The organism is Cellvibrio sp. OA-2007 (genome assembly GCF_000953825.1).
In the GTDB taxonomy this organism is placed as follows: Bacteria; Pseudomonadota; Gammaproteobacteria; order Pseudomonadales; family Cellvibrionaceae; genus Cellvibrio.
This window is the reverse complement of record NZ_BBUL01000088.1, coordinates 57,672-155,149: the sequence shown is the minus strand read 5'-3', so window position 1 is coordinate 155,149 and position 97,478 is coordinate 57,672. Positions and strand designations below refer to the sequence as shown.

Annotated in this window: 81 protein-coding genes, 1 tRNA gene and 2 pseudogenes (1 of these 84 only partly in view); 49 read left to right on the top strand and 35 right to left on the bottom strand. The window is 48.8% G+C overall.

Going from position 1 to position 97,478, the window contains the following annotated elements:
- Positions 1-193: 193 nt before the first annotated feature.
- From AWU77_RS09970 to AWU77_RS09950, 5 genes are all read right to left on the bottom strand, one after another.
- Positions 194-1,000 (bottom strand): DUF3800 domain-containing protein, encoded by an 807-nt coding sequence (locus tag AWU77_RS09970; RefSeq protein WP_062062569.1) that lies wholly within the window; start codon positions 998-1,000, stop codon positions 194-196.
- Positions 1,001-1,261: 261 nt separating this feature from the next.
- Entirely contained in the window at positions 1,262-2,764 is a 1,503-nt protein-coding gene (locus tag AWU77_RS09965; RefSeq protein ID WP_152625326.1) for a hypothetical protein, read from the bottom strand.
- A gap of 102 nt (positions 2,765-2,866) precedes the next feature.
- Positions 2,867-3,307 (bottom strand): hypothetical protein, encoded by a 441-nt coding sequence (locus AWU77_RS09960; protein ID WP_062062563.1) that lies wholly within the window; start codon positions 3,305-3,307, stop codon positions 2,867-2,869.
- A gap of 544 nt (positions 3,308-3,851) precedes the next feature.
- Positions 3,852-4,598, bottom strand: coding sequence for a co-chaperone DjlA (gene djlA / locus AWU77_RS09955; protein WP_062062560.1), 747 nt, complete (start codon positions 4,596-4,598; stop codon positions 3,852-3,854).
- A 130-nt stretch (positions 4,599-4,728) separates the two neighbouring features.
- Positions 4,729-4,813, bottom strand: a tRNA-Leu gene (locus AWU77_RS09950).
- 163 nt (positions 4,814-4,976) lie between these two features.
- On the opposite strand from AWU77_RS09950, the gene rnr reads away from it, so the two are divergent.
- From rnr to AWU77_RS09920, 5 genes are all read left to right on the top strand, one after another.
- A complete protein-coding gene (gene rnr, locus AWU77_RS09945; protein WP_062062557.1) occupies positions 4,977-7,910 on the top strand; it encodes a ribonuclease R in 2,934 nt (977 codons plus the stop codon).
- 154 nt (positions 7,911-8,064) lie between these two features.
- The gene (gene rlmB / locus AWU77_RS09935) at positions 8,065-8,817 is read left to right on the top strand and encodes a 23S rRNA (guanosine(2251)-2'-O)-methyltransferase RlmB (protein WP_062062550.1); all 753 of its coding nucleotides are present in this window, start codon (positions 8,065-8,067) and stop codon (positions 8,815-8,817) included.
- 412 nt (positions 8,818-9,229) lie between these two features.
- Positions 9,230-10,900, top strand: coding sequence for a chitinase (locus tag AWU77_RS09930; protein ID WP_062062547.1), 1,671 nt, complete (start codon positions 9,230-9,232; stop codon positions 10,898-10,900).
- A gap of 234 nt (positions 10,901-11,134) precedes the next feature.
- Complete coding sequence (locus AWU77_RS09925; RefSeq protein ID WP_062062544.1) at positions 11,135-11,314, top strand: DUF3012 domain-containing protein; 180 nt, start codon at positions 11,135-11,137, stop codon at positions 11,312-11,314.
- A gap of 117 nt (positions 11,315-11,431) precedes the next feature.
- The gene (locus AWU77_RS09920) at positions 11,432-12,559 is read left to right on the top strand and encodes a helix-turn-helix domain-containing protein (protein WP_062062541.1); all 1,128 of its coding nucleotides are present in this window, start codon (positions 11,432-11,434) and stop codon (positions 12,557-12,559) included.
- 4 nt (positions 12,560-12,563) lie between these two features.
- Here AWU77_RS09920 and AWU77_RS09915 read toward each other — a convergent pair whose 3' ends face one another.
- From AWU77_RS09915 to AWU77_RS09900, 4 genes are read right to left on the bottom strand one after another with little or no spacing between them, the layout of a single operon-like run.
- Positions 12,564-13,049, bottom strand: a complete 486-nt coding sequence (locus AWU77_RS09915; protein ID WP_062062538.1) for an arsinothricin resistance N-acetyltransferase ArsN1 family B — start codon at positions 13,047-13,049, stop codon at positions 12,564-12,566.
- A complete protein-coding gene (locus AWU77_RS09910) occupies positions 13,043-13,606 on the bottom strand; it encodes a cysteine hydrolase family protein (protein ID WP_062062535.1) in 564 nt (187 codons plus the stop codon). Before AWU77_RS09910 ends, AWU77_RS09915 begins: the two co-directional genes overlap by 7 nt.
- The gene (locus tag AWU77_RS09905) at positions 13,603-14,154 is read right to left on the bottom strand and encodes a GNAT family N-acetyltransferase (RefSeq protein WP_062062532.1); all 552 of its coding nucleotides are present in this window, start codon (positions 14,152-14,154) and stop codon (positions 13,603-13,605) included. Before AWU77_RS09905 ends, AWU77_RS09910 begins: the two co-directional genes overlap by 4 nt.
- 15 nt (positions 14,155-14,169) lie before the next feature.
- Positions 14,170-14,760 carry a transglutaminase family protein gene (locus tag AWU77_RS09900; protein ID WP_062062529.1) on the bottom strand — a complete coding sequence of 197 codons (591 nt, stop codon included), beginning with the start codon at positions 14,758-14,760 and terminating at the stop codon, positions 14,170-14,172.
- 227 nt (positions 14,761-14,987) lie between these two features.
- On the opposite strand from AWU77_RS09900, the gene AWU77_RS09895 reads away from it, so the two are divergent.
- Entirely contained in the window at positions 14,988-15,185 is a 198-nt protein-coding gene (locus tag AWU77_RS09895) for a hypothetical protein (RefSeq protein ID WP_062062526.1), read from the top strand.
- Positions 15,186-15,255: 70 nt separating this feature from the next.
- On the opposite strand, the gene AWU77_RS09890 is transcribed toward AWU77_RS09895, so the two are convergent.
- From AWU77_RS09890 to AWU77_RS21020, 5 genes and pseudogenes are all read right to left on the bottom strand, one after another.
- Positions 15,256-15,633, bottom strand: coding sequence for a GFA family protein (locus tag AWU77_RS09890; RefSeq protein ID WP_062062523.1), 378 nt, complete (start codon positions 15,631-15,633; stop codon positions 15,256-15,258).
- 17 nt (positions 15,634-15,650) lie between these two features.
- Positions 15,651-16,331 carry a hypothetical protein gene (locus AWU77_RS09885; protein WP_062062520.1) on the bottom strand — a complete coding sequence of 227 codons (681 nt, stop codon included), beginning with the start codon at positions 16,329-16,331 and terminating at the stop codon, positions 15,651-15,653.
- A gap of 176 nt (positions 16,332-16,507) precedes the next feature.
- On the bottom strand, positions 16,508-17,167 hold the full coding sequence (locus AWU77_RS09880; protein WP_062062516.1) for a PEP-CTERM sorting domain-containing protein: 660 nt from the start codon (positions 17,165-17,167) through the stop codon (positions 16,508-16,510).
- Between the two features lie 279 nt (positions 17,168-17,446).
- The gene (locus AWU77_RS09875; protein ID WP_062062513.1) at positions 17,447-21,043 is read right to left on the bottom strand and encodes a discoidin domain-containing protein; all 3,597 of its coding nucleotides are present in this window, start codon (positions 21,041-21,043) and stop codon (positions 17,447-17,449) included.
- A gap of 295 nt (positions 21,044-21,338) precedes the next feature.
- Positions 21,339-22,118 (bottom strand): annotated as a pseudogene (locus tag AWU77_RS21020) (discoidin domain-containing protein); the annotation flags it as partial.
- On the opposite strand from AWU77_RS21020, the gene AWU77_RS21015 reads away from it, so the two are divergent.
- A complete protein-coding gene (locus AWU77_RS21015; RefSeq protein ID WP_375600838.1) occupies positions 22,036-22,377 on the top strand; it encodes a pentapeptide repeat-containing protein in 342 nt (113 codons plus the stop codon). The pseudogene AWU77_RS21020 and the gene AWU77_RS21015 sit on opposite strands and share 83 nt — an antisense overlap.
- 1,130 nt (positions 22,378-23,507) lie before the next feature.
- Here the strand turns inward: AWU77_RS21015 and AWU77_RS21010 are convergent.
- Positions 23,508-24,347 (bottom strand): annotated as a pseudogene (locus tag AWU77_RS21010) (family 16 glycosylhydrolase); the annotation flags it as partial.
- Between the two features lie 551 nt (positions 24,348-24,898).
- Between AWU77_RS21010 and AWU77_RS09865 the strand changes: the two are divergent.
- Positions 24,899-26,095 (top strand): AraC family transcriptional regulator, encoded by a 1,197-nt coding sequence (locus AWU77_RS09865; RefSeq protein WP_062062507.1) that lies wholly within the window; start codon positions 24,899-24,901, stop codon positions 26,093-26,095.
- 65 nt (positions 26,096-26,160) lie between these two features.
- Here AWU77_RS09865 and AWU77_RS09860 read toward each other — a convergent pair whose 3' ends face one another.
- Entirely contained in the window at positions 26,161-27,966 is a 1,806-nt protein-coding gene (locus tag AWU77_RS09860) for a carbohydrate-binding protein (protein ID WP_062062504.1), read from the bottom strand.
- Positions 27,967-28,272: 306 nt separating this feature from the next.
- On the opposite strand from AWU77_RS09860, the gene rpsF reads away from it, so the two are divergent.
- The 7 genes from rpsF to AWU77_RS09825 all read left to right on the top strand — a co-directional run bounded on the left by rpsF (position 28,273) and on the right by AWU77_RS09825 (position 32,147).
- Positions 28,273-28,710 (top strand): 30S ribosomal protein S6, encoded by a 438-nt coding sequence (gene rpsF, locus AWU77_RS09855; RefSeq protein ID WP_062062501.1) that lies wholly within the window; start codon positions 28,273-28,275, stop codon positions 28,708-28,710.
- A gap of 2 nt (positions 28,711-28,712) precedes the next feature.
- Complete coding sequence (rpsR, locus tag AWU77_RS09850) at positions 28,713-28,940, top strand: 30S ribosomal protein S18 (RefSeq protein ID WP_012488562.1); 228 nt, start codon at positions 28,713-28,715, stop codon at positions 28,938-28,940.
- A 12-nt stretch (positions 28,941-28,952) separates the two neighbouring features.
- Positions 28,953-29,399 (top strand): 50S ribosomal protein L9, encoded by a 447-nt coding sequence (gene rplI / locus AWU77_RS09845; protein WP_062062498.1) that lies wholly within the window; start codon positions 28,953-28,955, stop codon positions 29,397-29,399.
- 161 nt (positions 29,400-29,560) lie between these two features.
- Positions 29,561-30,967: a replicative DNA helicase gene (gene dnaB / locus AWU77_RS09840; protein ID WP_084618257.1), complete on the top strand. Its 1,407-nt coding sequence runs from the start codon at positions 29,561-29,563 to the stop codon at positions 30,965-30,967.
- 74 nt (positions 30,968-31,041) lie between these two features.
- On the top strand, positions 31,042-31,251 hold the full coding sequence (locus tag AWU77_RS09835) for an AbrB/MazE/SpoVT family DNA-binding domain-containing protein (protein ID WP_062062495.1): 210 nt from the start codon (positions 31,042-31,044) through the stop codon (positions 31,249-31,251).
- Positions 31,251-31,628, top strand: a complete 378-nt coding sequence (locus AWU77_RS09830; RefSeq protein ID WP_062062493.1) for a type II toxin-antitoxin system VapC family toxin — start codon at positions 31,251-31,253, stop codon at positions 31,626-31,628. The genes AWU77_RS09835 and AWU77_RS09830 overlap by 1 nt, the downstream gene beginning before the upstream one ends.
- Before the next feature lie 12 nt (positions 31,629-31,640).
- A complete protein-coding gene (locus tag AWU77_RS09825) occupies positions 31,641-32,147 on the top strand; it encodes an MOSC domain-containing protein (protein WP_062062490.1) in 507 nt (168 codons plus the stop codon).
- Here AWU77_RS09825 and AWU77_RS09820 read toward each other — a convergent pair.
- Together AWU77_RS09820 and AWU77_RS09815 are read right to left on the bottom strand one after the other, a co-directional pair.
- Positions 32,144-32,410 (bottom strand): Txe/YoeB family addiction module toxin, encoded by a 267-nt coding sequence (locus tag AWU77_RS09820; protein ID WP_062062486.1) that lies wholly within the window; start codon positions 32,408-32,410, stop codon positions 32,144-32,146. The two genes, AWU77_RS09825 and AWU77_RS09820, sit on opposite strands and share 4 nt — an antisense overlap.
- A complete protein-coding gene (locus AWU77_RS09815; RefSeq protein ID WP_062062483.1) occupies positions 32,403-32,657 on the bottom strand; it encodes a type II toxin-antitoxin system Phd/YefM family antitoxin in 255 nt (84 codons plus the stop codon). The genes AWU77_RS09820 and AWU77_RS09815 overlap by 8 nt, the downstream gene beginning before the upstream one ends.
- Before the next feature lie 185 nt (positions 32,658-32,842).
- Here AWU77_RS09815 and panC point away from each other — a divergent pair, with 185 nt between their 5' ends.
- The 17 genes from panC (at position 32,843) to AWU77_RS09730 (ending at position 52,564) form a co-directional block, all read left to right on the top strand.
- Positions 32,843-33,694, top strand: a complete 852-nt coding sequence (panC, locus tag AWU77_RS09810) for a pantoate--beta-alanine ligase (protein WP_062062480.1) — start codon at positions 32,843-32,845, stop codon at positions 33,692-33,694.
- Positions 33,695-33,749: 55 nt separating this feature from the next.
- Positions 33,750-34,130 (top strand): aspartate 1-decarboxylase, encoded by a 381-nt coding sequence (panD, locus tag AWU77_RS09805; RefSeq protein ID WP_062062477.1) that lies wholly within the window; start codon positions 33,750-33,752, stop codon positions 34,128-34,130.
- A 90-nt stretch (positions 34,131-34,220) separates the two neighbouring features.
- Positions 34,221-34,448 (top strand): hypothetical protein, encoded by a 228-nt coding sequence (locus AWU77_RS09800; RefSeq protein ID WP_062062474.1) that lies wholly within the window; start codon positions 34,221-34,223, stop codon positions 34,446-34,448.
- A gap of 199 nt (positions 34,449-34,647) precedes the next feature.
- Positions 34,648-36,585: an acetate--CoA ligase gene (acs, locus tag AWU77_RS09795; protein ID WP_062062471.1), complete on the top strand. Its 1,938-nt coding sequence runs from the start codon at positions 34,648-34,650 to the stop codon at positions 36,583-36,585.
- A 240-nt stretch (positions 36,586-36,825) separates the two neighbouring features.
- Complete coding sequence (locus tag AWU77_RS09790; protein WP_062062468.1) at positions 36,826-38,334, top strand: DUF5050 domain-containing protein; 1,509 nt, start codon at positions 36,826-36,828, stop codon at positions 38,332-38,334.
- An 85-nt stretch (positions 38,335-38,419) separates the two neighbouring features.
- Positions 38,420-39,001, top strand: a complete 582-nt coding sequence (gene smrA, locus AWU77_RS09785; RefSeq protein WP_062062465.1) for a DNA endonuclease SmrA — start codon at positions 38,420-38,422, stop codon at positions 38,999-39,001.
- 68 nt (positions 39,002-39,069) lie between these two features.
- The gene (locus AWU77_RS09780; protein ID WP_062062460.1) at positions 39,070-39,945 is read left to right on the top strand and encodes an alpha/beta hydrolase; all 876 of its coding nucleotides are present in this window, start codon (positions 39,070-39,072) and stop codon (positions 39,943-39,945) included.
- Positions 39,946-40,380: 435 nt separating this feature from the next.
- Positions 40,381-40,818: a YjfI family protein gene (locus AWU77_RS09775; protein WP_238582367.1), complete on the top strand. Its 438-nt coding sequence runs from the start codon at positions 40,381-40,383 to the stop codon at positions 40,816-40,818.
- 45 nt (positions 40,819-40,863) lie between these two features.
- Complete coding sequence (locus AWU77_RS09770) at positions 40,864-41,559, top strand: PspA/IM30 family protein (protein WP_062062455.1); 696 nt, start codon at positions 40,864-40,866, stop codon at positions 41,557-41,559.
- A 42-nt stretch (positions 41,560-41,601) separates the two neighbouring features.
- Complete coding sequence (locus AWU77_RS09765) at positions 41,602-42,270, top strand: OB-fold-containig protein (RefSeq protein ID WP_062062452.1); 669 nt, start codon at positions 41,602-41,604, stop codon at positions 42,268-42,270.
- A gap of 38 nt (positions 42,271-42,308) precedes the next feature.
- The gene (locus AWU77_RS09760) at positions 42,309-44,300 is read left to right on the top strand and encodes a hypothetical protein (RefSeq protein WP_084618255.1); all 1,992 of its coding nucleotides are present in this window, start codon (positions 42,309-42,311) and stop codon (positions 44,298-44,300) included.
- Between the two features lie 106 nt (positions 44,301-44,406).
- Positions 44,407-49,731: a DNA repair ATPase gene (locus AWU77_RS09755; RefSeq protein WP_062062449.1), complete on the top strand. Its 5,325-nt coding sequence runs from the start codon at positions 44,407-44,409 to the stop codon at positions 49,729-49,731.
- Between the two features lie 6 nt (positions 49,732-49,737).
- Positions 49,738-50,289: a rhomboid family intramembrane serine protease gene (locus tag AWU77_RS09750; protein ID WP_062062446.1), complete on the top strand. Its 552-nt coding sequence runs from the start codon at positions 49,738-49,740 to the stop codon at positions 50,287-50,289.
- A gap of 32 nt (positions 50,290-50,321) precedes the next feature.
- Positions 50,322-51,011 carry a phospholipase D-like domain-containing protein gene (locus tag AWU77_RS09745; RefSeq protein WP_062062442.1) on the top strand — a complete coding sequence of 230 codons (690 nt, stop codon included), beginning with the start codon at positions 50,322-50,324 and terminating at the stop codon, positions 51,009-51,011.
- Between the two features lie 24 nt (positions 51,012-51,035).
- A complete protein-coding gene (locus tag AWU77_RS09740; protein ID WP_062062438.1) occupies positions 51,036-51,569 on the top strand; it encodes a hypothetical protein in 534 nt (177 codons plus the stop codon).
- Positions 51,570-51,599: 30 nt separating this feature from the next.
- Complete coding sequence (locus AWU77_RS09735) at positions 51,600-51,836, top strand: hypothetical protein (protein WP_062062435.1); 237 nt, start codon at positions 51,600-51,602, stop codon at positions 51,834-51,836.
- 164 nt (positions 51,837-52,000) lie between these two features.
- The gene (locus AWU77_RS09730) at positions 52,001-52,564 is read left to right on the top strand and encodes a hypothetical protein (protein ID WP_062062431.1); all 564 of its coding nucleotides are present in this window, start codon (positions 52,001-52,003) and stop codon (positions 52,562-52,564) included.
- A gap of 62 nt (positions 52,565-52,626) precedes the next feature.
- On the opposite strand, the gene AWU77_RS09725 is transcribed toward AWU77_RS09730, so the two are convergent.
- The 8 genes from AWU77_RS09725 to mpl all read right to left on the bottom strand — a co-directional run bounded on the left by AWU77_RS09725 (position 52,627) and on the right by mpl (position 58,736).
- Positions 52,627-53,040 carry a DUF6524 family protein gene (locus AWU77_RS09725; protein WP_062062428.1) on the bottom strand — a complete coding sequence of 138 codons (414 nt, stop codon included), beginning with the start codon at positions 53,038-53,040 and terminating at the stop codon, positions 52,627-52,629.
- 71 nt (positions 53,041-53,111) lie between these two features.
- Positions 53,112-53,414: a DUF2288 domain-containing protein gene (locus tag AWU77_RS09720; RefSeq protein ID WP_062062425.1), complete on the bottom strand. Its 303-nt coding sequence runs from the start codon at positions 53,412-53,414 to the stop codon at positions 53,112-53,114.
- 2 nt (positions 53,415-53,416) lie between these two features.
- Entirely contained in the window at positions 53,417-54,313 is an 897-nt protein-coding gene (locus AWU77_RS09715) for a hydroxymethylglutaryl-CoA lyase (protein ID WP_062062604.1), read from the bottom strand.
- Between the two features lie 117 nt (positions 54,314-54,430).
- Positions 54,431-55,048: a flavin prenyltransferase UbiX gene (locus tag AWU77_RS09710; protein ID WP_062062422.1), complete on the bottom strand. Its 618-nt coding sequence runs from the start codon at positions 55,046-55,048 to the stop codon at positions 54,431-54,433.
- A 229-nt stretch (positions 55,049-55,277) separates the two neighbouring features.
- On the bottom strand, positions 55,278-55,916 hold the full coding sequence (locus tag AWU77_RS09705; protein ID WP_062062419.1) for an RpiB/LacA/LacB family sugar-phosphate isomerase: 639 nt from the start codon (positions 55,914-55,916) through the stop codon (positions 55,278-55,280).
- Between the two features lie 220 nt (positions 55,917-56,136).
- Entirely contained in the window at positions 56,137-56,457 is a 321-nt protein-coding gene (locus AWU77_RS09700; RefSeq protein ID WP_062062416.1) for a hypothetical protein, read from the bottom strand.
- Between the two features lie 28 nt (positions 56,458-56,485).
- Positions 56,486-57,259: a hypothetical protein gene (locus AWU77_RS09695; protein ID WP_062062413.1), complete on the bottom strand. Its 774-nt coding sequence runs from the start codon at positions 57,257-57,259 to the stop codon at positions 56,486-56,488.
- Positions 57,260-57,329: 70 nt separating this feature from the next.
- Positions 57,330-58,736, bottom strand: coding sequence for a UDP-N-acetylmuramate:L-alanyl-gamma-D-glutamyl-meso-diaminopimelate ligase (mpl, locus tag AWU77_RS09690; protein WP_062062410.1), 1,407 nt, complete (start codon positions 58,734-58,736; stop codon positions 57,330-57,332).
- Between the two features lie 241 nt (positions 58,737-58,977).
- On the opposite strand from mpl, the gene AWU77_RS09685 reads away from it, so the two are divergent.
- Positions 58,978-59,883: a transporter substrate-binding domain-containing protein gene (locus AWU77_RS09685; protein ID WP_062062407.1), complete on the top strand. Its 906-nt coding sequence runs from the start codon at positions 58,978-58,980 to the stop codon at positions 59,881-59,883.
- Here the strand turns inward: AWU77_RS09685 and AWU77_RS09680 are convergent.
- Both AWU77_RS09680 and AWU77_RS09675 read right to left on the bottom strand, forming a co-directional pair.
- Entirely contained in the window at positions 59,844-61,628 is a 1,785-nt protein-coding gene (locus AWU77_RS09680; protein WP_062062404.1) for a lysophospholipid acyltransferase family protein, read from the bottom strand. The genes AWU77_RS09685 and AWU77_RS09680 overlap by 40 nt on opposite strands.
- Before the next feature lie 329 nt (positions 61,629-61,957).
- Complete coding sequence (locus tag AWU77_RS09675; RefSeq protein ID WP_062062401.1) at positions 61,958-63,103, bottom strand: hypothetical protein; 1,146 nt, start codon at positions 63,101-63,103, stop codon at positions 61,958-61,960.
- Positions 63,104-63,444: 341 nt separating this feature from the next.
- Between AWU77_RS09675 and serB the strand changes: the two genes are divergently transcribed.
- On the top strand, positions 63,445-64,674 hold the full coding sequence (serB, locus tag AWU77_RS09670) for a phosphoserine phosphatase SerB (RefSeq protein ID WP_062062398.1): 1,230 nt from the start codon (positions 63,445-63,447) through the stop codon (positions 64,672-64,674).
- A 184-nt stretch (positions 64,675-64,858) separates the two neighbouring features.
- The gene (locus AWU77_RS09665; protein ID WP_062062395.1) at positions 64,859-66,838 is read left to right on the top strand and encodes a bifunctional diguanylate cyclase/phosphodiesterase; all 1,980 of its coding nucleotides are present in this window, start codon (positions 64,859-64,861) and stop codon (positions 66,836-66,838) included.
- 80 nt (positions 66,839-66,918) lie between these two features.
- Here the strand turns inward: AWU77_RS09665 and AWU77_RS09660 are convergent, their stop codons facing one another.
- The 6 genes from AWU77_RS09660 to AWU77_RS09635 all read right to left on the bottom strand — a co-directional run bounded on the left by AWU77_RS09660 (position 66,919) and on the right by AWU77_RS09635 (position 78,283).
- Positions 66,919-67,518: a DUF2214 family protein gene (locus AWU77_RS09660; RefSeq protein WP_062062392.1), complete on the bottom strand. Its 600-nt coding sequence runs from the start codon at positions 67,516-67,518 to the stop codon at positions 66,919-66,921.
- A 253-nt stretch (positions 67,519-67,771) separates the two neighbouring features.
- Complete coding sequence (locus AWU77_RS09655) at positions 67,772-69,028, bottom strand: DUF1552 domain-containing protein (protein ID WP_062062389.1); 1,257 nt, start codon at positions 69,026-69,028, stop codon at positions 67,772-67,774.
- Positions 69,029-69,070: 42 nt separating this feature from the next.
- Positions 69,071-72,385, bottom strand: coding sequence for a DUF1592 domain-containing protein (locus AWU77_RS09650; RefSeq protein WP_062062386.1), 3,315 nt, complete (start codon positions 72,383-72,385; stop codon positions 69,071-69,073).
- Between the two features lie 27 nt (positions 72,386-72,412).
- Positions 72,413-73,483, bottom strand: coding sequence for a cellulose binding domain-containing protein (locus AWU77_RS09645; protein ID WP_062062383.1), 1,071 nt, complete (start codon positions 73,481-73,483; stop codon positions 72,413-72,415).
- A 515-nt stretch (positions 73,484-73,998) separates the two neighbouring features.
- Positions 73,999-76,104 carry an EAL domain-containing protein gene (locus AWU77_RS09640; RefSeq protein WP_062062380.1) on the bottom strand — a complete coding sequence of 702 codons (2,106 nt, stop codon included), beginning with the start codon at positions 76,102-76,104 and terminating at the stop codon, positions 73,999-74,001.
- A 328-nt stretch (positions 76,105-76,432) separates the two neighbouring features.
- Positions 76,433-78,283, bottom strand: coding sequence for a hypothetical protein (locus AWU77_RS09635; RefSeq protein WP_062062377.1), 1,851 nt, complete (start codon positions 78,281-78,283; stop codon positions 76,433-76,435).
- A 469-nt stretch (positions 78,284-78,752) separates the two neighbouring features.
- Between AWU77_RS09635 and AWU77_RS09630 the strand changes: the two genes are divergently transcribed.
- The 13 genes from AWU77_RS09630 (at position 78,753) to AWU77_RS09565 (ending at position 94,303) form a co-directional block, all read left to right on the top strand.
- Positions 78,753-82,922 carry a bifunctional nitrate reductase/sulfite reductase flavoprotein subunit alpha gene (locus tag AWU77_RS09630; RefSeq protein WP_062062373.1) on the top strand — a complete coding sequence of 1,390 codons (4,170 nt, stop codon included), beginning with the start codon at positions 78,753-78,755 and terminating at the stop codon, positions 82,920-82,922.
- Positions 82,923-82,949: 27 nt separating this feature from the next.
- Entirely contained in the window at positions 82,950-83,633 is a 684-nt protein-coding gene (locus tag AWU77_RS09625) for a LysE family transporter (protein WP_062062370.1), read from the top strand.
- Between the two features lie 144 nt (positions 83,634-83,777).
- Positions 83,778-84,167: a hypothetical protein gene (locus AWU77_RS09620; protein ID WP_062062367.1), complete on the top strand. Its 390-nt coding sequence runs from the start codon at positions 83,778-83,780 to the stop codon at positions 84,165-84,167.
- Positions 84,168-84,311: 144 nt separating this feature from the next.
- Positions 84,312-84,608 (top strand): helix-turn-helix domain-containing protein, encoded by a 297-nt coding sequence (locus tag AWU77_RS09615; RefSeq protein WP_062062599.1) that lies wholly within the window; start codon positions 84,312-84,314, stop codon positions 84,606-84,608.
- Positions 84,605-85,912 carry a type II toxin-antitoxin system HipA family toxin gene (locus AWU77_RS09610; RefSeq protein WP_062062364.1) on the top strand — a complete coding sequence of 436 codons (1,308 nt, stop codon included), beginning with the start codon at positions 84,605-84,607 and terminating at the stop codon, positions 85,910-85,912. Before AWU77_RS09615 ends, AWU77_RS09610 begins: the two co-directional genes overlap by 4 nt.
- Before the next feature lie 127 nt (positions 85,913-86,039).
- The gene (locus AWU77_RS09605) at positions 86,040-86,513 is read left to right on the top strand and encodes a tetratricopeptide repeat protein (protein WP_062062361.1); all 474 of its coding nucleotides are present in this window, start codon (positions 86,040-86,042) and stop codon (positions 86,511-86,513) included.
- 191 nt (positions 86,514-86,704) lie between these two features.
- The gene (locus AWU77_RS09600; RefSeq protein WP_062062358.1) at positions 86,705-87,778 is read left to right on the top strand and encodes an ADP-ribosylglycohydrolase family protein; all 1,074 of its coding nucleotides are present in this window, start codon (positions 86,705-86,707) and stop codon (positions 87,776-87,778) included.
- Positions 87,775-88,803 (top strand): NAD(P)/FAD-dependent oxidoreductase, encoded by a 1,029-nt coding sequence (locus tag AWU77_RS09595; RefSeq protein ID WP_062062355.1) that lies wholly within the window; start codon positions 87,775-87,777, stop codon positions 88,801-88,803. The genes AWU77_RS09600 and AWU77_RS09595 overlap by 4 nt, the downstream gene beginning before the upstream one ends.
- Positions 88,804-88,869: 66 nt before the next feature.
- Positions 88,870-89,154: a hypothetical protein gene (locus AWU77_RS09590; RefSeq protein WP_062062352.1), complete on the top strand. Its 285-nt coding sequence runs from the start codon at positions 88,870-88,872 to the stop codon at positions 89,152-89,154.
- A gap of 941 nt (positions 89,155-90,095) precedes the next feature.
- Positions 90,096-91,466, top strand: coding sequence for a polysaccharide lyase family 7 protein (locus tag AWU77_RS09580; RefSeq protein ID WP_193747523.1), 1,371 nt, complete (start codon positions 90,096-90,098; stop codon positions 91,464-91,466).
- Positions 91,467-91,508: 42 nt separating this feature from the next.
- Positions 91,509-92,072 (top strand): hypothetical protein, encoded by a 564-nt coding sequence (locus tag AWU77_RS09575; RefSeq protein WP_062062343.1) that lies wholly within the window; start codon positions 91,509-91,511, stop codon positions 92,070-92,072.
- 251 nt (positions 92,073-92,323) lie between these two features.
- A complete protein-coding gene (locus AWU77_RS09570; protein ID WP_062062340.1) occupies positions 92,324-93,202 on the top strand; it encodes an NAD(P)-dependent oxidoreductase in 879 nt (292 codons plus the stop codon).
- A gap of 351 nt (positions 93,203-93,553) precedes the next feature.
- The gene (locus AWU77_RS09565) at positions 93,554-94,303 is read left to right on the top strand and encodes an SDR family NAD(P)-dependent oxidoreductase (protein ID WP_062062337.1); all 750 of its coding nucleotides are present in this window, start codon (positions 93,554-93,556) and stop codon (positions 94,301-94,303) included.
- A gap of 90 nt (positions 94,304-94,393) precedes the next feature.
- Here AWU77_RS09565 and AWU77_RS09560 read toward each other — a convergent pair whose 3' ends face one another.
- The gene (locus AWU77_RS09560; RefSeq protein WP_062062335.1) at positions 94,394-95,134 is read right to left on the bottom strand and encodes a FadR/GntR family transcriptional regulator; all 741 of its coding nucleotides are present in this window, start codon (positions 95,132-95,134) and stop codon (positions 94,394-94,396) included.
- Between the two features lie 261 nt (positions 95,135-95,395).
- Here AWU77_RS09560 and AWU77_RS09555 point away from each other — a divergent pair, with 261 nt between their 5' ends.
- Positions 95,396-97,478, top strand: the 5' portion of a protein-coding gene (locus AWU77_RS09555) for a TonB-dependent receptor (RefSeq protein WP_062062332.1). Its footprint extends 962 nt past the window's final position; only the first 2,083 of its 3,045 coding nucleotides appear in the window; its start codon is at positions 95,396-95,398; its stop codon lies off the right edge, out of view.

The window sequence follows — 97,478 nt, the reverse complement described above, 5'->3', positions numbered from 1 at the left end:
GCCTCCATAATTGCTCCGGTTGCTTTCGGCTGGAGCGATAGCCGAGTGGGATTTTCACCCACGGGGAAAGCGCCGCCTTATCACGGCGCACGCCAGGAACGGACATTGATGATAATACCCCTCTCAATACAGAAGAGCCGATTAAGTGTTATTTAAAAAAGGGGGCTTTACGCAGTGTCGTTTGTTATATCGCTTATCCATTGTGCTTATTCGAGTGATTTTGCCACTGCAAATAATCATACAACTGCGAATCTAACTGTTCTTTTGATACGAATACCATCGTAGCATCAAGGAAATCAAAACCACTTTTATTTATCTGCTCTAATATTTTCCAATCACTATCTGTTTTGGTTTCTTTAACTGCAATAATTTGAGACTTGTTAAAGCAGTAAGCAGCAAAGTCAGCTATTTGAAGATAAATATTATTCATTGATCGTTCGAATTTTACATCTGAGTCAGTGCTAATTTTATTGAGAAAGCTAAAGTGTAGGCTTGTTCCTTGCTTTTTAATCCCTTCGTCGCAAAAGAATCGAGCAGGAAGGGTAATTTTTTGGTCATACAGATACTTTACGCTTTTCATTAAGGCTACATAAAAAGCAAAATGTTCATAGTTTTCTTTTTTTAGGTTTTCAATTTCATTTAGGTTTTCAATATTTATATTATTCTGGCTATAGTGTTCTGGGCTCCATGTTTGTGTAACACACGGAATATAATGTTTAGAAAAAACGTTGCACAAAGCCATAAACGTGTCAAATCTGTCTTGATTACTAACGTGACGCCACTGCGCTGTACCATTCATTATGTCAGTCAAGTGAAATTCGGAGATATTAAATTGATACTTAATTGCTTGAATTCCAGCATTCATTATGCTTGTCAATTGCGCCACCTGCTCTGGCAACAAAATAACACCTACATAAGACTTTCTTTTACTGTTTAGCCAGCTTGACGGTGTTTCTATACCAGGTGAACCCGTATCATCAAAGGCTACGATAGCGTGCATAGCTGCCCTAAAATATATAACAGTTTATTTGAATATAACCACGCGCAGAATAATCCTTTAAAAAATATGGTGCTGCAATATCTTAGCAGGCAACGCAAATAGCGCTGAGGATATACGGAGATATAAATTTAGAAATATGCAGTCTACACATCTAAGTTTCTGCTGTAAGTGCTACTTCTTCGTTAAATAAGCCAACATCCTCAAGATGCCCATGTAGGCTTTGCTAAATGGATAAAGGTAATGCGTCTCTTGATTGCATCATCAATCTATTTTTAGCTTTAAAAATGCACGATGCGATTCCTCAATGAATTGATAGCTAGGCAACGTGCCTGACTGCATTTGCTCGGCCAAAATGTAGATCCATGTATTGGTAAGTCCATCATCCATTCTATTGAATGTTTGCATTGCAGAGAGATACTCTCCATTTTTTGCTTGCGTCTTAGCCATCCAGCTAATAGTTGATTTTTTTAGGCTGTCGCTTTTAATTAAATTATTAATTTCATCGCTCTTTGTGTAATAACCATTTCTAGCAAGAGCTTCTGCAACCCAATAAAAACCGAAACCATCAGTATCTTTATTATTATAAGAAGCAACAGTAACAGCCTGATTAAAGGTATCAATTGCCAATAGATCAAAACCAAGTGCCGAATAAAATTCTCCCAGCGTGGACAACTCTATGTAGTCATCTTGACGGTAGTATCCCTTAACATTTTCAATCGAAATTAATTCTGCCTCTGTGAGGTTTATTTCCTTAATGAGCGTGGCTAGCTTCAGAAAAGCATAAATTCTTTTATTTTCACCTTTCAGCATTGACCATGAAAACACCCTTTTAAAATCCTCTTTAAATCTTTGCTCCTGCCCCTCACGATATATAAGTTTCAATAATTCTGGCTCATACGAAAAGCGTGGCCCTTCTCGACCTAACAATTCAGACAGTGCATTTTCGGCAAGACGTATAGAGTATTCCTTATCAAATAAGGCATACACTTCGGCAACTTTAACAATGTAGCGAAAATCCGTATTTCCAAAAGCATCTTTATAATCCTCCCGTTCCAAATCCTTCAATATGTCTTCAGCAATATCAGTTCTTTGTTGCGTTACAAATGCCTCAGCAAACTTGAAATACAAATCTATTTCTTTAGTTGATTTTGGGGGGCCATATTTTTTCTTTGCTAATTCAAATGAATTTATCAGCTCAATTTCAGACTCGGTTGTTTTAATAAGTGCTGCATAAGAAAGCCCAACTTCAATTTTAAACTGCTCTCGATTAGATTGATCCTTGTACACATCAAAGAAATTATTAATAGATCGGTATAATTGTGCCGCTTCTTCAGTGCGGCCAGCCTTGGCGTAAGCATTCATGATAGATACAAGTAATCGCATACTATTTTTTGTCGCGTCGCGACTTAAAACACTACTCACCAATATACTAAAAGGATCTTTTTCTAATTCACTTTTTTCATGTAATTGTTGATCTAATTGCAGAAACACGAAAGAACTTTTTCCGGCTATTTCTGCCTCACCTGTAGAAAGCTTTAGGGCAATAGATGTTTCTGGATACTTATCAATTATTTGATCATAGATCATCTTGGCTGCCATATAATTTTTGTACTTTTTTGTATGGCTGTTATTTTCTTGGTCTGCCATTTGGGCGCCCTGAACCAATTCAACGAAAAGCATATTGGCACTTTCTTCTCTGTTGCTGCAGCCAGAAAGCACAATAATAGCTATGATAACATTTATAATTTTTGCACACTGCATCACAATATCTCCTGAGTTTTTATTGTCCGTTATTGTCAGCTATAAGCATCTAAGCAGATGAATTAATTATGAAGCATTAGTAAACCCTATGATTTGTCCTTATGCCTAAGGGCTAGAAAAGTTAGAGGATTTGCACACCTTGTTGTCAACAATAATATTCAGCTCTATGCCATTTAGTCTGTCTTTCACAACAATATTAAAAACATCAATTTCATATTCATCGCTCTGTATAATGACACAGTATGAGTTTCCTGGACTCTTAGTGTATTGATCCGTAAAAAAATCGGTGAACTCTTTTATATATTCTTTGGATGGTTCAATATCCACTCCTGGGTTGGCTGCCTGAACCATACACTTGAAATTCATTACCATCGTTACAATAATTGTCTTATCGAAACCGACATTTGAAGCAATCTGAGCGCATTTGTTCAGCGTTATTGGAAGATCCTTCGCTTGTTCTTCCGCAACCTCTTGTGCAGTTTTTCCCGCACTGGATAATGGTGAAATAAAAATACTCAACAACAGAAGCGCTCGTAGATAAACCATAGTTATCAAGTCCTTGTTTTATTAAGAAAAAAGATGCCTTCAATAAGCCCAATTCAGCAATTCATTTTAGTCAACACAATAGAGAAGCAATCACGCCTCTGAAGCACTCCTACCCTTCCAGCTCCAGATAGTTTGCATAAATAGGCATAAATTTTCCTTAGAAATTATTGATTGTATGTAACCGATCAGTGTGCTTAATAGCTAAATAAACAGCCTTGGTGGTGCATATCTTTATATTGCTTCAGTGTCCGCTTTGGGCACGTTTCTGTCCTTAAAAGCTGTTGCGGTTCGTAAACTCACCAGCAACCTACCTTGATTGTGCCACTGGCTAGGAAGGGCACGTTTCTGTCCTTAAAAGCTGTTGCGGTTCGTAAACTTACCAGCAACCTACCTTGATTGTGCCACTGGCTAGGAAGGCCACCCTTACTGACCTCAAAGTCTGTTGCCATTCGTAAGCTCATCCGCAACCCACCAATTAATTGATGAAAATAATCCGGCTTTTCAGTGTGCGTCAATTACAGCATATTACTTTGACTGAGAGTTATTAACCTGCCGCATAGAGCGAGCGGTGTTTTTTGATAAACGCATAGGCGGCTTGGATGCGCTTAAATCGTTCGGTTGCGGCATTGAGCTGATCTTGCGCTAAGCCTTGGCTCATTAATTTATCGGGGTGCAGTTGGCTGGCGAGTTTTTTATAGGCGCGCCGGATTTCATCTTCAGTCATATCGATTGTCACACCCAATATTTTGTAAGCTTTGTGCAAGTTGCGCTGTTGATTTGCAGTGTGGGGTTGGGTGTTCTGCTGTGGTTTTGCTTGCGCTGTATGCGGATTGTTATAGGTATCGGCTTGGGCGGGTTTGGGTGGATTAATGCTCATGGCGAGCTGATCTTGTGCGTAGATTATTTTTAATAAATGCGGAAGCACGATACTTTTGTAACCCAGCTCCCGCGCAATCCACTGTAGTGCATGCAGTTCTTTCTCCATCAAATAACCATCGGCACGCGCCATAGCTACCAGATGCATCAATAAAATCTGGATCAGCTTGGGTGTAGTTGCACTGCGAAATTCCTGCAGCGCCTGCCGTGCATCAAACTCAGGCGCAGTGGCCGATTTAAACAGTGCAAGCGCTCTGCGCTGCTCATCCTCCGCGAGGTGCATTTTTTTCATATGCACTTTCAGCCGCTCAATTTCCTCGCGGTTAATCGGCCCATCACAATGGGCTATATACCCCAAAAAGCGAAACGCCCCAGTCAAAAAGGCTTCGCGAATGTTTTGGCGCTTATCGGGCATTGGGCAGTCCAGTAATTGTGAGTCTGCCTAAATCATAGGTGGTTTTAGTGGCGGGGATAGGTAAGAAATGAAAACTGACTGATTAGAAAAGTAAAAACCCCCGCTACTTGCGTAGCGGGGGTTTTGAAGATGGTGCCCAGAAGAGGACTTGAACCTCCACGACTTGCGTCACCAACACCTGAAGCTGGCGTGTCTACCAATTTCACCATCTGGGCGTAATCAGCCTTGGCTGAGGTCGCGCACTATAATTAGCGCGATTTGGATTGTCAACGAGGCTGGTGATTTTATTTGTAGGTTTGTCATCTTCGCTGCCCTATAATTGAGGCAACAGCGCCAGGAACGTTTAAAAACCGCCAATATTGATCATAGGATGCCCAATTGACTAAACGTAAAGCCCCGCCCCGCGATGCTTTCGCCGCGCGCGAAGCCGAAAAGTACGAAAACCCCATCCCCAGTCGTGAATACATTCTCGACCTTCTCGATAGCGCCGATCAGCCGGTTACCCATGAGCAGATGTGTGTGATGCTGAAGCTCACGGGTGAAGACCAGATTGAAGCGCTGCGCCGCCGTTTGATTGCGATGGCGCGCGATGGCCAGTTGATCAGCAACCGCCGCGATGCTTATGTGCGCCTCGATAAAATCGATGTGGTGCGTGGCCGCGTGCAGGGGCATCGCGATGGTTACGGGTTTGTGATCCGCGCCGATGGCGGTGAGGACATCTATCTGCACAATCGCCAAATGCGCAAAGTGTTTGATGGCGATGAGGTAATTGTACGGCTCTCGGGCGAGCAATATCGCGGCAAAGAAGAGGGCGCGATTGTCGATGTGCTAGTGCGCAATACCACCCAATTGGCCGGGCGCTTTTTTAATGAAGAGGGTGTGCAATTTGTACGCCCGGAAAACCCGCGTATTACCCATGACATTATGATTCCGTTTGGCGCCTATGGCGGTGCCAAACACGGGCAAATCGTGGTGGCGGAAATCACCATGCAGCCGGACAAAAACCGCTTGCCCACAGGCCGCGTGATTCAAGTATTGGGCGACCATATGGCGCCGGGCATGGAAATCGAATTGGCGATTCAAGCGCACGGTATTCCCAGTGTTTGGCCAAGTGAGGCGCTGGCAGAAGCGGCGCGTTTATCGCATGAAGTTTTAGAGCAAGATAAGTTGCATCGCGTCGATGTGCGCCATTTGCCGTTTGTCACCATCGATGGCGAAGACGCGCGGGATTTTGACGACGCCGTGTTGTGTGAGCGCCGCAAAGGTGGCTGGCGTTTATACGTGGCGATTGCCGATGTGTCGCATTATGTTCCGGTCGAAAGTGCGTTGGATATTGAAGCGCGCGCGCGTGGCAACTCGGTGTATTTTCCTGATTATGTAGTGCCCATGTTGCCCGAGGCTATCTCCAACGGATTGTGTTCACTCAACCCCCATGTCGATCGTTTGTGCATGGTGTGCGAGATGAATATCAGCGATGCCGGGCGCATTACCGGTTATCAATTTTATGAAGGGGTGATGCATTCCCATGCGCGCCTGACCTATACCAAAGTGGGCGAAATTCTCACAGGTGAAGGCGAGTTGCGCAATGCGCTACGCGAAGAGTACAAGTCTGTTGTGCCGCAGCTTGAACTGCTGCATAAACTGTATCAGTGCCTGCGCGTTGCGCGCGATGAACGCGGTGCAATTGATTTTGATACGGTTGAAACGCGCATCCAATTTAATGAAGAGCGCAAAATCGAACGTATAGTGCCGATCAAACGCAATGATGCGCACAAATTAATTGAAGAGTGCATGTTGTGCGCGAATGTTTGTGCAGCCAAATTTATTGAAAAACATAATTTGATTGGCTTGTTCCGCGTGCATGAAGGCCCGACAGAAACCAAACTTGCAAATCTGCGCGCTTACTTATCTGAATTAGGTTTGGGGTTGGCGGGGGGCGACAAGCCCACACCAGGCGATTACCAACAATTGCTGCAAATGATTCAGGATCGCAGCGATGGTCATTTAATCCAAACCGTTATGCTGCGCAGTCTGCGCCAAGCGATGTATCAAGTAGAAAACCACGGCCACTTTGGTTTGGGTTATGAGGCCTATACCCACTTCACTTCGCCGATTCGCCGCTATCCGGATTTGCTGGTACACCGCGCAATTCGCTCGGTGGTGCGCGGCACAGAACCGACCACTCATGTGCGCCGCGTTGAGACTGCCAAAGCGATTCCGAAAAAATTTATTTACCCCTACACCGCGAGCGACATGGTGGTGTTTGGTGAACAGTGTTCGCGCACCGAGCGCCGCGCCGATGAGGCCACACGCGATGTGGTGAGTTGGTTGAAATGCGAATACCTGCGCGATCAAGTTGGCGCTGTGTACGCCGGTCACGTGAGTGCGGTGACCAGTTTTGGTTTGTTTGTTGAACTAAATGATTTGTACGTAGAAGGTTTGATTCATATCACCTCGCTGCCACACGATTATTATCGCTTTGAACCAGCGCAACATCGCTTAATGGGCGAGCGCACGCGCAAAGTATTTGGTTTGGGCGATGAGTTGGTGGTGCGTGTGGTGCGGGTGGATCTTGATAATCGCAAGATCGATTTTGAACTCGAATCAGCCAATGCGGTTCGCCGCCCCAAATCGGCGGTTAAACCCAAAACGAGTAAACGCGGCGCTGCTTCAGCCGCCGATAAAAAGGCTGGTAAAAAAACCGGCAGCGCTAAAAAATCTGGCGGTGAAAGAAAATCAGCTGGCGAGACAAAAGTATCGCCCGCAGAAATAGTAGTGAAACAGGTTGCGGGAACTAAAACGCTCAGTAAACCATTGGCCGCTAAACCGGCGGGCAAAGCGAAAAACGGCAAATCGGCGAGTGCTAAACCATCGTCCGGCAAAAAGAAAACCGGCGCTAAAAAAGTGGCGACCGCGCAAGCTAGCGAAAAACCATCAACAGCCAAAACACCGATTGTAAAAACAGTCGTGGCTAAAAAGATGGTGGTGAAAAAAGTGGCCGATGCTGCGCCTGCCAAAAAGGCCGCCGCTAAACCCGCCGCTAGTAAAAAAGCCGCTGTGCCTAAAGCTCCTGCGGCTAAGGCAGCTACTACCAAGCCAGCTGCAGTAAAAAAAGTGTCCGCAGCTAAAGCGGCAAGTGCAACATCCAAAGGGGAGGTCGATCATGGCCGTAAAACTGCGAAAGCTGCAAGCAAGGCAGCGCCAGCAACAGTTCAATCGCCTGCGCCAAAAGCGCCAAAAAGCAAGGCTGTCGCTGGGGCTAAGAAGACAAATGATAAAAGACCGGTGGTTAAGGCTAAGACAAAGAATTGATCGCTGGCTGCGCAGTGAAAACTTTGTCTTGGATGAAAATTTGAATCGCGAAATTTATATAGTGAAAGACCGGATTTTGCGCGAGCGCGAAACCCGGGTCTCTGAGCGTTAAACCAAAGCGAGTATTAAAGCCTAAATAATCAGGTAATTTTTTTTGAAACGTGAACCTATCTTTGGCCTGCACTCTGTGCAGGCCCTGCTAAAAAGTGCGCCGCAACGGGTAATTGAAATTTACATGGTGCAGGGTCGCAATGATCAGCGCTTGCAAAAAATTGTTAGCGCTGCACAAAGTAATGGCATTCACTGCCAGGTCGTCAATCGCAATAAACTGGATGAATTAGTTGGCGATGAAAATCATCAGGGTGTGGTGGCGATTTGCACGCCGGGTGAAACATTCGATGAAACCTATTTATTTAAGTTGATTGACGATCTCAACGAGCCAGCGTTTTTGTTGATCCTTGATGGTGTCACTGATCCGCACAACCTCGGCGCTTGTATGCGCTCGGCGGAGGCTGCAGGTGTGCATGCGGTTATCGCACCCAAGGATAAATCCGTCGGCATTACGCCCATAGTGCGCAAAGTTGCCTGCGGCGCGGCGGAAGTGCTGCCGTTTATTCCGGTGACCAACCTTGCGCGCACGCTGAAAAGTTTGCAGGAAAAAGGTATTTGGTTATTCGGTGCCGCGGGTGCAGCAGAGCAGTCAGTTTACCAATGCAACCTCACCGGCCCGATTGGTATTTTGATGGGCGCAGAAGGCGATGGCCTGCGCCGTTTAACGCAAGATACCTGCGACCACTTGATGAATATTCCCATGGCGGGCACCGTGAGCAGTTTGAATGTCTCGGTAGCGACCGGCGTGTGTTTATTTGAAGCGGTGCGCCAGCGTGCCAACTTGATCCAACAATAATCCGTTATTTCCCAATCATCTATCCCCCGTTATTTTCCCCGATTGCGCAAAGTTTTTATTCTAATGAAATAAAAATTTTGCGTAATCGTCATCCTTTGGTCATATACATGATTGCCATTCGTTGATCTGGGTGATATATATGGCAACGTTGTCATAAGGTGTTTTGCGCCAGAATAATAAATCACACTCGGATGAGTCTGATGATAACGACCAGAAGGAGCTCGTAACGAGTTACCGGGACTGGAGTGTTTCCCAAAGTACGGCCAATCTGTTTTTAGCAAAAAAACAAGATAAGTACTGATCCACGGGGGCGCCCACAAAAATCTCAATAGAAGCAAAAAATCCAAAGAAATTTTCACAATTTCTTTGCGGGAATCTTTTGTCCAAAAAATACAAAGAGAGTGAGGGGATTATGAACATATACAAGTCAGCGAAAAATTCTGTTATCGCACTTGCCGCATTATGCGTGAGCGGCTTATCAACCAGTGCATTTGCGGTGAATTGTGCAGGTTTGCCAGAGTGGAATAGCACTGCTGCCTACGGTGGTAGTACACAGGTGCAAGAATCCGGTAAAGCCTACAAGGCCAACTGGTGGTCGCAAGGGCACAGCCCGGCCAGTTACTCCGGCCAATGGCAAGAGTGGACACTGCTCGGCGCCTGTGATGGCGCGGCTTCTTCTGCGCCGAGTTCTGTCGCGCCATCGTCTTCATCTGCGCCAAGCAGTGTTGCACCTAGCTCAAAATCTTCCAGTTCAGTCGCTGTTGTTTCCAGCTCTTCAATTGCTGCGGGAAATTGTGCGTCGACACAGTACGTTGCTGGCACTGCGTACAGCGCAGGCCAATTGGTACAAAATGCGGGTAGTGAGTATCGCTGCACGGTCGCGGGTTGGTGTGGCTCTACCGCAGCCTGGGCGTATGCGCCCGGTACCGGTGCGCACTGGCAGCAGGCGTGGGAATTGGTGAAGTCTTGCGGTGCTGTTTCAAGCAGCATTTCAAGCAGTGCGCCTAGCAGTGTTGCGCCTAGCTCAAAATCATCGTCTTCGTCATCTTCTGTTGCACCTTCCAGCATTGCATCTTCGAGTAAGTCATCTACCAGTTCTACCGGAAATGGCCGTGTTCCAGGTGACGCTGCCGCTCTGCCAAAACATGCGTTGGTGGGTTACTGGCACAACTTTGACAACGGCAGCGGTGTAATTCGTTTGGCCGATGTTGATGCATCTTGGGATGTGATTGTTATCGCCTTTGTGGATGACGCTGGCAATGGCAGTGTGGAATTCCGTTTGGATCCAGCGTTGAACAAAGCGCAATTTATTGCCGATGTCGCCGCTAAACGTGCGCAGGGCAAAAACATTGTGCTCTCCTACGGGGGTGAAAAAGGTACTGTGACGCTGAACAATTCCACCAACCTCGCCAATTTCGTCAACAGCACAGCGGCGATTATCAATGAGTATGGTTTTGATGGTGTGGACATTGATCTGGAAAGTGGTGCCGGTGTAATGCATGGTGCGCCAGTGATCAGCAACATGGTATCGGCGATCAAACAACTTCATGCTATGTACCCCGATCTGTATGTCTCAATGGCGCCTGAGCATCCTTATGTGCAAGGTGGTTATGTGGCTTACACCGGAATCTGGGGTGCTTACTTGCCGATGATTGATCAATTGCGCAATGAATTGGATTTGTTGCACGTGCAGTTGTACAACAATGGCGGTCTCGCGACACCTTATGCGGCGCAATCCTATCAAGCCGGTACGGTGGATATGATGGTAGCTTCAGCGCGTATGTTGATCGAAGGTTTCCCCCTGGCCAACGGCACAGCCGGTAACTTTAAAGGTCTACGCCCGGATCAAGTCGCTCTCGGTTTGCCCTCTGGCCCACGCGCTGCCGGTTCCGGTCAAGCGACAACGGCGGACATTAACAAAGCGGTCGATTGTTTGGTGAAACGCAGCAATTGCGGTAGCAACACGCCGCTGGCAGCTTACGCGGATTTCCGTGGCGTGATGACTTGGTCAATCAACTGGGATGTAAAAGATGGTCGCATCTTCTCAGTGCCTGTAGGCAATCATTTGAATGCATTGCCCTAGTTGATCATCTATTGAGGTGTGATTGCCTTGTGTAAATGAAACGCCCGCTCTTATCCAGCGGGCGTTTTTTTATGGCCAAAATCGCCTATGTGTAGGGTGAATAGGTTCTTTAGCGACAGGCTCTGCTATCCTTGCACTGGAATTTTTATTCCATGGCTGCCCTGACTCAGCCATGTATTACATGCTCCCACTGCTGGTGCAATATCTATACAACTCAAATAATTTGGATTTTATATGCACGTTTTTTTAAGAATGGTTAAATTGCTATTGGTTGTTGCCTTGGTTCACTTGGTATCTGCCTGCGCTCCTGAAGTTGGTAGCCCTGAATGGTGTAAAAGCATTGCGGAAAAACCCAAGGGTGACCTCACTATGAACGAAGCTAAGGATTACGCCAAACACTGTGTATTCAAATAGGCCCGGCGAAGCCAATCGATTTGTGAGACGGCCACTGCATTTTATAATGAGAATCCACCGCCAAAGAGAGCGCCCTGCCACGAGGGTGATTGGCTGTGCCTACGCGAGAAGGGCCTGATGAAAACCAACTTTCTAAATATCCATGACTTGGTGCTGGTGCTCACGGCGGTAGAGTGCTGTGTGCTGGCTGCTTTATTAAATTTATTGCCCGCCAAACATCTGCAGCCCCGGCGTATTTTGTCCGGTTTTTTTCTGCTCATTGCACTGGTGCTAACGACCACTCTGATTGTATGGAATGGCGATTTAAAAACAGCAGCGATTAATCACACGCCTTTTGTGGTCGCTATTCTCGCTGCCTGTTTATTGTTGCAAGGGCCGGTGCTGTACTTTTATTTGCGCTCGCTTTCGCAGCAAATGGTATTGCTACGCTGGCGCAATCTGTTGCATTTTGCGCCGGCATTGGTTGCGGTTCTATTGCTGGCTTTTTTTGGTATTGATAGTGTGGAATGGCAACCGGCAACTGAGTTAGTTGGTACCGAGAATGCAGTGGTGGCATTTGTCTGGGCGCTGGTAAAGTTATCGCCATTGGGTTACATCATCGCGTGTGTCATCGCGGAATACAGATTGCGCGAACAGCTAAAACATTTGTATTCCGATATCGCCATGTCTGAATTAAAACTGGCCGATGTTGTGCTGGCCGGTTTTTGTTTGCATTGGCTCTGGTCGCTGCTTGCGTATTTGTTGGAAGGCATGGTGAGCGCATCGGTGAGTGATACACTCGGCATTATCGATAATTATCTTACGGTGATGTTGGTCAACGGTTTATTTGTATTTGGTTTAATTAATACTCGCCAACTGCTCAGCGTACATGTGGTACCTGTGGCCAAACCGGTGCAGCCCACTAAAATGGACCACAAGGTTGAAATTATCGAAAAGGCGATGAACGAGGACAAATTATTTTTGGAGAGCAATATCAATCTTGAGCGTTTTGCGGAGCAGATAGGGTTGAAACCGCGTGACATCTCCGCAATCTTAAAAATGCATTACCAATCGAATTTTTTTGAGTTTATCAACCGCTATCGTGTGGAAGAGGCCAAACGCCTATTGGTATTGCCAGAGTTAAAAGATGAAACCATTTTAGAGATTATCTATAAATCCGGTTTTAACAGCCCCTCAGCTTTTCATCGCTTTTTTAAACGCATGGTTGGCGTGACACCAACTGAATTTCGGCAGAAGGGCGAGTAGCCCTTCACAAGGTTTTTTGCCAATAGCCCACATCCAACCAGCGATCAAACTTGCGCCCCACCTCAGCAAAATGCGCAACTTTTTCGAAGCCCATACGTTCATGCAAGCGCACACTCGCCTCATTGGGAATCGCAATGCATCCAAGCAAAACATGGCAGCCTTTGGTTTTCAGCTGCGCGATCAATTCGCTGTACAACGCGCTGCCATAACCCTTTTGGGTTGTGTCGTGTTTTAAATACACGGTAATTTCTGCCGTATGTTTGTACGCAATTCGCTCCTTCCATTTGCTTGCGTAAGCATAACCAAGCACTTTGCCTTCGTTCTCACAAACCAACCAGGGGTAGAGCTGGGTATAAGCCGCAACACGCTCTTGCATTTGTGCAGCGGTGAGTGGAACTTCCTCAAAGGTAATCACCGTGTGTTCGATATAGTGATTATAAATATCGCAAATCGCTGCGGCATCACTGGGGGTGTAGGGGCGAACTAACATGCGAACTCCATGAGTAATTGTGTGGAATGAGTAATTTCTGCATATTCGTCTCGCAGGTTTGCCAGCGACATTGCGTGCACATCTGCTGCGGCTCTTGCTGTGCCGAAGTAATCTTTTTTTGCGAAGGTGAAACAAGCATCCTCGACTATGCAAACCCGAAAGCCAAGTGAGCTCAAGTTTCTAGCAGTGGCTTCAATTGAGTTGTTGGTGGACGCCCCTATCAATACAATTTTTCGGATATTTTTTTGATCAAGTATTTGCTCAAGATTAGTCTTGAGTAGCGCACAAGGGACGTTTTTTTCGACGATTGGCTCATCGCCTTGTGGTAGAAAATCCGGTTTGAATTCAAAACCCTGTTGCTCTGGCCAAAAAACAGAATCGGGTTCCGGTGAGCGATGCCTAACGTGAATAATCGGCCACTGAGCTGCGCGCCATGCGCCAAGTAATTTCAGCATGACTGTTTCGGCATCGGGGTTATTGCGCGGCCCGAGTTTTGGATTATCCAGCCCTTTCTGCTGATCGATAATGATGAGGGCGGTGGTGGGGGTTAGTTTCACATTATCTTCTCATATGCTTGTAGGGTGCTTAAGTCACTTGGAATTAGCGAATAGCATTTGGCCGGATAAGAGTTGCCATTATGAAATAACTTGTTGCGCAGTATTCCTTCGTAAGTGGCACCTAATTTTTCGGCGACTGCGATATTGGCAGTATTGTTTTCCAGTGCACATATTTCGATGCGTTGTAATTGAAGTTCATTAAACCCATATTCAATTGTTTTTCTGGCCGCATTGATGCATGCGCCTTGATTTAATTCCGATTGTCTTATCCAGTAACCCAGATTTCCGATTTTGTGCTGCTGGATCACCTGATTAATTGCGACCGATCCAAGAAATTTTTTGGTGAGATTGCATTCAATCACAAACCGAAAATCATGGCCTGCATTCCATTCTGTTTCAGCGGTATTTACCCAGAATTCAGCGTCATTTATTGAATAGGCTGGCGTGCACCAGCATAACCATGGTGATAAATGGGCAACGGATTCTTTAACTGCTGCGTAGAGTTTGGGTGCATCCCCTACGTTAAATTTTCTGATATTGATATCCATAGTTTCCCTTAAGGTTTAAATGATGTCGGGCAAATTTTCGTAGACTTCTTTTACGGTTGAGTATTTTTCCAGTGTTTCGACAATCAGTGGCATGGGGGCTGCCCATATTTCGGGAAGGTCTCGTTCCAATGATCCTTTGACGGCGAAGGCAAGCTTTTCCTCTGGCGGGTAAAATTGTGCTGAGACACCAGGTTTATTTCCCCTTGCATCGACCCTATACCAGCCAAAATTATTTAAATAAATAGCATTTAGCCCGTGCAAGCAATAGGGGCTCCCCCCCGTGCTGACACTCAACCTTTGGTAGCACAATCCTGCAGGGATATTGTTGGCCCGCAATAGCGCCGCCAGCAAATGGCTTTTAGCGTAGCAATAGCCTGTGCGGTGCATCAGTACATCTGATGCTTTGCAAGTCACCGGATTTTTACGAAAATCCCAGCTGTGCTGAATCTCATCGCGGACGAACTCAAAGCATGCTTTAGCTAATTCCAGTTCGCCGTGATGTTTGCGCGCTAATTGCTGTGCTTTGTCGCTAACAAGCGGGTGATCAAAATCGATGTAATAGCTGGTTGAGAGATACGGGGTTAATGAGGTGTCTGCTGCCTGCATTTTTTAAGTCCTTGGGCTTTGTATAGGTTATTTAGGGTGCTCAAACTAATTGCGCCAGATATTGGCGCAATTACACTAATCGCGCCACAATTGCGCCAAAAAATAGTCAAAAATAAGCTAATTGTGCCAAAGGCTCAGACCTCTTGGAGTTAAATAACGGTTAGTTGAATCCAAATAGCTGCAATCCGCATCTAAGCCAACAATCGTGGCACGCAAGGGGAATGGGTATGTTGACGTTTATCTGCTGGTTATTGTTATGGGTTGTCTGCTGGCCATTGGCGTTGCTCGCGTTGTTGCTCTGGCCGCTTGTTTGGCTCATCTCCCTGCCATTTCGCCTTATAGGTATCACCTTTGAGGCGCTCTTCGCTTTCTTGAAAAGTGTCTTGCTACTGCCTGCGCGAGTGTTGGGTTATAGGGCGCAATAAATTGCGCCCCTACATTTCAACATGGCCGTAGGGGTTCAATTTATTGAGCCTAAGTAATAACTCCAACTAATTACAGGCTTTTGTGCGCAACAGTGTGCGCATGTTGCTCCCAGTTCTGCCCATCAAAATCCACAATTTTTACCGTTTTTGGTTGCGTGGTTAAGCAGCGCAAATTTACATCCACACCGTCTGGATTTGAGCGCGGGATGTAAAACGGTTTGATGCCGCAGGTTTTACAAAATTTATGCTTGGCAACACCGGTATTGAAGGTGTAAGTGGTGATATTGTCTTCGCCGCTGATCAGCCGAAAATTGCGCTGCGGCACAATTAAATGCAAAAAGCCGGTCATATTACAGATCGAACAATTGCAGTTTTCGACTTCCACTTCGTCGGGTGCTTCCACTTCAAATTGTATTGCGCCGCAATGGCAGTTACCTTGGTAGATCATTATTAATCCCCTCTTATTTATCTTAGAGTCTCTGTTCGTGAGTTTTTCTTCGCTTCAATAATAAGATTGATTGTCCAGATCAGCTCTGGTATTAGAGTATTGTAACTATCAATCATAAATTGTTCAGCATCCACATCGGCAATTAATTTTTCCTCTTTTTTTTCTCTATAGCTAATGCTCTCAAAGCTTATTTTTTTAAAGTCGTTTTTTAGCCTTGTTAGGTATTTGTGTTTGCTAGTATTTGTAAGCCCCTTTAGCTTGACAAATAAATTATTTTTTTGAAAATTTTCTAATTGGCTAAAAAAGGTAAAGTCTCTATATCCATTGATGAATCTAGGGTTCCAACCAATACCTGTGTTGTCAATTTCTCTTGTGTTAAAGATAATATTCAGGATAAATGGAAGGGAGTCTACTAATGCGTGTAAGTTACTAATAAATCCAAATGCATTAGCTTCATAAAGGATTCTAATTGAAAGTTCGTCATCAGTTTGGGGGTCAAGTCTATCTTTCAAGAGCGCCACAGGCGTGCTGTGAGTGTTGAATTCACTCAAGTGATACTTACAGTATGAAATTCGTTTTTGGATAGATTGTATTGCGAAGTCAAATAGTTTCAATGTCTCCGGTGAGGTATCTTTTAGTTCTTTTCCCATAACTGAACTTATATGCTCGATATCTAATGAGTCTTTTTTTGATCTCATTGTGTGTACATCCTAAATCATGTTTTATGGAATGGCTCTGTGTAATTGTCATGTTGGGCATCGCTGCGCTCAGCGCCAACCTACGTTAGGCTTGGGAATCTACCCCAAAAACAAAAACGCCGCTACCAATCGCTTGGTAGCGGCAAAGCAGGGACGCTATGGTTTTTCTTTGTAGACTAGGCTTTTCTGGTTTTGCGGCCCACTACAATTCCGGCGATGCCGAGCAGTAACAATAGCAGTGAGGATGACTCGGGGACTGCCGTGGGCTCGTTGATGGTGAAATTGTCCATTACAAAAAAATCATTGCCTTGGGTGCCATCAATAGAAGTTCCACCCCAGGCGCGCAAGCTGAGGGAGTTGATGCCGAGGAAATTAAAATCGAACCACTGAGCGGCGCTGGTATTGACGGTGACGGTTTGGGTAAACAACAGCGCGTTGTTTAAAAAACCGCTGACTTCAATATTCAAGCCATCGTTCCAGGCTGCTGTTAAATAGGCGCCGTTAAAATCAAATTGCGCGCCGCTGATGATGCTGGTGGTGGCGAGAAAATTAAATGCGGCGTAATCGCCTGAGACAACGCCGGTTTCAAAACCGGTGCCGGGCAGGGTGTTTTTGTGCACGTAGGATACGTTTGTTAAAAAAGATTCACCCCAGGTAAAACCGTTGTAACCAGCGGGAATTGCATCCAATTCGGTTGCAGGTAAATCATCAAAAGTAATGACCGCAGCTTGGCTGCTGATTGCACTGCTGATGCCGAGTGTCAGTAACGTTGACAACAAAAATGACTTGGATAATAAAAAGGATTTGGATAATGAAAGTGATTTTGTCTTGTGCATGATTGTTTCGTCCTTTAGTTGATTTTTGATAATTCTGTTTTGTTTTTTGAAAAATTCTCCATCGTCACTCTCGCGTAGCGGGAATCCATTGTTTTAAGTGCTGGATACCCGCAGGCGGGTATGACGACGGAGTAAAACATTTACGTTGTGCTATTTTTGTTTCTTTGTTTTTCCGTCACTCCCGCTTGCGGGAGTCCAGCTGTTGTTGAAAATCTATGGATACCCGCAAGCTGGTATGACGACGGAGATGTAAAGCTGGTTTTTTACATGTGGATTACTTTAAAATCCGGTCAGTCTCACCTCCCAAATTGAATAGCCCCATTGGTTGCCTGCACTGCGCGCGGTGCCGTAAATGCGCACATAGCGGTAGTTGCCGTTTAAGGTGAGCGTGTCGGTGCGCGTACCAAAAGTGCCGTCGGTTTTGCTGGCGATGTTGGTCCAGTTGGCGTTGTCGTTCGAACCTTGAACGCTATAAGCGCTCGCGTTTGCCGCTTCCCAATCGATGGCAATTTGGGTCAGATTTTTTGCGCTGCCTAAATCCAACGTAATCCAGCTTGGGTCAATCGCGTGTGCCGATTCCCAACGGGTGCCGCCGTTTTTATCAATCGCATTACTCGCTGCGGTTAAGGCCGTGCTTGCAGTGGCGCTTACCGGCGTTAAGAGTGCGGGCGTTGCAGTGCTGGATGCTGAACTGCTGCTCACTGCTGCGTTTTGCGCGAAGACTTTCAATTCAAAAATTGAATAGCCCCAGTTGTTGCCCGCACTGCGCGCCGTAGCGTAAACACGCACATAGCGATAGCTGCCGCTGACGGCATTGGTGTCGGTGCGATTGCCAAAAGCGCCGCCGGTGACAGTTTTCAAATTCGTCCAGCTGGTGCCATTAGTGCTGCCTTGAATTTGATAATCCGCCGCGTTGGCCGCTTCCCAATCAATTACGACCGAGGTCAGATTACGGTTTGAACCCAGATCGACCATGATCCAGCTCGGGCTTACGCCGTGGTTGGACTCCCAGCGCGTTCCGCCATTGCCATCGACCGCGTTGGTTGCTGGCATCATGCTGGTGCTGGCAGTCACCGGGCGACCTTGCGATACCAATACCGATGCCGGTGCGCTGGAGCTGCTCACACTGGAGGGTGTAGATGACGGCGCACTGGAGCTGGAGGCCGACGATGGCTGGCTAACTGAACCGGTGAACGACACTGCAATGGTGTGGCTCGCAGAGATCGCGTTGAAGGTGTAGCTGTTCATCGCGCCCAGCGCAACACCATCCACAATCACGTTCGCCACTTGCTGGCCTGCGGGTGGTGTGAAGGTGTAAGTCGCCGAGTCAGTGTTGTTTTTGCTGTAGCGAAGTGTGCCCGCCGGAGCGATGCTGCCTGCGCCATCCAGATTGATGGAGTAAATGCGGTGCGGTTTTAAATCGACCGCCATCAATTGCACATCGGCGACTTCGACTACTTGGCCAGCCGGTGGGCGGAACCAGAAGCGGAAGTTGCGCTCGTTAGCAGGAGGATAAGCACTAAAGCTGCTGAAGCTTTCATAGGTGCCATCGTTATTGCTGTTGGTCCAATCGATCATGGTGTTGTTGGCGGTGCCGTATTCCACTTTGAACTGCGCCAAACTGCGTGGCGCGGATTTATCGCCCGCTACCAGCACTTCTTTCACTTCATAGTTGGGGTCGATATTGACGCTAACCCACAGATCCTGATTGTCTGCCACACCGGGTTTGCCACTGGCTTTGTTGCCGGTTGAGCCGTCTACCGCGCGGGATGCAGCACCCCACCATTCAGTTTCCCAGCCAGAACTGGCGCCGGTGAAATTAGTGGCGCTGATCGCTGGAACCAAGGGATCGCCTGAGCCGATATAGGCGATTTCACGAATCACCACATCATCGATAAAGGTGGTCGCATTGCCCATGGCGCCAAACAAAAAGGCGAGGCGGCCAGCGTTATCGCCACCGGTGAAATCCAGATTGAAACTGTAATTCGCCATGGTGGTGCCCAGGGCGACCGTTTGTAACAGATAGGTACCGGCTGCCGATGGGTTCAGCTGGTCTTCTGACAGGCGCATTTGAATATTGCGCGGCGATGCAGCGCGTGCGCGGAAGCTCACTTGGTAGCGATAGTTGCGCTTTAAGCCAAAGCCCTGGGTGTGCAACTGATAAGAGCCTGCGCCGGTACCCTGATTGGCGGCAGTAACACGCGCTTCGCCGTTTATAGCAGCGTAGGCTGCGCCCGAGCCGTCGTAGTTTTCGCCCACCCAACCGTTCAGGTCAGTGGCGAAATTACCATTGCCCAGCATGTTAACGGCGCGATCCACCAGTGCGGTGCCAGCGGGTTTTGGATAGACGTTGGCTACATCTTCAAAGGCTTTGAATTCCAGCAGCCAGATTGGCTCGGCTTTATCGATACGGCCTTTGGTGACGAGTTTGACGTAGCGATAGGTCTTGTTTACATCAAAGGTATGGGTTGCCCAGCCGACACTTTGTTGATCCGATGTACGGATAAACTCCCAGTTGCCGGTGGAGGTTTTGCCGTAGATGTCATAGGACTTGGGTAGATTCCACGCCCATTCAATCCAGAAGTATTTGATCGGTTTATCCACTCCGTAGTCGATAGTGACCGAGTGCATATTGTCGTCGCGTGGTGTCGCCCACTTGGAGCCAACATAGCCATCGGCCGCGTTTTTGGCGCTGTTGTCGCGATAGGCGTTATCACCTTCTTGCAAGTAAGCATCGGCCGTTACCGATACCGGCGCCATCCAGCCTTTCAATGAATAGAAGCCTTTGGTGTTGTTGGTCGGACGGAAGAAGCTGTATTTGCTCTCGTCGATGTACTTGTGCCAGCTATCTGTTGCGGGCAGCGGCCAGTGAGCCACGTAATCCACAAGGAAATCCGTACCAGCGCGGCCGATATTGGTGTTCATGCTCGCGGTATCTATGTACTCGTATTCAGTCACGCCATTAGTGGTGCGGGTATAGCCGGTTTTGTTGGCTACATTCGCGTTGGTGCTGAACTTGTTGTAGTTGCCCACATCCGGCCATTCCACATGGGTGATGGCGTGGTTGAGGATCATGCGCATGGGCGTGAGGTAGGGCCAGGGTTGATCGCCACGTTCGGCTTTGGACCAGGTAAAAGTCTTGACGCCGTTGATGTAATACTCGATGTATTCCGGGGTTTTGATCACCCCGTAGGTAACGTACTGGTCGCTCGGGCTGATGCCCAATTGCGCGTAAGTCGTACCGAATGGGTTGCCGCCGTAAGCCGGGTAGGGCGCTGACCAACGGGTTTGGGGAGCCTTGCTCGCGTTGGCGCCGGTGAACTCGATAATGTCCAGTTCCTGGCACGCCGTCCAACCCACATCGGGGAAGTTACCCAGCAGCCACCAAGCGGGGAATTCGCCGTTGCGCGCAGGCGGCATTTTGATACGCGCTTCAAATTTGCCGTAGACAAAGGTGGAGTCATCGGCGATTTGCGATTCGATTCGCCCGGCGCGGATAAACAGGGGCTTGCCCTGACCGGCATTGCCGCCGTAGTAGTCCTGAATCTGGCCATCCATATAGCGCGCTTTGAGGTTCAACACCTTGCCATCGCTCGCGCCTGCATCTGGCTGACCGACGCGCAGGGTCCAGTCGGCAGCGGGATATTCAACGTCTTGATAGTCGATATCTTCGCCGTTCACAAAGATGTTTTTTTCCACCAGCCATTTGTTGCGGTTGATGTTTACGCCATCGAATTGATCGACAAAACTGGTGTTGTTGTTGGGGCTTGCCCACCAGGGGTCGTTGTAGGCGGTTTGGGCTTGGGCCGCGTTTGCGCCCAGCCCAAGGCTGATGATTACCGCAGTAAGTGGTTGTTTTTGTAGTAGGAAATGCATAGTTCCTCCAAGGGAATTATTTTTTATTAGCTAAGGAGTTGATTACCCGTTAAAAAATCACCCTGGCACTGGCAGCAGGCGCGGCCAATGCCGGGTGAAAAAGCCTCTATTTCCACCGGGTCAGTGGAAACAGAGAGAGGGAGCTTGTTGTTCTTGGCGCGATCTGCGCTATAAACACATCGTCACTCCCGCGAGCGGGAGTCCAGCTTTTGATGTGAAAACCTATGGATACCCGCAAGCGGGTATGACGACTTCCCGAAGGTCACATGTGCGGGTATGACGAATGTGGTTAGGATTACCAGCCCAGCACGCGCACTTCCCAGATGGAATAACCCCACTGGTTGCCCGTGCTGCGTGCGGTAGCGTGAATGCGCAGATAGCGATAGCTACCGGCGATGTTCAGTGTGTCGGTGCGCTCGCCGAAGGTGCCGCCGGTGCGGGTGGCCAAAGTTGCCCAATTGGAATTGTCATTCGAACCCTGCACTGTGTAATTCGCCGCATTGGCTGCTTCCCAATCGATGGCGATACTGCTCAGGGTTTTGGCGCTGCCCAAATCCAGCGTCAGCCAGCTTGGGTCAAGTGCATGGTAAGACTCCCAACGGGTGCCGCTGTTTTTATCGATCGCATTTGCCGCTGGCGTAAGTGCGGTACTGGCCGTGGCGCTGGCAATATTCAGCGGTGCAGCTGGTGCCAAGCTTGAGCTCGCCGCTGAGCTGCTTGCTGGCGTGCCTTGGGCGTAGACTTTCAGTTCCCAGATGGAATAACCCCATTGGTTGCCGGTGCTGCGCGCGGTGGCGTAAATACGCACATAGCGATAGCTGCCGCTCACCGCGTGGGTATCGGTGCGGGTGCCAAAGGTGCCGCCGGTAACGGTTTTTAAATTGGTCCAGCTCATGCCGTTGGTGCTGCCTTGAATTTGATAGTTGGCCGCGTTGGCGGCTTCCCAATCAATCACCACTTGGCTCAGTGCTTTGGTGCTGCCCAGATCCACCATGATCCAGCTTGGGTCAACTGCGTGTGCTGACTCCCAGCGGGTGCCGCCATCGCCATCTACTGCATTAGCCGCTGCAGTTAATGCGGTGCTGGCAGTAACAGTGCGACCCTGGGATACCAATACCGGTGGGCAGTTGCTGCAAGCGGCTACACTGGAGCTGCTTGGTGCTGCGCTTGACGGAGCGATACTTGAAGGAGCGGTGCTAGATGGCGCCGTACTGGACGGTGCAACGCTGCTCGGCGCTGTTGAGCTTTTACTGCTGCTGGCAAGGCTGGATGGCGCGGCGACCGAACTGCTGGACGATGAGCTGCCTGCAGTGGCCGGTGCATCTTTGTTGTAGGCCATTACGCGGAAGTTATCGAAGTAGAAAGTGCCGGTACTGGCCACGCCGGGGGTGATGAGGAAGATCAGTTGATCGACACCGGTGAAAGGTGCAGATGCTTTGTTATTCGCCCAATCGCCCAAGGCGGCCGCGAAGTTGTAGTTAAACTCCAGCGTTTCCCACTGACCGGTTTTGGTGGTCTCGGTTTGGTAGAAACTGTGGCGACCGACTTGCCAATCTGCCGGAGTGACTGCGCTCACCTGCAGCTCGTTTTCCAGATTCATGGAGATAATCGTGCCCACTGGCGCGGTGGTGTAAACATCTACTGCTACCCGCACCATGCCGTGTTGTGCGTCCAGCGCATCGGGTATGCCGGTGATGCCGTTAAAGGCGAGGGTGTCGTAGGTGGCGCCCGCATCGCGCACATAACGCAGCACATTTGGCGATGAATTTACCGCGTTCGGCGCCGGATTGGCGACAATCGAGCGTACTCCGCTGGTGTAGGGTGCCGCTTTGATTGCGCCATTGCTGGTGCCATCGAAGTTGGCGATAGTTTGTTTCAGGCTGTAACCATTGTCGGGCCAGACGATACGGATGTTATCCAGGTAGAAGTCGGCAGGGCGATTAAAGCCCGCTTCCACCATCAATACCAGGTTATCGGCTTGGCTGGCGGCTATGCCTGAATCCGGTGTGCCGGTAAAATCTATCTCAACTGTATGCCATTCACCGGCTTTGCCGATGGTGCCTTTAAAGCGTGCGAGGCGACCGGTATTGCCATCCCAACTGGGGGTGGCGCTGACTACGGCGCTGTTTTCCAAACCGCCGCCGATCTCTTTACCGAGCAGGTTAGTGGCCGATGCCGGGTAGTAAATATCGGCAAAAATCTTGGCGCGACCAGAGCGCAATTCGCCTGCGTTCAGCTTGCCAAAACCGCTGAGTTTGAGGTTGTCCCACTGTTGGCTTGCATCGCGCACATAGCGCAGCACTTTGCTGGAGGTATTGACGGCACCCGGCGCTGGGTTGTTAACAATCGCGCCTGCACCCATAGCCACGCCGTTTTGCAGGTGAGTAAGCCCTAACCCGCTTTCATAACTGGCGAGAGTTTGAGTGCGGCCTTGTTCGATAGTTACTGGTTTGCTCACGGTTTTGAGGCTGCAACCGGAGTTGAAGGTTGCGCTGAAATTGCCGGAGCGCGCTGTGTTGCCAATAGCGGCAACAATCTCCCGCGTACCCTGGCCGGATACTATGGTCACCCCCGCAGGCACCGACCAGTTGTAACTGGCAGTGGTTGGGCCATCGACACGGTACTTTTTGTAGTTTTCACCGCGATAGACATAGGTATCGCCTTCCACCGACCAGCTGGCATCGTTTTTGTAAACGGCCACATAGTCTACTTGCATCAGCTGTTCAGCCGCTTCGCTACCGTTGGGGTTACCTGCCAGAGAGCCGCCCATCGCCAAGTTCAAAATCACGTGGAAGGGGCGATTGTAGAAAGAGTTCCAGTTGGAGCGGACGGGTGATGGGCCGTCGAGTTTGCTGCGTGAGCTGGTGATTTTGGGTACGCCATCAATCGACCAGACCATGCGGTCTTCGTACCATTCAACCGCGTAGGTGTGGAAATCGGTTTTGGTGCGACCCGCTTCGGGGGCGATCAGGTTGTCGGGATTCGGCCAGCCGGTGTTGCCGTTGTAGGGCCAATAGGCGCCGTAGTGCAAGGTGCCGAGTATATCTTCGCTGGTATTCACGGTTTCAAGGATGTCGATCTCACCGCCCTGCGGCCAGCCGTGGGAATCGCGCTGCTGTTCGCTGGTCAGCATCCAAAACGCTGGCCAGGTGCCGGAAGCGCTGGGTACTTTGATGCGCGCTTCGATTTTGCCGTAGGTCCAATCCTGCGCGTTTTTGGTACGCAGGCGGGCAGAGGTCCAGCTTTTGCCATCATAGGCTTCGCGGATCGCCTTGATATTCAGCAAGCCGCCGCTGACCCACATATTCTGTGGTCGGTCGGTGTAGTACTGGAGCTCACCATTGCCACCGCCATCGCCATTTACCTCCAGCGACCAGTTATTGCGGTCAAGGGTTGTGCCGTTAAAGTCGTCTTTCCAGATTTGATTCCAGCCGCAGGTTTGCGCTTGCGCAGCTTGAGTCAACAAGAATCCCGATGAAATCAGTGCAAGGGGAAGCAGGCCAGATTTGGCGAGTTTTTTCATTTTTGCCTCTCGTATCGTTATTGTTAGCATTTTTGTTTTTTAGATCTGCGGTGTCAGTCCACCGCATGGAGGCTACTATTTCATCTGGGCGGGTAAGTATTCCTCCTGTTTTTTGCGGTTTGTATAAAACTGAGAAGCCCCACTTAGCGAAATCGCAAAGTGGGACAGGTCGTGCGGTGGTGATTGCGGCGATAATTCACCCCTCAGCAGGATGCTGCCACCTCTGCATACGGGAGTGACGGAGGTTTAATTGGGGAGTTGTCATCCCCGCGTGCGGGGATCCATGGGTTGTGCAACCTAATTAGATTGAGACATGCCGGAGCAAAAGAATAATGAAAAGCTTGTTGTTGAATCTGCATGAGGTGGTTATCGTCCTGACCATTCTGGAAACTCTGCTGCTCTGTATTGCCCTGGGGATCTTGCCCGGCGGGAGAAAACAGCCGCGGCGGCTGTTACAGATTTTTTTCCTGTTGGTGGTGGGTACGCTCAGCACTACCTTGATCATCTGGAACACCAGCTTCCAAGCTATGGCGATTGCCAATTACCCAGTGATTCCGGCGTTACTATCAGCGTGCCTGCTACTGCAGGGGCCGGTGTTGTTCTTTTATCTAGGCTCCCTATCACAAGAAATCGACTTGCGGCACTGGCGCCATGGCATTCATCTGCTGCCCGCCGTGCTGGCGGTGGGGGTGACCTTTGCCTATGACTTGAGTATCTATGACTGGTTGCCCTGGCATTGGGCGTCGCTCTCAGGGGGCGATCGCGCGGCGCTGGCATTTGTCTGGTTTTTGGTGAAATGCTCACCGCTCATCTACGTGTTCGCCTGTTTCTACACCGAATATCGGCTGCGCAAACAGCTCCAGCAAATGTATTCCACTATTTCCGAGCGCGAGTTGCGTCTGGCCGACTTGGTGTTGGGGGGCTTTTTTATCCACTGGCTCTGGTCATTTATCGCCTACTTTTTAGGCGGCTATGTAAGTGGCGAGACCAACGATCTGCTCGGTATCATCAATAACTACTTAACGGTGCTGTTGATTAATGCCCTGTTTTTGTTCGGCTGGCGCAATACGCGCGAGCTGGTGCAGCAGGATTTGGTGGCAATAACTGAACCTGAAAAAGATCGTTTGCAGGAAATCCCTCAGGTGGATGACAAGTTGCAGGCGGTGGAGCGGGGTATTGGCGAATTGCGCTTGCATCTGGAAAGCCAGATTAATCTGGAGCGGTTTGCCGATCAGATCGGGGTAAAAGCGCGCGAGTTATCAACCATTATCAATACTCACTATCAGCAAAATTTTTTCGAGTTCATCAATAGCCAGCGGGTCGAGGAGGCCAAGCGCCTATTGGCTTCGCCGGAGTGCGCAGGTGATACGGTGCTGGACATACTCTACAAGTCCGGCTTTAACAGCCAATCGGCGTTTCACCGGTTTTTTAAACGAATGGTGGGTATGACGCCCTCGGAATATCGAAAACAAGCCATCGATTTAAAACGAGAGTCGTCATCCCCGCTTGCGGGGATCCATAGGTCTTAATCAACAGTCGATAAAAAGGCCGCCCGGAGGCGGCCAAAGTCTTCACTTACTGGATTCTGTTGCTATTAATTCGCCTTGCTGATGCGAATCCAATTCAGGTTCCAGCCGCCGCCGTTGGCTTTGATACCAAATTTGTGGCTGCCTGCGCTCAGGGTGACTGTGTGTTTGATTGTCACCCAGGTTTGCCAGCCGCCCGTCGCGGGGATGGTGATAGTGCCATAGACCGGTGCGCCACCTGCCTCTTCAAAGGCAAGGCTGCCGCCACCGTTTGGGCTGGCCACGCGATACTCAATCTCATAGCTGCCATTGCTGGGGATATTCACCGGTGTACCGGCGTAAGAGAGCCAATCGCCGGCATCGATCCAGCCCACATTCAAACCGCCACCGGTATCGCTGGTCGCTTCGGTTTGAATGCCGCTCATCGCGCTAAAAGACTCTGCTTGCAAGGTGGCGATGGGGGTCGGGCTGGGAGTGGTACCGGTGCTTTCAATCTTCAGCCAGTTCACATTAAAACCGCCGGTAATCGCCGAGAGTGCGATCAGCTGCTCGCCTGCAGGCAGCACCACATTGTGCGAAATGGTCTGCCAGGTTTGCCAGCCGCCGGTGCCCGGGATGTTGATGTTGCTATAAACCGGGCTACCACCGGCTTTCTCCAGCTGCATCTGCCCGCCGCCTGCCTGTGCGGCAACACGGTAACTGACTTTATAAGTGCCAGCAGTGGGGATATTGACTGAATAAGTCATCCAGTCGCCGCTATCGATATAGCCCACATTTTGGCCGCCGCCTGCATCGCTGGTCGCCTCGGTTTTCACGCCGGACATTTGGCACCAGGCTTCGGCTTGAATGGTGGTGCCGAGTCCAACACTAGTGCAGGGTGGTGTTGGATCGACCGGGTCGCTAGTGCGTGGCCAGTTGCGAATGATGTCTTTGGCAAACGCGCCCGAGGCGGTCAGTTGTGAACTTGGCCAACCGCCGCTGGCACTTGCGCCTGAAACCAACGCAGATGAACCCTCGGGTTTATCATTCAGCGCCCAGTTGGCGTGGCTGATGTTGTTGCGCTTCATAAAATCGACCCAGGCGTTGGTCTCACCGTAGTTAACACCGCCATCGCCATTGGCATTCACTGAACCCCACTCAGTTACAAAGATCGCGGCATTGTTATTGAGCGCAGTCTGGGCAAAATCGCGGATCGCTTGGCCATGGTCGCCAGCGTAGAAGTGCAATGTGTAAGCAATATTTTTACCGGCGATAGGGTCGCGTGACGCTTCGTCTACCCGCTGTGACCAGGTGCGAGTGCCGACAATAATCAGGTTGTCCGGATCAATCGCGCGGATCGCATTCACCACTTGCTGCGCATAGGGCTTGATGACTCCGCTCCAGGAGGCGTTATCCAGCGGCTCGTTGTAGATCTCGTAAATCACATGATTGCGATTGCCGTAGGTGCGCGCCATTTCCTGAAAGAAGGCGATGGATTGGCTGGTGTATTTCTCGGCGTGGTGAGTGTGCCAGTCAATGATCACATACATATCGTTAGCTATAGCTGCGTCTACCACAGCTTTAACTTTGGCTTTGTTGGCGACCGGGTCTTGCAGATAGCCGCCGCCCTCATCGACCCCCATTGCCGCGCGAACCAGGGTCGAGCCCCAATCGTTTTTCAGCCAGCGAACCACATCGGCGTTGTAGTATTTTTCCCCACCCCAGCCGTTGTTGCTCCAAAACAGGCTGTTGCCGGCAAAGCTAGCCGGTTGGCCGCCGGCGAGAATCTTGTTGCCATTGACCGAAAGTGGAGCGACATCGGCCTGCGCTGTGACTGCTAGCTGGCAGCAGAGCAAGGTGCCCAAAAGGGTTTTTGCCAGAGAGTAATTATTCATTATTGTGTTCCCGTTGTTGTGTTGACGAATTAATTTGACCTGCAAGAGCGGGTCACCTTCATTCAACGGGTATCAGGCGGCGCTTTCCACTCACTTTAGGCAAGTGCCTGAAGTGGCAATCGTATAAAGTGACGCTCACTTTTTATCCTTGCATCTACTGGGGTGAGTCCGTACAATTCCGCACCCCAAACCAGCCGGGGGGAATGGGTCTGCATTTTGTGCAGATCAGAAAACTGGCTACTCCTTGTCTCACTGCCTCTTTATTAACTGAAAAGGCGGGAGACTTTAACCCGTAAGGAGCTATAAATGCGTCATTACGAAATCGTTTTTCTGGTTCACCCAGACCAAAGCGAACAAGTTCCAGCAATGGTTGAGCGTTACAGCGCTTCTATCAAAAACGATGGTGGTCAAGTTCACCGTCTGGAAGACTGGGGCCGTCGCCAATTAGCCTACTCAATCAACAAAGTTCACAAAGCTCACTACATCATGATGAATGTAGAGTGCTCTGACGCGGTGTTGGAAGAGTTGACCACCAACTTCCGTTATAACGACGCCGTTTTGCGCAGCATGGTTCTGCGTGAAGATGCTGCTATCACTGAAGAATCATTCATCATGAAGGCTGAGAAAGAAGGCCGCGAGCGCAAGGCACGTCCACCACGTACCGAACGTCGTGATGACGCAGAAGATCTGTCTGATGAAGACGGCGCTGATGCAGATGATTTTGAAGAAGAGCAGGAGGTATAACCATGGCCCGTTTTTTCCGTCGTCGCAAATTCTGCCGTTTTACCGCTGAAGGCACCAAGCGTATCGATTACAAAGATATCGAAACCCTGAAAGCCTACATCACTGAAACTGGCAAGATCGTTCCAAGCCGTATCACTGGCACCAAAGCGAAATACCAACGTCAGTTGGCTACTGCTATCAAGCGTGCTCGTTACCTGGCTTTGATTCCATACACTGACAGCCACGAGTAAGGGGTAATAGAGATGGAAGTTATTCTGCTCGATAAAGTAGGTAAATTAGGCGCTATCGGTGACAAGGTTACCGTTAAGTCTGGCTATGGCCGTAACTACCTGTTGCCACAAGGCAAGGCTGTTGCTGCTACTGCTAAAAACATCGCTGACTTCGAAGTTCGTCGCGCTGGTTTGGAAGCTGCTGCAGCTGCCAAAATCGCTGAAGCGACTGCGCGCGCTGAGAAGCTAGCCGCGTTGGAAGTAACTATCGCTGCCAAAGCCGGTGACGAAGGCCGTTTGTTCGGTTCTATCGGTACTCGCGACATCGCTGAAGCAATCACTGCTGCTGGCGTTGAAGTTGCCAAGTCAGAAGTTCGCTTGCCACAAGGTGTTCTGCGTGAAATCGGTCAATATGAGATCGATGTTCAGCTGCACTCTGAAGTGATCCAAGCTGTTAAATTGGCTGTTGTTCCAGAGTAATTCTTTGGCGCACAGTTCTGCGAGTCGGCTTCTGCTGACAAGCAAGATGAAATCGGGCACTATCGACACCCCTTTCGGGGTTTAGAAGTGCCCGATTTTTTTTGCACGCAATTCGATCAATATCGATTAGATAAATAACTACGCAAGTGTTTTAACGACCTATGCCTGAATCCAGTTTCGAATCATCCAGTTTTGAGGATCGCCTCGCGAGCGAGCTATCCAACCACAGCGCCTTGCCGCACTCGGTGGAAGCCGAGCAATCGGTATTGGGCGGGTTAATGCTCGATAACAATCGCCTGGATGCGGTGCTGGAAGTCATCTCTGAGGCAGACTTTTTCCGCGAAGATCACAAGCTTATCTTCCGCATGATGATCGAGCTGCAAGAAGCCGGTCAGCCGCTCGATGTCATCACCCTCTCCGAAGAATTACACAAACACGATGAATTAGAGCGTATTGGCGGTTTGGGTTATCTGGTCGAGATGGCCAACAATACCCCGAGTGCCGCGAATATCGCCGCTTACGCTAAAATTGTGCGCGAGCGTTCAACCCTGCGCCAACTGATTGGTGCAGCGCAAGAAATTAGCAAGTCGAGTATGAATCCCGCCGGTCTGGATTCAGACGATCTGCTCCAGCTGGCCGAAAAGCGCGTTGCGGAAATCGCCGAAGATCGCCCCAAAGAGGGCGGTTTGGTCGGTGTAAACGACTTACTCAAACAAACCGTACAGCGCATTGACGAACTGTTTCGCTCGGGTAGCGATATCACCGGTGTGCCCTCGGGTATTACCGATCTGGATCAGCGCACCTCTGGCTGGCAGCCGGGGGAATTAATCATTCTCGCCGCGCGTCCATCGATGGGAAAAACCGCGCTGGCGCTCAACTTTGTGGAAGGCGCGCTATTTAATCAGCCCAAACCGGTGCTGGTATTCAGTATGGAAATGCCCTCGGCAGCGCTGGTGATGCGGATGATGTCCTCCATTGGCCGTATCGATCAGGGCAAGATGCGCAACGGCAAACTCACCGAAGAGGATTGGCCCAAGCTCTCCTCCGCTGTTGCCAAAATGAAAGACAAGCTGCTGTTTATCGACGATACCGGCGGTTTGAATCCACAGGAAATGCGCGCCCGTATCCGCCGCATCGCCCGCGAACACGGCAACCCCGGCATGATCATGGTGGACTATTTGCAGCTGATGACCGTTGCCGGTGGCGGTGAGGGTCGTACCCAAGAGATTTCCGAAATCTCGCGCTCGCTCAAGGGTATCGCCAAAGAATTTGAATGCCCGATGATCGCGCTCTCACAGCTCAACCGCGGCGTGGAGCAGCGCCCCAACAAACGCCCAATGAACTCGGACTTGCGTGAATCCGGCGCCATCGAGCAGGACGCCGACGTAATCCTGTTCATCTACCGCGACGAGTACTACAACGAAGACAGCCCCGACAAAGGAATGGCCGAATTGATCATCGGTAAACAGCGTAACGGCGAAATCGGCACCTGTCGCGCCGCGTTTGTGGGCAAATACACCCGTTTTGATAACCTCGCGCCTGAGTATTTCCAGCAGGATCAGTATTAGCCGACTTGCTTGCTAATTGACCAAGAGCTATTTATATTCTTACTAATGTTAGATCGATCTGTCGGGAGTAAGAAATGGCAACCGCAACCTTATCCAGCAAATACCAAATATCCATCCCCCAGCAGGTGCGTGAAGAGCAGCATTGGCAGAGTGGGCAGGAGTTTGTATTTATCCCCAAAGGCAAAGGGGTGTTGATTATGCCGGTGCCGGAATTGTCCGAATTGGCGGGCATTGCCAAAGGCGCGAGCGCAGAAAACTACCGCGACCGCGAGGATCGCTATTGATGCCTGTACTGGTGGATACCTCGGTTTGGATTGAGTGGCTCATCGGCGGCGATTTGCGCCAGGCATTAACAGGGCTATTTCCTGCGCAAGAGCATTGTTTGGTGCCTACTATAGTTCAGCTTGAGTTGAGCAAGTGGTTGTTGCGCGAGTGCGATGAGAATATTGCCGACACCGTGATTGCCTATACCCAAAAATGCCAAGTACTGGCTCTGGATACTGAAACCGCCTTGCTCGCGGCGGAAATGCATCGACAGCACAAACTGGCAACAGCTGACGCTATTGTCTATGCGAGCGCCCAGCGTGCCGGTGCGCGTTTGCTCACTTGTGATGCCCATTTCAAATCCCTTTCCGGCGTAGATTATCTCGCCAAATCTTAATGAGTTCCCGCAATGAACACTCAAGCCCGCCTGCTCGATAAACTTTGCGCCAATATCGCTCCGGGAAAACTGGAATGGATTGGTTTGCGTTCGGAACGACGTGGCGAAGTAGTGGTTGTCGAGCAAGCGGAAGCAGTGGTTGATCTAGGTTTGGTGGGTGATCACCGCATGAAAAAATCGCCCGGTTCGGCGCGCCAAGTCACGCTGATCAGCCGTGAATACATCCAACAGATTTGCCAGCACACTGGTCTTCCGTCTATTGACCCGCGTCTGCTGCGCCGTAATCTTGTTATCTCCGGTATGAATATGAATTTGCTGCGCTACCAGCGGCTGCAAATTGGTGAAGTGATTATCGAAACCAATGCCCTTTGCCACCCTTGTTCACGCATGGATGAAAACCTCGGCGCCGGCGGCACTGCCGCAATGTTTGGTTATGGCGGCTTGTGCGCCAAAGTTATTCAGGGCGGGGTGATGCGGGTCGGGGATGCGGTAATCCGGCTCGCGCTGCAAGAATCTTAGAGTTTGTAGTGGTAGCGGCAGGCGATCACGGTTAAATAGCTGTCATCAACGGCGTAAACCAAGCGATTGCTATCATCAATCCGGCGCGACCAAAAACCGGTTAGGTTTTCTTTTAGTGGCTCGGGTTTGCCAATGCCTTCAAAAGGGTCGCGTTGTGCTTCTTTGATCAGTTGGTTGATTCGTTTTAGCGTTTTGCGATCCTGTCCCTGCCAGTAGAGATAGTCGCTCCAAGCTGCATCCGTCCATGCAAGCAGTCTAGTCATCTACCAAGTCCTTCACTGTTGTTTTCCCTGCTCGATATTGTTCAATCGATCTGGCCAAGTGCGCGGCGTTTTCAGGTGAGCGCAGTAAGTACACGGTTTCCATCAAGCTGTTGTAGTAATCGAGTGACATGACAACGGCATCGCCTGCGTCACGGCGAGTGATAATGGTGCAATCGGCATCATTAGCGACTTTATCCAACACACTTTTCAGATTGTTTCTGGCTTCGCTAAAGGTGGTGACGTTCATGGCGCTTACCTGTTGTCTTGTTTGTTGTACAAGTTTATGGTGTTAACTGTGGTTGTGCAATTAATTGTACATGTTGATTTTATTGTTGGTTGTTTTTTGCCCGAAAAATATACTTCTCAATCCTGAGCGTGTATTATCGCGCGCCCGAATCCGGGCCTGGTTGATGGCTAGTTTGAGGCATGAGTATGCAGGTTTTTCACCATATCCAATCCCTTCGTGAAGCCTTGGCTGCCGAGCGCAAAGCCGGTAAGCGCATAGGGTTTGTGCCGACCATGGGCAACTTGCACTGCGCCCATATCGAGCTGGTGAAAATCGCCCAGCGCAACTGCGATGTGGTAGTCACCAGTATTTTCGTCAACCCGCTGCAATTTGGTTTGAATGAAGATTGGGACAAATACCCGCGCACCCTCGCCGCCGATTCGGCCAAGCTGGATGCGGTAGGTTGTAATTACCTGTTTTGCCCAGATGAAAAAGAAATCTACCCTAACGGTATGGCCGAGCAGACCCGTGTGATAGTGCCGACCATGACCGATGTGCTCTGCGGTGCGAGTCGCCCCGGTCACTTTGAGGGCGTGACAACCGTAGTCACCAAGTTGTTTAATATTGTGCAGCCGGATGAAGCGGTATTTGGGATCAAGGATTTCCAACAGCTGGCGGTGATTCGCCGGATGGTGGAAGACTTGTGTATTCCGGTTAAAATTACCGCCGGTGAAATTTTCCGCGAAACTGACGGTTTGGCGATGAGTTCGCGCAATGGCTTCATCACTGCCGATGAGCGTCCGAAAGTAGCAGTACTCAACCGCAGTTTGAATGCGGTAAAACAGGCGATAGCTGATGGTCGCCGCGATTTTTTAGTGCTGGTGAGCGAGGCGCAGGCGCAAATTGAAGCGGCTGGGTTTCGCGTGGACTACATCAGTATTTGCAATAGCCGCACACTGGAAATGGCGGCGCACGATGATCGGGAGATCACTATACTCGGCGCCATGTATACGCAAGGCGCGCGGTTAATTGACAACGTTTCTGTAGTTCTAGGCTAGGGGTGCTGGGTTAGTTTTTCTAGCGACTACACAAGTGATTCCCCCGGAGGATTCCATGCTTTCACATATGCTTAAAGCAAAATTACACATGGCCAAGGTAACCCAAGCTGAGCTCTGGTACGACGGCTCCTGCGCTATAGATGCAGATTTGGTTGCGCTGGCTGGTATGCGCGAGTTCGAGCAAATCGACATTTATAACGTCAACAACGGCGAGCGTTTTCACACCTACATTATTCTGGCTGAGCCGGGTTCAGGTACTTTTTCAATGAATGGTGCCGCTGCACGTAAGGTGGCAGTGGGCGATCGCGTGATCATCGCTACTTACGGTCACTTTACCGAAGCAGAACTGATCAACCACAAGCCCAAACTCGTATATCTGAATGAAGACAACAGCGTGAATCGCACAACGAATACGATTCCTATGCAGGTTGCGTAATTAACTGAGTAACTTGCGGGATGAGTTGATGTCTAAAAAGGTCGCTGAGCGGCCTTTTTTTATGGCTTTTAATTGTTTAAGGAGTGGTTTATGCCTGGTAAAACTGACGAAATTCTCAAGCGTTATGAGGCGTTAAATAATATTGACGGCGCCGAAGAAGCTGAAAAAGAACATACCCTGCAAGAAAATGCCAAAGAGCGGGCGCTGCACCCCGATCATATCAATGCGGGTACCGCTTATGATTGGGAAGATATGGATGCTTACGCAAAAGAGCTTGAGCGTTTGGATCGCGAGGGGCCGGGCATCAAAAAGAAGTAATCGATAATTTCTTGTTTGTGCGACTTGCCGGTGCAACATTTACACTTTTTGCACTCATTTGGACAACGTTGTCATTGAGCTTTTAAGGTTAACCCTGCTAAGCTTGACCTCAGTTCAGAGCGTGGATGTTGCGCGTCACCAATTTCATCCGTCGCTACCCTCTCCATCAATAACAAGATAACGGCAGTGAGATAAAACCATGTCAGAAGTACACCTGTATCCGGTTCCTGAAAGCTTCAAGTCCAACGCGGCGATCAATCTGGCGCGCTATAAGGAGATGTACGACCAATCGATCAATGCCCCCGATGTGTTTTGGGCGGAGCAGGCCAATACTTTCCTGACCTGGCAGCAACCCTGGTCGCAAGTGACTAAAAGTGATTTGCGCAAAGGCGAAGTGAATTGGTTTGTTGGCGGTAAATTGAACGTCAGTGTTAACTGTATTGACCGTCATTTGCCGGCACGCGCAAACCAAACTGCGATTATCTGGGAAGGTGATGATCCTTCTGAAGACCAATTTATTACCTATCAAGAGTTGCACGACCAAGTTTGTCGTCTCGCCAATGCATTGCGCGAACGCGGCGTAAAAAAGGGTGATCGCGTCTGTATCTATATGCCGATGATCCCCGAAGCTGCCTATGCCATGCTCGCCTGTACCCGTATCGGTGCGATTCACTCAATCGTATTTGGTGGTTTCTCGCCGGAAGCTTTAAAAGACCGTATTCAAGATGCTGAATGCCAAGTTGTAATCACCTCCGATGAAGGTCTGCGTGGCGGCAAGCGTGTCCCGCTCAAAAAGAATGCGGATGTCGCTCTCGCCCAGTGCCCCGGCGTACACACTTGTATAGTAGTTAAACGCACCGGCGGCGATGTGGCTTGGGATGAAAAACGCGATTTCTGGTACGAAGATTTAGTCGAGCGTCAGGCTAATGAATGTGAACCGGAAGTAATGGATTCCGAAGATCCACTCTTTATCCTCTACACCTCCGGCTCGACCGGCAAACCTAAAGGTGTATTGCACACAACTGGTGGGTATCTGTTGCAAGCAGCGATGACCCATAAATACGTATTTGATTATCAAGAAGGTGATATCTACTGGTGCACCGCCGATGTGGGCTGGGTAACTGGTCACAGTTATATCGTTTACGGTCCGCTTACTAACGGCGCGACTACCTTGATGTTTGAAGGTGTGCCGACTTATCCCGATGCTTCCCGTTGCTGGCAAGTGATCGACAAACACGGCGTAAACAGCTTCTACACCGCGCCCACTGCGATTCGCGCCTTGATGGGAGCGGGCAACGACTACGTTAGCAAAACCTCGCGCGCTAGTTTGAAAATTCTCGGCAGCGTGGGCGAGCCCATCAATCCGGAAGCCTGGGAATGGTATTACCGTGTGGTCGGCGACAGCCGCTGCCCGATTATGGATACCTGGTGGCAAACCGAAACCGGCGCGCACATGCTCACCCCATTGCCCGGTGCGATTGACCTCAAACCCGGCTCGGCCACAGTTCCTTTCTTTGGTATACAGCCAGTATTACTGGATGCAGAAGGCAAAGAAGTGCTGGGTGCGGGCGAGGGTAACCTCTGCATTAAAGCCGCGTGGCCAAGCCAGATTCGCACCGTTTACGGCGATCACCAGCGCTGTATCGACACCTACTACAGCACCTATCCCGGCTATTACTTCACCGGCGACGGCGCCCGCCGCGATGCCGATGGCTACTACTGGATTACCGGCCGTGTGGACGATGTAATCAACGTATCCGGTCACCGCATGGGCACTGCAGAAGTCGAAAGCGCTTTGGTGCTGCACGACAAGGTTGCTGAAGCGGCTGTTGTTGGCTACCCGCACGATATCAAAGGTCAGGGTATTTACGCTTATGTGACCCTCATGGCAGGCGAGCAACCTAGCGAAGAACTGAAAAAAGAATTGCTGGCGTTGGTGGTAAAAGAGATTGGTGCAATTGCGCGCCCCGATGTTATCCAATGGGCGCCGGGATTACCGAAAACCCGCTCAGGCAAAATTATGCGTCGTATCTTGCGCAAAATTGCGGCTAACGAACTGGACTCACTGGGCGATACCTCAACGCTCGCAGATCCAGCGGTGGTAAATGAGTTGATTGAGAATCGCGCGAACAAATAGACGCGTGAATAAATAATCCCATGCTGTTGTAAAGGCAGCAGATACTCCTCTAAAAGGATGCAAGAAATTGCATCCTTTTTTGTGGTTTTTTATCAGTAAGCGCGCTATTAAGTTCATGAAATTCCCATCAACAAAAAAGATACTTTTAGGTAAAAATCGGTAAAAGCTTTCTCTTGTGATGGCAAAGTGGAGCAGTATCTACAAGCCAAAAGGCGAATATTTTCCACTGAGGGGATAGTGATGATAAGAATAGCTAAACGATGGGTGATTGTTCTGCTCGGCTTTTTGCCTCCTTTGTTTGCCCATGCAGAATCCATCGGCCAATTTTCCGCTAGCCGTGATATAGGTGCGGTCAAACATAAAGGCTCTGCGCTTTATGATTCGGCCTTGCAGCAATACCGCATAAGTGGTTCAGGAAAAAATATCTGGCTGGGCGAAGATGAGTTGCATTACGCCTACACCCAATTGACGGGTGATTTTATTCTTCGCGCCCATGTTGCATTTGAGGGGGCGGGTGTTGATCCGCATCGAAAAGTCGGTTGGAATTTGCGCACGAGCCTTGATACTGGCTCGCCCAATGTGCATGCAACAGTGCACGGTGATGGTCTAACCTCTTTGCAATTTCGTGCTCAGGCTGGCGGTGAAACACAAGAGTACCCGATGGCAATAAAAGCTCCCGATGTGATTCAGTTAGAGCGCCGGGGTGATGTTTACATTATGAGTGCGGCAAAAATGGGGCAGCCGTTTCAGGTGACCTCTGTATCGCATATTAAACTCGGTGAAAAAATTTATGCCGGGCTTAGCTTGTGTGCACACAATCCTGATGTGGTGGAAACGGCGGTTTTCTCTAATGTAAGAATTATTCTTCCTGCCGCAAAAGATTTTCAGCCCTATAAAGATTACATCGGTAGTAATCTGGAAATTATGGATATGAAAACTAAAAATCGGCGCATTGTGTATCGCTCGCCCGATTCAATTCAGGCACCCAATTGGACGCAGGATGGCAAAACGCTTATTTATAATTCCAAAGGTTTATTGTTTAATTTTGATATCAAGCGCGGCAAAAGCTCGGTGCTGGAGTCAGGTTTTGCGAACAACAATAACAACGATCATGTGCTTTCCTGGAGCGGTAAATTAATTGGGATTAGTCATCATGTCGCCGAGGAAAATAATCACTCGACAATTTATACCTTGCCAATAACCGGCTCCAAAAAGCCGACGCGAATTACTGCCAAGGGTGTGGGGCATTCCTATTTGCACGGTTTTTCACCCGATGACAAATCGCTCATATTCACCGGCGAACGCAAAGGTAAATACGATATTTATCGAGTTGATATTGAAACCGGCAAAGAAACACAATTAACGGATACGGCGACGCTGGATGATGGTTCGGAATACAGCCCCAGTGGCAAATATATCTACTTCAATTCCAATCGCACCGGCATGATGCAGCTGTGGCGCATGCACGCCGATGGCAGTAATCAACAGCAACTTACGTTTGATAATCACAACAATTGGTTTCCGCACATTTCACCTGACGGCAAAAAAATTGTTTTTCTAAGTTATATGGATGATATAGATCCAGGCGATCATCCATTTTATCGTCATGTCTATTTGCGTGAAATGCCAGCAGAGGGAGGTGAGCCGGAGATCATCGCCTACGTATACGGTGGGCAGGGCACAATCAATGTGCCCAGTTGGTCGCCAGATGGTTCCCAAATTGCATTTGTGAGCAATACCCGTTTATAAAGTGTTCGGGGGAGAATTTCGGGCTACCAGTTAGCTGTCAAATCCTGCACAATTCGACCCCCGATACTAGCTTTACGCCTTTGTTATGACTGAGAAAAATACCGACGCCGATTTATTCCTTCAGCAGATGAAGGATGTAAAACCCATTAAGGTCGAAGAAAAAGTCGTCCTCGCTTCGCCGCATAAAGATAAAACCAGTGTGGAAACTCGCCGTAAAGCCGCAACAGCGGAATTGGAGAAAGATAAAAACTTTCTCTCTGGTGAATATGTTGAGCCGCTGGATCCGCTCGCGGTAATTGAGTTTAAGCGCGATGGTGTGCAGCACGGGGTCTACCGCAGTTTGCGCATGGGTAAATACCAAATTGATGCGCGTCTCGATTTGCACAATATGACTGTCGAGCAGGCGCGCACAGCTGTATTTCAGTTCATTAAAGATTGTATGACCCATGATATTCGCTGTGCCTTGATTACCCACGGCAAAGGCGAAGGGCGCGCGCAACCGGCGCAGCTAAAAAGTTGCATCGCCCATTGGTTGCCCCAGCTAAATGAAGTCATGGCTTTTCATTCAGCGCAAAAGCGTCACGGCTGGCTCGGCGCAACCTATGTTTTATTGCGTAAAAGTGAAAAGAAAAAATTGGAAACATGGGAAATGCACAATAAACCCTGATCGAAGAGTTGGGGTAATAAAACAGGTCAAGCACACCATCGAACGATAAATTTAACAAAGAGGTGTACATGTACAAAAAATATTTATTTGCACTTGTTGTTTTGTTGGGGTTGGCGGCTTCTGCTGTTGCCCAGCAAACCAATAAACAGTTTGTTCTAAGTAATACCGAAATTATCCCCATTCATTCAAAAATCACCGGGCGTGATCACGAATTGGTGGTGGTTTATCCCTCCAGCTACAAAACCAATCCCGATAAAAAATACCCTGTGCTTTATTATCTTGATGCTTATTGGGATACGCCTTTGCTGGTTTCGACATACGGCAACCTGCAGTACGACAATCTGGTGCCTGAATTTATTATGGTCGGATTGTCTTATCCCTCATCTGCAGATTACGGCAATGAGCGGCGGACTGATTACACCTTCACTGCGATGGATGAAAAATCGGGCAAGGCAAATTTATTTTTAAATTTTATTCAGCATGAAGTTGCACCATTAATTGAAACCCAATATCGCGGCGAAAAAAACAATCGAATAATTGCCGGAAATTCTTTAGGGGGATTATTTACTATTACAGCTGCTTACCAAGCGCCGAATTTTTTTGCCGGTTTTATCGCCCTGAGCCCGGCGGTGGAGTGGGATAAACAAGCATTGATTAAGTTAGATAAGGCTTACGCTAAAAAACATAAAGCTTTAAATGGGCGTATGTTTATCTCCTATGGCAGCACTGAATACCCCGCCTTTCGCGACCCTATTATTCAATTCCAAAAGCAACTGGCTGGACGTAAATATCAAGGTTTGGCTTTGTTGAACTACGCAATGGAAGGGCTCGATCACACAGGTGTTAAGGGAGATGGCTATGTGCGCGGCCTAATCTGGGTATGGAAAACCCAAAAGCCTGCCGGGCCCAGTGGGCTGGAGCGGGATATGACCGCTGCTAAGTAGTATGGCTATGGCGCCTCTGCATCTGGCTGGAGTCCCGGCGAAGAGGCTGCTTCTATTTGCTGCTTAGATTATTTCCTCATTAGCGACATCTGATTTTCCGGTTTCTTGTGTCTTTTGCCTCCTTTTTTTCATCTTTAATGATAAAAAATCTATATTAATCAGTGGCTTAACTAAATTTCTCTATTCATTAATTTATTACATGTAATATTTGATTTATTACATGTAATAAATTAATGTTGGCTCATGGAAAAGAAATCATCAGCACATTATCAGCGTGAATATCGCAATCGTTTGCGGGAGCAGGGCCTGGTTAAAAAAGAGGTCTGGATCCTTCCGGAGAATGCGCGGCGCCTTGCACTTCTCGAATTGGAGTTGCGCGTGTCTGCAAAACAGCTTGTTACCAGTGGGTTATTGCCAGCTAAAGGAGAAAGTCGAATGACAGATGTAGTTAACCGTTGGACCACCACCAGCCTCTACGACGCACTGGCCAAGGCAGATATGTTTGCCTCCAAGCGCGCCGATCTGGAGCTGATTGATGGTGTGTCACCCGCTTTGCATATAGTCATGTACGAGTATGGCGATTTGCCGCTCTTTCTGACTGTGTCGGGCGAGCAAATTGTGGTTGAAGCCATGCTGTGGTCGGTAACCGAGGTAAACAATCCGGCACTGTTTAACGAGACGGTATTGCGCACACACAAGTATTTCCCGCTCTCCAATATCAGTCTCGACAAAATGGATGGTGATGATTGTTATCACATGTTTGGTGCGCTGAGTTCTGCATCGAGCTTGCATGATGTGATGCTGGAAATCGAGATGCTCGCATCAAATGTTATTCAGGCGACTGAAGCCTACAGTGAATTTTTAATTAGCTAACGGATGCTGCAATAACAGCTCCGCAACCAACAAAGGTGAATCACTATGAATATCTGGGCAAAAATGATTACTGCCTTGCGCGGTGGTGTAAATGAAGCGGGTGAAGCAGTGGTGGATAGTCAGGCGCTGCGCATTTTGGATCAAGAAGTGCGCGATGCTGGCGAAGAATTAAAACGCTCCAAAGACAGTCTTGCCGAAATCATGGCGCGCCAAAAGTTGGCCGAAGAAAAATGCAAACAACTGCAGAAGTCGATTGAAGAGCATGAAGGTTATGTTGTAAAAGCACTTGAAAAAGGCGATGAAAAACTTGCCCATGAAGTAGCTGAACATATCGCCGGCTTTGAAAATAGTTTGGCGATGGAGCAGGAGTCGGCGAAAAATTTTGCGCAAAGTGTCGATAAGTTGCGCACCGCGATCAATGTTGCCGAAAAAAATATTAAGCGCTTGAAGCAGCAAGTGGATACGGTTAAAGCAACTGAAAATGTGCTTAAAGCGCAGGTGGCAGTAGCCGAACGCCACAGCGGCTCCGATTCCAAAATGCGCACCGCGATGGAATCCCTGGAGCGCATTAAAGAACGTCAAGCGTTAAAAGATGCGCAAATCAAAGCCGCCGGTGAAATGGCACAAACTACGGGTGATGAATCGCTAAAATCAAAACTCGAAGCCGCTGGCATTGGCACCAATGGTTCATCGGCAGATGATATTTTGGCTCGCATTAAAAACAAGAAGGCCCCCGAGTGAGCTCGGGGTCTTACCTACTAACCTCAGTTCGGGCGATAAAGGATGAATGATTTTCTATTAACAATAGTCAGCTTCCCGACGGTGTTTTTCACCCTGTTGTTAGGCGTTATGGTGCTCTACTGGCTGTGCGCAGCTTTCGGGTTGGTTGATATTGAAGTGTTGGATATGGATTTGCCCGATGTAGATGGGCAGGTGCATGCCCATGCAGAGCATACCTTCGCAGAAACCTTTGCGGGAATTTTGTTGCGCTTGGGGCTCAATGGTGTGCCGGTCACTATCATCATTACCTTTATTGCGCTGATTGGTTGGTTAATTAGTTATTACCTCAGTTATTTCGAGTGGTCTTTATTGGGTTATAACTGGGTGCGATATGTTGCCGGTATTCCGATCATTATTGTTTCACTGTATCTTGCCATTCTGGCAACTGCGCAACTGATAAAACCATTGCGAAAATTCTTTGCAAAAGCGGATCAGTTTGTGGAAAAGAAAATTCTTGGGCAGGTTGCCATAGTGCGCTCCTCCAAGGTGGATGCAAGTTCAGGTGAAGCTAACTTTGACGATGGCGGTGCAGGTTTGATTGTGAAAGTGCGCGCCTTGGGCGAGCAGCATTTTATGCGTGGCGATAGAGTGGTTTTGCTGGAGTATCTGGCAGAGCAGCATGTTTATCGTGTCATATCAGAAAATGAATTTCTGGGTAAAACCAGCGAATAATGAATTAAAAATTTAATTGGGCAAAAGGAGTAAACACCATGTTTGATGCTGCAATGGCGACACCGGTTCTGGCGGTTATTGGAATCTCTTTTCTTGTTCTGCTTGGCTTGGCAGGACTATTTAATGCGTTCTACTACAAGGTCGCGCAGGGCACGGCATTGATTGTGAACGATATGAGCTCAACACCAAAAGTACATTTCACCGGTGCTTTAGTCTGGCCAATCATTCACAAAAAAGAATTAATGAATATCTCCCTCATCACCTTGGAGGTAGATCGTCGCGGTCGCGATGGTTTGATCTGTAAAGACAATCTGCGCGCGGACATTACCGTTGCCTTTTATTTGCGAGTAAATGAAACCCCGCAAGATGTGTTGCGTGTAGCCAAAGCAATTGGTGCTGAGCGCGCGTCAGATAAAGATGCGGTTGAGCTTTTGTTTGCGGCAAAATTTTCCGAGGCGTTAAAAACCGTTGGTAAACAAATTGAATTTATTCAGTTGTTTGAAAACCGTTTGGAGTTCCGCGAGAAGATCATTCAGGTAATTGGTGATGATCTCAACGGTTATGTGCTGGAAGATGTGGCGATTGACTATATCGAGCAAACACCCAAATCGTCGCTTGATCCAAACAATATTCTCGATGCAGAAGGTATTAAAAAGATTACCGAGTTGACCGCCGCGCAGAATGTTCGTACCAATATTTTGGAGCGCGACGAAGAATTGGCAATCAAAAAGAAGAATGTAGAAACTACCGAAGCTATGCTGGCACTTGAGCGCCAGCAGGCGGATGCAGAGGCGCGCCAAAAGCGTGAAATTGCAACCATTCAGGCGCGCGAAGAAGCTGAAACCAAAAAGGTGCAGGAAGAAGAGCGCCGCAAGTATGAGCAGACTGCGATTCAGGTAGCACAGGATCTCGCTGTGCAAACCGAAAACCAACAACGTGAAATTGATGTTGCTGCGCAGAATCGTCTGCGCGCAGTCGCCATTGAAGAGGAAAAAGTAACGCGCGCGCGGGAGCTGGAAATTGTATCGCGCAAGCGTGAAGTAGAGCTGCAAACTATTGAGGCAGAAAAAGCGATTGAAGTGCAGAAAAAAGAAATCGCCAATGTAATTCGCGAGCGTGTGGTGGTGGATAAAACCGTTGCCATTGAAGAGGAGCGTATTAAAGAAGTGCGCGAAGTTTCCGATGCGGATCGCAAAAAACAAGTGCAAGTATTGGCTGCTGAAGCGACCGCTGAAGAAATTAAAGTGAAACAAGTTAAAGCGGCCGAGGCGGAAGAGTTATCGTCTAAACACAAGGCTTCAGAAATTATGACCTTGGCGCAAGCGAAACTGGAAGCATCGTCGAAAGAAGCCGAAGCCATGAAAAAAATGGCCGAAGGTATTCAAGCCGAGCGCGCGGCGCCCGGCCTTGCCGATGCCAAGGTACAAGAAGCAAAAGCGGGCGCCTTGGAGAAAGAAGGTTTTGCGGAAGCTAGCGTAATTCGCGCGAAAGGTGCAGCGCAGGCAGATGCTGGTAAAGCTGAGGCAGAAGTTATTACGGCGAAGGGTGCGGCAGAAGCAGAAGTTATCGCCACCAAAGGTACATCAGAAGCCGGTGCGAAAAAAGAAATTGGTTTGGCGGGTGCAGATGTTACACGCGAACAATTCAAAGCCGAAGCAGATGGTTTGGTAGAGAAATTCGATGCAATGAATGCCATGAGCGATAAGGCACGTGAGCATGAAGAGTTCCGTATGAGTCTGGAGACTGCATTAAAAGAAACCTTGGCCGGTATCGCTGCGGGCAAAGAAATCGCGAAAGAAAATGCAGAAATTTTGGCGATTGCTTTGCAAAAAGCCCATATCGATATTGTCGGCGGCGAAGCGCAATTCTTCGATAACTTCGCCAAATCCTTATCGATTGGCAAAGCCATCGATGGCCTCGCTAGTAAAAGCGGTGTGATTCAAGCGGTGTTGGATCGATTTGTAAACAAGGCGCCAGTGGCTACAGCACCTGCGAAAGAAAAGGCGGAAGACGTGGAAGTAGTCGGTTAATTAACTCCTTAAAGTCTACACCCTCCCCAATCCTTCCCTTTTAAGAGGGGAGGAGGGGAAGGGGTGAGAGGGGGTTCTGTTGACGTTTTATAAAAAGGAACAATCCATGTCGCAAGCCAATGAAGTTGCGCAAGCTGCTGAAAACATTGTTGATGCTGCCGTTGCAGAAGGCGGCGCTTACGAAATCATCCGCAAGCGCTTGTTAGATCAAGGCCAAACCCTAAACGCCAAAGTGCGTGAATTAAACGAAGCACGTCTGGCTGAGTTTGGTAGTTCAGCAATGAATGTGGTCGCGCGCGTACGAGTGCGCACGGAAAACAATTGTATTCCACGCGATATTGTTCAGGTTGGCGAGCACTTGCTGTTTGGTTACAACGTGTTTATTGGTTTGAAAAAAGAAACCAAAATTGAAGACGTATTTTCGCTGTTTGCCAAAAAAACAACCGAGTCGGGCGTTGAACTGGAATCAGTCGCTTTCGCCGGTACCTTTCTTGCGGAACAAAGTTTTGTTAATGACTTTGATGAGCTGTATCGCTATTACAAAGACACCCGCTTGGTTGAACTGGCTGTAAACAACGGGAAGCTACTTGCCGGTTTTCAAATAGGTGAGCGCCTCGACGATTTACGCGTATTTCGCTGGTCAATTTCTCCTGACGGTAAAACCGTTAAATACATTGATAATCGCGGTGAGCGCGATATTCAATTACCTCCTGCTTTTGATTTTGAATGGATTGCCGCAACCCGCGAGGATGCGGTACACGGTCGTCATCCCCATTTAAATATTCTGGATAAAGTCTTTGTTGAAACTGTCGGCGGTGATCTAACCATCAAGGTTGAAAATAATACTGAAGATGGTTTGGGTATTTACCGCGAAGCGGTGGAGGATAAAACCCAATCCCTTGACGATGCCAGTGTGTTTTATGCTGCTGTTGGCAATTTGGTATTGCTGAGAATTCGCCCCTACCGCGAAGAACAGTGGCGCCATCTGATTTTTAACGCGCTGACCCAAAGTGTATTGCGCATCGATACCATTGGCCAATCTTGCGTGCAGTTGCCGGAAAACCACGGTATTATTTTTCCCGGCGGCTATTATTTAAATACTGGTGAATATAAAACTTTCGAGGAAGATAACAGCGCCTTTCGCTTTAAGCGCATGATTCGTTCGCCCAATGGCGAAGATGTGCTTTATGTATTTTATGAGCCACAAGACGGTGTAATTTCCCTGCTGGCATACAATCTGATTGAAAAGAAACTGCAAAATCCCATTTACGGCAATGGCTATGCATTGGCCGACAATGGCGAGATTGTTATTTTTTCCGCCGAGTTGGAACCCACTCGCGTGCATCCTATGCAGTTGTGGGAAACTCCCTATGTAAGCGCTGAATTTGCCAGCAAAGCGCCCGCACGGCAAAACTTTTACGGCCGCATCGGCAACAATGAATTGGTGCGCGGCATTTCTGATTTTTACAGTATTACGCGTGTTATCAACAACCAATCGGTCAGTGTGCGTTTATACGAAGAACTAAGTCTGTCGGCCAAAAAAGTATTCGATACCTATTATTGGTTGAGTGAAAACGAAACCCAAGCGATTGCTGCAGTACTAAAGGAGATATCAACTACCGCTGAGTTGGTGATCGATGAATTTGAAAAGGTTGAATCGATTCGCCAGCAATCTGCCAAGGCAATGGCAGATGCCGATCAAGAGCAGGAGTTAATATTACAATCCCTGCGCCCGGAGAATTGGGAATCCGCTGAAGAGTATGTGGATGCGCTCAGCCGTGTGCGCAAACAGCGCGGACATCTCGCAACTATTAAGGAGTTGCGTTATATCGATCAGGCTCGTATCGCTGTGCTTGATCAGCAGCTCATGGATGCCAATACCACGCTCAGTGAAGCGACGGTTACATATCTCGCCGATGAAAAAGCACTGACTCCTTATCTGACCAAGCTGGATGATTTGAATGCGCAGGTTGATAAAGCGGAGACCAATGCAGCCATCACGCCAATCATTGAGGTGATTGAGAAAACTGCAACAGGTTTGGACTTGCTGTCCGAATTAATGGGCACGCTCAAAGTAGATGATGCAACACTGCGCACGAGTATAGTGGATGCCATCTCCGAAGTGTACGCTAAGCTCAACCAAAGCCGTGCTAACGCTAAACACAAACAAAAGAATTTTGGCTCGGCAGAAGCTGTTGCGCAATTTGGTGCGCAGTTTAAATTGTTTTCACAGAGTATTTCCCATGCCTTGGGGCTTTCCACTACACCGGAAAAGTGTGATGAACAGTTGTCTAAATCGCTGGTGCGACTAGAAGAGCTGGAAGGGCAGTTCAGCGAGTATGATCAATTTCTCGCGGATATTATGGCCAAGCGCGAAGAAATTTATGAAAGCTTTCAGGAGCATAAACAGCGCCTGTTAGATGAGCGGCAGAAAAAAGCGCAAAGCATTACCGATGCTGCAGCGCGTATTCTCGCCAGCATTGAAAAACGTTCGCTGAGTATCACCAGCGCAGAGGAGTTAAATACCTATTTTGCTTCCGATGCGCTGGTGTTAAAAGTGGGCGATTTACTCGCGCAATTAAAAGCGCTGGATAACGCAGTCAAAGCCGATGATATAGATGCGCGTTTTAAAGCAATTCGCGGCCAAGCGCTGCGGGCACTGCGCGATAAAACCGATATATTTGAAGAGGGCGGTAATGTAATCAAGCTCGGCCCGCGCCATAAATTCAGCGTGAATACACAAGAGCTTGATTTAACTATTATCCCCCGCGAAGGCGAATTAAATTTCCATCTCACCGGAACCAATTATTACGCGGCAGTCAATAATGCCGAGTTGCTGCAATTAAAAGATTATTGGAGCATGGCGCAAGAGTCGGAAACGGCCAATGTCTATCGCGCCGAATATCTCGCGGCGTTAATTTTAGATGCAGCCGAACATCACACGGCGGGCCTATCACCCGATGTGTTGCGTGAAGCCTTGGTGGATGATGAAAAACTCGGCAAAATCGTGCGCGAGTTTGCTGCGCCGCGCTACAAAGAAGCCTATCAAAAAGGGATTCATGATCAGGATGCGGTATTAATTCTAAAAGAGTTAATACCCGCGTTGGATCGCGCCGATCTATTAAAGTTTGATCCGCTCTCCCGTGCATTGGCGCAAGTGTTTTGGGCAAACTTGAAAGAATTTGCGATTAAATCCAAATCGCAAGGTGCATCGCTTTCATTTGAAACCTGGAAAGACCGCGCGGTATCGGCAAAACATATGCAGCGTCTATTTGCCAGTATGGATGCGTTGCAAATGTTGGTTGAAGAGGTAGTAGAGACCTTTGCCGAATTTATTCAACGCCACCCCATCGCCGTGAGCGATTTGGAGGTGCGTCGTGCAGCAGAATATTTAGTGGAAGAGCTGGCGCGGGAGCGGTTGGAATTTATTACCAGTAAATATGCTGTGCAGTTGGTGGAGACATTTAAACAATCGCTCGATGACGAAACCCTGCGTCACTATCAAGAAGTCGCCGCTAAAATGCAGGGCTGGCCTGCAGAGCGCTGGAATTTAACCAGCGCATGGCTGCAAGCCTTAGTTAAAGATCAGCAGTTGGATTTGCTCGCGCGTTATATTCCCGAAGCGGTAGCGCTATTGAAAACCGATCAGCGTCTGGATCGCCGTTTTACCGAAGTGGAAGTTGAGCTGCGGGTTCAGGGGTTAATGGGCGATCATCCGTCAATTCAAAATCGTACCCTAGCGTTTTCGTTGGACTCATTTGTGCTGCGGCTCGCGCATCATCGTCATGTGGTGGTTCCGCAATATCAGCGCTATCTGCAGGTTCGTCAACAAATCGTTGAGCAAGAGCGATACAGTTTGCGCTTGAATGAATTCAAAGCAAAACCACTGAGTTCATTTGTGCGCAACCGTTTGATCAATGAATCTTACTTGCCGTTGATTGGCGATAACCTCGCAAAACAAATGGGTTCGCTCGGCGCTACAAAACGTACCGATTTGATGGGTATGTTGATGATGATCTCGCCACCGGGTTACGGTAAAACCACCTTGATGGAATACGTGGCGAATCGTTTGGGTTTGATTTTTATGAAAATCAATTGCCCATCACTCGGTCACGATGTGCTGTCGCTTGACCCGGAGCAAGCGCCCAATGCTACTGCCAAACAGGAAATGATCAAACTCAATCTCGCGTTGGAGATGGGCAATAACGTCATGCTGTATCTCGACGATATTCAACATACCAACGCCGAATTTTTGCAAAAATTTATTTCGCTGTGCGATGGCACGCGCCGCATTGAAGGTGTATGGCAAGGTAAAACGAAAACCTACGATATGCGCGGTAAAAAATTCTGCGTGTGTATGGCGGGTAACCCTTATACCGAATCAGGTGAAGCATTTAAGGTGCCTGATATGCTTGCCAACCGCGCCGATATTTATAATCTCGGCGATATTCTCGGTGGTATGGAAGAACAGTTTGCCTTGAGTTATATCGAAAACGCGCTGACATCTAACGCAGTGTTGGCACCGCTTGCGCTGCGCGACATGCAGGACGTATACAAATTTGTCGCTATGGCCAAAGGTGAAGAGGTGGCGACTACCGATTTAAGTCATCAATACTCAGGTGCGGAAATTAGTGAAATTGTTGGGGTAATGAAAAAGCTATTTGCGATCCAGCATGTGGTTTTAAAAATTAATCAGCAATATATCGCCTCCGCCGCACAGGACGATAAATACCGCCTGGAGCCGTCGTTCAAATTGCAAGGCAGTTATCGCAATATGAATAAGATGGCGGAAAAAGTGTCGTCGGTAATGAACGATGCGGAATTAATGCAAATGATCGCCGACCATTATCTGGGTGAGGCGCAAATGCTCACCACCGGCGCAGAGAGCAATTTGCTCAAGTTGGCGGAGCTGCGCGGTAATATGACGGACGAACAAAAAATACGCTGGGAGCAAATCAAAAAAGATTTCCTGCGCAACAAAGCCATGGGCGGCGATTCCGCTGACACAGGTGCAAAAGTCGTAGTACAACTTGCGGATATGGTTGAAGGTATTAATAAACTAACACTGGTCGCAAGCAGTAAACCGGTTGCCGATAGTGGCGCGGCTAATCGTGAACTGATTGATGCAATTACCGCATCGGCCAATAAGCTGGAGCATTCTCTTGCCCCTGTTGCACCGAAGGTGGAGGTAATTAACCAACCGCTCCCCGGGTTGGATAAAGTATTGCGTGTACTTGCTGATACTCTCGAAACTTCGCTGGTGCCATTGGTGCGCAATATGGATAAAAAGCTGGATATAGATTTGCGCAATCACGAAAAAATCGAGCAGGTATCACAGCAGTTAAAACAACTGGAAGCTGAACTATTTTCCAAAAAGGTAAAGCCCGCCGTGCCTAAAACGGATGTGGCAAAGCCCGATACTCCGCAGTAATTATTGATGCTCGCACGAAAGATAAAATGGTTGATGGCGATATGTGCCCTGATGGTTGGGGTGCATATTGTTAACCTGTCTACCAATGGAATGTTGTATCAATACGGTATATATCCACGGCAACCGGATTCTTTGTGGGGTATTTTTGCAGCGCCTTTTTTGCATGGCAACCTCGGTCACTTGCTCAATAATCTAGTCGGTTTAATTGTTTTTAGCAGTTTGTTGTTTGTGCACTCGCTAAAACGTTATCTGTGGAGCAGCGCTTTTATCATTGTGCTTACTGGCCTGTTGGTGTGGCTGTTTGCGCGCAGTGCACTGCACATAGGTGCAAGTGGCTGGATCTTTGGTTTATGGAGCCTCTGCATCGCTACCGCTTGGTACGACCGAAAATTTATTAATATCCTCATTGCGCTTCTCGTGGTGTTTTTATACGGCGGTATGTTGTTCGGTGTTTTGCCAAACGACTCGCGTATATCGTTTGAATCACATTTTTTCGGTGCTATTGCCGGTGTAGTGTGTGCTTTTTTTCAGGCAAAACTGTATAAAAATAAAATGTAAGTGGAACTAGTATAAATTTTAAGGATGCAACTATGCGTCAACCTGAATTGGAAAACTGGCTGCTGGCGACACTGGAAGATTTTAAACTCAGTCAGTCAGAGTCCTTGGAACTGCGTGAGATATTACCCAAGCTTGCGCATGACGATGTTGCTTTCGTGCGCAATAAAGCGTTTGCGCTGGCCCGCGAGCCAGCGCGATTGGGCGGTGACAATGCAGTTGCCTCGTTGCTCTGGTTGGAAAAAATCAGCAAGGTTATCGACAATTTTCGCCAAACCCAATCCGCATCTATTACAGAAGCGCATTTTAGTCCCGGTGAAGATTGTCGCCGTCAGCTATTGGATTTATTAGTGGCCGCGCGTACCACTCTCGATATCAGCGTATTCACCATTTCCGATGATCGCCTCAGCGATGCCATTGTGGCTGCGCATAAGCGCGGCATACAAATACGGCTTATTACGGACAATGATAAAGCACATGATCAGGGCAGCGATATTTTTAAATTAATCGATCAAGGTGTTGAAGTGCGTATGGATAACACTGACAACCATATGCACCATAAATTTGCCATTGTCGATAAACGTATTTTGGTCAATGGCAGTTTCAACTGGACACGCTCGGCCACTGATTATAATCAGGAAAATATTTTGGTCACCGATGAATCAAAATTGGTCTCCGCCTATTTGGCTGAATTTGAAAGTTTGTGGAATCAGTTTGATCGTTAAGAATGTAAAACCAAGGAGAAATTAATGCAATGTACTCAATGCAAAACGCAACATCTAGAACCTGATGAATTGGAGCCGGGTTTGATTGCGGCTGTTTGTCCGCAATGTCAGGGCGCCTTGTTGTCGTTAATGAATTACCGCTTTTGGGCTGATCGCCATACCAGCACAGCAGATGTTGCCGCCAATGCTGATGAAATAGCAGAAGTGGAGTCTGTGCATTCCTGTCCTAAATGCAGTCGTTTGATGACCAAATACCAAATTGGTGCTTCCACTAGTCACAAGTTGGACTTATGCGGCGCTTGTGATGAGGCTTGGTTGGATAAAGGTGAATGGCAGCTGCTTAAAACTCTGGATCTTCATGGCAAGCTTCCCAAGATATTTACCGATGCATGGCAACGCAATATTCGCAAGCAGCGGCAGGAAATGGCCCTTAATGAACGCTATGAAAAACTGCTAGGCGAAGAGAGTTTTACTAAAGCGCATGAATTTAAAACGTGGCTTTATCAACAGCCGAATAAAGATCTGATTAAACAATTTTTAGTAATTGCCCCGGATTGATTTTTTATTAGTAAAACCAAGGAGTAGTGTATGACCGAAGTACGTGATTATCTTGAGATGTCTTTTCAATCGATTCAATGTTTTTCCAGCGATGGAAAATTGGACGCCTATGAACTAGGTAAAATATTGGCGATTGCAGAGAAGGATGGTGTGATTGATCAAAATGAAATTCGGGTGCTGCGCAATATTATTAGCCGCATTAAACCCCATGAAGTAGATGACGCCATGCGTAAAAAGCTGATAGAGATCAGCGATAAAATCAAATAAATCAGGCCATCTGGGCTGGTCTATGACTGGCTAGCCCGGTTGCGTGTCCTAACTTGCGGTATTGCTGGATTATTTAGCAGAAGTATTTGCGCTAAATCAAAAGTGAGCGATGAATTTCGTTTAATAATGGTTCTGTTCAACAATAACAATAGAGGAACCTCACAATGCTAAAAACACTTCTGGTCTATACCCATCTAATTGCTGCTTGCCTCGCTATAGGTGTCATCCTCCTGCAAGATATTGCACTGGCCAAATGGCGCGGCCGCCCAATGGATGCAGACTCTATCGCAAATCTCCAACGCAACACTCATCTGGCAACACTTGCTTTGGTAATCTTGTGGGCATCAGGGCTGGCGATAGTTGCAATTGGTTACATCGATGTCCCCGGTTATTTGATGAATCAAAAACTTTGGGCCAAATTTGCCGTGGTGAGCATACTTACACTCAATGGCTTGTTCCTGCATTACTACAGTTTTCCGGTGTTGGCATCACCTAAGGGATTTGTGGGGGCAAGTGGTAAGGGGCAATTGTTGGTGGTGATAACTGCAGTAGTCTCTTTGGTGTCCTGGTTGTACGCCTGTTATCTCGGCATTGCGCGGCCATGGAATAACACTGTGCCGTTTGCTTATGTGATGCTGGTTTATAGCCTTGTGCTTACCGTGGCGCTGGTGGTTGCGCTTGAATTGTGGCGTGAGTTGCGCAACGAGTATCGTTCACTCGCGCAATAAGTTAGGATAATTTGCAATGCGGGATTAATAAAATTCTTGTTAATCCCGCAGCAAAAAACACGCTAATTATTTTCAATCTCATCAACATCCACTTGTCCGCTCATCCTGCGGGTGAAGTGCGACCAACACATGCCTACTGCGAGCAGTGCGGCGAGTAAAACTTCAATCACCCAGGCCATAGCTGAAATATTGTCAACGCTTAAAAATCCCCAATAAATAAATAGCCACACAAGGCATGCAAAAAGTGCAGCCAGCACGATAATGCCTATAATGCCCAGAGAGTTCAGTGTAGCTTTAACATAAATCCCCCAGCCGATAATTAATACAATTCCTGCAATGACGATATAGGGGGTGATGTGATTAAAACTGTTATAAACCCAATGAAAATAAGAGTAACCGCTGGGGTTATAGCTGAGCAGTACTAATAAGAGTGCAAATAAAAAGCGCAATGCAACGCCGCTAGCGGTGAGATTCATGATGGTTTCCTTCTGGGATCATAAGAAAAAAGTTGTTATAGATATTATGGGCTTGTGAGTAAGAAACAGATTTAATTTTTCTGTTCAGTAATAGCCTGTACCAACACCCAGGGTTTTATCACTACCGCCCACACAAGTGCATCGGCTTCATACCATTGCTGGGCTTGGGTATCTTTTACTGCATCAACCAAGCCGGTATCCATCCATGCTTTAATTAGATGGGCGTTATCGGCGACGATTTGTGTGGCTACGTGGGTTAAATCCAAACTGGGATCAACAGCGATTGCATTGCCGCTGGCGAAAAAACGTTGCAGTTCGTGCCAGCGGATTTGTGCGGTTTGTAAATTGATTTCTTGTTCGATTTCGTTGGTCATAGTTATTTACTCATCGCCCTTGCGACTTTTGAATTGCTGGGTTTATTTAAAACGGCGCTAATGGTGTTGCCCGCGTGAATTAATTTTTCTAAATTCACTCCGTGCTCAATACCCAAACCATTTAATAAATAGACTAGATCTTCAGTGGCGACATTGCCGGTTGCGCCTGCGGCGTAAGGGCAGCCGCCTAAACCTGCGACGGATGAATCGATTACGCTTACACCCATTTCCAATGCAGCATAAATATTCGCGAGTGCCTGACCATAGGTGTCGTGCATATGAGCGGCAATTTTTTCAATGGGCACATCGCGTGCGACAGTTTCAATTAGTTTTTTAACATGGCCTGCGGTGCCTACGCCGATAGTATCGCCGAGTGAAATTTCGTAGCAGCCCATAGCGAGTAATTCTTTGGCGATACTGGCTACGGTATTGGCATCTACCGCACCGGAATAGGGACAGCCGACTACGCAGGAAATATAACCGCGCACCGGAATGTGTTGCGCTTTGGCGGCGTCAATTAAAGTTTCAAAACGTTGAATACTTTCGCTAATAGAGCAGTTGATATTTTTTTGGCTAAACGCTTCCGATGCCGCAGCAAAAATAGCGACTTCATTGGCATTTACGGCGATGGCCCGTTCATAACCTTGCAGGTTGGGTGTGAGTGCGGCGTAGGTAACACCGGGTGTGCGAGTAATGCCAGAAAATACTTCGCCGCTATCGGCCATTTGTGGCACCCATTTGGGATTCACAAAACTGCCCGCTTCGATGTAGGTCAATCCGGCATCGACGAGATTTTCAATTAGTTGGATTTTAGCTGCAGTTGGAATAGGTTGCTTTTCATTTTGCAAACCATCGCGCGGCCCAACTTCTACTATGCGAACTGTTTTTGGTAAATTAATCATGGTGTTTAATTTGTGTTTTCCGTAGGTTGGTGGTGAGGAACGAACCCCAACGCTTGTTTTGTTGCGGCTATGTTGGGGTTCGCAAGCTCACCGCCAACCTACATCAATATTTTATTAATCTTCACCCCAACGCGGCATTAAATCTTGCGGCACGCCCAGCTGATCCAAAATGCGTGCGACGATAAAATCAACTAATTCTTCCACGGTTTGCGGCTGCATATAAAAGCCGGGGCTTGCGGGTAATACCACTACGCCCATCTGCGTGAGTTTGAGCATATTTTCTAAATGGATTTCGGAGTAGGGCGTTTCGCGCGGCACAACAATTAATTTGCGACGCTCTTTTAACGCAACATCGGCAGCACGTTCGATTAAATTATTGCTGGCGCCGTGGGCGATGGCAGACAGCGTGCCGCCGCTTGCAGGGCAAATTACCATCGAGCTAGGTGAGCTGGAACCAGATGCGACTGCGGCAAACCAATCGTCTTTGGCTAGTAATTGCAGTTGTTCTTCGTCTGCGCCGTAAAGCTCGCACAGCATTGCTTGCTGCTCTTCTAAATCGCGCGGCAAATCCAAATCGGTTTCAGTGCGAATAACCACCTCGGCAGCGCTAGAGATCATCAAAAATACTTTGCAATCCGCTGCTAATAAACACTGCAATAAACGCAGCCCGTATTGCGCACCGGAAGCACCGGTAATAGCGAGCGTAACTGAGCTTGGTTTTAATTGAGTCATTTTGTGCGCTCCTATTCAAATAACTGTAAAAGTTAATCCCCTGGTTTTTTTAAATCCCCCTAGCCCTTTTGAAACGGGGCATGAAGCCAGACAAGGTTGCGGTAAGTCAGTCGTCGTCACTCCCGCTCGCGGGAGTCCAGTTTTAGATCTTAAAACCTATGGATCCCCGCAAGCGGGGATGACGTTTTAGTGAATATATACTGCTTACTGGTCGGCATTACGGAAGGTCTTATTTACCTAATACGTCTTTAACAAATGCACGGATGCTGTCGTCTTGGCAATGCTCAAAGAAACACGCTTGAAAGCGTTCGCCAGTCACCGCAGTTTTTACGATTTCTGGATCAATTGCGCGCAATCCATCTAAATAATTTTTTGCCGTTGCGATTTTTACATTGGTAAGAATGCCTGCATTGCGCACTTGCGATTCGCGGCGTTCTGCAGGGTAGCCTTGGCCGCGCACGCCGGTAAATGCTTTTTCAAAAATGGTGCGAATATTTAATTCCGCACCCCAGCCAAAACCTTTCGCAAAAGGCAGTGCCAGCGCATTGCCGTTGTTCACTTGGGCAAACAGATAGGCGTCGGTAGGTTCAATGCAGTAACCGCAGAAAACGCCTGGGTGCGCGTTGAGCGACATCATCGCCCCTTGACCAGTACCGCAGCCGCTCACTACAAAATCCACGGCTTTGGAGTTGAGTAGCAGGCTGGCCATAACGCCTAAATGGATGTAGGTCAGATAGTGGTCATTGTCATCGCTCATGCCCACGTTAAATACGCTGTGCTGCTGTACTGCAGCGACTTCTTGCAGTTGCTGCAACACAATCGCGTTTTTTCCGGCTTGGCTGAATTCGTTCATTAATGCAATTTTCATGGCAAAAGCTCTCTCTAAAAATGGAAAACAAGTAATAAGACAGGCTCTTTGGCTCTGTTTTTGGGTATTGACCGAGATTTTGCAGAAGCGTTAATGATATAGGGGGATGGCGGTTAATTGAAGGGAAAAATAATAAGGGCGCAGCAAGCGGCGCCCCTACAAATAACATTACTCCCGTAGGGGCGCTGCTTGCTGCGCCCTATGTTGTGGAAATCTATCTTTAAAACCCATCAATTGCTGTTTCAATAACATATACGTAGATGATGAGGGTATAAAAAATAAGAAAAGCCAATAGTAGTGGGATGTAATATGCCAGTCTGATGGGAATAGACTTTTGTGCTGTATTTTTCCAAAACAGGATGCTGGCAAAAATTCCGGTTAATAGTTGAAGCGAAAACCACAATGTTTCTGGCAAGCCAAGGGTATTTAGGGTTCCCGTAAAGTGCCGTATCGCAAAATCAATTGCGATTATGAGTAGCAACCCAATAGCAAATGCGGTAAGTGGTTTTAGGTAAAGCTTGTTAAATTCCATGAGGCTCATAATCTGCTTCATTAAAGTAATAGGAGAGTTACTTTAGATAATCATGAAAAACGGCATATTGCTTTTCGTCGATTAATCCTAGCTTGTATGTTTCTTCGAGGAATTGTTCTACATCTTTTTTTAATAATGATTCTAGTGAGTGCAGTTTCGTGAGCATGATTAAGTCAATATAAAGCATTAGTATCCTCTCAATAATCAATGCATTCCTTTTTAAGAGCAGCTTTGTCTTATTTGAAATGTTCCCATTTTGTTTTTCGATTAAGTTTGTTGTTTTTGTATTCCTATGCTTTACAACTTCAAGGCTTAGGTTTTTCAATGAAGAAACTTGTATGGTTATTCCTTGTTTGTTTTCATGCTGTATTAACTGTAATTCCATTGGGTCGCAAGAAGTTTCTTTAGTCTGCTCGTATTCTAGCTTTGCTTGTTTTAAAAGAGACTCTATTTGTTTTCGATTGTACTCAGCTTCTGCGAGATCGAATTGCTTATTTAGAGCATCAGCAGATTTACCAAGCTCGTCTCTTGTTAGTGTTAGTTCTCGCTTTTGAATATAAATGGACCATAAAAGCAGGCATACAGTCGCAAATCCAAATATTGGATTTAATGTTCCTCCCAAAAAGTCTCCAAGTTGCCCTAGTCGTTCTTGATCAAACATTGGCTGCAACGGTGGAGCGAAGTAGGTAGTTATGCTTATGAAAATAAAACATAGAGCGCATATGGCTAGAATTGCGAAGGCCACGAGTAGTGTGTATGTCAATCCATAGCCTAATTTTTTAGTTAGGGTGATTTCGTCTTCTTTTTTCATATGATTTCCATATTTTTAATGAGTCGGCGGGTATCGCTCACGCTCCACCCACCCTACGGTTGTAATTTAATTAGAGAGCATGCTTTTTTAGTTGCTCAATCAACCTCTGATGCACCCCACCAAATCCGCCATTACTCATAATCACTATATGGGTATTGGTTTCGCTCAATGAAATCGCGCAGTGAATCAATTCATCCAAATCGCGCAGGAGTTTTGCGGGGACGGGGGATTTATTGACAACTTCGTCCATCGCCCAATCGACGTTGGAGGGTTGATACCAGAGTACATCGTCTGCATCGGTGATGCTTTGGTTTAGGGCGTTTTTGTGCACGCCCATGCGCATGGTGTTGGAGCGGGGTTCGATGATGGCGATAATTTTTTCGCTGCCGACTTTTGCGCGTAAACCAGCGAGGGTGGTTTTGATGGCGGTGGGGTGGTGGGCGAAATCGTCGTAGACTTTTACGCTATGTACATCGGCCAATAATTCCATGCGACGTTTTACCCCGGCAAATTGCTCCAGCGCTTTTGCGCCGTGTTCGGGGGTTACGCCAACATGGCGCGCGGCGATAATCGCTGCCAGGCCATTGTTGACACTGTGAATGCCAGTTTGTGCCCAATTTACTTGCGCCACTTCTACGCCGTTATGTAATACCGCAAATGATGAACCATCGGCAGATAATAACTTGGCTTGCCATTCTGCGGTGTTTTCATGCGTCGGGTTTTCAGTATTAATCACCGCAAATTGTTGCTGTGGTGTCCAGCAGCCTTGTTGAATAACTTCCGCAAGGGCTTTGTCATTTACGGGCGAAATCAACACACCGTTGTTGGGCACAGTGCGCACCAAATGATGAAATTGTTTTTGGATTGCGGCGAGGTCGGGGAAGATATCGGCGTGATCAAATTCGAGATTATTTAAAATCACCGTGCGCGCATTGTAGTGAACAAATTTGGAACGCTTATCAAAAAACGCGCTGTCATATTCATCGGCCTCCACCACAAAAAATGGCGTGCCACCCAAGCGGGCAGAGGTGGGGAAGTTTTTAGTTACACCGCCAATCAAATAGCCGGGTTCCATGCCCGCGTATTCCAAAATCCACGCCAGCATCGACGAGGTTGTGGTTTTGCCGTGAGTGCCCGCAACCGCTAAAACCCATTTGCCTTGCAAGACATGATCGCGCAGCCACTGCGGGCCGGAGGTATAGGGGATGCCCTGGTCGAGCACATATTCCACGCTCGGATTACCGCGACTCATGGCATTGCCGATGATCACTAAATCCGGCGGGGTTTGCATGTGTGGTGCTTGTAAATACGCTGGGTCAAAGCCCTGAATTAACTCGATGCCCGCTTGTTCAAGCTGGGTACTCATAGGCGGATACACATTGGCATCGCTACCGGTGACGCGGTGGCCGAGGTCTTTGGCGAGTTGTGCAAGGCTACCCATAAAGGTGCCGCAAATGCCGAGAATATGAATATGCATAGAAAACTCTATAGTTGTGGAGGAAGGCGCAATTAAAAAGCGCAGCTCAAAGTTTCAGGACAGTGGTTCAAGACAATGACGCGGATTAACCTATACTTTCGGGGTGATTGCAACTCTACTATGCCCCATAGGTTTTTTAGCTCAGTTTTTTAAGCAGGATAGATTGTTGGACATTTATTGATAATAACAATAGGGTTGGATTTGTCTGCTGGGCGGCTGATGCCAATTCAGGTGATTGCTTATGAAGTGTTGGGTTATACCGATTTGTAGTGTGTTATTGGTTTTTATCTCGGCTGTGTGCTCTGCACAAGAGGTGCCGTCAATTCGTGTTCCCCAGCCTCGCTCGCTCGATGATACCGCATATTCCTACTTTACCGGGTTGTTGGAAAAAGCCTTGCAGAAAGCCGCTAAGGGGCGCGTTGTACCACAATTAAAACCCACAATTCTCATGTCTACCGAGCGCAGAATTCATGAGCTAAGGCTTAATCGCACTATTGATATATTTTGGTTGGGAGGGAGCAAAGCGCGTGCGCGCGATTTATTGGTTGTTCCTATTCCGCTTGAGCGAGGCTTGGTGGGTTATCGACAATTTATTATTCGCAAAAATAGTTTGGCCGACTTTGATTCGGTAAAGACGCTGGCCGATTTGTCCCGTTTAGCCGCCTGCCAAGATGCCCATTGGGTGGATGCCGGCGTTTTTCGTGATGCGAAATTGCCGTTGGTCACCAGTGTTAATTACGAGAGTTTATTTAAACAAGTGGCTGCAGGTCGCTGTGATTATTTTCCGCGCGGTTATCATGAGGCGCAGGTGGAGATCGCCAAACGCACAGCAAGTTACCCAACACTCATGGTGTATAAACCACTCATATTGCACTACCCATTTGCCGCCTATTTTTTTGTGCATAAAGACAATAAAGAGCTGGCGCAGTGGCTGCGGGATGGATTGGAAAAAATGATTGATGAAGGTGAGCTGCTCGCCTACATGAAACTACACGAGCACACGCGCGGTGCTTTCCCGCTTGGGGGTACTACGCCCAAGCGCCTGCTGGTGATTCCCAATAATTATTTGCCAGATTTTTCCAATGAAAGCGATCTTCGCTATTGGTTTCAGCCCAGTGATTTTGGCACAGTGGCGGATTCCAAGTGATTCTGCACAGGTAAGTAGCGCGCGCGTTTTGCGGCTTTCATGCAGGTTAAATCCCCCATAAATAAACCATCCACGCAATTGCCGAATTCCGAGTCCACACTGAACGCGAGCAAATGGTAGCCGCCTTCTTCGTAGAGGCTGGCGTACTGTTTAAACAACACGGGAATTTTACAGTCGTGCTTTTTGAATTCTTCTTGCAGCAATTCAAACCCTTCTTCACTGTTTAATTTTGCAAAGCGATGTTGCAAATCGATCAACACATCTTCTTCAATCTCGTGAGGGTGATTGCCTTCGGCGAGATTTTCATCGTTGGCATTTTTTACTGAGTAGTAGCGTTCGTAATAAAACACCAGCAAATCGCGCAATGCTTTTGGATAGTGCGCACTCATGCTTACCGGGCCAAACACAAAACGTACTTGTGGGTGGTGCGATAAATATGCCCCCAAGCCCTGCCATAAATAATCCAAACTGGCTTTGCCCCAGTAATCCGGGTGCACAAAACTGCGGCCTAATTCCAAACCTTGTTCAAGGTAGGGCGTAAGCGAAGGATTAAATTCAAACAGTTCAGCGGTATAGAGTGATTTTGCGCCCTTTTTCTTCATCAACTTGTGCGCTTCACCCAAGCGATAGGCGCCTGCTATACAGAGTTTTTCTTCATCCCACAATACCAGGTGGCGATAGTAGTGATCGTACTTGTCCAGATCGCGTCTGCTGCCGGTACCTTCGCCCACCAGGCGAAACGTCTGCTCGCGCAAGCGGCCAATTTCGCGCAACACTACGGGGTGTTGATCGTAATCGCACAGGAATATTTTGTGGTTGTCGCGGGTGCTGCCAATTAATTGTGCGGTTTTGAATTCTTTTTTCAGCGCGGCGCGATCTTCCGGGTGGGCGATGGTTTTTTCGGTGACAAATACCGGCGCGCTTTTTTTCTTAGAGGAAATACCTTTGCCGATTTTGTAAACGTGTTTTTTCAGGCGTTTGATTAAAGCTTTGTCGGCGAGCTGATCAGATTCCAGTGCGTGGTGGGGAATCACTTCACCCACGCGGAATTTTATTTCTGCCGAGCGCTTGTTAAACATTTCGTGGGCGAGCAGGGCAGTCGCCAGGGGTTTAAAAATCATCGACGCGCTGTAGAACAGCATGGAATTTTTTGCAGAGACAAAAATAGGCAGCAGAGGGGATTTGGTTTTGCGTGCAAAGTGCAAAAAGCCCGCTTGCCATTTTCCATCTTTAATCCCTGTGGGGCTCGCGCGGGATACTTCACCCGCCGGGAAAATAATAATCGCCTCTTCGTTATTGAGCGCCTGCAAAATATTTTTGTAACTCTGTTTGTAAGCGGCGCGGGTCATATTATCCAGCGGTAGCAGCAGATCGTGCAGCGGCTCAAACGCCATGAGCATATCGTTGGCGATAATTTTTACGTCTTTACGCACTTCGCTGACCAAACGCAGTAGGGCTAAACCATCGAGCGAACCAATGGGGTGATTGGCGATAATGATGACGCGCCCTTGCGCGGGAATATTGTTGCGTTCGCGCTGGGAGATGCTGTAACTAAAATTGAAATATTCAAAAATCCGGTCGATAAAATCGATTCCGCGGTTGCCCTCATGCTCGCGCAAAAAGGCATTGATTTCTTTTTCGTGGGTCAGCTTGCGCAAAATACTCAGCGTGGAGTTGCGCACTATCGGCGACTGCTGGGTAAAGCCGGGGAATTTGGTGCTGATGGACTGTTCGATATTGAGCATAGTAGTCACAACTTTGCGATGGGCGATGCTGCAAGGTTATGACGGCTGCGTGACAGTTATGTGATGGAATTGTTGCGGGTGTGTGACAGTGGCTGGCCGAAGTTCATTGTGTGTCAGCCGTTACTCTCGCGCAATCTAACTGTTGTCACTCCCACTTCCGGGAGTTATCTCTCCATCGTCGCTCCCACTTCCGGGAGTTATCTCTCCGTCGTCACTCCCGCGTGCGGGAGTCCAGTTTTTGACTTTGTTTTAAGACCTATGGATCCCCGCTACGCGAGGATGACGACTCCCTGAGTAATTTGGTGCGCTTGGGGGGATGATGACAGTTTTTAACTAGAGACAGTTGCCCCCACCAGTTGTTCTTCCTGTTTTGCCAGCAGCGCTGCATAGGGGGCTTTTAATCCCACCAGTTTGCCGCTGTCGCTGACGATTTCTAAATGTTCCTGCAGCTCGTGGTCTATCAAGCGTTGGCTAATTAAAATTTCGCCTTTATCGGGTTTTAAATGATTGTTGTGTTGCACCACAAAATCTTTCAGCAGCGATTTATTGGAACTCACTGGTGCCGATAATTCATGCACCGCAGCGGCTAAATGCAAACGCGGGCTGGGGCTTTGGCTGGTGAGGCTATTTAATAGTTGCGCGGCGCACACGGCGCGGAAGCTGCATTCATAAAATGCTTCGCCGGTGAAATCGATAATCAATGTCTCACCTGATAACATTTGCCGTTCACCGCTGTACAAATTCAACACGCCCTGCAATTGTTTTTCAAAGCGGCGCAACACATTGGCAAAACTTTCGCTGTTTAATTGTTGGTAGAGTTTGCCCATATTTACAATGTTTAAACTCAACCGCACCGACACTTGTTTAGGTAAGTCCGGCTCTGGCTCTGGCACATCTTCAATGGTCGGCATTTTTTCTACTACGGCGGTGACTATTTCACTCGCGGTGGGCAACTTATCTTTTAACTGCGACCACCACTGACGCTGGATTGACCACCAAATCACCAGCAGGGAGCAAAATATCGCCGCCATCCACAGCATAAAAAAGCGATAGTCGCGCTCGGAGTGAAGCGGAACATCAAGAGTAACCTCCAAATAACCCGCGACATTATTGTGCAGCGCGATAGGCGCAGAAAAACTGTAGCGGTGCCCGGTAATTTCCTGATTCGGTTTAAAACCGCTCTGCACCAACAATTTATTTTCCACATTGTGGATGGTCGCACCAATCACATTAGGGTATTGGCCAACTTCCAATAGGATCGCCTGCAGGCTGACCAGATCTTGCTGCAAGGTCGCGTTCACTGCTTGGCGCGCGGCGCTGTTGGCGAGTACTTGCCCGTAGTGGCCGATTTGCTCGCGCTGGTTGTGTTCGCTGTTGTAGATATATGCCCAAGCGCCAAAAGCGCCGAGGGCGATCAGTAACAGGCTGCAAAGGCTGAGTTGTGGGTAGCTGCGATAGGTGTTGATCAATGCCATTTTTTGGTTAAGTCCGTGCTCTGGGTGTTGCGTTCATGGTTCAACCCCAGTTCCTGCCAGGGTCAGTGTTACGGCACTCTTAATTATGCGCCGAAGTAAATTATGCGCCCAAGTAAGCGCGCAAGCGCGAGTGTCGTGTGGAATCGCATTCTAGCCTAAGTTGCTTGCGCCTGCTAAGTCGGCGCTCCACCGACTCCTAGTGGTGGGACTAACAGCTTTGGCTTAGCGTGCATTGGCGACTTGGGGTAGAATGCGCGCCTTGCGCAATCGCCCCAGCTTACACCATCAAGTGATCTATTTGGCTGGCTCCCCCTAAAGCCTACAGACAGTAGAGAGGCTCTGTGAACGAACTTTTATTGATTAACGCGTCGGGTCAGGATCAGCCCGGTGTCACTCATGCCATCACCAATGTGCTTGCCCGCTGCGGCGCCCGCGTGTTGGATATAGGCCAGGCGGTGATTCACGATACCCTCGCGCTGGGCATTTTAGTGGAGTTGCGTATTGCTGCCGAAGCGCGCATACAACTGCTCGACCAAATCCAACAAGCCACCGAGCCATTTAGTATTCAGGTGCGTTTTCAAACCATCGCCCCCGACAGCTACGAGCATTGGGCTGAGCAGCAGGGCAAAACTCGCCACATAGTGACCTTGATTGCGCGCCAGATTGATGCGGCGATGATTGCCGAATTGACCGGGATCACCTCCCAACACGGTTTAAATATCGACACAGTGAGCCGTTTATCTGGCCGTGTACCGCTTGCTGATTTGGCGATTAGCGACGCAAATCAGGGCAGCGCCTGCGTGGAATTTTCTATGCGCGGTTCGCCCGCCGATTTGACTGCACTGCGCGCCGATTTTATGGAGTTGTCGGCGCGGTTGAATATCGATGTCGCATTCCAGCGCGACACGGTTTATCGCCGCAATCGCCGCCTGGTCTGTTTCGATATGGATTCAACCCTGATTGAAGCTGAAGTGATTGACGAACTGGCCAAAGCCGCTGGAGTGGGCGAGCAAGTATCTGAAATTACCGAAGCGGCGATGCGCGGCGAATTGGATTTCAAACAAAGTTTCGCGCGCCGCATGGCACTGCTGAAAGGGTTGGATGAATCGGTGCTCGCCGGTATCGCCGATCAATTGCGCATCACCGAAGGCGCGGAAAAATTAATTTCATCGCTCAAAAAACTCGGTTACAAAACCGCAATTTTATCCGGCGGATTTAATTATTTTGGTCGCTACCTGCAAAATAAACTCGGTATCGATTACGTCTACGCCAACGAGTTGGATATTGTCGATGGCAAAGTCACTGGCGAAGTAAAAGGCATAGTCGTCGATGGCCAACGCAAAGCTGAACTGCTTGCTATGCTCGCCAAACAAGAGGGCATTGCGCTGGAGCAAGTCATCGCCGTCGGCGATGGCGCCAATGATTTACCCATGCTCAGCGTCGCCGGCCTCGGCGTCGCCTTCCGCGCAAAACCGTTAGTAAAAGCCTCGGCGGAACACAACATTTCCAACTTGGGGTTGGATGCGATTTTGTATTTGTTGGGCTTTAGGGAAAGGGATAATTTGCTGTAAGTTTGTTGCCTGTTACTCCTGCTTTTGATAGGGGCGAATGCGCCCCATCTCTATATCGTTTGATTTTCTCCCTGCGCGCTAACCTTAATTAGCGCGCGATAGACAAAAACTGCGCTAAGCTTAAAACAGCCGTTTTCTATTACTACATGCCTTTACGGGTGCTTCACGTGCTTAGAACCCCATAATGTTCACACAGAAAGCTCAAGCATTTCCTAATCGCCGTGCTACCGATCAGCATACATTGGTCGAGATGCAGCTTGCGGCTTTGGCCTACCAAAATCTTCCCGCCATGCTCGGTGTAAATATTGCCGCTACGCTCGGAGTGGCATTTTTATTATATGCCGATGGCGTTAGCTATCTTCAGGTTTGGTTGGCATTGGTGTTTGTGCTAAGCGGGTTGCGATTGTTGTGCTGGTTTTTCTTTCAGCGCTATTGTGCAAATGAGAGTCGTGAGCAGGCTAAGGTGGGTGGCTGGGTGTTGCTTTATACTTTGGGGCTTCACTCTGCCGCTTTGATATGGGTGGCAATGGTTTTTATCACCTTTCAATTGGCTACCTCAGAGGCAAAATTTACTGTCATAGTCATTATCTCTGCATTGGCTGGTGGCGCTACAGGTATCACCGCGCCGTTGAAATATGCGGGCCGAATTTACATCACAATTTTGTTGTTATTTACCTCGGTGATTATTTATTGGGTGGCTAGCGAACACTGGGTATTCTCTGTGCTGGGGTTGGTTTTTTGGGTCGCAATGATTATCAGTCACCGAAATAATCATTATGTGCTGTTAAAAAGCTTGACGCTGCAAATGGAAAACAAACAACTGATTAATAATTTGCAACATTTAAATGCAGAGCTTGAGTTGCGTGTTCAACAGCGAACCAGTGCGCTTGAGCGCATTGCACACAATGATGCACTGACCGGCTTACCTAATCGGCTTGGGTTAATTGATTGGATGGAGAAAAAACTGCATGCCGATAACCCACAAGAAGCCGCCATTCTATTTCTGGATTTAGATCGATTTAAACAAATTAATGATGCTTTAGGGCATGAAGTTGGCGATCAGGTGCTGCGTATGATTGCCTATCGTTTTAACGAGGTTTGTCCTGATGATGCTATTCTCGCGCGTTGGGGAGGCGATGAATTTTTATTGGTTACTGCGCAGGCCGATAATACGCGTGAGCGTGCTGAAACACTGGCAAGACAGCTTATAGATGCTGCGATCGCCCCGCTTTGTATTCGCGATGAATCACTGGGTGTTGGCCTGAGTGTTGGCATGGCGTACTTCCCGACCGATGCGATAAATTTTCAAGATATTATTCATGCAGCCGATTTAACGGTTGCAGAAGTGAAGCGCAATGGTCGCGGAAATAGTCTCATTTATAACGATATTTATGCTGAGACCCAGAAGCGGCGTTTTGATCTTGGTCGTGCTTTATCTGACGCTATTAAACAAAATGAATTAACACTTGCTTATCAACCCATCGTTAATGCGCTCACTAATGAGGTTGAAACCTTGGAGGTGTTGTCGCGCTGGCATCATCCCTCCTTGGGGGTGATAGACCCATGTGAATTTATCTATTTGGCGGAAGAGACTGATCGTATTATCGCGCTAGGTGATTGGGTTTTATATCAATCCTGCAGTAAGGCGCGTGAGTGGCGCCAGCAAGACTCCGCGATTAAGTTGGCGATCAATGTCTCTATCAAGCAGTTGCTTGCGCAAAATTTTTCGGCGCGTGTAATTAGTATTTTGCAGGAGACCGCGTTCCCACCGGATGCATTGATTTTGGAAGTGACTGAGAGTTTATTTGGTGAGGCGCATTTAGATACGACCTTGGAAACCGTAACACAGCTGCGCAGTTTTGGAGTTGAGGTTTATATTGATGACTTTGGTACTGGTTATTCATCGCTTTCGCGCCTGCATGAATTTCCCGTTACGGGAATTAAAATTGATCGCTCGTTTACTGCGCAGCTCGACAAGCAAGGCTTGGTGATCATCGAAAGCGCAATGTTAATTGCACAGAAAATGGGTTTGAAAGTAGTGGTGGAAGGGGTCGAGTCCGCAGCGCAGTTTGATAAGTTACTTAAGTTAGGGATCGTCTCTATGCAGGGATATTATTTGGGGCGCCCATCACCCGTACCTGCTATTCGTTCGTCGAAACAATAAAAAAGCGAACCCCGCCGGTGTTCGCTTAAAGTTCATTTGCTATTCAGCGTTATTTTTCCCTGCCGATTATTTAATAATAATTACTCACATTTTTGCGGGCGATTTAATGACGCCTGTTCGGTAAGTAGGGGAGAGTCGTCGCGGCGCATGGAGCGCAGGGCTTCTCCGGCGACGATAATGGCGCAGATAAGCAAACCGCTGTAGATGAACATGATGTAGCTGTAATCTGCGGTGTAATTCCATGGGCGCGCAATGCCGAGATAGCAGGCGAACAGCCAGGATACAGATGAAATTGCACCGGTTAAGACTACCAATATTTGTTCAAAACCCGGTACCGACAAGAATCCGCGTGCGCAGGTAACGCGGGGGAAACTGAAATAATGCAGTGCAATACCATTCAATGTTAATACCGCTACTACGGTAAATTTGGCCCAGAGTTTTTCGTTCATTAAATACTGCGCCGGGTTATCTAAATAGCCGATCAGCACTAATGAGAGTCCGCTAATCCACAGCGCGATCAACGCAATAAACATAATGCTGGCTGATTTGGTCAGGTCTTTGATCGCCGCTGCCGGAAGTGCCTTTCCGCGCGTTTTAGCCAAGGCTAAATCCTGTATCAGCAAAATACCGATAGCAACACAAGCGGCAAGTAAATGAGCGTAGACGATTAAAGTTTTCATAATAGAAACCTTTTTTTGAAAGCGAATTTTTTAGTTTTTTGTGTAGCATCGCAGCGCGGGAGAGAAAGCCCGGCGTACACCGTCATGCTCTTCAGTTAAGCAAAATATATTTATCAGAGCGTCATCCCCGCGAGCGGGGATCCATAGGTTTCAAGATCTAAAACTGGACTCCCGCGAGCGGGAGTGACGATGATTTACTTATCTGACTGGCAGTAGGTTTGCGCCGGGTTTTTTATGCGCTTAACTCCAGCTACTAAAATATCCCAGCAATAGTTTGTGAACCCCAGCTGCGGTACAAACTTCCATTTGCGCCCTGATTTGCTTGCAGCGCTAAACCAACGGTTTGGAACAGTGCCGTTTGACCAGCGCCACCGGCATTAACGACTTTGCCGCCTTTAACTCCAGCACCCGCCACCAGCATTGGACAGTTGCTGCCGCTGTGTGCATCTACGTTACCCATGTCTGATACCTGGGTGACTATGGTAGAGGTCAACAGATTTTCCGCCTGCAACTTATCCAGCAACTGCGCAGTCAGCGACATGTAGTAGCGCACGTCGTTATCGTAGTAACCCGCGTAGTTGGGATTGCCCTGGTTGTGGTGTGAGTCGTGTGATGGACGTGGGCGATGAGCACCGGTGGTGTCAACGATCATGGCGCCATCAAGCACGTGGTTATGTTGGTCATCGCCAAAGGCCAGAGATACCGACGAGGTCAGGTTACATTTCAATGCCAGTACGGCGATTTCACTCATCACCCGCGATGTCGCATCAAAGCCAACTACCGCACTCTCGGGTGGGCGCGGACAGGAACCAGTACTGCCACCGGTAGTGACGATCTTGGACTCTAACTCTCTAATCGCACTTAAATGACTATCCAGTTTTTGCAACTCGTGCTGGCCCAATTTAGCTTTCAAATCATTGATCGCAGTTGCGTGGTAATCGACCAATGATTTACGCGGTGGAACAGTACCGGTACCCGTGCCGCCACCGCCACCCGCAAACAAAATATCCAATGCAGCTGCGGGGCTAGTGATAGTCGGAATGCCTGCGCTGTCGCGCGACAATTCAGATCCGCCGGTAGTACCCAGGTTTAGCCACTTAACCGGTGAGTTTGAGTTAGCACTCAATACCTTGCCGAGGTTGACGTCGATGCTCTGTTTACCCCATGGATTCGCTTCATTGAAGCGACAAAACATCACCCCATGGCCGCCCTGGAACATGGTGGCGTTGGAGATTAAGGCAACCCGACCAGCAGAATAATGGCTCTGCAGCGGCGCAGATTGGATGGGTAAGGTGGCGCCTGTTGGAACCCATTTGGCAGGGGTGCAGCCGCCGGGCATAAACACCGAAACGTGTTTGGTGGCGGTTCCGGATTGCGCTTCTGCTACCCGCGCCATCATCACACCGGCGAGCAGGCTGGACGCTTGAATGGTGCCCATGGCGATACCCGAGCGTTGTACAACACGCAGGAAGTTCCGGCGCTCTTGATCAAAACAATCTTTAGATCTCATTTTTTTGACTCCAATTCGTTAACTGGGAGAATGGAGCGCGCCTTAGCGCGCCCACTCCTGCCGGTAGATCACTGAATCCAATGCCGGAATTTCCTGCAGCATCGCGCGTGGGCCGCTAGTGTTCAGCACATTGGTCAGCTTCTCGATATTGCAGCGATAAGCACTGCGCTCTTCGAGTGACATGTTGTAGGGCACTTCACGAGTCGCGTCCCGGTCGATCAGGAAAGTAGTCGCTACACCGCTGCTGAAGCTAACCAGTTGGGTCGCCAAACAGGTTTTCGCCTGCTGGGATACCAGTGGTTGTTCAACCATCAGGCGAGCCAGATCTTTGGCGCCGTTAAAGCTGATTTCAGGTGAATAAATCACCCGATTCGGGTCGTTGGCGAATTGCAGTTTTTGATAGGGCGAGAAGAAAGTCGCTCGCGCATCAATCGGGTTTCCGCGCAAATCGGTAGAGCGAACTCGGCCGGTTGCATCGAAGTTCTCCATACCACCACCCAATGGGTTGATGATTTCCAGGTGACAGTTGGAGCAAGGTTGATTTTCGGTAATCTTCGCCACCGCCATACGCTCAGTGGTGGTTGGCGCAGCCAGGAACGCGGCGTGCGCTGCACCTAATGCATCGCGATCCAACGAGGTGCCTGATGGTGGCTCAGGAATGTCCTGACACATCATCTTGCGACGCACGGCTACCGCACGAGTCACCAGGTTGGCATCGTTATCCCGCGCATAGCGCGACATAAATGCCCCCGAGGTTAAGATACCGCCGCGGTCACTGGTGTTGACGCGCACAAAGCCATCGGCGTCCGCTGTGCCGCTGTAAGCCAGACCATAGTGGGAGGCCAAACGCTGATTCACGTGAGTGAAGGTGGGGTTGTACAGGGTCGCAAAGGTAGAGCTTGGCTCCAGCATGGCGGCAGAGAAGTTTTTGCTCAGCTCGGCCTTCATGTCGTTTGCCAAGGTGGCAAAATTGGCTACGCCTACTTTGGCTTGGGTTGGCAGAGTTTCTGTTCCCAACCAACGGTTCACTAGCTGGCCCAGCAATATTTTGGTAGTGGCTGAGTTCAGCAGGGTAGCGGCTTGTTGGCGTACACCGGCAACCGTATTCAAATTGCCGTTTGCCGCTGCTGCCATCAGGGTCGCATTCGGAGTCGTACCGGTGAAGGTATAACTCAGATAGGTTGCCATCTCGTAGCCATTTAACTTGTAGGTGGTGCCGCTGGTTAAATCACCCACTTCCGAGCGATACAGGTATTGAGGCGCTGACAACATAGTCGCCAACGCAACTGTCATGCCTTCTGCCACGGTGCGGCCACCGGTGGTGCCGCGCGCTAGCGCTTGGTAGCTGGTTTGTTCGGTAGCGGTCAATGGGCGACGGAAAATACGTGGCGCCAAATCACTTACCAACTTATCTGCACAAGCTGTTGAAGGTGTACAAGCCAATACTGAGTTCCAACGAGTGGCAACGGATTCAGCGATACGCTCGGCAGTTGCAACGTAGTTGGAGTAACGACCTGCATCAACAAACAAATCGTTGTTGTTTTGGAAGGCACCGGAAATGGCGTCATCTGGCAGGCGTGAAATAACATCGTCGGTATAGCCCACTAAATCGCCAACCGAGCGCTGGTATTCCGCGCGGGTTAACAAGCGCAAGGTGCGTTTGCCCGGTTGGGCAGTCGTGCTGGTACAGGCAAATGCGTTGGCATCATTCACTGGCTGACCGCTTGGTGACTTGGTCCACGCAATAATCAAGGCAGCTGCATCGGCGGCACATTGGCCAACACAAGCGCTTGGGTTGCTCGCGGGCATGTTGCCGGCGATGTAGGTTTGCAAGGCGGTGGAGTTCTCGGGGTATTTCGTGAGGCTCACCGTCATGCGGGTGCCGTGACAACCAGCACATTGTTCTCTCCACACTATTTCACCGCGGGCTGAGTTGCCTGGGCCAACGCTGCTGGAACTGCCAGAGCTGAGTGACGCTGAGCTTTTACTTGAAGCGCTGGTAGAGGTTACGGATGAGCTTGAGATACTGCTGGCCGATGAGCCGGTGGTGGGTTCAAAGGTCAAGCTAATCGGGGTGGTAGCCGCAGCTGGAATACTGTCGGTATAGCTGATCACTTTGTAGTCATAGCTGCCTGCTACAGTCAGGCTGTCGAGGTAGCTGACTGTGTTGGCTGCGGTACCGGTTGCGGTTACCCAGCGGCCATCGGCGCCTTTACGGCGTACCAAAAAGCCGCTTTCGTTGCTGCTCGCATCGACCCAGTTAAGGCTGGCTACACCGGTGGTGTTACTCATGCTGCCGCTCAGGCCAAGGGCTGCATTAGGTGCAGCGGCGAGAGCGATAGCAGGAGTATTGGTCGGGTTGTCGCGGGTCAGGAACATCTTGAAGTAGACCGGGACTCTCTCGCTGATGGTAGACAAACCCGCCACTGCGCGCAGGGCTTCTACACCGGCATTCATATCGAAATCGGTAGAGTTGATTGCGATAGGTTTGCGTGGCGAGAAACTGACGCGGTTGCTGGCGTGTTTTACGATCAGCGCATCAAATGACACTGGCTTGACTATCGCGTGCAATACCAGGTTGCCAGTCAAACTCTGCACACTGGTGCTACCAACGGCCATGGCATCAATCGCGGCCAAATCGAGTTGAGTGGTGAAGTGCAGGCTGGGCAAAAAGCCGGACTCAAACAACAGGCTCTGCATGCGTGTATTGCGGATATCCACGCCCGTGCTGATGCTAGCCAGTGGAATGCTCAGTGTTGCCTGACCACTGGTTGCGACCGTGCCTTGCAGCTGGGTAAAGGTCATGTTCTCCGGTGTTTCCACCCCGGCAGTACTCTTTTTCACAGTTACAAAGTGCAGTGTTGAAGCAGTGCCATCGAGCAACCAGCGAGCCGCTGCCGCAGGAGCGCTACTGCTGCTACTGCTAATCGACGAGGCGCTGCTTGGTGCGCTGGAGCTACTGTTAGAGACACCGCCACAGGCGGCACCGTTCAGGGTGAACTCGGTAGGTGTGGTGCCGGGATTGGTGGTAATCAAGCCAAACGCGACGCTGCCGTTAGTGGCTAAATTGCCGTTGTAACCGACATTTTTCACACACACATTTTTACCGGTTTGGGTGTAAGTACCCTCCCACAGTTGCGACACAGTATCGCTACCGGCATAGGTCCAGCAGAGTTCCCAGCTGGTTTTGGCGGCGCTGGTATTGGTGAGGGTGACTTTGTACTGGGCGCCTGCACCCCAGTTATTTTCAGTTTGGAAATTTACACTACAGGCGCCTTGCGCCAGAGCAGTGCCCGGGGCGATAAGCCCGAAGGCGATCCCGGTGGACAGCAGCGACAGTTGCAATAATTTTTTCATAATAGTTTCTCTCTATGCTTCATCCAATTAACGGGCGTCAAAGACGAGCGCAAAGTCCACCGGAACGGCGACACTAATCGAGGCAATTCCCACTGCCGCGCGGAGGGCTTCAACACCATTGGTGAGCGAGTAATCGCCAGCTTTAATAAGCACTGGCGCGATGCTTTGCACGAGCACGCGGGAGGCAGATAGCTTCTGCACCGAGACTTTGGTGGTGATGGCACCAGTTACACCATGCAGATTGAGGCTGGCCGAAATATCGGTTGCTGCGCTTTGGCCAATCGCCAGGCTGCTGATCAGGTTGGCAGGCACGGCGACGGTGACAATCGCGCTGGGGTAGCTGGCGGTTTCAAACAGCAGGTCGCGCATACGTTGATCGCGCAGTGCAACTCCGGTGTTGACGCTGTTCAGATCGATGTTCAAGGTAGCCACACCGGCGCTGTTGATATCGCCACTGATGGTGGTGAAGTGATGTGCTTCCAGCGTGTGGGTATTTTTAATGGTGGCGAAGTTGAGGTAAGAGTCGGTGGTGTTCAGTGTCCAGGGTGCCGGAGCACTGGAGGATGAAGACGAAGATACGGAGCTAGGCGCTGAGCTGCTGCTTGGTATTAGCGAGCTTGAGCTGCTGGAGCGCGAAGAGCTACTGGCCGACGTGACAGTGGAGCTGGCCGATGAGGCAGTTGTAGTGCCACACAGGTTGCCGGTCAGTGTCGGAACTTCTGCGGCGGCTGCCCCTTTTGTCCCCTGAAAACCAAAGGTCAGGCTTTGGCCGGGTTGCAGCGTGCCATTCCAGCTGGCGTTTTTAACGGTATAGGGATTGGTGCCGCTAAATACGGCGTCATAGCCGCCAGTGATGCGGTTGTCGCCTGCATACTGCCAATCCAGATTCCAACTGCTGACGGCAGCGGTGCCTTCATTGGTGAGTTTAACCGTGGCGGTAAAGCCTGTGCCCCACTGACCGGTTACCTGATATTGGCAGGCGGCTTGGGTCTGGAGAGACACTGCGGAGAGAGCGAGTGACAGTCCAAGCGCACAGAGGGAGCGGGTCAGCGCACCTGCTGGGCGAGGAGCTGTCGCTGAGGCGTTAAAGCGACGCATAGTTCTTCCTCAAAGATGAATGCCGATTGCTCGGCAGCTTCCTCACGGGCAGCAAGGCACCAGATATACCAGCGCGTCGGGCATTATTGTTAATTAAGCCCAGACACAAAAAAGCCCGTTACTAAAGCGTGTTGTTGGAGGTGACCCTGAATGCATGGCATAGCAGTAGCCAGATCGAAATAGGCAATGCTATCGATGCAAATGGATCGGGTTTGGCGAGTTCTCGGAGGTAGATTTAACTGCCATCTCAGCGTGGCAATATTCGTTTTTATCTTATATTTTTTGTTAAATCGACGTTCATTTAGAGGCTAAGCGTGGTTGATAACATCTTATTTTGTAGTGATGTTTGTATTTATGTTATTGGTTTTAAAGGGAAAAAGTAAGCATAAAAAAACCGGGAAAAGACTTTTTGTGATCTATGCACGAAACGGGTGCTGGTGCGTTTGAAAGTCGAACTTGCGCACCCGGCTGGAGGGAAATTCGTACCAGGTGCGGAAGGTTTCCGCACCTCTGGACTAGCTTTCCATATTAAAGTCGTACGTCATTCCGTGGCTTGGCTCTTGCAAATAGTGGCCTTGAATATAGTGAGCGCCCGCTTGCCAGAGGGTGGAAAGCACGCTCGCATTCTCTACAAACGGCACCAGCGTGATTTTGTTTTCGCCGTTTAGCTTTTCAATTAACTGAATCAGCGTTTCGGGGCTTTCATTGTTATTTTGAATGTCGGTAGTGAAGGAACCATCGACCTTGATCATATTGGCTGGTACATGGGCTAGGGTGTTGAACGGGTTCAATGAGCAGCCAAAGTTGCTAATCGCAAAACTGGTTTTGAGCTTGCCCAAGCCTTCGGAAAAGTGTTTAGCAGCATTCAAATGATTGGTGACGTCAATTTCCTGAGCCTGGAATACAATCGAATCGGCGCTCAACTTGGCGGCTTTAAATGCAACGGCAAGCCAGGGAATGAGCGATTCATCGCACAAGGATTGGCGCCCAATATTGACAATCAGTTTGGTTTTATTGCCCTTGGCGCGATGTTGCGACAGCATCTTGATGGACTCCAAAATCACCCAGCGGTCGATTTTGGTGCAGGCACTCATGTTCGAAGCTGCCTCCAAAAAGTGATTGGGGGAAATTTCGTTGCCCTGCTCATCCATCATGCGCAAGTAGACTTCGTAGTATTCCTCGTCGGAGCCGCGCAGGCTGATAATTGGCTGGAACAAGAGCCGGAAACGGTCGTTATCCAATGCGTGTTGAATGGCTGCGGCAACGTCAATTTTAAGGTCTATCTTGGGTGTTTCAGGTTCAAACAGCATGGCATTGTTGCCATTCTCTGCATGTACCTTGAGCATCGCGGTTCGCGCTTGTTCAATGACTGTGTTGGTGCTGGTGGTGGTTTCGTTGATTAGCGAGATACCAATGCTGCAGGTGATCTGCAGGGTTTTGTGATCTATCTCGATAATATGACCTTCCAAATCTTTGCAGAGCTGTGTGGCGCGGTTGACCGCCGCATCGGCTTTCACATTGGGTGAAATAATGGCAAAGGTAGAATCGCCCAAGCGCGCAATGGTGTCGCTGGTATTGGCTTTGGCGCGCAGCAGGGTGGCTATATCAATCAGCGCCAGATCGGCACCGGCAACGCCGAAGGTATCTTTTACGCGCCCGCTAAAGTTATCCAACTCAATATAAAAGAGGCAGTAGTACTGTTTTTCATCCACAGTGTCGATGATGTGGTCGAGCTGATTTAGCAGGTATTGACGGTTGTAGGTGCCGGTAACTAAGTCCTGCCATTTAATTTGTTTAAGCTGGGCTTCCAGCTCCTCGTTATTGGCATTGTTGGCCGAATTCATCGAGGCGCGGGCAAGGAATTGGATGCAGGGCTCTTCGTCGTAAGTGACAAGTGATACTTCCAAATCTATATGGGTTTCTTTGTCGTCTTTGGTGATGCCGGCAAAACCGAGAGTGCTGGATTCGGCCTCATCACCTTTGAAGGTGAAATCTTTCAGGAAGTTCTTCAAACGGGCCTGATCTTTATCGGCCACCATATCCATAATCGGCATGGCTTCTATATCGTCTTTGTCTTGATAGCCAAACAGTTCCGCAAAGGATTCATTGGCGTAGAGATACAGGCCATCCTGAATAAAAGCGATCGCATCGCGCGAGCTGTCGAGCAATTGTTGGCTGCGGCGCTCGGCTTCGCGAAAGCGGCGGTCGGTATTACGGCGCGCCTGACGCTGTTCGCGGTTGCCCAGTTCGCGGTCTATGACGAGCAATAAATGCTGGTCGTTATCCAGATCAACCACATCGGTTGCGCCCATGCGCAGGCCTTCAATTACGGCAAAAGGGCTGCTTTCTCCGTCCACATCGTAGAGCAGGATAACCGGTACATCTTTATTGAGTCGGCGAATTTGTTTGATCGCTGTCTGTGGTGTGGGTGAGCTGGTGTCGTAATGGCCAATCAACAAATCCCAGCTCTGCTCCTGCAGCAGTTTAACGAGTGCTTCTTCACTCTCGACATGTTGCGCGCGGCAAGGGTGGCCGGAGGCGTGCAGCATGCTGATCAAACGCTCGGCTTCGGAGCGTTGATTATTCAAAATCAGGAGTCGGATAGTATCGGTAGTCGTCATATATCTTCTATGTAGTCAGGCGATGATCAGGGCTTCGCTCGTTTTTGACTATAGCGCGTTTTCTGGCGCACGAGTTCGTTTGTATGCTTGTTCTAGCGAACCTTGGGCTTTTAGTTTCTGTATTTGCAGTGCACTGGCTGCCGATAAGTCCGAAAACTCTACCTTGTGTCGCTAACCGCTTGCCTTGGTGCAGGAGGGGGTCTTCAAAAATCCTTGTTGGGCTATATTACTGAATTCAGTTGGCCACTCAACTTGTCATGCTATTTATGCGATCTGGTCGAGGCTTTTGTGGCCTAGTTCTCAGCGGTAGAGTGAAGGTCTGGGCGATTTATTCCCATACCGAGTCAAAATCATCCTTGCTGGTTTTTGCTTCAGATTTGGCGGTGACCAGTTCGCGAAAGCCAAATTGGCTAAACGCTCCGGTGGCAAACAATCGCTGGGTGAGTTGAATAGATGAGCCACCCTCATTACTTACGCCTGCCGGGGTTTGGATGTAGAGGCGCGCTTTACTGTACTCGTGGAACGAAATTGCATTGGTAATCATGCTGGGCGGTTGATTGATGGCGCGCAACTCAGGGATTTGTAGGGCGCGCAAATATTCAGCGAAACCACCGGTCTTGTGAATGGCGGCCAGCCCCACCGGGATGGCGTGGGGGGCGATAATCTGAATCCCCAATTGAGTTGCGCCTTTAATCTGATGTGCCCAGCGCACCACCCCAATAGACCATTTATTGCGACCATATTCACGCAAACCGAGCAGCTCGCCAGCGCGCACTTGCACCGGAATTTCGTTGCGCCATTCCAGCCCATAGCCACCGGGGCTGCGATCCATCAGCGGTACCTTGTAAATCGGATGTTGCCCCTGATAGCTGCCCTGCTCCTGGGATTTGATCTTCTTTTCAATATCCAGTGTGGGCAGTGCGCGGCCATCCAGCGCGGTGCCCACAATATCAAACGCATCGCCCCAAGGGTCGTCGGCTTTTTTGGTTTCAGGCGCCTTTAGTTGCACACCGCGCTTTTGGTAGATGGCACCTTTTGCCGGTTCACCTGCAACGGCACTGCTCTGGTTTAAAAACAAGTTAAAAGGTTGCTCATCGGCCAGATAGAAATGGATGTTGGTGAGGCCTACGGTGACCTCGATATCGGCGTTGACATCCTGCCGCTCAAAGCTGCGCAGCGCCAAATGGCTCCAGGCTTGTGCCAGGTGTTTGGTCAAGGCTGCCGATAAGTTGAGTTGATTGCGTTGGCTGACACTGGCATCTACACCTTCGTTACCGCCGCTCTGTAGTTCTTGTAGCTTACTCACAAGGGGGCTGGTGCGAATCTCCAGCGGTGGTTCAACGCCGGGGTTGCTGGCCGGGCGCCAGTGGGATTTATAAAACGGCGGGCGGTTGCTATCGGTTAGCACCACAAACAGGTTTTCTTTTCCGCCGGGGTTGTAGGGGCTTAATTCTGCCCCCGGTGCCAGTAGTTCCAGCACGTTATAGGTACTTTCGATTTCATCCTGACGCAATTGATTGGGGCGCGCGGTCGCCAATAGAAGTATGCGCAGATACACATGGTGAGCTGTTCTCATCCCGTGTTGATGGGGGAGTTTGTCCTCCACCGGCAGGTGTTCCAGTTCCAGTGCGCAGGCTAGTTGATAGAGTGCATGTATTTCGGTCCACACTTGGCTGGAGACCGGCAGGTAGAGCTGATAGGCGCGCAGTAGTAGCAGGCTCAAAGCAGTCAGTGAGCGATGAATGGCCAGCGCTTGTTGCTCGGGAGGCGCCTTGGTGGCGTGGGGAGTGCAAATCTCCTTTACCACGGCGAGGTAGCTATTCAGAAAGTGCTTTTGAATCGCCTGGGCCACGGTCGCGGTCTTAAGTGCAGCTTCGGGCAGGATCAAGGGTTGATTTAAGTATTTGAGTGCAAGGCCGCTCAGGGTTTGATGAACCGGTGCGCGCAGCAACTCCAGAATGGCCAGCCGGTTGTCGCTGCTGGTGCGCAAACGGCTGAGCTCATGCACGGCGGTATAAAGTTGGGCGCTGACTTGCTGGGCTTGAGTCAACGGCAAGCTTTGCAACCAGAGTTTGACCTGCGCGAGTTTATTGCCACCGCAAAAACTCAACTGCGCCAGCCCCTCAGTTGGCACGTTAAGCTTTTTAAGTAGTAGTCTGATTTCCGGATCTGGGGTCATGCGCACGCCGTCAACGAGTTGCTGGTTATAACTATGTCATTGAATATAGTTGATTTTAGGTATTTTTTGCTGTTTTGCTGCTGTATTGGCTAAAACAAGGTAAAAGGCGTGGCGGTTGTTAAGTTTAGAGAGCTTTTGCTGGCTCTGGGTGATAGTTTTTGGTGCGTTTTTATCTGCACGTGTTTTTAGGTGGATGTTTCAGTAATGCAATAACGCACCAATCGAAAGCGATTGTGTGCCCGATAAGCTTAAATATGCATTCTTGTGATGCATAAAAGGGCGGCAGCAGATTAACCTAATAGGGAATGAATGTTGTTTTACTGTTGTTAAATAATTATAAATCCTTTATTTATCAAATGATTAGGTGGTTTTCTTGGCGCAGATATAACACTGCACGAGGAATTACAGGCTACTTCGGTTCACTGGCATAGCGCTTGCTAAACCCCTCCCAATGAGGAGTTGCTAGCTTATGTCAGATTCTGCTGTGAAAAAGTCCGTGCGTTCCGTTTGCCCCTATTGCGGCGTGGGCTGCGGCATGGTGTTAGAAACCGACGGCGCCAAGGTCATCAAAGTCACTGGCGATAAAAACCATCCGTCCAATTTTGGCCGTCTGTGTACCAAAGGCCAGACCAGCGCCCAAGCGCTCACTAACTCTGGTCGCATGGAATCGGCGTTTGTGCGCGGTGAGCGCCGCCGCGATCCCGTCAAAACACCCATAGCCCAGGCAATCAGCACTACCGCAAAACGCTTGCGCGATATTCTCGACCAATACGGCCCAGAGGCGATCAGTTTTTACGTCTCGGGGCAGATGTCGATCGAATCCCAATACCTCGCCAACAAACTCGCCAAAGGCTTTATTCGCACCAACAATATCGAATCCAACTCGCGCCTGTGCATGGCGAGTGCGGGCGCGGGTTACAAGCTCTCGCTCGGCTCCGATGCGCCACCCGGTTCCTATCAGGATTTTGATCACAGCGATCTGTTTTTGGTAATAGGCGCCAACATGGCCGACTGTCACCCGATTTTGTATCTGCGCATGATGGATCGCGTCAAAGCCGGTGCCAAATTAATCGTGGTGGATCCGCGCCGCACTACCACGGCCGATAAAGCCGATCTCTATTTGCCGATCAAACCCGGCACCGATCTCGCGTTGTTAAACGGCCTGTTATTTTTGCTCCATAAAAATGGCAAAACCGATGCCGATTTTATCGCCCAGCACACCCAAGGCTGGGAAAATTTTCCCGAATTTTTGGCGGATTACACGCCGGAAAAAGTCAGTGAAATTACCGGCCTTTCTGTCGAGTCATTAATTAACACGGCCGAGATGATCGGCAATGCGCCCGAGTTTATGACCTGCTGGACTATGGGTTTAAATCAAAGCACCCACGGCACCTGGAATACCAACGCGATTTGTAACCTGCATTTGGCGACGGGAAAAATTTGCCGCCTCGGCAGTGGCCCGTTTTCACTCACCGGCCAACCCAATGCTATGGGCGGGCGGGAGATGGGGTATATGGGGCCGGGCTTGCCCGGTCAGCGCACCTTATTAGTTGAAAAAGATCGCGAATTTATCGAGCAGATGTGGGGTGTGGAAGCGGGCAGCATTAGCACCAAACTCGGCAAAGGCACAGTCGATATGTTCGAGCGCATGGTGGCGGGCGATATAAAAGCTTGTTGGGTGATTTGCACTAATCCGGTTGCATCCGTACCCAATCGCAAAATCGTGATTGAAGGTTTGCAAAAAGCGGAATTGGTTATCGCGCAAGATGCCTTTCTCGATACCGAAACTAATCGCTACGCCGATATTTTATTGCCCGGCGCTTTGTGGGCAGAAGCCGAAGGGGTGATGATTAACTCCGAGCGCAATATCACCCTGATGCAAGAAGCTGTGCAGCCACCCGGTGAGGCTATGGCCGATTGGGAAATTATTGCCCGTGTAGCGCGGGAGATGGGTTTTAGCGAAGGCTTTAATTTTACCTCTGCCTCCGACGTGTTTGATGAAATCAAACAAAGCTACAACCCCAAAACCGGTTACGATCTGCGCGGTGTCAGTTATGACCGTTTGCGTGTTGATCCTTTGCAGTGGCCCTGCGCCGATGAAAACTCCAACCGCAATCCGATTCGCTATTTAAATAACGGCATTCATCAGCCATTAAAAGTTGAGGAAGATGGCAGTAAACCGCAACTGCAATTTGCGACCGATTCCGGCAAGGCGATTTTTCACCCGCGCCCCCATGTAGATCCGGCGGAAATGCCCAGTGCTGATTTCCCTATGGTGTTAAATACTGGCCGCGTGCAGCATCAATGGCACACGCTCACCAAAACCGGAAAAATTGCCACACTCAATAAATTAAACCCCGGCACGTTTGTAGAGATTCATCCGCAAGACGCCGCCGAGTTAGGCATCAACAATAAAGACAAAGTTGAAATTCGCTCGCGTCGTGGCTACGCCATTTTGCCCGCTGTGGTAACTGACCGCGTGCAACCCGGTTGTTGTTTTGCGCCGATTCACTGGAATGATATCTATGGCGATAACCTCTGCATTAATGCAGTCACCAGCGATAAAATTGATGCGATTTCCCAGCAGCCAGAATTAAAAATCGCTGCGGTTGCGCTTAAGCGTGTCGAAGTGTTTGTAGAGGAGTCTGATTCTGCTGAGCATTCCGATAGCCATGATTACGATTATGAAGTCCCTATGGCTTTTGCTGCTGTAGCTGAGGAAACCAGCATGACCTTGATTAAAACCTTCGCCGAAAAAATCGGTGTAGTAGAAGCAATAGCACCGAATTTTTCCGAGGCCGAGCGCACTTATCTGGGCGGTTATATCAGCGGCTTGCAAGCGACTGCTAAATTAATTTCCGCCGTGCCCGCACTGCCTGCTGATGCACCAATTAATCCTGCTCATCGCACCTGGGTAAATGGTTTGCTCGCCGGCATGTTTAGCCGTGTGCTGCCGATAGGTGTTGGGGCAATGGGGGTGAGTGCCTCCGCCGCGCAAGCAAAACCAGAATTGTTGCTGCTTTGGGCATCACAAACGGGCAATGCGGAAACCCTGGCTGAAAATTTTGCGCAGCAACTATCGGCGCAAGGCTGGGCGGTGAATGTTAAATGCATGAATGATTATTCACTTGAAAAATTAGCCGCCAATAAACTCGCTGTATTTGTCACCAGCACCTTTGGTGATGGCGATGCACCCGACAGCGGCGGTGATTTTTGGAACCAATTAAATAGCGACGCCGCACCCGCATTAAACGATTTGCAATTTGCCCTTCTGGCATTGGGTGATTCCAATTACGATCAATTCTGCGGTCACGGCAAAAAATTATTTGCCCGTTTGCAAGTGCTGGGCGCTAAAGCCTTAGTGGAGCGAGTGGATTGCGATACAGATTTTGAAGCGCCAGCGGCGCAATGGTTTGCTAAGCTCAGTGAGCAACTAGCACCCTTAAACGCTGCGAACCAGCCATCTGCCATGACTGCGACATCAACTACATCGTCTGCACCTTCTTCATCTGCTGCTTATGGCAAAGCCAATCCCTATGGCTCGCGTTTGGTGATTAACCAGCGCTTAAATGCGGAAGGTTCAAGTAAAGATGTGCGTCAATTCGGTTTTGATCTGGGTGACTCTGGTATCAGCTATGAAGCGGGCGATGCACTGGGTGTATGGCCAAAAAATTGCCCTGAGTATGTATTTGAATTGGAGCAATTACTGAATTTAAATTCGGCGGCGCCGGTGGTGGTAGATACGCACGAAAAACCCTTGCACCAAGCGCTGCTGGAAAATTATGAAATTTGCCGTCCCAGTTTGGAAGCGCTAAATTTTATCGCGCAGCGCAGCAACAGCAAAGATTTACAAAAACTGCTCGATGCCGAACAGAAAGCTGAATTACAAGAATGGCTCTACGGTCGCCAGTTGGTAGACATACTGCAAGAGTTCCCGATTCGCGCCAGTGTTGATGAATTAATTCCGCTGCTCAAACGCCTGCAGCCGCGTTTGTACTCCATCGCCTCCAGCAGCAAAGCGCAACCCAATCGCATTGATCTCACTGTATCTGCGGTGCGCTACTCGCGCTTCCGCGATAGCAAAAAAATCCGCAAAGGTGTTGCATCAACCTTCCTTGCTGATCGTGCCGACGGTGTAGATATTCCAATTTTTGTGCAGCCAAGCAAACATTTCCACGTACCCGAAAAAGGCGATACGCCCTTAATTATGGTCGGCCCAGGCACTGGCGTTGCACCTTTCCGCGGCTTTTTACAAGAGCGCCAAGCGCGTGGCGATCAAGGTAAAAACTGGTTGTTCTTTGGCGAGCAACACGCGGCGAGTGATTTTTATTATCAAGATGAACTTCAGCAATTCCAAAAAGACGGTGTGCTCAATGAATTGAGTCTCGCTTTCTCGCGCGATCAAACACAAAAAATCTACGTGCAAGATCGCATGCGCGAACGCGGCGCAGAGTTGTGGGAGTGGTTAGAGCAGGGCGCCTACTTTTGCGTCTGCGGCGATGCCAGTCGTATGGCGAAAGACGTAGACCAAGCACTGCGCGATATCATCCAGCAATACGGCAAATTCGATGAGGCCGAAACAGTGAATTACATCCGCAAATTAAATATGGATAAACGGTATTTGCGGGATGTGTATTAATCCAATAGTTCAGGCTTCCTAAACATCATGTCCACATTATTTATTTCTGCTTTTGTGCTTGGCCTTATTTTTAATGCCGCTCCCGGTGCTGTATTTGCGGAAACGGTACGTCAAGGTGCTCGCGGTGGATTCAAATCGGCGCTGATGGTTCAATTGGGTTCGCTGGTGGGTGACGCCACTTGGGCATTGCTCGGCTTAATTGGTGTGGGTTTGTTATTGCAGTTGGAATTTTTGCGCGTCCCTGTGGGAATAGCTGGGGCAATATATTTGCTCTGGTTGGCGTGCGACTCTTGGCGCTCAGCCAGTCAGGAATTTGCGATTGGCGGAGCTGGCGTGGTTGATCCCCAAAAAGCCATGCATAAAGGCATGATTCTTTCGCTCACTAATCCGCACAATATTGCTTATTGGGCGGCGCTAGGCAGCGCCATGGGCGCAGTAGGTGTGAGCAATCCCACCCTCACGGACTACGGTATTTTTTTCGTTGGCTTTATGGTGTCCTCTATTCTCTGGTCATTTTTTTGTGCCGCCGTAGTCGCCCGCTTGTTTAAACACGCCAAGCGCTCTTGGGTAAAACTCACCTACAAACTCTGCGCTTTCGCTTTTTTGCTTTTAGCTATTTCGTCGATTAAGTCCCTGTTTGCAGAGGCAAACAAAACTACACATTCCGCAGAACAATATCAGGCGCAACCTGCGCCGCGTCAATCCCGGTAAGGTTCCTAGATCCTCATCGCACTGTTACTTCGAATCTCCCCGAACAGCGGCTCGTATCACGAACTAGTTTATGTTGGTCGTGTCATAATCCGTGCCTTTGTAAAGGTAAGTCTTCCAAACATAACTACATAGGAGCCAGAAAAGATGAAAAATAAAACCTCTACCTTATCGGCTAGCGCTATCGCGTTGTTTATGCTGCTGGTTATTTCCCCACTGACGTTTGCAGAATCCAACGCGATTGCCACCATGGCAAAAATTCTTACCGAACTGAATCACTACCCTTCTGCCGACCATAAAGCAGCCTTGGTTGCGATCAGTAAAGACGAAGCCAACAGCGAAGCGACCCGCGCTATTGCCCAAGCAATCCATAACGTTGAACATCAGGCCAAAGCCGATGATCTTGCGGCTTTGAAAACTGTCACCGAAACCGAATCCACAACGGAAGTAGAAAAGCAGCTGGCAGAAATGGTTATGACCTTCAATCACAGCCTAAGCACAGAGAACAAAACAGCGCTGGAAGCCTTGGCGAAGTAACAAGCGGCGCACCGCATAAGTCCGAAAATCCCCCGTTAACTAGTGTTGGCGGGGGATTTTTTATTGGTCATAAAAGACCAATTATTTGATATTAAGTGCTATAGTTGGTCAAATATGACCAATTGGTATCGCTAGGATAATATGGTGTCACTAACGCATATGCTTTATTCACCTGCTGAGCTTGCGCGCTCCCTGGGGCAAAACGCCAGACAGTTGCGGCTGGCCAGGAACTTATCGCGCAAGACGCTGGCAAAGTTGTCGGGCGTTTCCGAATCCTCCATCAAGCGCTTTGAAGTGAGTGGTTCAATTACCTTGGAATCTCTGATTCTGCTTGCCGCTGCGCTCGACCAGCTCGCCCCTATTTCCGCACTTTTTAAACCAGAACAACCAAGCTCAATTGCTGAATTAAAAAATGCCAGGCGCAAGAGAGGGGCAAAATGACAACACAAGGAAAACGACAAAAATTTAAACCGACGGAAAGCCTGGTGGTTTCAATTGCCGGAGCAACAGTAGGCGAATTGTATAAAGTGGATGGCAAGGGTATTTATTTTGTGTACGACAAAACCTGGCTTGCACAGGGTTTTAATTTATCGCCCATCACCATGAAGTTTGACGATAAACCCCAGCTTGCCGCGAACCTGCAAACCTTCAACGGTTTGCACGGCCCTTTTGCGGATTCTCTGCCGGATGGTTGGGGGCTATTGTTAATGGATCGTTTTTTTAACGCAACATTTGGTGACGGCACCGCGCGCACTGCAACCATGTTGGATCGTTTGGCCTACATAGGTGATCGCGGCATGGGCGCGTTTGACTATCACCCCAAAGCCGAACACTCGGAGTTAAGTGGTGCGCTCAGTGTTGCCGAATTATTTACGGCATCGCAGCAGGTTTATGCCGGTGAAACTAACGAGGTATTAAAGCAATTACGCATTGCGGGTGGCTCGCCGGGTGGTGCGCGACCAAAAGCGGTAATTGCGCTTTCATTGGATAAACAAGAAACCATTTCCGCATTTGGTGATATTCCCGCAGGTTACGATCACTGGATAATTAAATTCAGAGCAACCGATGAACCAATTGAAACGGGAGCCATTGAATATGCTTACGCGCAAATGGCGCGCGCGGCAGGTGTTCAAATGGCGGAATCCATTCTGCTCGAACAATCTATGCCTAATGGGCAGGCCGAACGTTTTTTTGCGACCCAACGTTTTGACCGCGAAGGCGATAAGAAACGGCACATGATGACCGTGGCCGCGCTCATGTACGCTGATTTCAGAGCGCCGACCATGGATTACAGTGACCTGCTAAAACTAACGTTTGTGTTAACAAAAAGCGCAGCCGAAGTAGAAAAAATGGCGCGCCTTATGATCTTTAATGCGCTCTCGCATAATTTTGATGACCACACAAAAAATTTCGCATTCCTCTGTAATGAGCCGGTACAAAAAGGTGAGTCAGCCCAATGGGTGTTCGCCCCCGCTTACGACATTACATTTTCCCAAGCGCGCGGCGAACACAGCACTGCTTTCAGTGGTCACGGCAAGCCCACACGAAAAATAATCAACGACTTATGTCGCGACTATAAATTTCTCAAGCCCAATGACTATATCGATCAAACCTTGGATGTATTAAAAAACTGGCAGACAACATTTACCAACGCCAATATTCCTCATCAGGCAGGTGTTGGAATATTTCGTACACTTGAGCAATTGCATAAAGATTTTGAAGGGCAGGCTACGCGCAAGCGTTAATTGTGTAATATTCGGTAATTCCCATTGGTGTATTTGGAAGGTCAGGCACCGCCGCCAAAGATTGCAGGTCAATATACTGGCTACAAAACTCGATTTTAATTAATACAATATTTATAAGTGAATCACTATGGAAAACGAAGTTAAACAGCAAGCCGAAGAATTATTGGAGAATGGTGAGGTTGAGGCGTTGTATGAATTGCTTGCACCTTACTTGGAGCAAAACGATGCCTACGCACAATTTCTGTATTCCAGTTTTAGCCTTGAAAGTAGCGGCGAAACGGATGAGCAGTTTGAAGCGCGCAGTATGACGTTGTTGGAGCGTGCGTCTGAGGGTGGTGTTGCAGAGGCGTCTTATCGCTTGGCAGTGATTTATCTCTATGGCGATGTTGCCGATAACAATGCTAAAAGTTCAAGCGAATATTTTGAGCGCGCCATCGCCCAAGGGCATGCACATTCCAAATTTACCTATGGTTTTAATTTGTATTACGGCTCCGGCGATGTAAAACAAGAAAAAGCACGCGGATTAAAATTGCTAGAGGAAGCGGCGCAAGAAGGTGTGCAGCTTGCGCGCGATGAATTAAATATGATTCGTGCAGGTTAGTGTAATGGCCTCACTAGCTTGTGGGGCGATTATCTTTTCTCTAGCAGCCTCATCACCATTGTTTTGCCCCCGCTTCTGATCCCAATCGCGCCTTCCATCGAATATAGTAGCGAATCAATTTGTATGTCTGCTCAGGTAGTCAATGCAAAAGCGTGTTAACCGCGTGTAATCGTGGGTTATGGGAGTATTAAATGAGTCATCAATCAGTCAATCAGCGGATTACTGCTGCGCTGCAACTCAGTTTTATTGCCGATGCACTGGCGATGCCGGTGCATTGGTTTTATAACCCTTTGGATATCTATGAGGCATTTCCTGGGGGAGTGCAGAAATTTGAAGCGGCACCTGAATTCCATCCCTCCTCAATTATGCATTTGCATTCAACTAATACCGGTGGGCGCGGTGCGCAACAGATACCCACCATGCCGCAGGTAGTCGGCGATATTATTTTAAAAGGCAAACAGCAGTACTGGGGCATTGCCAACCAACACTATCACCGCGCGATGGCTGCAGGTGAAAATACATTGAACTTGCATTGCCTGCGTGTGGTGATGCGCGTTATTAAGAACAACCACGGGCGCTACAACGCGGATAAGTTTCTGAGCGATTATATTGCGTTGATGACGGCGGAAAATTCCGCGCATCCGGATACTTATGCGGAATCCTATCACCGCAGTTTTTTTGCCAATCTTGCCAGCGGTAAGGCGCCGGAAAAATGCGGTGCGGTGAATCACGACACTGCATCGATCGGCGGTTTGGTGACCATCGCACCGATTGCAATCGCGGAATTATTACACGAGCGCTCACTGGCGCACGTACAACAAATATGCCGTACACATTTGTTCCTTACTCACCCTGATGAGTATCTAGCAAAAATTTGCGATGCCTACGTCGCTTTAATTGATGCGCTCTTATTTCGCGATTCAGTTGACCCGCGCAGCTTCATCGCCGCAACCGCAAAGCAATCCGCTGGTATAGATGTAATCCACCTCGCCCAGCAATATGCCGACGACAATCATGTGGTCGGCGGAAAATTTTCGCGCGCTTGTTATATTCAGGATTCCTGGCCGAGCCTGTTGTATCTCGCGTGGAAATATTGCGACGATCCTTTGCAAGCCTTGCTTACCAATACCAATTTGGGTGGCGACAACTGTCACCGCGGCGCAGTGCTGGGCGTAATTCTTGGCTTGGCAACTGCCAATGGTTTAGATAAGTGGTTTGCGCAATTGGCTGATGCTGCAGCAATTCGCGAGGAGTTTTTCACGTGAGATTAATAAATGAATTTGATTTGGTTGTGGTGGGTGCTGGCATAGCGGGACTCACTGCTGCTACCCAGGCTAGTGCACAAGGGCAGCGTGTTTGCGTATTAGAAAAATCGGCGGGGCCGGGCGGGCGCATGGCAACGCGTAATAAACCTGACGGCAGTTGGGATCACGGTGCGCAATATTTTACCGCGCGCACACCAGAATTTCGCGCTCAGGTTCAGCAGTGGTTAGATGAGGGGCTGGTGGCGCCTTGGCGTGAACCACTGGCAGTGTGGGATGGTGAACAGTTAAGTGTGAGCCGTTCGCGCGAGCGTTATGTGGGCGTACCAAAAATGAAATCGCCGCTGGTAAACGTGGCAGAAAAATTGATTATTTTTTATAACACACAGGTAACACAGGTGCGTGTTGAGAACGGTAGTTGGGTTATCGATACACACGCGTCGCAATGGCGCGCCAAAAAAATAATTATCGCGTTGCCCGCACCGCAAACTCAGGCCTTACTTGCCCATGATTGCGAAGCCTATGCACTTGCTTCTGCTGCGCTCATGGAGCCTTGCTGGGCGCTCATGTTGGAGGTGGCGCGTCCTTTACAGCTACCCTTTGCTGCAGCGTTTGTAAATGAAGGTGTGCTGAGTTGGTTGGCGCACAACAACAGCAAGCCTGAGCGCACAGTGGGCGAACATTATGTGCTGCACGCAACGGCTGAGTGGTCGCGCGCACATGTGGAGGCATCAACTGAGTGGGTGCAAGCTGCGATGGTTGAAGAGTTTAAGCGCTTGCTCACACTCTGGCTGCCAGGCGAAATTCTGCCAGCAATTCAACCGCGTCATGTGCATCGCTGGCGATTTGCGCGTGCCACGAAGCACGAGCCAGCTATTGTGGCTGCCTGGCCAGAGCAGGGTTTGGCGCTGGCGGGCGATTGGTTAGCTGGCGGCCGTGTTGAAGGTGCTTATTGCTCAGGGCGTGCGGCGGCGAATGCACTGCTACTGCACAATACTAATAGCGCGGTTGAGTGTGGTTTGAGTTAAGCTGCAGTTGCGCCTGAATCGCGGCGTATTTAATTTTTTCTAATCTGCTCACCCTGAGAACTCGCTATGAATTTGGATAAATCAAAAAAACGTATCGCCAAGCGCGCCAAAATGGGTTTTCAGGGTTATCCCCAAATTTCCATAAGTTACTCGGGTAAAACCGCCAGTCATGCCGATGAAGTATTAGTGGAGTTTTTGCTGGAAGACGGTGCTGAAAGTCAGCTGGAACGGTTCGCGAGTAAGCTCGATGCGCGTGAAGATGAAACCATTCAATCGGCTTTGGTAAAAATGATCGAGCGCTCAGCAGCAAAAACAGTGGTGCTGATTGATGGAGTAAGAAGCATTGCTTAATTGCGAAAATCGGTTGCTGTTAGTTGTTTGGCGAATGTTGTCCAATCTACACAGCGCGCTCAATAATTAACTAAAGGAGATGTTTGCCGTGCCTGAGTCACTTTACATATCTACTGGTTTATGGACGCTGATTTATTTGGGGTTGAGTGTTTATACCAAATGGGTTGTTAGTTGGGGCGGCGCGTGTGTGTTGGAACGATGGAATTCTGCCTGGAATTGGTTTGGATATTTTCATGAAACAACTGAAGAGCAAATTAAGTTTACGACGAAATGGTTTTGGGTTTTTGTAACCGCTTGGTTTGTTGTTGGGCTCTTTGTGCCTGAAGTGAGAATAAAAACCTAATAAAAAGAATGATTAACGGCTCACATCTACCGCAGTCGTGACATGTAATTAACCCCGATTTGTACCTCACAAGGCACAGGCGACGGCGAGTCGCCTGTGTGCTGCGGATCGTTTTCGTGCGCCCATCAATTGAACACTGCTCTCTAGACCAGTATTGGCGGGGGCTAGCCACTATTACCACAGGTTCATTCACAGAGTTATTCACAGCTTTTGTGGATAAAGTTTTTAATGTGAAACCTTCTTCGTTTGCTATCCACATTCAACTGATTTTTTGGTCATACCAATTGCTTTGGGTGTGTTTGTTGTGACTTTAGGTTACAGCTTGATATTTGCCCATCGATACTCTTTCAAGAGTCTCACATCCCTTTTTCTCGCCTTGTTTACAGATATTTGCCGATTAATGACGATGTTTGCGCATTATTTATTATTGGTAATACCAATGGTCATAAATATCTATAAAAATTGGATTGACACAAATATTGATCTGGATGTAGCTTGGCCAGCCTTTGCGCCCTGTAGTCGGGTGTTTTGGGTTGTTTGGGGGCAAAGAGGGTCGATAACGACATCCGTTAATAAAATCAATAATCTGGGGAATTACATGTTCAATAATTTCAAACACATCATTTGCAATGCGGGTTTGGCCGGTATGCTCTGTGCGCTGCCGTTGGCGGGCGCGAGTGCAGCATCAGTGGCGATTAACAATCCTAGCTTCGAAAGCAGCTGGACTGGTTGGACGCGGGTCGGCAGTGTGGCGATTTCGGGTGATGCTTATGTTGGTACCAAGTCGGCAAAAATTACCGCCTCATCGGGTGTGGTGTCGCAAGTTGTATCTGTAGCCGCCAATACCAGTTACACCTTTACTGCTTATGTATTGGGTGGTGGTAAGGTCGGTGCCAAGGTCGGTTTGATCAATTATTCAAAATCAGTCACTGCTAATGGTAGTTGGCAGTTGGTCACCATTACATTCAATTCCGGTATGGCGACTTCGGTTACCCTGTCTGCTGCCTATAGTGGCAGTGAAGGGCGTTTTGATGAATTTAAATTAGACAGTGGCACTGCGGCTTCGTCCAGTGTTGCCGCTTCGGTAACACCGTCGTCTTCCTCCTCTTCTTCGGTATCCTCATTGGCGACCAGCTCGTCGGCTGCGGTTTCGTCAGTTCCTGCTGCTGGCGGCATTGTGTATCCGGCGGATGTGGGTGGCGGTTTGTCGCTGTGGAAATTAACCCTGCCGATCAGTGCTAGTGGTGTGGGTACCAGCGCACAAGAAATTAAGCAGCCGGCATTGGCAACTTATTCGTCAACTTACTTTGCGTTGAATAGCGATAAAACCGCTATGGTCATGACCGATATATTTGGCGGCGCGCGCACCAGTAGCGGCACGGCTTATGCTCGCTCGGAATTGCGTGAAATGACCGCGAGCGGCACCAGTGCGGCGTGGAGTTGTACGGATGTGGTGCGCAAAATGACTGTGCGTCAGCGCATTACAAAATCACCTACCCACAAGCCTGAAATGAGTATTGGGCAAATTCATGATAGTAAAAATGACAACCTGGAAATTCGTTACATCGGGCCAAAAGATTCCAGCAGTGTCGGCACTGGCAATGGTTTGACTGATACCGGAAGAATTGAGGCGCATTGGAATAACGATACCTCATACGACATTCTGGATTCCGCGTACAAAATTGGCGACATGATGAATGTGGTGATCAGTACCGATGGTAGTGGTTATCAAACTGTGTCTTATACCAATGAGCGCACCGGTGTGACGTCAACTAAAACCCAGGCGTTTAGTGGTGTGATTGGCAGCTGTTACTTTAAGGCGGGCAATTATCATCAGGCCTGTACCGTCACCGATATCTACGGTGGCACAAATGATACCTGTGCTGCCAAAGGCTGGACATCGGGCCGCTATGAAACCGATCCATGGGGTACTTCTGTGCTGGAAATTTATGGTCTTTCATTAGATTAATCATTTCTGCCTCTCTATTAATTGTTAAGTGAAGGATGTTGCATGATGTTAAATAACACAGTTAAAAAAATGCTCGCCGTTGTCGGTTTTGCGCTCGCCAGTTTGCATGCTCAAGCGGGGCTGCTAAATGGCGAGAGTGTTGGTTTTACCTATTATTATCCTACGCTGGCTAGTACCTATGCCGAGTTGGATTCTGCCGTGGTTGGCGATGGTGTTGAATTTAATTTCTACGATATGTTTTCTGTTGATGTCGCAGATAACGCCATAGTGATCAATAACTTTTTTTACAGTGATAGCGATACCGCTTGGGATGCTGCAAGCTTTAGTGGTTTTGTGATTCGCGATCTGGGTGGGTTTGTCAATTTAACCGCAGCCGCGCTGGATGCGTCATCCAATATGGTGGGGTTGGATGCGAGCCGTATCAGTTTTGATGCACGCAGTGTTTATGTGAACTGGCAGGGCTTGGCGTTTAATTCTGGTACCCAGGTGAAAATCAACCTGCAAGGTGAAAGCACTAGACCTGCCGTGCAGGTTCCGGAATCGAGCGGCTTGCTGCTTGCATTGCTCGGGCTGGCTGGAGTCTTGCTGCGCTGCCGTCGAGCTTAAGGCTTAGGTGATGCTGTATAAGAGGCGGGATATTCAAGGAGTATCCCGCCTTTTTTATGTCGCAGGGTTGGGCTTGTTGGGTGGTCTTAGTTTGTTGCATTAATTGGTAATGCAGCTTGGTAATAATAATGAAGATATTGGATTGACAAAATGCGCTATTTGGATATAATTTGGTAAGCTATCTGCAGGGGGAAATAATCGTTTCGTCTTGTATGTCATTTAACGCACATCAATCTCTCTAGGAGTTAGATATGACAAAACCTGTCATTGGTTTCATCGGTCTTGGCCTTATGGGCAGCAACATGGTTGAGAACCTGCAAAAGAAAGGCTTTAAGCCAATTGTAATGGACCTCAACAAAGAGGCGGTTGCCGCAGTTGTTGCTCGTGGTGCTACCGAGGCTACCTCTGCGCGTGAACTGGCTGCAGCTGCCGATATAGTGATGCTCTGCCTCACCACTTCTGCCGTTGTTGAAAAGCTGGTTTATGCCGAAGATGGCATCCTGGCAGGTATTAAAGAAGGTGCGGTATTGGTTGATTTCGGCACTTCAATTCCAGCTTCAACCCGCAAAATTGGCGCTGATCTAGCGAAAAAAGGCGCGGGCATGATTGATGCTCCACTGGGGCGCACCCCGGCGCATGCAAAAGATGGTCTGCTCAATATTATGGCCGCTGGGGATAAGGCGACTTTTGAAAAAGTGAAGCCCGTACTTGAGATGCAGGGCGAGAATGTTTTTTATCTTGGTGCGCTTGGCGCTGGCCACACCACCAAATTGATCAATAACTTTATGGGCATGACTACCGTGGCGGCAATGTCACAGGCATTTGCTGTGGCTGAGCGCGCAGGTGTTGATCGCCAGCAGTTGTTTGAAATTATGTCCACTGGCCCATCAAGTTCACCGTTTATGAAATTCTGCAAAAACTACGCAGTTGATGGTGTGAGTGACTTGGGTTTCTCAATTGCTAATGCCAACAAAGATCTGGGGTACTTCCTGGAGATGGTTGATAATCTTGGTACGCGCGCTCAGATCGCCGAAGGCACTTCCGCTAACCTCAAGGCGGCCGTTGAGGCAGGTATGGGTAACGGTAATGTGCCAGAGATCTTTGATTACTTCCTTAAGCTAGAGAAGTAATTTGAGTCTTGCTTAATGGTGTGGTCGCGCGCTAATTCATTTAGTGGCGCGCGGCTTCCTCTTCTATTGCATCGAAATTTCCTATATTCCTCGCTGTATTGTGCCTGCCTCATAAGTAATTATCTGCTCAGAATTGGTCGGTTTCACTGTCTGATTTTTTTCAATGGCTCTGCAGAAGTATTGCAGTTTTTTGCTGCTGTATTGGGCGGGTGTTGCTGGCATTTTGGTAATGCCACTATCTAATAATTTGTTTGACATGCTTGATTATCATGGTAAATTTAAATGACTTATTCCAATAACTATTGGGGCAGATAGCGGCGCCAATTTCTTTATTTAAGTCTGGAGACTGTGATGGACATGAAAGGCAAGGTATTCATAGTGGCAGGTGGTGGGCGCGATATAGGGCGCTCATGTGCGTTAGCGTTGGCAAAGCGCGGCGCTAATATAGTGCTGACCTATCATTCCAGTTCCGGTGCTGCACTTAATGTTGTAAAAGAAGTAGAAAGCTATGGTGTTAGTGCGATCGCCCTCAGGGCTGATCTTACTCAAGAAGCTGAGGCGAATGGTGTTGTGGCTGCGGCGCTCGAAGGGTTTGGTCATCTTAATGGTTTGGTGCATGTGTCTGGTGGTTTGCTGGAGCGTATTAAAATTGAAGATATGTCGCTACAGCATTGGCACAATGTAATGAATGTGAATTTGACCTCATTGTTTATGATGGCGCACGCCACTATTCCGCATTTAAAAGATGGCGATAGTATTGTGACTTTTGCATCGCAAGCGGGGCGCGATGGCGGTGGTGGCGGTGCTGTAGCTTATGCCACATCAAAAGGAGCGATCATGACTTTTACGCGCGGTTTAGCGAAAGAGTTGGGCGCGAAAAATATTCGTGTTAATAGTGTTTGCCCTGGCATGATTAGCACCGGCTTTCACGATCAATTTACGCAGGATGAAATTCGCACCAAGGTTGCTGCAGCAACTGCATTGAAGCGTGAAGGCACTGCCGATGAGGTGGGTAGTCTTGTGGCATTTTTAATGTCGCAAGAGGCTTCCTTTATGACGGGTAATTGCGTTGATATTAATGGTGGTTTGTTGTTTTCGTAATTATTTTTTGTTGCTGTTAAATAAAAAAGACCTGCTGATGCAGGTCTTTTTTTTGAGGTTCTAATCGGCACATTGTGCGATCTTATCGGGTTAGTTGTGCGCAGGTGCAAGGTGGTCGAGTGAGTATCGGCCTCTATTTTCCGAGGTTTTTCGGCGTATCTCTTCCAGAGCGCGCTTCTCGCTTGCATCAAACAAGGCGTTGATCAGGCGTTTAAAGTGGAGGTGCATTGCGGCGCGCGCTGCATTTGCATCACGCTCTTTAAGTGCGCTGTAAATGGCCGTGTGCTCTTCCATGCGCTTGGGGGAGCTTTGATTACACACACCCTTATATGCATCGATGATGTCTTCGTTGGCGCCGCGCAGTAGCCAAAGTTTTTCTACTGCAACCAGGATGGCATTGTTGCGTGTTGCCTTGGAGATAATTAAATGAAACTCTTTGTCGGCACTTTCGGCGCTTGCTTCGGTTTCCATGTCAACCAGAGTTTGGTGCAGTGCTGCCAGCTCCTCTTCGGTGATAGTGGTTGCTGCGAGTGCAGCTGCTTCGCCTTCTACTAATGCCCGCGCTTGAGTGAGCTCAAAGGCGCTAATTTTCAAATCATTATTTTCGGCGGCTTGGTTTTCTACAACATAAATACCTGAGCCGGTTTTGACTTCCACGCGGCCGCGAACTTCCAGTGCAATGATGGCTTCGCGAATAGTGGGCCGGCTTACGCCGTAGTTTTCAGCGAGCTCCCGCTCTGGCGGCAGTCTGCTGCCCGGCGGGTAAATGCCGGTATCAATCAGATTTTCAATTTTTTCGACAATGCGCCAAAACAAACGACGGTTCTTCATTTCTTATCCTCATTGGTGCGCACCAAAATATGGTTTCTGGTCAAGGATAACTCAATCGCTAGGTAATTGGCAAAGCCAATTCTAAAAAGGTCTGTCGTGTGTCTCCATATTTCAAGAGTTCTTGGTCTTTTTATTGGTAATACCAGATTTGAGTTATCGGTAATATTTATATTTGGTTATTGGTCAATTTTAGATTGACATGCTGGTCTTAACTGTTAAGATTTTGTGGTTAGTAACAATAATATTCACGAGGACAGCAGAATGCCTGCACAACTACCGGTAAAACGCACCAAGCTTGCAGAGGCTTTGGCGTTATTAAATCTAAAATCAAGCTTGAGTCCGCTGATCTACTCCTCAGCTCTGCTTGGTTTAATGGGTGTTCCCGCTATAGCGCAAACCGCAGCCGAAGAAACTAAAGAGAATGTTTCGGGTGTGGTTGAAGAGGTGGTCGTGACTGGATTGCGCGCCACTATGACCCGCTCTATGGATGTAAAGAGAGAAAACACGGCAATTGTGGATGCCATAGCAGCATCTGACTTTGGTGGTTTGCCTGGTTTGTCTATGTCCGATGTTATTGAAAACATCACCTCTGTTTCAGGGCATCGCGGTAAAGGCAGTGCATCTGAAATGTCTATTCGCGGTCTTGGCCCCTTTTTAGGCTCCGGCACCTTTAATGGCCGTGTGGTTACCAGTGCAGGTTATACGCGCGCGGTGAACTACAAAAAATTCCCTTCAGATTTGAGCGACAAAGTGACTGTGTATAAGTCACAGCAGGCAGATCTGGTAGAAGGTGGCGTAGCTGGTACGGTCAACATTAACTCGTTGCGCCCGCTGGATTTCGCTCGCCGTAAAATTACTGTTGATGTAAGCGCCATTTACAATGAAGTGAGTGCAAACCAGGACGGTGAAAATGGCCTGGGCGATGAGCAAACCATTTCTTATGTGGATCAGTTTGAGACAGATAATTTTGGTAAGGTAGGTGTGACAGTTGGTGTTCAGCGCACTGACTCGGCCAACCCTGAAGAAACTATCACCATGAGCAGCGGCACTATGGTTGCCTGTGCTAGCCGTAAAGCTGATGGTACGCCGGTAACCTCGGGCACTAACGCGCGCTGCGAAACCTCTGCTGCGACCGGTGTGACACGCAACAACTACGACAGCTTTGATCCCGATTCTATTTATGTGCGCTCTGGCTCCTATACCTGGCGCAATCAGACTGATGGCGACTATCGCGAAGGTCTGGTGGGTGCGGTTCAGTGGCAGCCCAATGAGCGTTGGGATATCAATGCGGACATAGTGACCTCAGACAATTCCTACTTTGAAAATCGTCACGATTTCGTATTGACTGATACTCGTCGCGATTTGCGCGATCAAGTGGTCAGTCAAGATCATTCGCTGTGGTACTCCACTGGTGCTTCTAAAGTTGAAACTCAGGGCTACTACCGTTTAGAGCAAGAAACCTACCTTGGTTGGGGCTTAAATGCAGCTTTTGATGCGACCGATAATTTAACGCTGGAAGGTGATATCTCCTATTCCCGCTCGCATCGCGACCGCAGTAGTTTCCAGTCGCGCTTGGGTACTGATGCCTATATCAACTACTCCATCAGCAATATAGATTCATTTGTACCGCAACTGGAGTTTCTCGATAAGAGTCGCCGCAGTGCTGACGATGCGGGCTTTGTTGCGAGTGAAGCATTTAATCCCGCCGATCCAGCAAGTTGGTCGATGGCCAACAACGCCAATCGAACCGTTGCTAAATATCGCCGCCAACTGGAAGAGCGTTTCGACACGATTGCCGCTGCACGTTTTGATGCTGAATATAAATTCGATACCGGTGTAATTTCCAAAGTCAAAGCCGGTGTGCGCTACTCGGAACAAGAGCTTTATTCCGATCAGGATACCGATTCAATGTGGAACCCGGTAACCGGAAAAGTAGAACAGCGTGAATACAATGTTACGGGTGCACCTACAGTTGACCGTATTGTAGACAATTGTTTTATCGGTTGGACCAATTCAGATTTTCTCGGCACTGTTGGTGGCTCGGGCTTCCCTGATGGCGGCTATGCGCAACTCGATGGACGCTGTGGTTTCGGGATTATGTCGGGTTACAACAGCGACGGTACTTTTGCTGACTTTGGTAAGTTGGCAGACCGCCGTAGCGTAGGTGATGACGTAATCAATGAAGATGTATTTGCCGCCTATGTGATGGGTAGTTTTGAAGGCAATCTGGGCGTGCCGGTGACCGGTAATGTTGGTGTACGTGTGGTGAATACCAAGGTGACATCTACCGGTTACTCCAGAGAATATGATTTGGATACCCGTGAAGAAAATGGTGAAACTTTTT

Coding starts and splice junctions, on each gene's coding strand:
- AWU77_RS09755 (WP_062062449.1), top strand. CDS start 44,407: ATGTCGCAAGCCAATGAAGTTGCGCAAGCTGCTGAAAACATTGTTGAT.
- AWU77_RS09885 (WP_062062520.1), bottom strand. CDS start 16,331: ATGAGATCAAAAAAAGACTCATTAGATATCGAGCATATAAGTTCAGTT.
- rpsR (WP_012488562.1), top strand. CDS start 28,713: ATGGCCCGTTTTTTCCGTCGTCGCAAATTCTGCCGTTTTACCGCTGAA.
- AWU77_RS09895 (WP_062062526.1), top strand. CDS start 14,988: ATGTTGACGTTTATCTGCTGGTTATTGTTATGGGTTGTCTGCTGGCCA.
- AWU77_RS09915 (WP_062062538.1), bottom strand. CDS start 13,049: ATGTTAGTTCGCCCCTACACCCCCAGTGATGCCGCAGCGATTTGCGAT.
- AWU77_RS09770 (WP_062062455.1), top strand. CDS start 40,864: ATGAATATCTGGGCAAAAATGATTACTGCCTTGCGCGGTGGTGTAAAT.
- AWU77_RS09765 (WP_062062452.1), top strand. CDS start 41,602: ATGAATGATTTTCTATTAACAATAGTCAGCTTCCCGACGGTGTTTTTC.
- AWU77_RS09860 (WP_062062504.1), bottom strand. CDS start 27,966: ATGAATAATTACTCTCTGGCAAAAACCCTTTTGGGCACCTTGCTCTGC.
- AWU77_RS09610 (WP_062062364.1), top strand. CDS start 84,605: ATGACAACACAAGGAAAACGACAAAAATTTAAACCGACGGAAAGCCTG.
- AWU77_RS09865 (WP_062062507.1), top strand. CDS start 24,899: ATGAAAAGCTTGTTGTTGAATCTGCATGAGGTGGTTATCGTCCTGACC.
- AWU77_RS09665 (WP_062062395.1), top strand. CDS start 64,859: ATGTTCACACAGAAAGCTCAAGCATTTCCTAATCGCCGTGCTACCGAT.
- AWU77_RS09880 (WP_062062516.1), bottom strand. CDS start 17,167: ATGCACAAGACAAAATCACTTTCATTATCCAAATCCTTTTTATTATCC.
- acs (WP_062062471.1), top strand. CDS start 34,648: ATGTCAGAAGTACACCTGTATCCGGTTCCTGAAAGCTTCAAGTCCAAC.
- smrA (WP_062062465.1), top strand. CDS start 38,420: ATGACTGAGAAAAATACCGACGCCGATTTATTCCTTCAGCAGATGAAG.
- AWU77_RS09620 (WP_062062367.1), top strand. CDS start 83,778: ATGAAAAATAAAACCTCTACCTTATCGGCTAGCGCTATCGCGTTGTTT.
- AWU77_RS09835 (WP_062062495.1), top strand. CDS start 31,042: ATGGCAACCGCAACCTTATCCAGCAAATACCAAATATCCATCCCCCAG.
- AWU77_RS09970 (WP_062062569.1), bottom strand. CDS start 1,000: ATGCACGCTATCGTAGCCTTTGATGATACGGGTTCACCTGGTATAGAA.
- AWU77_RS09605 (WP_062062361.1), top strand. CDS start 86,040: ATGGAAAACGAAGTTAAACAGCAAGCCGAAGAATTATTGGAGAATGGT.
- AWU77_RS21015 (WP_375600838.1), top strand. CDS start 22,036: ATGATCCAGCTTGGGTCAACTGCGTGTGCTGACTCCCAGCGGGTGCCG.
- AWU77_RS09700 (WP_062062416.1), bottom strand. CDS start 56,457: ATGAGCCTCATGGAATTTAACAAGCTTTACCTAAAACCACTTACCGCA.
- AWU77_RS09780 (WP_062062460.1), top strand. CDS start 39,070: ATGTACAAAAAATATTTATTTGCACTTGTTGTTTTGTTGGGGTTGGCG.
- AWU77_RS09760 (WP_084618255.1), top strand. CDS start 42,309: ATGTTTGATGCTGCAATGGCGACACCGGTTCTGGCGGTTATTGGAATC.
- dnaB (WP_084618257.1), top strand. CDS start 29,561: ATGCCTGAATCCAGTTTCGAATCATCCAGTTTTGAGGATCGCCTCGCG.
- AWU77_RS09900 (WP_062062529.1), bottom strand. CDS start 14,760: ATGCAGGCAGCAGACACCTCATTAACCCCGTATCTCTCAACCAGCTAT.
- AWU77_RS09735 (WP_062062435.1), top strand. CDS start 51,600: ATGACCGAAGTACGTGATTATCTTGAGATGTCTTTTCAATCGATTCAA.
- AWU77_RS09725 (WP_062062428.1), bottom strand. CDS start 53,040: ATGAATCTCACCGCTAGCGGCGTTGCATTGCGCTTTTTATTTGCACTC.
- AWU77_RS09825 (WP_062062490.1), top strand. CDS start 31,641: ATGAACACTCAAGCCCGCCTGCTCGATAAACTTTGCGCCAATATCGCT.
- panD (WP_062062477.1), top strand. CDS start 33,750: ATGCTTTCACATATGCTTAAAGCAAAATTACACATGGCCAAGGTAACC.
- AWU77_RS09790 (WP_062062468.1), top strand. CDS start 36,826: ATGATAAGAATAGCTAAACGATGGGTGATTGTTCTGCTCGGCTTTTTG.
- AWU77_RS09675 (WP_062062401.1), bottom strand. CDS start 63,103: ATGGCATTGATCAACACCTATCGCAGCTACCCACAACTCAGCCTTTGC.
- AWU77_RS09705 (WP_062062419.1), bottom strand. CDS start 55,916: ATGAAAATTGCATTAATGAACGAATTCAGCCAAGCCGGAAAAAACGCG.
- AWU77_RS09820 (WP_062062486.1), bottom strand. CDS start 32,410: ATGACTAGACTGCTTGCATGGACGGATGCAGCTTGGAGCGACTATCTC.
- AWU77_RS09890 (WP_062062523.1), bottom strand. CDS start 15,633: ATGATCTACCAAGGTAACTGCCATTGCGGCGCAATACAATTTGAAGTG.
- AWU77_RS09575 (WP_062062343.1), top strand. CDS start 91,509: ATGATGTTAAATAACACAGTTAAAAAAATGCTCGCCGTTGTCGGTTTT.
- AWU77_RS09925 (WP_062062544.1), top strand. CDS start 11,135: ATGCACGTTTTTTTAAGAATGGTTAAATTGCTATTGGTTGTTGCCTTG.
- AWU77_RS09930 (WP_062062547.1), top strand. CDS start 9,230: ATGAACATATACAAGTCAGCGAAAAATTCTGTTATCGCACTTGCCGCA.
- AWU77_RS09800 (WP_062062474.1), top strand. CDS start 34,221: ATGCCTGGTAAAACTGACGAAATTCTCAAGCGTTATGAGGCGTTAAAT.
- AWU77_RS09960 (WP_062062563.1), bottom strand. CDS start 3,307: ATGGTTTATCTACGAGCGCTTCTGTTGTTGAGTATTTTTATTTCACCA.
- AWU77_RS09655 (WP_062062389.1), bottom strand. CDS start 69,028: ATGAGATCTAAAGATTGTTTTGATCAAGAGCGCCGGAACTTCCTGCGT.
- AWU77_RS09570 (WP_062062340.1), top strand. CDS start 92,324: ATGACAAAACCTGTCATTGGTTTCATCGGTCTTGGCCTTATGGGCAGC.
- AWU77_RS09565 (WP_062062337.1), top strand. CDS start 93,554: ATGGACATGAAAGGCAAGGTATTCATAGTGGCAGGTGGTGGGCGCGAT.
- AWU77_RS09560 (WP_062062335.1), bottom strand. CDS start 95,134: ATGAAGAACCGTCGTTTGTTTTGGCGCATTGTCGAAAAAATTGAAAAT.
- rplI (WP_062062498.1), top strand. CDS start 28,953: ATGGAAGTTATTCTGCTCGATAAAGTAGGTAAATTAGGCGCTATCGGT.
- AWU77_RS09660 (WP_062062392.1), bottom strand. CDS start 67,518: ATGAAAACTTTAATCGTCTACGCTCATTTACTTGCCGCTTGTGTTGCT.
- AWU77_RS09905 (WP_062062532.1), bottom strand. CDS start 14,154: ATGGATATCAATATCAGAAAATTTAACGTAGGGGATGCACCCAAACTC.
- AWU77_RS09750 (WP_062062446.1), top strand. CDS start 49,738: ATGCTCGCACGAAAGATAAAATGGTTGATGGCGATATGTGCCCTGATG.
- mpl (WP_062062410.1), bottom strand. CDS start 58,736: ATGCATATTCATATTCTCGGCATTTGCGGCACCTTTATGGGTAGCCTT.
- AWU77_RS09695 (WP_062062413.1), bottom strand. CDS start 57,259: ATGAAAAAAGAAGACGAAATCACCCTAACTAAAAAATTAGGCTATGGA.
- AWU77_RS09685 (WP_062062407.1), top strand. CDS start 58,978: ATGAAGTGTTGGGTTATACCGATTTGTAGTGTGTTATTGGTTTTTATC.
- AWU77_RS09635 (WP_062062377.1), bottom strand. CDS start 78,283: ATGACCCCAGATCCGGAAATCAGACTACTACTTAAAAAGCTTAACGTG.
- AWU77_RS09875 (WP_062062513.1), bottom strand. CDS start 21,043: ATGCATTTCCTACTACAAAAACAACCACTTACTGCGGTAATCATCAGC.
- AWU77_RS09730 (WP_062062431.1), top strand. CDS start 52,001: ATGCTAAAAACACTTCTGGTCTATACCCATCTAATTGCTGCTTGCCTC.
- AWU77_RS09720 (WP_062062425.1), bottom strand. CDS start 53,414: ATGACCAACGAAATCGAACAAGAAATCAATTTACAAACCGCACAAATC.
- AWU77_RS09600 (WP_062062358.1), top strand. CDS start 86,705: ATGAGTCATCAATCAGTCAATCAGCGGATTACTGCTGCGCTGCAACTC.
- AWU77_RS09680 (WP_062062404.1), bottom strand. CDS start 61,628: ATGCTCAATATCGAACAGTCCATCAGCACCAAATTCCCCGGCTTTACC.
- AWU77_RS09625 (WP_062062370.1), top strand. CDS start 82,950: ATGTCCACATTATTTATTTCTGCTTTTGTGCTTGGCCTTATTTTTAAT.
- AWU77_RS09630 (WP_062062373.1), top strand. CDS start 78,753: ATGTCAGATTCTGCTGTGAAAAAGTCCGTGCGTTCCGTTTGCCCCTAT.
- AWU77_RS09775 (WP_238582367.1), top strand. CDS start 40,381: ATGACAGATGTAGTTAACCGTTGGACCACCACCAGCCTCTACGACGCA.
- AWU77_RS09640 (WP_062062380.1), bottom strand. CDS start 76,104: ATGACGACTACCGATACTATCCGACTCCTGATTTTGAATAATCAACGC.
- AWU77_RS09920 (WP_062062541.1), top strand. CDS start 11,432: ATGAAAACCAACTTTCTAAATATCCATGACTTGGTGCTGGTGCTCACG.
- AWU77_RS09710 (WP_062062422.1), bottom strand. CDS start 55,048: ATGACTCAATTAAAACCAAGCTCAGTTACGCTCGCTATTACCGGTGCT.
- AWU77_RS09580 (WP_193747523.1), top strand. CDS start 90,096: ATGTTCAATAATTTCAAACACATCATTTGCAATGCGGGTTTGGCCGGT.
- panC (WP_062062480.1), top strand. CDS start 32,843: ATGCAGGTTTTTCACCATATCCAATCCCTTCGTGAAGCCTTGGCTGCC.
- AWU77_RS09590 (WP_062062352.1), top strand. CDS start 88,870: ATGAATTTGGATAAATCAAAAAAACGTATCGCCAAGCGCGCCAAAATG.
- AWU77_RS09740 (WP_062062438.1), top strand. CDS start 51,036: ATGCAATGTACTCAATGCAAAACGCAACATCTAGAACCTGATGAATTG.
- AWU77_RS09645 (WP_062062383.1), bottom strand. CDS start 73,483: ATGCGTCGCTTTAACGCCTCAGCGACAGCTCCTCGCCCAGCAGGTGCG.
- AWU77_RS09830 (WP_062062493.1), top strand. CDS start 31,251: ATGCCTGTACTGGTGGATACCTCGGTTTGGATTGAGTGGCTCATCGGC.
- AWU77_RS09745 (WP_062062442.1), top strand. CDS start 50,322: ATGCGTCAACCTGAATTGGAAAACTGGCTGCTGGCGACACTGGAAGAT.
- AWU77_RS09815 (WP_062062483.1), bottom strand. CDS start 32,657: ATGAACGTCACCACCTTTAGCGAAGCCAGAAACAATCTGAAAAGTGTG.
- rpsF (WP_062062501.1), top strand. CDS start 28,273: ATGCGTCATTACGAAATCGTTTTTCTGGTTCACCCAGACCAAAGCGAA.
- AWU77_RS09650 (WP_062062386.1), bottom strand. CDS start 72,385: ATGAAAAAATTATTGCAACTGTCGCTGCTGTCCACCGGGATCGCCTTC.
- djlA (WP_062062560.1), bottom strand. CDS start 4,598: ATGCCCGATAAGCGCCAAAACATTCGCGAAGCCTTTTTGACTGGGGCG.